The 115,343-nt window shown below is 34.6% G+C and carries 101 protein-coding genes, 2 tRNA genes, 2 pseudogenes, 1 riboswitch and 1 other annotated feature (1 of these 107 cut by a window edge); of the genes and pseudogenes, 25 read left to right on the top strand and 80 right to left on the bottom strand.

Annotated elements, in window-relative coordinates; genetic code table 11:
- Both RT412_RS01475 and RT412_RS01470 read right to left on the bottom strand, forming a co-directional pair.
- A protein-coding gene (locus RT412_RS01475; RefSeq protein ID WP_313339605.1) for an ATP-binding protein crosses the window boundary here: on the bottom strand, positions 1-1,498 show its 5' portion. Its footprint begins 287 nt before the window's first position; only the first 1,498 of its 1,785 coding nucleotides appear in the window; the start codon lies at positions 1,496-1,498; its stop codon lies off the left edge, out of view.
- 46 nt (positions 1,499-1,544) lie between these two features.
- Complete coding sequence (locus tag RT412_RS01470; RefSeq protein WP_313339603.1) at positions 1,545-2,228, bottom strand: response regulator; 684 nt, start codon at positions 2,226-2,228, stop codon at positions 1,545-1,547.
- A 230-nt stretch (positions 2,229-2,458) separates the two neighbouring features.
- On the opposite strand from RT412_RS01470, the gene RT412_RS01465 reads away from it, so the two are divergent.
- Positions 2,459-3,619 (top strand): S8 family peptidase, encoded by a 1,161-nt coding sequence (locus RT412_RS01465; RefSeq protein ID WP_313339600.1) that lies wholly within the window; start codon positions 2,459-2,461, stop codon positions 3,617-3,619.
- A 24-nt stretch (positions 3,620-3,643) separates the two neighbouring features.
- Here RT412_RS01465 and RT412_RS01460 read toward each other — a convergent pair whose 3' ends face one another.
- The 8 genes from RT412_RS01460 to RT412_RS01425 all read right to left on the bottom strand — a co-directional run bounded on the left by RT412_RS01460 (position 3,644) and on the right by RT412_RS01425 (position 11,590).
- On the bottom strand, positions 3,644-4,531 hold the full coding sequence (locus tag RT412_RS01460) for a GGDEF domain-containing protein (RefSeq protein ID WP_313339597.1): 888 nt from the start codon (positions 4,529-4,531) through the stop codon (positions 3,644-3,646).
- 8 nt (positions 4,532-4,539) lie between these two features.
- Positions 4,540-5,166, bottom strand: coding sequence for a RecX family transcriptional regulator (locus RT412_RS01455; RefSeq protein WP_313339594.1), 627 nt, complete (start codon positions 5,164-5,166; stop codon positions 4,540-4,542).
- Between the two features lie 117 nt (positions 5,167-5,283).
- Positions 5,284-5,709: a hotdog domain-containing protein gene (locus RT412_RS01450; protein WP_313339591.1), complete on the bottom strand. Its 426-nt coding sequence runs from the start codon at positions 5,707-5,709 to the stop codon at positions 5,284-5,286.
- Positions 5,710-5,723: 14 nt separating this feature from the next.
- Positions 5,724-6,638, bottom strand: coding sequence for a protein translocase subunit SecF (gene secF / locus RT412_RS01445; protein WP_313339589.1), 915 nt, complete (start codon positions 6,636-6,638; stop codon positions 5,724-5,726).
- Entirely contained in the window at positions 6,639-7,904 is a 1,266-nt protein-coding gene (gene secD / locus RT412_RS01440; protein ID WP_313339587.1) for a protein translocase subunit SecD, read from the bottom strand.
- A 75-nt stretch (positions 7,905-7,979) separates the two neighbouring features.
- The gene (locus tag RT412_RS01435; protein ID WP_313339585.1) at positions 7,980-8,105 is read right to left on the bottom strand and encodes an OadG-related small transporter subunit; all 126 of its coding nucleotides are present in this window, start codon (positions 8,103-8,105) and stop codon (positions 7,980-7,982) included.
- A 10-nt stretch (positions 8,106-8,115) separates the two neighbouring features.
- Entirely contained in the window at positions 8,116-9,249 is a 1,134-nt protein-coding gene (locus tag RT412_RS01430; RefSeq protein ID WP_313339582.1) for a sodium ion-translocating decarboxylase subunit beta, read from the bottom strand.
- Between the two features lie 208 nt (positions 9,250-9,457).
- Entirely contained in the window at positions 9,458-11,590 is a 2,133-nt protein-coding gene (locus RT412_RS01425) for a DNA topoisomerase 3 (protein WP_313339580.1), read from the bottom strand.
- A gap of 160 nt (positions 11,591-11,750) precedes the next feature.
- Between RT412_RS01425 and RT412_RS01420 the strand changes: the two genes are divergently transcribed.
- Both RT412_RS01420 and RT412_RS01415 read left to right on the top strand, forming a co-directional pair.
- Positions 11,751-12,815 (top strand): hypothetical protein, encoded by a 1,065-nt coding sequence (locus tag RT412_RS01420; protein WP_313339578.1) that lies wholly within the window; start codon positions 11,751-11,753, stop codon positions 12,813-12,815.
- A gap of 100 nt (positions 12,816-12,915) precedes the next feature.
- Positions 12,916-14,280 (top strand): hypothetical protein, encoded by a 1,365-nt coding sequence (locus RT412_RS01415; RefSeq protein WP_313339575.1) that lies wholly within the window; start codon positions 12,916-12,918, stop codon positions 14,278-14,280.
- A 72-nt stretch (positions 14,281-14,352) separates the two neighbouring features.
- On the opposite strand, the gene RT412_RS01410 is transcribed toward RT412_RS01415, so the two are convergent.
- From RT412_RS01410 to RT412_RS01280, 27 genes and pseudogenes are all read right to left on the bottom strand, one after another.
- Complete coding sequence (locus tag RT412_RS01410) at positions 14,353-14,826, bottom strand: hypothetical protein (protein WP_313339572.1); 474 nt, start codon at positions 14,824-14,826, stop codon at positions 14,353-14,355.
- Positions 14,827-14,897: 71 nt separating this feature from the next.
- Entirely contained in the window at positions 14,898-15,068 is a 171-nt protein-coding gene (locus RT412_RS01405) for a helix-turn-helix domain-containing protein (protein ID WP_313339569.1), read from the bottom strand.
- A gap of 87 nt (positions 15,069-15,155) precedes the next feature.
- Positions 15,156-15,413 (bottom strand): hypothetical protein, encoded by a 258-nt coding sequence (locus RT412_RS01400; RefSeq protein ID WP_313370029.1) that lies wholly within the window; start codon positions 15,411-15,413, stop codon positions 15,156-15,158.
- A gap of 449 nt (positions 15,414-15,862) precedes the next feature.
- The gene (locus tag RT412_RS01395) at positions 15,863-16,732 is read right to left on the bottom strand and encodes a hypothetical protein (RefSeq protein ID WP_313339565.1); all 870 of its coding nucleotides are present in this window, start codon (positions 16,730-16,732) and stop codon (positions 15,863-15,865) included.
- Positions 16,733-17,036: 304 nt separating this feature from the next.
- The gene (locus RT412_RS01390; RefSeq protein WP_313339563.1) at positions 17,037-17,462 is read right to left on the bottom strand and encodes a hypothetical protein; all 426 of its coding nucleotides are present in this window, start codon (positions 17,460-17,462) and stop codon (positions 17,037-17,039) included.
- Between the two features lie 110 nt (positions 17,463-17,572).
- The gene (locus tag RT412_RS01385) at positions 17,573-18,292 is read right to left on the bottom strand and encodes a DUF4367 domain-containing protein (RefSeq protein ID WP_313339561.1); all 720 of its coding nucleotides are present in this window, start codon (positions 18,290-18,292) and stop codon (positions 17,573-17,575) included.
- A complete protein-coding gene (locus RT412_RS01380) occupies positions 18,293-18,838 on the bottom strand; it encodes an RNA polymerase sigma factor (protein WP_313339558.1) in 546 nt (181 codons plus the stop codon).
- 158 nt (positions 18,839-18,996) lie between these two features.
- Positions 18,997-21,810, bottom strand: coding sequence for an excinuclease ABC subunit UvrA (gene uvrA, locus RT412_RS01375; protein WP_313339556.1), 2,814 nt, complete (start codon positions 21,808-21,810; stop codon positions 18,997-18,999).
- Between the two features lie 53 nt (positions 21,811-21,863).
- Positions 21,864-23,828, bottom strand: a complete 1,965-nt coding sequence (gene uvrB / locus RT412_RS01370) for an excinuclease ABC subunit UvrB (protein WP_313339553.1) — start codon at positions 23,826-23,828, stop codon at positions 21,864-21,866.
- Between the two features lie 158 nt (positions 23,829-23,986).
- A complete protein-coding gene (rocD, locus tag RT412_RS01365; protein ID WP_313339551.1) occupies positions 23,987-25,180 on the bottom strand; it encodes an ornithine--oxo-acid transaminase in 1,194 nt (397 codons plus the stop codon).
- Between the two features lie 352 nt (positions 25,181-25,532).
- Entirely contained in the window at positions 25,533-26,936 is a 1,404-nt protein-coding gene (locus tag RT412_RS01360; RefSeq protein WP_313339549.1) for a Na+/H+ antiporter NhaC family protein, read from the bottom strand.
- Between the two features lie 57 nt (positions 26,937-26,993).
- Positions 26,994-28,115 carry an alanine dehydrogenase gene (locus RT412_RS01355; RefSeq protein ID WP_313339548.1) on the bottom strand — a complete coding sequence of 374 codons (1,122 nt, stop codon included), beginning with the start codon at positions 28,113-28,115 and terminating at the stop codon, positions 26,994-26,996.
- Between the two features lie 31 nt (positions 28,116-28,146).
- Positions 28,147-29,226: an NAD/NADP octopine/nopaline dehydrogenase family protein gene (locus tag RT412_RS01350; RefSeq protein ID WP_313339545.1), complete on the bottom strand. Its 1,080-nt coding sequence runs from the start codon at positions 29,224-29,226 to the stop codon at positions 28,147-28,149.
- Positions 29,227-29,266: 40 nt separating this feature from the next.
- Positions 29,267-30,538, bottom strand: coding sequence for a glycine/betaine/sarcosine/D-proline family reductase selenoprotein B (locus RT412_RS01345; protein WP_313339542.1), 1,272 nt, complete (start codon positions 30,536-30,538; stop codon positions 29,267-29,269).
- Between the two features lie 11 nt (positions 30,539-30,549).
- The gene (locus RT412_RS01340) at positions 30,550-31,833 is read right to left on the bottom strand and encodes a glycine/sarcosine/betaine reductase component B subunit (RefSeq protein ID WP_313339539.1); all 1,284 of its coding nucleotides are present in this window, start codon (positions 31,831-31,833) and stop codon (positions 30,550-30,552) included.
- A gap of 188 nt (positions 31,834-32,021) precedes the next feature.
- The gene (locus RT412_RS01335) at positions 32,022-33,437 is read right to left on the bottom strand and encodes a sigma 54-interacting transcriptional regulator (protein WP_313339536.1); all 1,416 of its coding nucleotides are present in this window, start codon (positions 33,435-33,437) and stop codon (positions 32,022-32,024) included.
- A gap of 31 nt (positions 33,438-33,468) precedes the next feature.
- Positions 33,469-33,954: a YfcE family phosphodiesterase gene (locus tag RT412_RS01330; protein WP_313339534.1), complete on the bottom strand. Its 486-nt coding sequence runs from the start codon at positions 33,952-33,954 to the stop codon at positions 33,469-33,471.
- The gene (locus RT412_RS01325) at positions 33,951-34,550 is read right to left on the bottom strand and encodes an XTP/dITP diphosphatase (RefSeq protein ID WP_313339531.1); all 600 of its coding nucleotides are present in this window, start codon (positions 34,548-34,550) and stop codon (positions 33,951-33,953) included. Before RT412_RS01325 ends, RT412_RS01330 begins: the two co-directional genes overlap by 4 nt.
- Positions 34,547-35,290, bottom strand: coding sequence for a ribonuclease PH (gene rph, locus RT412_RS01320; RefSeq protein ID WP_313339529.1), 744 nt, complete (start codon positions 35,288-35,290; stop codon positions 34,547-34,549). The genes RT412_RS01325 and rph overlap by 4 nt, the downstream gene beginning before the upstream one ends.
- An 86-nt stretch (positions 35,291-35,376) precedes the next feature.
- A complete protein-coding gene (locus RT412_RS01315; RefSeq protein ID WP_313339527.1) occupies positions 35,377-36,438 on the bottom strand; it encodes a hypothetical protein in 1,062 nt (353 codons plus the stop codon).
- Between the two features lie 237 nt (positions 36,439-36,675).
- On the bottom strand, positions 36,676-38,754 hold the full coding sequence (locus tag RT412_RS01310) for a stalk domain-containing protein (RefSeq protein ID WP_313339524.1): 2,079 nt from the start codon (positions 38,752-38,754) through the stop codon (positions 36,676-36,678).
- Between the two features lie 174 nt (positions 38,755-38,928).
- Positions 38,929-39,624 carry a redoxin domain-containing protein gene (locus RT412_RS01305; RefSeq protein ID WP_313339521.1) on the bottom strand — a complete coding sequence of 232 codons (696 nt, stop codon included), beginning with the start codon at positions 39,622-39,624 and terminating at the stop codon, positions 38,929-38,931.
- Between the two features lie 121 nt (positions 39,625-39,745).
- On the bottom strand, positions 39,746-40,675 hold the full coding sequence (locus tag RT412_RS01300; RefSeq protein WP_313339519.1) for a D-2-hydroxyacid dehydrogenase: 930 nt from the start codon (positions 40,673-40,675) through the stop codon (positions 39,746-39,748).
- Positions 40,676-40,687: 12 nt separating this feature from the next.
- Positions 40,688-41,002, bottom strand: coding sequence for a CC/Se motif family (seleno)protein (locus tag RT412_RS01295; RefSeq protein WP_313339517.1), 315 nt, complete (start codon positions 41,000-41,002; stop codon positions 40,688-40,690).
- 146 nt (positions 41,003-41,148) lie between these two features.
- Positions 41,149-41,394 (bottom strand): annotated as a pseudogene (locus RT412_RS01290) (hypothetical protein); the annotation flags it as partial.
- A 528-nt stretch (positions 41,395-41,922) separates the two neighbouring features.
- Positions 41,923-42,198 (bottom strand): sporulation transcriptional regulator SpoIIID, encoded by a 276-nt coding sequence (gene spoIIID, locus RT412_RS01285; protein ID WP_313339515.1) that lies wholly within the window; start codon positions 42,196-42,198, stop codon positions 41,923-41,925.
- A gap of 74 nt (positions 42,199-42,272) precedes the next feature.
- Positions 42,273-42,971, bottom strand: coding sequence for a M23 family metallopeptidase (locus tag RT412_RS01280; protein ID WP_313339512.1), 699 nt, complete (start codon positions 42,969-42,971; stop codon positions 42,273-42,275).
- Between the two features lie 135 nt (positions 42,972-43,106).
- On the opposite strand from RT412_RS01280, the gene spoIID reads away from it, so the two are divergent.
- Positions 43,107-44,156, top strand: a complete 1,050-nt coding sequence (spoIID, locus tag RT412_RS01275) for a stage II sporulation protein D (protein WP_313339510.1) — start codon at positions 43,107-43,109, stop codon at positions 44,154-44,156.
- A gap of 89 nt (positions 44,157-44,245) precedes the next feature.
- The gene (locus RT412_RS01270) at positions 44,246-44,587 is read left to right on the top strand and encodes a HesB-like protein (RefSeq protein ID WP_313339509.1); all 342 of its coding nucleotides are present in this window, start codon (positions 44,246-44,248) and stop codon (positions 44,585-44,587) included.
- Between the two features lie 117 nt (positions 44,588-44,704).
- Here RT412_RS01270 and rpsR read toward each other — a convergent pair whose 3' ends face one another.
- The 5 genes from rpsR to RT412_RS01245 all read right to left on the bottom strand — a co-directional run bounded on the left by rpsR (position 44,705) and on the right by RT412_RS01245 (position 46,909).
- Positions 44,705-44,929 carry a 30S ribosomal protein S18 gene (gene rpsR / locus RT412_RS01265; protein ID WP_179237141.1) on the bottom strand — a complete coding sequence of 75 codons (225 nt, stop codon included), beginning with the start codon at positions 44,927-44,929 and terminating at the stop codon, positions 44,705-44,707.
- Between the two features lie 78 nt (positions 44,930-45,007).
- Entirely contained in the window at positions 45,008-45,466 is a 459-nt protein-coding gene (locus RT412_RS01260; protein ID WP_313339507.1) for a single-stranded DNA-binding protein, read from the bottom strand.
- 19 nt (positions 45,467-45,485) lie between these two features.
- The gene (gene rpsF, locus RT412_RS01255) at positions 45,486-45,776 is read right to left on the bottom strand and encodes a 30S ribosomal protein S6 (protein ID WP_179236880.1); all 291 of its coding nucleotides are present in this window, start codon (positions 45,774-45,776) and stop codon (positions 45,486-45,488) included.
- A 110-nt stretch (positions 45,777-45,886) separates the two neighbouring features.
- On the bottom strand, positions 45,887-46,042 hold the full coding sequence (locus RT412_RS01250) for a CxxH/CxxC protein (RefSeq protein ID WP_313339504.1): 156 nt from the start codon (positions 46,040-46,042) through the stop codon (positions 45,887-45,889).
- 78 nt (positions 46,043-46,120) lie between these two features.
- A complete protein-coding gene (locus RT412_RS01245; RefSeq protein WP_313339502.1) occupies positions 46,121-46,909 on the bottom strand; it encodes an MBL fold metallo-hydrolase in 789 nt (262 codons plus the stop codon).
- A gap of 187 nt (positions 46,910-47,096) precedes the next feature.
- Between RT412_RS01245 and RT412_RS01240 the strand changes: the two genes are divergently transcribed.
- The gene (locus tag RT412_RS01240; protein ID WP_313339500.1) at positions 47,097-48,122 is read left to right on the top strand and encodes a M23 family metallopeptidase; all 1,026 of its coding nucleotides are present in this window, start codon (positions 47,097-47,099) and stop codon (positions 48,120-48,122) included.
- A 63-nt stretch (positions 48,123-48,185) separates the two neighbouring features.
- Here the strand turns inward: RT412_RS01240 and RT412_RS01235 are convergent, their stop codons facing one another.
- The 10 genes from RT412_RS01235 to RT412_RS01190 all read right to left on the bottom strand — a co-directional run bounded on the left by RT412_RS01235 (position 48,186) and on the right by RT412_RS01190 (position 62,489).
- Positions 48,186-50,342, bottom strand: coding sequence for an S-layer homology domain-containing protein (locus RT412_RS01235; RefSeq protein WP_313339497.1), 2,157 nt, complete (start codon positions 50,340-50,342; stop codon positions 48,186-48,188).
- 332 nt (positions 50,343-50,674) lie between these two features.
- Positions 50,675-51,244, bottom strand: a complete 570-nt coding sequence (locus RT412_RS01230; protein ID WP_313339495.1) for a hypothetical protein — start codon at positions 51,242-51,244, stop codon at positions 50,675-50,677.
- A gap of 76 nt (positions 51,245-51,320) precedes the next feature.
- Complete coding sequence (locus RT412_RS01225) at positions 51,321-53,849, bottom strand: LuxR C-terminal-related transcriptional regulator (RefSeq protein ID WP_313370034.1); 2,529 nt, start codon at positions 53,847-53,849, stop codon at positions 51,321-51,323.
- A 24-nt stretch (positions 53,850-53,873) separates the two neighbouring features.
- Positions 53,874-55,367, bottom strand: a complete 1,494-nt coding sequence (locus RT412_RS01220) for an S-layer homology domain-containing protein (RefSeq protein WP_313339489.1) — start codon at positions 55,365-55,367, stop codon at positions 53,874-53,876.
- Positions 55,368-55,399: 32 nt separating this feature from the next.
- Entirely contained in the window at positions 55,400-57,112 is a 1,713-nt protein-coding gene (locus tag RT412_RS01215; RefSeq protein WP_313339487.1) for a phospho-sugar mutase, read from the bottom strand.
- A 10-nt stretch (positions 57,113-57,122) separates the two neighbouring features.
- The gene (gene galU / locus RT412_RS01210) at positions 57,123-57,989 is read right to left on the bottom strand and encodes a UTP--glucose-1-phosphate uridylyltransferase GalU (protein ID WP_313339484.1); all 867 of its coding nucleotides are present in this window, start codon (positions 57,987-57,989) and stop codon (positions 57,123-57,125) included.
- A gap of 217 nt (positions 57,990-58,206) precedes the next feature.
- The gene (locus RT412_RS01205) at positions 58,207-59,238 is read right to left on the bottom strand and encodes a rod shape-determining protein MreB (protein ID WP_313339482.1); all 1,032 of its coding nucleotides are present in this window, start codon (positions 59,236-59,238) and stop codon (positions 58,207-58,209) included.
- A 224-nt stretch (positions 59,239-59,462) separates the two neighbouring features.
- On the bottom strand, positions 59,463-60,617 hold the full coding sequence (locus tag RT412_RS01200) for a ribose-phosphate pyrophosphokinase (RefSeq protein WP_313339480.1): 1,155 nt from the start codon (positions 60,615-60,617) through the stop codon (positions 59,463-59,465).
- Positions 60,618-61,012: 395 nt separating this feature from the next.
- Complete coding sequence (locus tag RT412_RS01195) at positions 61,013-62,233, bottom strand: ATP-binding protein (RefSeq protein ID WP_313339477.1); 1,221 nt, start codon at positions 62,231-62,233, stop codon at positions 61,013-61,015.
- Positions 62,234-62,413: 180 nt separating this feature from the next.
- Positions 62,414-62,489 (bottom strand) — tRNA-Lys (locus tag RT412_RS01190).
- 223 nt (positions 62,490-62,712) lie between these two features.
- On the opposite strand from RT412_RS01190, the gene RT412_RS01185 reads away from it, so the two are divergent.
- Entirely contained in the window at positions 62,713-63,957 is a 1,245-nt protein-coding gene (locus RT412_RS01185) for an aminotransferase class I/II-fold pyridoxal phosphate-dependent enzyme (RefSeq protein WP_313339474.1), read from the top strand.
- An 18-nt stretch (positions 63,958-63,975) separates the two neighbouring features.
- Here RT412_RS01185 and RT412_RS01180 read toward each other — a convergent pair whose 3' ends face one another.
- On the bottom strand, positions 63,976-65,367 hold the full coding sequence (locus tag RT412_RS01180) for an MATE family efflux transporter (protein ID WP_313339473.1): 1,392 nt from the start codon (positions 65,365-65,367) through the stop codon (positions 63,976-63,978).
- Between the two features lie 130 nt (positions 65,368-65,497).
- Entirely contained in the window at positions 65,498-66,748 is a 1,251-nt protein-coding gene (locus RT412_RS01175; RefSeq protein ID WP_313339470.1) for an argininosuccinate synthase, read from the bottom strand.
- Positions 66,749-66,866: 118 nt separating this feature from the next.
- Positions 66,867-67,075: a binding site (T-box leader), on the bottom strand.
- 264 nt (positions 67,076-67,339) lie between these two features.
- Here RT412_RS01175 and RT412_RS01170 point away from each other — a divergent pair.
- The 4 genes from RT412_RS01170 to RT412_RS01155 are packed head-to-tail and all read left to right on the top strand — an operon-like array spanning position 67,340 to position 72,257.
- On the top strand, positions 67,340-69,127 hold the full coding sequence (locus RT412_RS01170; protein ID WP_313339468.1) for an ABC transporter ATP-binding protein: 1,788 nt from the start codon (positions 67,340-67,342) through the stop codon (positions 69,125-69,127).
- Positions 69,128-69,135: 8 nt separating this feature from the next.
- On the top strand, positions 69,136-70,923 hold the full coding sequence (locus RT412_RS01165; RefSeq protein ID WP_313339466.1) for an ABC transporter ATP-binding protein: 1,788 nt from the start codon (positions 69,136-69,138) through the stop codon (positions 70,921-70,923).
- A gap of 17 nt (positions 70,924-70,940) precedes the next feature.
- On the top strand, positions 70,941-71,225 hold the full coding sequence (locus RT412_RS01160) for a putative quinol monooxygenase (protein WP_313339464.1): 285 nt from the start codon (positions 70,941-70,943) through the stop codon (positions 71,223-71,225).
- Between the two features lie 48 nt (positions 71,226-71,273).
- Positions 71,274-72,257 (top strand): haloacid dehalogenase-like hydrolase, encoded by a 984-nt coding sequence (locus tag RT412_RS01155; RefSeq protein ID WP_313339461.1) that lies wholly within the window; start codon positions 71,274-71,276, stop codon positions 72,255-72,257.
- A 66-nt stretch (positions 72,258-72,323) separates the two neighbouring features.
- Here the strand turns inward: RT412_RS01155 and RT412_RS01150 are convergent.
- The 4 genes from RT412_RS01150 to RT412_RS01135 all read right to left on the bottom strand — a co-directional run bounded on the left by RT412_RS01150 (position 72,324) and on the right by RT412_RS01135 (position 75,096).
- Positions 72,324-72,412 (bottom strand) — tRNA-Ser (locus tag RT412_RS01150).
- 72 nt (positions 72,413-72,484) lie between these two features.
- Positions 72,485-73,360 carry an L-serine ammonia-lyase, iron-sulfur-dependent, subunit alpha gene (gene sdaAA / locus RT412_RS01145; protein WP_313339459.1) on the bottom strand — a complete coding sequence of 292 codons (876 nt, stop codon included), beginning with the start codon at positions 73,358-73,360 and terminating at the stop codon, positions 72,485-72,487.
- A complete protein-coding gene (gene sdaAB, locus RT412_RS01140; protein ID WP_313339457.1) occupies positions 73,360-74,043 on the bottom strand; it encodes an L-serine ammonia-lyase, iron-sulfur-dependent subunit beta in 684 nt (227 codons plus the stop codon). The genes sdaAA and sdaAB overlap by 1 nt, the downstream gene beginning before the upstream one ends.
- Positions 74,044-74,079: 36 nt before the next feature.
- Entirely contained in the window at positions 74,080-75,096 is a 1,017-nt protein-coding gene (locus tag RT412_RS01135; RefSeq protein WP_313339455.1) for an aldo/keto reductase, read from the bottom strand.
- Between the two features lie 387 nt (positions 75,097-75,483).
- Here RT412_RS01135 and RT412_RS01130 point away from each other — a divergent pair, with 387 nt between their 5' ends.
- The 3 genes from RT412_RS01130 to RT412_RS01120 all read left to right on the top strand — a co-directional run bounded on the left by RT412_RS01130 (position 75,484) and on the right by RT412_RS01120 (position 80,020).
- Positions 75,484-76,554, top strand: coding sequence for an AI-2E family transporter (locus RT412_RS01130; protein ID WP_313339453.1), 1,071 nt, complete (start codon positions 75,484-75,486; stop codon positions 76,552-76,554).
- Between the two features lie 121 nt (positions 76,555-76,675).
- On the top strand, positions 76,676-77,596 hold the full coding sequence (locus RT412_RS01125) for a TIGR01212 family radical SAM protein (protein ID WP_313370982.1): 921 nt from the start codon (positions 76,676-76,678) through the stop codon (positions 77,594-77,596).
- A gap of 93 nt (positions 77,597-77,689) precedes the next feature.
- On the top strand, positions 77,690-80,020 hold the full coding sequence (locus RT412_RS01120) for an S-layer homology domain-containing protein (protein WP_313339447.1): 2,331 nt from the start codon (positions 77,690-77,692) through the stop codon (positions 80,018-80,020).
- 117 nt (positions 80,021-80,137) lie between these two features.
- Here the strand turns inward: RT412_RS01120 and abc-f are convergent, their stop codons facing one another.
- Positions 80,138-81,694: a ribosomal protection-like ABC-F family protein gene (abc-f, locus tag RT412_RS01115; protein ID WP_313339444.1), complete on the bottom strand. Its 1,557-nt coding sequence runs from the start codon at positions 81,692-81,694 to the stop codon at positions 80,138-80,140.
- A gap of 161 nt (positions 81,695-81,855) precedes the next feature.
- On the opposite strand from abc-f, the gene alr reads away from it, so the two are divergent.
- From alr to RT412_RS01080, 7 genes are all read left to right on the top strand, one after another.
- Positions 81,856-82,986: an alanine racemase gene (gene alr, locus RT412_RS01110; RefSeq protein WP_313339442.1), complete on the top strand. Its 1,131-nt coding sequence runs from the start codon at positions 81,856-81,858 to the stop codon at positions 82,984-82,986.
- A gap of 10 nt (positions 82,987-82,996) precedes the next feature.
- The gene (glyA, locus tag RT412_RS01105) at positions 82,997-84,220 is read left to right on the top strand and encodes a serine hydroxymethyltransferase (RefSeq protein WP_313339440.1); all 1,224 of its coding nucleotides are present in this window, start codon (positions 82,997-82,999) and stop codon (positions 84,218-84,220) included.
- Positions 84,221-84,441: 221 nt separating this feature from the next.
- Complete coding sequence (locus tag RT412_RS01100) at positions 84,442-85,593, top strand: ABC transporter substrate-binding protein (RefSeq protein ID WP_398438674.1); 1,152 nt, start codon at positions 84,442-84,444, stop codon at positions 85,591-85,593.
- Between the two features lie 80 nt (positions 85,594-85,673).
- Positions 85,674-86,576: a branched-chain amino acid ABC transporter permease gene (locus RT412_RS01095; protein ID WP_313339438.1), complete on the top strand. Its 903-nt coding sequence runs from the start codon at positions 85,674-85,676 to the stop codon at positions 86,574-86,576.
- Positions 86,573-87,637 (top strand): branched-chain amino acid ABC transporter permease, encoded by a 1,065-nt coding sequence (locus RT412_RS01090; protein WP_313339435.1) that lies wholly within the window; start codon positions 86,573-86,575, stop codon positions 87,635-87,637. Before RT412_RS01095 ends, RT412_RS01090 begins: the two co-directional genes overlap by 4 nt.
- Positions 87,634-88,404, top strand: coding sequence for an ABC transporter ATP-binding protein (locus RT412_RS01085; RefSeq protein WP_313339432.1), 771 nt, complete (start codon positions 87,634-87,636; stop codon positions 88,402-88,404). The genes RT412_RS01090 and RT412_RS01085 overlap by 4 nt, the downstream gene beginning before the upstream one ends.
- Complete coding sequence (locus RT412_RS01080) at positions 88,397-89,104, top strand: ABC transporter ATP-binding protein (protein ID WP_313339429.1); 708 nt, start codon at positions 88,397-88,399, stop codon at positions 89,102-89,104. The genes RT412_RS01085 and RT412_RS01080 overlap by 8 nt, the downstream gene beginning before the upstream one ends.
- A gap of 39 nt (positions 89,105-89,143) precedes the next feature.
- Here the strand turns inward: RT412_RS01080 and RT412_RS01075 are convergent, their stop codons facing one another.
- The 4 genes from RT412_RS01075 to RT412_RS01060 all read right to left on the bottom strand — a co-directional run bounded on the left by RT412_RS01075 (position 89,144) and on the right by RT412_RS01060 (position 93,567).
- Complete coding sequence (locus RT412_RS01075) at positions 89,144-89,977, bottom strand: putative manganese transporter (RefSeq protein ID WP_313339426.1); 834 nt, start codon at positions 89,975-89,977, stop codon at positions 89,144-89,146.
- Between the two features lie 240 nt (positions 89,978-90,217).
- On the bottom strand, positions 90,218-90,493 hold the full coding sequence (locus RT412_RS01070; protein ID WP_179236761.1) for an HU family DNA-binding protein: 276 nt from the start codon (positions 90,491-90,493) through the stop codon (positions 90,218-90,220).
- Between the two features lie 37 nt (positions 90,494-90,530).
- Positions 90,531-91,973, bottom strand: coding sequence for a nucleoside triphosphate pyrophosphohydrolase (mazG, locus tag RT412_RS01065; RefSeq protein ID WP_313339423.1), 1,443 nt, complete (start codon positions 91,971-91,973; stop codon positions 90,531-90,533).
- A gap of 1 nt (position 91,974) precedes the next feature.
- Complete coding sequence (locus tag RT412_RS01060) at positions 91,975-93,567, bottom strand: polysaccharide biosynthesis protein (protein WP_313339420.1); 1,593 nt, start codon at positions 93,565-93,567, stop codon at positions 91,975-91,977.
- 224 nt (positions 93,568-93,791) lie between these two features.
- Here RT412_RS01060 and RT412_RS01055 point away from each other — a divergent pair, with 224 nt between their 5' ends.
- Together RT412_RS01055 and RT412_RS01050 are read left to right on the top strand one after the other, a co-directional pair.
- Entirely contained in the window at positions 93,792-96,035 is a 2,244-nt protein-coding gene (locus tag RT412_RS01055) for an ATP-dependent RecD-like DNA helicase (protein ID WP_313339417.1), read from the top strand.
- Positions 96,032-96,748, top strand: coding sequence for a ComF family protein (locus RT412_RS01050; protein ID WP_313339415.1), 717 nt, complete (start codon positions 96,032-96,034; stop codon positions 96,746-96,748). Before RT412_RS01055 ends, RT412_RS01050 begins: the two co-directional genes overlap by 4 nt.
- Positions 96,749-96,799: 51 nt before the next feature.
- Here RT412_RS01050 and RT412_RS01045 read toward each other — a convergent pair whose 3' ends face one another.
- Genes RT412_RS01045 through RT412_RS01035 form a run of 3 tightly spaced genes read right to left on the bottom strand, consistent with a single transcriptional unit; the run spans position 96,800 to position 99,376 of the window.
- Entirely contained in the window at positions 96,800-97,366 is a 567-nt protein-coding gene (locus RT412_RS01045; protein ID WP_313339414.1) for a 5-formyltetrahydrofolate cyclo-ligase, read from the bottom strand.
- Between the two features lie 9 nt (positions 97,367-97,375).
- Positions 97,376-97,993, bottom strand: a complete 618-nt coding sequence (locus RT412_RS01040) for a site-2 protease family protein (protein WP_313339412.1) — start codon at positions 97,991-97,993, stop codon at positions 97,376-97,378.
- Between the two features lie 48 nt (positions 97,994-98,041).
- Positions 98,042-99,376: a hemolysin family protein gene (locus tag RT412_RS01035; protein ID WP_313339411.1), complete on the bottom strand. Its 1,335-nt coding sequence runs from the start codon at positions 99,374-99,376 to the stop codon at positions 98,042-98,044.
- Between the two features lie 173 nt (positions 99,377-99,549).
- Between RT412_RS01035 and RT412_RS01030 the strand changes: the two genes are divergently transcribed.
- On the top strand, positions 99,550-100,128 hold the full coding sequence (locus tag RT412_RS01030; RefSeq protein ID WP_313339408.1) for a DUF5317 family protein: 579 nt from the start codon (positions 99,550-99,552) through the stop codon (positions 100,126-100,128).
- Positions 100,129-100,173: 45 nt separating this feature from the next.
- Here the strand turns inward: RT412_RS01030 and RT412_RS01025 are convergent, their stop codons facing one another.
- The 11 genes from RT412_RS01025 to tadA form a co-directional block, all read right to left on the bottom strand.
- The gene (locus tag RT412_RS01025; RefSeq protein ID WP_313339404.1) at positions 100,174-101,094 is read right to left on the bottom strand and encodes an SPFH domain-containing protein; all 921 of its coding nucleotides are present in this window, start codon (positions 101,092-101,094) and stop codon (positions 100,174-100,176) included.
- Between the two features lie 12 nt (positions 101,095-101,106).
- Entirely contained in the window at positions 101,107-101,538 is a 432-nt protein-coding gene (locus RT412_RS01020; RefSeq protein WP_313339402.1) for an NfeD family protein, read from the bottom strand.
- 76 nt (positions 101,539-101,614) lie between these two features.
- Positions 101,615-103,171, bottom strand: coding sequence for a M23 family metallopeptidase (locus RT412_RS01015; protein WP_313339399.1), 1,557 nt, complete (start codon positions 103,169-103,171; stop codon positions 101,615-101,617).
- Between the two features lie 173 nt (positions 103,172-103,344).
- On the bottom strand, positions 103,345-104,301 hold the full coding sequence (locus tag RT412_RS01010) for an ABC transporter permease (protein WP_313339397.1): 957 nt from the start codon (positions 104,299-104,301) through the stop codon (positions 103,345-103,347).
- The gene (locus RT412_RS01005; RefSeq protein WP_313339979.1) at positions 104,298-105,374 is read right to left on the bottom strand and encodes an ABC transporter permease; all 1,077 of its coding nucleotides are present in this window, start codon (positions 105,372-105,374) and stop codon (positions 104,298-104,300) included. Before RT412_RS01005 ends, RT412_RS01010 begins: the two co-directional genes overlap by 4 nt.
- The gene (locus tag RT412_RS01000; protein ID WP_313339394.1) at positions 105,367-106,902 is read right to left on the bottom strand and encodes an ABC transporter ATP-binding protein; all 1,536 of its coding nucleotides are present in this window, start codon (positions 106,900-106,902) and stop codon (positions 105,367-105,369) included. Before RT412_RS01000 ends, RT412_RS01005 begins: the two co-directional genes overlap by 8 nt.
- 176 nt (positions 106,903-107,078) lie before the next feature.
- Positions 107,079-108,209 carry a BMP family ABC transporter substrate-binding protein gene (locus RT412_RS00995; RefSeq protein ID WP_313339392.1) on the bottom strand — a complete coding sequence of 377 codons (1,131 nt, stop codon included), beginning with the start codon at positions 108,207-108,209 and terminating at the stop codon, positions 107,079-107,081.
- Positions 108,210-108,416: 207 nt separating this feature from the next.
- Positions 108,417-108,518, bottom strand: a riboswitch (purine riboswitch).
- A 119-nt stretch (positions 108,519-108,637) separates the two neighbouring features.
- Entirely contained in the window at positions 108,638-109,393 is a 756-nt protein-coding gene (locus RT412_RS00990) for an exodeoxyribonuclease III (protein WP_313339389.1), read from the bottom strand.
- A gap of 29 nt (positions 109,394-109,422) precedes the next feature.
- Positions 109,423-109,608: a 2-hydroxymuconate tautomerase gene (locus RT412_RS00985; RefSeq protein WP_313339386.1), complete on the bottom strand. Its 186-nt coding sequence runs from the start codon at positions 109,606-109,608 to the stop codon at positions 109,423-109,425.
- A gap of 23 nt (positions 109,609-109,631) precedes the next feature.
- A complete protein-coding gene (locus RT412_RS00980) occupies positions 109,632-110,720 on the bottom strand; it encodes an alanine racemase (protein WP_313339383.1) in 1,089 nt (362 codons plus the stop codon).
- A 10-nt stretch (positions 110,721-110,730) separates the two neighbouring features.
- Complete coding sequence (gene tadA / locus RT412_RS00975; protein ID WP_313413083.1) at positions 110,731-111,186, bottom strand: tRNA adenosine(34) deaminase TadA; 456 nt, start codon at positions 111,184-111,186, stop codon at positions 110,731-110,733.
- A 210-nt stretch (positions 111,187-111,396) separates the two neighbouring features.
- Here tadA and RT412_RS00970 point away from each other — a divergent pair, with 210 nt between their 5' ends.
- The gene (locus RT412_RS00970; protein ID WP_313339377.1) at positions 111,397-112,347 is read left to right on the top strand and encodes an S-layer homology domain-containing protein; all 951 of its coding nucleotides are present in this window, start codon (positions 111,397-111,399) and stop codon (positions 112,345-112,347) included.
- Between the two features lie 79 nt (positions 112,348-112,426).
- Here RT412_RS00970 and RT412_RS00965 read toward each other — a convergent pair whose 3' ends face one another.
- The 3 genes and pseudogenes from RT412_RS00965 to RT412_RS00955 form a co-directional block, all read right to left on the bottom strand.
- On the bottom strand, positions 112,427-113,971 hold the full coding sequence (locus RT412_RS00965) for a HAMP domain-containing sensor histidine kinase (RefSeq protein WP_313339374.1): 1,545 nt from the start codon (positions 113,969-113,971) through the stop codon (positions 112,427-112,429).
- Between the two features lie 6 nt (positions 113,972-113,977).
- Positions 113,978-114,676 (bottom strand): response regulator transcription factor, encoded by a 699-nt coding sequence (locus RT412_RS00960; protein WP_313339372.1) that lies wholly within the window; start codon positions 114,674-114,676, stop codon positions 113,978-113,980.
- 206 nt (positions 114,677-114,882) lie between these two features.
- Positions 114,883-115,343 (bottom strand): annotated as a pseudogene (locus tag RT412_RS00955) (hypothetical protein); the annotation flags it as partial.

Here is a 115,343-nt window from a genome sequence, read left to right as displayed (position 1 = left end):
TTACAGCATTTCCGGCAATATTGAGTATTATTTGTTCAAAGCCGTCCCTGTCAAAACATATATTCATGTCATAAGGCAAGTCTACATGAAGTTTAATATCTTTGTTTTTCGCTTGTATCTGAAGCTTCTTACTTATTTCGTTAATCATTTCCGTTACATTTAATTTATCCTTTTTCCATTTTGTCTGCTCATAATCCATTCTGGATAATTTCAGAAGGTCGCTTACCAGCCTTGACATACGATCGCTTTCCGAATTTATAACATTCAAGAAATCCTCTGCCAATTGTCTTTCCTCTATGGCACCTTCAAGCAATGTTTCTGTGTAACTCTTTATGGTTGTAATAGGTGTTTTCAGCTCATGCGAAACGTTAGCGACAAATTCTCTTTGAAGCTTATCAATTTTATACTGTTCAGTTATATTTTTAAATACAATAATAACGCCGCCTACCTTATTCTGATTATTCATAAACGGTGCATAGTCAATATTATATGTTTCTCCGTTTTGCTCTAAAATTTCGGTGCCGTGATATTTTTTTGATTTTAATTTAGATAGAAGCAATTTATCATCTATACTTTTCACAACATCATCGTATTTTTCATCTTCGCTGTGCAAGGATAAAAGCTTTTTGGCAACCGGATTTGAATGTATTATATTTCCGTCAATACCAACTGTCAGAATTCCATCCGCCATATACTTAAATGTAGTTTCTAATTTGCTTTTTTCCTGTACCAAGCTGGACATGGATTGCTTAAGCTCATCAATCAGAAAGTTGAACATACTGCCTAGCTGCCCGATTTCATCATTTGATTTAACGCTTACCTTCTGATCAAAATCTCCCTTAGACATTTGCTTTGCTTTAAATGTAAGCTCTTTGATTGGCTTTGTTATTCCGGATGACAATATCAAGCCGAGAAATACGGTTAACGCCAATGCAATAATAGTAGCTTGTGTCATTATTTCCTTGGACTGGTCCACTGTTTCATATATATGCTCTATATTGTTTACTAAATAAATGTAGCCCTTTATATTTCCGTCAGAATATACAGGAAAAGACATGTGGTAAGATCTTGGATTTTCACTTTCATCATATTGATCCGGCGGTGCTATGTGTTCTGGGCTTCCGTCAAAGGATTTAGTCAATACGTAATTGTTTATTTGATTTGCATTAAAAGCACTTTGTCCGACAGTGTCAGGGACACTGCTTGCAATAATTGTCTTCTTTTCATCATTTATAATAACATAGACATATTCATTGTATCCGACCTGTATACTGTTGATATTCTGTTGGATTTTATCCGTATTGTCTGTCCAGTTGTCTGTCTTGATCGAACTGGATGTATCTATAATAGTTTTAATTCTTGTACTCATATTTTTTGTATTCATTTCGAGCTGAATCTGTTCAAGCTGACTTACAATGTAAATTCCGACTACGGACATAGCAAGAAATACAAGCAAAAAATAAATTAAAATCAATCTCCATCTAATACTTTTAAACATAACGGCTCCTCAAATGTAAGACTCTTAAAAATAGAGTTAGTGCATCTTATTTGCTTTTAAAATAGTATCCTGTTCCTCTTTTTGTAACTATATATTTATCTTCATCGGTTTCAATTTTTTCCCTCAACCTTCTTACAGTAACATCGACTGTCCTTAAGTCACCGAATTCATATCCCCAAACTTCTTTTAACAAATGTTCTCTGTTAAAAACTCTGTCAGCATTCAAAAACAGGTATTTCAATAAATCAAATTCTCTGTTTGTCAAATCTATTATTTTATTATCTTTACTTACTTCATAGGTGTTCATGTCTATCGTTAAATTACCTGCTTCAATTATTTTAGATTTCATTTCTTCATTTACATTTGAGAGTTTCACTCTCCGAAGATTCGCTTTAACTCTTGCTATCAATTCTTTATTGCTGAAAGGTTTAGTAATATAATCGTCGGCTCCTAATTCAAGCCCTGTGATTTTATCATTTTCTTCTTCCTTCGCAGTAAGCATTACAACAGGCATAACATATTCCATTCTTATTTCTTTTAATACATCAAAGCCGTTTTTCTTCGGAAGCATAATATCAAGTATTACTAACTCAGGATTCGTTTTATGAACCATTTTAATTGCTTCATCACCATCATATGCAGTTTGGACTTCGTAGCCCTCTTTCTGAAGATTATATTTAATTATCTCTGCTATTGGTCTTTCATCATCTACTACTAATATTTTAGGCATAGTTTCCTCCTATTTAAACAATTGATTTGCGATTGATGTGCAATTGACTATCTATTGCTTAGCAATTGTATTTTTACTGAAAATTATTCTCTTTTTTTATCCATTGCTAATCTATTGCCTATCCATCGTTCCTCTATTGTTAATCTATTGTAAATTATTATACCATGTTTTTAAAAAATGAACACCATCTTTAATTAAAAGCATAAATTAATTTAAGGTAGGTGAATTAAATGAGAAATTATTTTGACTATAATAAGTTGTGTCCTACTATTAAGGGACAAATTTACTCAAACGACAATAATGTCATACCGATAATCGTAAGTTATAAAGATAATAAAAAAATCAAAGAAAGTAAAATTTCTTCTTTATCAAATAAATTAAATTATACCCTGCCCATAATTAACGGATGTGCATGTGAAATGTGCATGAGCTCTATATTAGAGCTCACAGCTGATTATGATGTTGAATTTATCAGCTATGATGCTAAGGTATTTGCAGTTATGGATTTGGCAAGAGAGGCAGTCGGTGCCGAATTAATAACTAATACCGGTTATACAGGTAAAGGAGTAACTGTGGCAATTATTGATACGGGCATATCTCCACATACAGATTTAATTTATCCAACAAGCAGAATTGTCGGTTTCAAGGATTTTGTAAATGGTGAAACTAAAGCATATGATGATAATGGTCATGGCACTCATTGCGCAGGAATTTTGGCAGGAAGCGGATATTCGTCCAACGGAAAATATAGAGGCATAGCACCGGAAGCAAATATTTTAGCTATTAAGGTTTTAGATGAAATCGGAAACGGAAATACATCGGATATATTAGAAACGGTTCAATTCATAATCGACAGCAAGAAGGATTATAATACAAGAATTATTAATTTTTCATTGGGTGCTATCGCTCAATACAGGGAAAGAAGGGACCCTCTTGTTAAAGCTGCTAATCATGCTATTGAAAATGATTTTATAGTGATTGCAGCTGTAGGCAACAGCGGTCCTATGAGAAATACTATTTTATCTCCTGCTACCGGAAGACATGTAATTTCAGTAGGCGCATTGGATGACAGAGAATCAATCAGAGAAAGAATTGCTGAATTTTCAAGCAGGGGACCAACATTAGACAGAATCAGAAAACCTGATTTAATTGCACCGGGAGTTAATATTAATTCACTGTCCAACAATAATTTAAGCGGATATACATCCTTAAGCGGCACATCCATGTCAGCACCGATGGTATCAGGAGCTGCAGCACTATTATTAAATGAAAATCCTAATTACAGCCACTATGATATAAAAAGGAAGTTAGTAAATGCATGTTCAAGAATTAAAGCATCTTCCTATGAACAGGGAGCAGGTGTATTAGATATAAGCAGAATCTTCTCATAGAAACAGGGAACATTAAGTTCCCTGTTATGATAATATTGTTCCCTTTCCTATGGATTGAGCTTTTTTTAAAAGAGATTCTGATCTTTCTATAAATTGCTCTATGGTTTCACCTTCATATTCAACTATGGAACCGCATATGTTTAATTTACTTTCATAATTTAGGCTGTAATTTTCTATTTCCATCTTAATTCTTTCCATCATAATTTTAGCAATATCTAAATCCACATTGTTTAGTATGATAATGAACTTATCATTGCCATACCTTCCGACCACATCTATTTTACGAGCATTTGAGCTTAATATTTTAGCAACATCCTGAAGCATTGTATCCGCTTTTTGCATGCCGAATAATAAATTAATTTTCTTAAAATCATCTATATCTATTGTTATAAGACAGAAGTTTACTCCTTCCTCTTTATAATTTACAACGCTGTTTTTTATACACTCATTAATAAATTGGAAATTATAAAGTTTAGTCAGCGGATCAACATTCGCTCTTGACTTTAATTCATTTTCCAGAAATTTTATTTCTCTGTTTTTCTCAAGCAACAACTTCTTTGTTTGTTTTTGCTCGGTTAAATCCTGCATTGCAAGATAAAATGTATCATCTTTAAAACCAAATATACTGAATCTTACATACTTTTCGATACCGGTAACATATTGTTCGATAATTTTATGATCGCTGGTCATTGCAGCTTCACTTAATATTTGAGGCCAGTTAAATATGGAATCCACAATAGCCGGATAAACCTCAGTCATTCCTCTGTTTAGTATTTCATCAACCGGCTTACCGGTAATAGCTTCTGATTGTTTGTTTGCATAGATTGCTACAATGTCTATTTTGCCTGAATTTTTTCTTGCTATTTTGCACTGCACTATACCATCTGATATATATTCAGCAAATTCCTTCATACAACCCCCTATAATTTTAGAATTTTTTCGACAACCTTTTTTACTGTATCATAGTCAAAGCCCCTATAAATTAGATAATTCGACAATTTACTGCTTTTTTTTCGGGTATCTTCTTCCTTAATTGATTTTAACTTTTTTAATCCTAATTCATATGCTCTTTCAAATTCTTCTTCATCTGAAATTCCTTTAAGCTTGTCTTCAGTAATTTCTCTATCTACCCCTTTTTCATATAATTCTTGTGCTATTCTTCGTTTACCGTATTTGATTCCGTTAATCCTTGAGTTAACCAAGCAGTCACAGTAATATTCGTCATCTATGTATCTACGGTTCTTTAATTTTTCTATTGCCCTGTCAATAAGTTCAGGATCATAACCCTTGTCCAGCATTTTCTCTTTAAGCTGCTTTTCACTTTTCAAACTTCTTGATAAAACGGCTAAACCATAATTATACACATTGATTTCTTCCTCTGCTTTTAATATATCCTCTATAAATTCATCGCTCAATTCCATATTCTTAGTCAGTGAGTATTTAATTAAAATATTTAAATCAATGCCGAAACCAAAATTATCGTCTATGTATACATTTACTCTGTCTTTGTTTTTCTTTTGGTATTCTATTTTTGTAATCTTTTTCATAAATACCTCTTAATAAGATATTACTTATTTTATCACATAGGTCGATTTTTGGCAACTTATGCAAAAATGTCATTCCTCGACTTTGTCTAAGAATGACATTATACTCAAAATGGCATATTATTTTTTATTCAAGTTCTTCGCCATTTCTCTTAATTTTAACTCCTCTTCATCGGTTGTTTCGTCCAAAGACAGACCATGAACAACTTTATTTCCTTTGCAATCTACTGAAATAAAAGTAATAAAACCATCAACCGGTGTTGTCTTTGCCAACTCTGTAGTCATTTTCGTATATACGACAATACTGGATTTTCCTAAATGAACAACCTTACTTGTAAATGTAACTATATCGCCCTTATTAACAGGAGTTCTAAACAATAAACCATGTATGTTCAAGCATACTACATGTTTAGGATCCCCCAAAGTTGATGCTGCCGCGACAAATGCCGATTCCACAAACCATTCTGCTGTCCTTCCTGCAAACAGAGTACCGTGATGATTTAATTCTTCTGATTTAACTAATCTTGAACAAATATAATTTTTCATAAACAGACCTCTTTTTATATTGTTGAACTTAAATTCTTATTATGCCACATTACAAGCATTGGTCCTGCTAAGCAAACCGTTGAATAACACCCGCTTATAACTCCCACAAACATTGGTATTGAAAATGTCTTTATGGATTCAATATTGTAAAGAAAAGCGAGGATATATACTATTAAAATGCTTATAGCTGTTGTAGAACTTGTGTTTATTGATCTTGACAATGATTGGTTTATACTTACATCCACTAACTCTTCAAATGACTTTTTAGTGTAATACGGCTGATTTTCTCTTATACGGTCATAAATAACTATGGTATCGTTAATTGAATAACCTATAATCGTTAAAGTTACCGCTATAAACGAGTCATTTATAGGCATTTTTAAGATTATAAATGTAAAGAACACAACCAACACATCATGGAGCATTGCTATAAGTCCTATAACACCTGCCGATAAACCTGAAATTCTTTGAAATCTAAATCTTACATAAAGTATAATAAACAATGAAGTAAGTCCTACTGCTATCATCCCGTTGGTTAAGAATCTTTTACCTATAAAAGGTTCAACAACATTTGATTCAGCCAATGTAATATTTGAATTTGGAAATTCATTCCTTAAGGTCTTTTCTAATTCATCTTGCTCGCTGGCTTCAAGTCCTGCATTACCCGAAAGATTTAACACTAACTTTTTACTTTGTGTTACTAAATCTTCAGTTATCTGGACCTCCGTGTTTCTATCCAACAACTTGGTTGTTACGCTTTCTGCCTTTATTGTATCAATTTCACCTTCAAAAGAATACTTAAGAATTGCCCCGCCTTTAAATTGGATTGACAAATTAACTCCGTTTATAAATATTGAAATTATCCCTGTCAACATAATTATCAATGAAATAGTAAAGAATATTTTTCTTTTCTCATAAAATTTAATCATTTATTTCGCCTCCTTTACTTTCATTCCATAAAGGGATTTTCTTGAAAATGCATCATTCATACAAAGTGATTTTGTCATAAGCTTAGAAGCAGTAACACCTGACAGGAAGTTTAATATACATCCTACCATAAGCGTATAACCAAATGATAGCATTGAACCGGTTCCAAATATCATCATTATTACTGCCGCTGCTACAGTTGTTATATTGCCATCAAATACTGCTGAAAATGCCCTCTTATATCCTGTATCAATAGAGTATCCCAAAGACCTTCCTTCATTTAATTCTTCTTTTATCCTCTCTGATACTATGACATTGGCATCAACACCCATACCTATTGATAGAATTATACCTGCAATACCTGTAAGGGTAAGTGTTATCTGAGGTATTGAAAGTGCCAGCATCTGAACAGACACCTGCAGAAGCAATGCTAAGCATGCTATTACTCCTAATAGCCTATAATAAACCATCATAAACAAACACACAAATACGAAAGCGATAATACCGGCTTTAACCATAACGTTCAAAGCACCTGAACCCATTGTAGGAGTTATAGTACTGTGGTTTTTTGACAGTAGTGAAAAGGGAAGCGCACCTGAATTAATTTTATCTGATAATGACTTTGCTTCTTCTACGCTTTTAATGTTTTCAATAACAGCATGTCCTCCGGTTATTTTACTGTTGACATACGGTGCAGAAATCAATGTTTCGTCCATATAGATTGACATTTGTTGATTTATAAGTTTTTCTGTTGCATCAGCAAATTGTTTAGCACCTGTATCGGTAAAGGTTAAAGTAACAACAGGTTGATTTGTTCTGCTGTCTAATTGAACCTGACTTTCCTTAACCTCTTTACCTTCAACCATAATATTTCCTTCAGGATCTCTGAATGTAAGCTTTGCTGTTTCTCCGAGTTCTACTATCGCTTTTTGAGGATTAAAATCTGTTTCTCCTGATTTCCAAGGAAATCTAACTATTATATGACCGCTGTTTTTATCAACTGTTATTTCTCTGTCTAAAATATTCTGGGCATCCATTCTTGTTTCCATTATTATTCTTGCGGATTCAAGTTCACTTTCTGTAGGCAATCTGTCAAGATTAGCCGGCTCGAATACTGCCTCTACTCCTCCCCGTATATCAATTCCAAATCTAATATCCTTCATACCTCTTACATTAAATGAACCTGCATGTATCCCGAAGACAGCTACAAGGACTACGCAAATTATAAAAAGCATGACAGGAATATACATGTATTTATTGATTCTCATGTTTTTCTCCTTTGAAAAAATTGAAAGAATAATGATAAATAATAGATAAATCATTATTCTCCTTATTAGCTTATTTTACTTTTTTTCACTTGTCAACCTTAACATTACATTAACAGATATATATATTACTATTATAACTAAAAATATCGCTGCCATTCCCATCCCCATAAGCTTTAGGGAATTAATTACGTCTATATTCATATTTAACCTCCTACATTAGTCCTACAAGACCAATTATTACACCGCCTGCTATAACTGATGCAATTTGTCCGGATACATTGGCTCCTACCGCATGCATCAACAAGTGGTTTTGTGAATCTGCTTCAAGTCCCATTTTTTGAATGACTCTTGACGACATAGGGAATGCAGAAATACCGGCTGCCCCAACCATAGGATTAATTTTTTCTTTCAGGAAAAGATTTAAAAATTTAGCAAACAATGCTCCTGCCATTGTATCAAAGATGAAAGCCAACAAACCAAGTCCCATTATCAATAATGTGTTTAATGATATAAACACATCAGCTTTCATACTTGCTGAGATAGTAATTCCAAGAAGTAATGTGATTAAGTTTACCAAATCTTTTTGTGCTGTTTCAGATAAGGATCTTAAAACTCCGCATTCTCTTATTAAATTACCAAACATTAAGAAGCCAACGAGTGCTATTGATGCAGGAGCTACTAAACCGGCAATTATTGTAACTACTATCGGGAATAACAATCTTGTCATTCTTGATACACTTTTAGGATTGTACTTCATTCTTATTTTCCTGTCCTTTTCTGTAGTGCATAACTTTATTGCAAAAGGTTGAATTATTGGTACAAGTGCCATATATGAGTATGCCGCTACGGCGATAGGCCCGATATAATTACTTTTGAGAACCTGAGAAACCAATATGGATGTGGGTCCGTCTGCTGCTCCTATTATTCCTATTGATGCTGCGTCCTGAATATTAAATCCTAATAATGCGGCAACTGTTATTGTTGCGAAAATACCGAATTGTGCTGCAGCACCAAACAATAACAATCTTGGGTTTGATAAAAGCGGTCCGAAATCAATCATCGCTCCAATTCCTATAAAAAGTAACAGCGGCATCATTTCCGATGCTCCAATACCAACCTCAAATAACCAGTCAATTATTCCATGAACTTCCCCTATGCCGGGCAATACTTGATTTAAAACTCCCGACATGGGGATATTTACTAATATCGCTCCAAAGCCCATAGGAAGTAAAAGAGCCGGTTCCAACTCTTTAGCAATAGCTAAATAAATCAGTATACCGCCTATTATCCACATTAAAATTTGCTGCCATGTAATTTGTGTAATCCCTTGAATTAAAAATTCCATTTTCTGCTCCTCGTAGTATATTCCTGAGTATTCTATTACATAAAATAATTATAAGCAATTATTCACAATACGAAAAATTATTAATTTTCTGTCGAATTTAATTTAATTAACCGCTATTTGCTTATTCTATCCCTCAATCACTCCGATATTCTAACAAATACTCACCCTATCACTAAAAATGCAAGGATGATGCTTACCCCTGCATTTTTCAATCTTTTTTTGTAAATATATATTCTGTTTTGTATCCGTTATCTGTCATACTTATTGTAATATTCTGCTCTTTTTCGTTCATTTTAGTTATTACCTCCGCTTGCTTGTTTTTCAAAAGCGAAGCAGCAATTTCCTTCGTTAATGTAACTCCCTTTTCTGATAATAACTTATCTTCTTTCCACAAGGAAAACCTGCAAGAAGGAAAATTTTTATATCCTGCACAAAAAAAACTTTTTTTACTTTCAAAAATTTCTCTCCCGCATCTTGGACATATGCCTATAATCTCTCTTTTGCTTTTCTTCCCTGTATGTTCGAAGCTTACATTTTTGGTTGAACTGATTTTGCCTTCATTTATAATTTCAGCCACATATTTTTTTATATCCACAATGAAGTCCTTGGATGAACTCTCTTTCTTGGCTATTTTACCTAATTCACTTTCCCATTCACCTGTTAAGTCAGGTTTTTTAAGCTTGTCATGAACAATTTCTATAAGCTGTATACCATTTTGTGTTGGAACTAAGTTTTTCTTATTTCTCTTAATGTAACCAACCGATATGAGCTTTTCTATGATGCCGGCTCTCGTTGCAGGAGTTCCCAAACCGATTGATTTCATTTCCTCTCTTAATTTTTCGTCCTCAATCTGCTTCCCTGCCGTTTCCATAGCAGTAAGAAGGGTTGCCTCTGTGTATGATTTAGGAGGAGATGTTTTTTTAGTTAAAACCTTTATTTCCTTAGGGGTTATTTTATCTCCCTCCGTAAGATTTATATTTATCTCACCATCTTCCGACTCTTCCTTAACCTTGCCGAGCATTATATCCTCTACTTCCTTCCAACCGGGAATTACTATCTTTTTTCCTCTTGCCTTAAACTTTTCTTTGTCTATATGCAATTCAATATCAGTTTGGTCGTATTCCTGCTTTCTGTCCAATACAGCTATAAACCGGGCAACTATCAATTTTAAAATATTTGCCTCTCTTTCCGGAAGTCTGATATTATGAATATTTCGTATGTTAGGCGTAACTATAATGGCATGGTGATCGGTTACCTTTGAATCATCGATAACTCTTTTATCCGCGTTTATTTTTTGTTTGAATATTTTATCTACACAATATTTTGTATCTTCAGAATCCTTCCATCCATCCTTAATATTTTGCAGTAATCCTGCTAATTTTGACTTCATATCCTTTGTTAAATATCTTGAATCAGTTCTCGGATACGTTGCTAATTTATATTTTTCATATAGATTTTGTGCCGCATCCAAAGTTTGCTCCGCAGAATACCCGTATCTTTTATTGCCGTCTCTTTGAAGCTCCGTCAAATCATATAGCAATGGACGTTCGGTTGTTGCTCTCTTTGTATTTAATTTTGTTATAGTTCCTTCCTTACCTCTGCATTTTTCTGCTATTGCTTCTGCTTTTTCAAGCTCATCTATTCGAGTTCCGTTTTTATTGAACCAGGTAGCCGTAAACATTTCACAATCAGCAGCAACCTCATAAAAGGGCTGCGAAACAAAATTATCTATTTCCTTTTGCCTTGATACTATCAGTGATAGGGTTGGAGTCTGAACCCTGCCTATTGTAAGCATACGATTGTATTTAACGGTAAATAATCGTGTAGCGTTAATTCCCACCAGCCAATCCGCTTCTGAACGAGCTCTTGCTGATTGATACAAAGGGAAGTATTCCTTGTTATCCCTGAGGTTATTAAAGCCCTCAGCTATTGCTTCATCAGTCATGCTGCTTATCCATAACCTTTTTACCGTCTTTGTACAGCATGCATTTACATATACGTAACCAAAAATCAGCTGACCTTCACGACCGGCATCAGTTGCACAGATTAATTCATCAACATCGTCTCTGTTCATAAGAGTTTTTACAATTTCATACTGTTTTTTTGTAGATTCGTTGACAGAATATTTAAATTGCTTTGGAAAAATTGGCAGGTCATTAATATTCCAAACCTTGTACTTAGTATCATATTCTTCGGGATATGCAAGCTGAATTAAATGTCCCACGCACCAGGTAATTATGTATTCCGTGCCTTGTATGTATCCTTCTTTTGATTGCTTAATGTTTAAAACTCTGGCTATATCCTTAGCCACTGAAGGTTTTTCGGTAACTATTAATTTCATAAAAATCTTCCTTTTTTAACCTATTGCCAAAGTATTATAGCATAGGATTAATTATTTGTCCATTTTTCCGTCAATCTAAATGTACAGCCATATTTTTTTATTAACAAGATTTATACATCCACATATAATAAAAACATCATTAAAATTGGGGGGTTATTATTTGAAAGAAAAGCATTTTTTCGCAGGCAGTAACGCATCTAAAGGATTATCAAGCTATTTCGAGTCAATTTTAAATCCGGAAAAATTAAATCGGCTATACATCCTCAAGGGAGGACCGGGAGTAGGAAAAAGTTCATTCATGAAAAAATTTGCAGATAAGATGAAAGCAAAGAATTATTCCGTAGATTATATACATTGCGCAGGCGACAATGATAGTATAGACGGTATAATCGTACACGAACTGAAAATTGCTTTCGTTGACGGAACAGCACCTCATACGATTGACCCGATTCTTCCGGGGACTGCAGATGAAATCATTAATTTAGGCGAATTCCTCGATGGAGAACAATTACAAAAGCATAAATATCAAATTATCCAAATAAACCAAACCAAATCTCATTATTACAAGAGCGCATTCAAATATTTTCAGGCAGCTGCAATTATATCCGAAGAAATCAATTCCTTATACGACCAATTTATAGATAATAAAAAATTTAATGAAATGTGTAATCAAGTAATAAATAAGCTATTTCCTGTTTATTTTTGGTCCGACAAAAAAGGGAAATCTGTCAATATGTTCTCCGAAGCTTATACATCAGACGGATTTATAAGCTATACTCAGCCATTGTACCAGGATAAAAAAATTTGGGCTGTTGTCGGCGAAAATACTAATTATACTTCAAGCTTATTAAGTATAATTGCTGATGAAGCAGTAAAAAGAGGATATGATATCGAATGCTTTTACAGACCATTGGCAGCAGAAAAATTGCAGCACCTTTGTATTCCTGAAATGAATTTGATGATAATCAGCACTGAAAATCCAATTCATAATGGATATGAAGAAATTTTTGATATTCATGAATTTATGGATACGGATAAATTAAAAGCTCACATTTCTGAAATAGAAAACAACCTGTACCTGCATGATTTATTGATTAACAAGGCACTTGATAAATTATATGAAGCTAAAAAACAGCATCAGCTTTTAGAAGTATTTTATATTAACAGCATGGACTTTGATGGAGTTAACAGGGTTTTTGACAATACCATAAATAAGTACATATGAGGAATGTTCCCGACATAGGAAGGGGGACACACCTCTTCTATTGGGATAGTCTATGTGAGTAAGAGGAATGTCCCCGTATTAATTCCAAGGAGGTATATTTATGGTTTTAACTTCACTTCACTATCTTTATATAGTTATGGTAGTGATTATTTTAGGTATTATGCTTATGAAAAAGGATATTGTTATTCCATGTATTATAGGTATTTTTGCAATGGGTTATCTTTATTCGGGAAATGCTGTTTTTGCCATCCAATCTATATTTAATGCCATTATTTACGCCGGCAGTGAATTTTGGGGCATCATTGTTATTATTTCACTGGTTGTAGCAATGTCTAAAGGATTGCAGGAAATTGGTTCCGATGTTTTAATTATGTCACCGATCAAAAAGGTTATGATTAACCCATCTATGGCATTTTGGGCAGTGGGCTTGACTATGATGATTATATCATGGTTGGTGTGGCCCAGCCCGGCAGTTCCGCTTGTAGGTGCCGTGTTGTTGCCTGCAGCAGTTGCTACCGGTCTGCCCATAATGTATGTTGCCGTTGCAATGAACTTGTTTGGTCACGGTATTGCATTATCAAGTGACTTCTTTATTCAGGGTGCACCTACTATAACAGCATCAGGTGCAGGAATTGAAGCAACTGAAGTAATTGCAGCTTCTGTTCCAATTTGGTTTGCAATGTCAGCGGTTACTATAGCTGTGGCTTTCTTCATAATGCGAAAGGATATGAAAAAAAATCCTACTCTATTCCAACCTACAACAATAAATGAAACTGTTATAGTTAAAAGAGGAAAAACCACAAAGTTTATTTCAATATTAGCGCCTATTGCTTTCTTAGTTGATATTGCAGCAATGCTAAAGTACAATTTGGCAGGCGGTGATGCCACAGCTCTTGTTGGTGGAACTGCAATTTTAATAATGCTAATAATTGTTTTAACATCATTTCCTATAAAAGTGGGTTTTGAAAAGATTGCAGACTATATTAAAGAAGGATTTAAGTTTGGAATTACAGTATTTGCACCTGTTTTGTTTATCGCTGGATTTTTCTTCATTGGTAATGAGGGTGGCGCAATTGCAATATTAGGTGAAGGTGCCCCAGGCATACTCAATGATATAAGTATATCCTTATCTCAAAGCTTCCAAATGAATAAGCTGACAGCAATTTTAACTCAGACAACTGTAGCTGTAATCACCGGTCTTGATGGCTCCGGTTTCTCCGGACTTCCAATTGTAGGTACATTGGCTTACACATTTTCTAATATAGTTGATATAAATATGGCTGGATTGGCTGCTTTAGGTCAAGTCATAACTGTGTGGGTAGACGGAGGAACCATAATTCCTTGGGCTGTTATCCCTGTTGCAGCAATTTGTAATGTTAAACCACAGGAATTAGCAAGAAAGAACTTAATTCCGGTTCTCTGCGGAATTGCAGCAGCAATAATAGTAGCACTATTTATATTGTAAAAAAATACAGAGCGGATGCTGTTAATTCATAAAAGATAACAGCATCGCTCTGTAAGCTAAATCATCTCATCGCTAATCCGATTGTGATATATTTTCTTCTGTTAACAGTATTTCCAGTGCCTTTATGTACAGTGATTCCCCCGGAATGTTTCTTTCTTTAAAATAAGACAGCTTATTTTGCAAAGCCGATTTAGCATCTTTCCTTATGGTCAACTCCTTAAATGCGTCCGAAATACTTAACATAGCTTTTACTCCTTCTTCTTTAGAATCATAAAGAAATACATCAAAGAGTAAAGGAAAATCTACTACAGCATCCACAACTTCAGCAGTTGTCATCTTTTTTAATGTTTCTGACGGAATTCTACAGGCTCGAACCATTTCATCATGAGTTTTAAATGTTTTCCACTCATCATCCTGTGGTGTAACCTTGTACCTGAAAGCTTCATTTTCATCAATTGAACTCTTATTAAGTGAGCATGCAACACATATGCTTATTAATAAGATCACAATTATCAATAAGCTGATTATACTCTTTCCTTTTAACATAACAATCCTCCGGATAATAAATGATAGCTAACTAAAATCAATACTTACATAAAAATAAGCAGCCATCTTTTCTATTTTATTTCAATCCTTGCTGTTTCCAACCATTTATCTAATGAAGCTCTATTAATAATAAATCTTCCTCCCACTTTAACATAGGGAAATTCCACACCCTCTGCGTGTATGACCTTAACCAGGTCATACACGTCTAACCCTAAATACCTCGCTGCAGCATCAATATCCATAATATTATCATTCTCCTCAATAATATAATGGGATGTATCATATATACTTTGCGTCAAATTGGTTGACATATTATACATTTAAATCCTTTATTTAGTCTTAGGTAACAATTGTGTTAATAAATCACTACCTGTAAATCCTGCGGGCTGTGAAAGAGATTTTGTAAAAGTAAGTAATAATGTATATTCATTATCAACTTCATACTCTAAAATAAAAAATCCTGAACCAACTGATTTGGTTTGGCCAAGAAGATCAATAATATTAAAATAATTCATATCAATGGTTATTTGTCGTACCTTTTCTGAACTTACCGATGCAACTGAATTAATAGGTTCATATTCCTTCATTATTTTTTCCTCCTTTTTATTCCCCCATATTTTTATGCTTATTAATAAAATAAAAATAGAAAAAATTATAATCATTAATATAGGCAACATTCCTTTTCTATTGAAAAACATTTTATTAACCTCCTTACCTTACTATGCAATAACAAGATACTATTTGTTATAATAAATTATAATAATTATATTATATACTTTATTAATAAATTCTCATAGAATAAATAAAAACAAATTCATTATTAAATTCAGCTTTTTAATGATAGTCCTATGTGATTTACTTTATTTTATATTTTTAAATGCTTTGATCGTCTAATATACTGCTACGTAATAAATTTTTTATTATGTTGACTAAAACTTTCATATAGCAATTCTACAACAAAAGCGAGCCTATTTACAAACCTGCCCGCTTTTGTTTATCTTTATAGAAAGATGCAGTTTATCAGTCTATTAAAAAATTAGTTTGTATAAGTATATTGATAGAAGCCACACCAAGTAGAATAGTTTACACTAGAATAGTTTCTGTCACATGTTCTTGGATTTACAATATTCGCCTGAGATGCATCCCAGAAAATTAAGTCACTTGCTCCTCTTTTGTGTGACCAGTAACCATCATCATCTTGTCTGTAAAAATGATAATCTCTACCAGGAGCAAAACACATGCCTACTTTATATGATTTAGCTGCTGGTGTTGATGTCTCACCAATATTATTCCATTTCGTATAACTTTCTATATATGGCATATCTGCCTTTATATAAGTTTCTAATATACTCGTGCTAAGATTTTCTGGTAATAAAGTTTTCCCAGATAAATAACCTGGATTCATCCCTTTATCCCAAACTGTAACAACATTCAATGCATAACAATAACAATTTGTATATGGTTTTACAGAACTACTATTCCAAAAACTTGGATTATAAGGTAATTCCCATCCACTGGTTGGTAATGTTGCCATAATACCCACGTCTTCTGTCTTTAATAAATCAGATTTTTTGTCATTAGTTGTCATTAATGGATCTACTTGAATGACTGTTGAGGCATTTGTATAGTCATTTCTATACTTGTCACTTTGAGTTTCTTCAAAGTTCTTTGGACGATAATTTATCGTTTCTTGCTCTTCTGGAGTTAATTTATTAAACCACTCATACCACTCATCAAGGACAATTGTTTTTTCAAAAGCTTCAAAAGCCTCAGCCAAATTATCATATTGTAAATAATCTTCATTGCTTTCATAATAAGGATTCTCATATGAATCGGCATATACAGGCAATGCAAAGACTAACATCATTATCAAAGATAATAAAAACATTGTTATTCTTTTTTTCATTTTTTTCACCTCGCTAGATTTTTTCTATTATTAAGTATTGAAACCATATTTTATATGGTATACTAATCACAACAAGACTCTACAAATCTCTTCAATTTGGCTTTTGTGGTATTAAGTTCTCAAGTTGTAAGATATTATAGGGTCTTTCAATTTATTTGGCGACCTTATATGTAACATTTCCCTAACCCACTTCTGTTTAATTCTATAACGAAGTATGCTTATTTCTCCCCCTATATTTAAACATACTGTCATGTCTTTGCTACTTCTTTGGTATAAAAACTTATACTCGCTATTCTCCCATTATTTAATATGTAGCAGTAATTGAATTTTCTACATTTTCATATGTTGAACCAACATAAACTTGACCCGTTACTGTAAGCTTGTATGTTTTTCCTTTTACAAAGCTATATGTATTTGATTTTGTAACGAAATTTGAATTTGCACTATTACTTGTTCTGCTTACTTCAGAATATGTTCCGTTTGCATTTTTTTCACTTAAAATAACTGTCATAGATATTTTGGTAACATCCGAATTACCGCTTATTTGCCCCGAATATATACCACTACTGAAGGAAATAGTAGGTATTACCTTTTGTGCATGCTCCCAAAATGGAACAATAATCATATCCTTGTTATCTAACATATCCCCACTACCCGCTGCAGCATAAACATTTGATGCTCCCAACAATATGGCTAAAATCATCATTATTATAGCTGTTTTTCTAATCATACTTTATCCTCCAAATTTATATTTTTCTTTCTACTATTAGTACGATAAAATTTGGACAATCGTTACAAGTTTTATCAGAAAAAATATGAAAATATCGTAACATTTTTTGTTTACTTTAAGCTTTTTACCATTCTTATTATTTCTATTAAATTTCTGTCTGAACTTATGTTATATAAGATATTTCCATCGGTCCAGATTATACTTACATAGTTATCTTCAATACCCATAAATAAATAAGCTTCATTGCCGTTAATTTCAATAATTTCATAATCAGTATATTCGTTATCAATAAATGTTTCATTTTTATCCGTTACAACTGTTGCATTAAATACAAGGTTCTTTCCCTCTTCATTTTTATACACGTATATTTTAAAGCTGTCATAATCTTCAGATTCGGATAGTTCAAAACCTTCGGGTATATATGCGGGTAGCTTTATTTTTGATTCATTCAGTATTTCTTCGGCTGACTTATTGCTTGTATTTTTGAAAATAAATCCGTTGTGGTCTTCATACCATTCAACCACTGTATTGATAACTGCCTTCTGTACTGCTTCTACAGTCATTAGTGTTCCAAATCCGATTGATATGATAACAGATACAAATACTGCAATTTTTTTGCTGTAAACGTATGCACTTCTTAAAATTCTTTTATGCTTTTGCTTTTTAAGCAATTTTTTCATCTTGTTTTCAAAGGTTGCAGAAAAATAAACATTCTCTTTAATTTGTTCCTCTGTTGGCATTTCATTAATTTCTTTTATTGCACTTTCTTTTACAGCGTAGGACAGTAATACCTCAAAAAGTTTTTCCTTTTGTTTCTTGTTTAACTCCATTTATTCCAACTCCTGCTCATATTTTTTCTTAACCTGCTGTCTGGCTCTGAAAATTCTAATTCTTACAAGGTTTTCTGATAAGTCTAATATTTCAGAGATTTCTCTATGGCTATACCCATACAATATGCTTAACTCTAAGGGTATCCTGTAAATTTCATCAAGTTCCGTGATAATTTCCATAAGACACTTTACTCCCTGAACAGACATAACTTTATCAAACACATCATCCCGAAGTTCTACATTTGTATCTGAAATATCGTCAATAGGAATATTTTTAACTTTATCGTTCTTCCTTATCATGTCTATGGATTTATGCCTCACAATTAGTACGAGAAATCTCCTGAGTTTGTTACAATTTTTCAGAGAAATTTTTGAAATAATTTGAATTATTTTTATAAATGACTCGTGAACAGCATCCTCCGCCATGTGTTCATCCTTTAATACCTGACTTGCCTCATATAGCATTGTGTACCTGTAATTTGTATAAATGTATTCGAACTTGTCCTTGTCTTCCTGATTCTCTATCAGTGATAAATAAAATATCATAGTCCCTCCCTATGCAAAATAATTTAAAGCTTATATTAATTATACTTTTGTTTGCAGATTATTACAATTATTGAGTATGCATTTAGATGATGTTAAATTTAAACATTAATAAAAGGATTAACCATACAATAAATGCATGAGTCAATCCTTTAATTTTATCAGTTCTTTAAAATTTTCTTTAAATATTGCCCCGTGTAGGATTTTTTTACTTTAGCTACTTTTTCAGGAGTTCCTTCTGCTACAATTGTTCCTCCTCCATCTCCGCCTTCAGGACCTAAATCAATAATATAATCTGCTGTCTTAATTACATCTAAGTTATGCTCTATAACAACTATTGAATTGCCCTGTTCCACAAGCTTGTTCAGAACGTCTATAAGCATGTGTATATCAGCCATATGAAGTCCCGTTGTGGGCTCATCAAGCACATACAATGTCTTGCCCGTTCCTCTCTTGCTCAATTCATATGCAAGCTTTACACGCTGCGCTTCTCCGCCTGATAATTCGGGTGATGGCTGCCCAAGCTTGATATAACCGAGTCCCACATCCTGAAGCGTCTTAATCTTATTATGAATTTTAGGGATATTTTCAAAGAATTCCAAAGCTTCATCTATTGTCATATCCAGCACTTCAGATATGTTTTTCCCCTTATATTTTACTTCTAAGGTTTCCCTGTTGTATCTTTTGCCCTTGCACACCTCACAGGGTACATATACATCAGGTAAAAAGTGCATTTCTATTTTTAATATACCGTCACCGCGGCACGCCTCGCATCTGCCGCCCTTAACGTTGAAGCTGAATCTGCCTTTTTGATATCCTCGTTCCTTAGCTTCAAGTGTCATGGAAAATACATCCCGTATATAATCAAATACGCCTGTGTAAGTTGCAGGATTTGATCTTGGTGTCCTACCGATAGGTGATTGATCTATAGTAATAATCTTGTCTATATTTTCAACACCTAACATTTCATCATAAGCTCCCGGTCGGTTGCTGTTTTTGAACAATTTCTGATGAAGTCCCTTGGATAAAATTTCATTTATCAATGAGCTTTTACCCGAGCCGGAAACACCTGTAACGGCACACATCAATCCTAATGGAATTTTTACATCAAGATTCTTTAGGTTATTTTCTCTTGCACCTTTTATTTCAATGAATTTATCTGCTTTTCTTCTGACTTCGGGTACATCTATTTTCTTTTTGCCGCTTAAATATTGACCTGTTATAGAATTTTCATTATTTTTTATTTCGTCATATGTTCCGAATGCAACAACCTCTCCCCCATGTATTCCTGCTCCGGGACCGATGTCTAAAATATAGTCGGAGCTTTCCATAGTTTCTTCATCATGCTCCACCACTATGAGGGTATTTCCTAAATCTGTGAGATTTCTGAGCGTTTTTATAAGCATACTGTTATCTCGCTGATGAAGTCCGATGCTCGGCTCATCAAGCACATACAATACTCCCACCAAGCTTGACCCGATTTGAGTTGCCAATCTTATACGCTGCGACTCTCCGCCTGACAACGTACCTGCGTTTCTTTCGAGTGTTAAATAATTCAAACCAACATCTGATAAAAATTGTAATCTTGAATTAATTTCTTTTATTATCTGACTTCCGATTATTTTGTTTGTTGGGCTTAGCTCTAATTCCTCAAAAAACTTTAAGCTTTTTATAACTGAAAGCTTCGTCACTTCATATATGTTTTTATTTCCAACCTTTACGGCTAAGCTTACAGGGTTTAACCTTGCTCCGTGACATTCGGGACAAGGGTTTTCCTGCATATATTCCTCTATCCATTCCCTCATTTCAGGAGATCTTGTTTCCATGTATCGTCTTTGGAGATTGTTAACAACTCCTTCAAATTCTCTTATATATGTTCTTGGTCCCTGAAATTTACTTACAAACTCAACGGTTACTTCTCTGCCGTTCGTACCGAAAAGTATTTCATCAATAAATTCCTTTGGAGCTTCAGATAATGGCTTATCGATATCGAATTTATGGTAGACAGCTATGGCCTTAAATATTTGATAGTAGTAGCCGTCTTCTTCAGAGCCGAAAGGTGCGATTGCTCTTTCTGCTATTGTCTTTGTATAATCCGGAATAACTAAGCTTGGATCAATTTCTCTGTTTACTCCCAAGCCGTTACAAACCTTGCATGCACCGATAGGATTATTGAAGGAAAACATCCTTGGAGATATTTCTCCAAAACCTATGCCGCAATCCGTACATGCAAATTTTGTGCTCATTAACAGCTCTTCCTGACCCATAACATCTATAAGAACCATGCCGTTTGAAAGCTCAAGTGCGGTTTCTACCGAGTCAACAAGACGTTTTTGTATTCCTTCTTTAATTATTAGTCTGTCTATAACTACTTCTATGGTATGCTTTTTATTTTTTTCTAACTCTATTTCTTCTTCTAATTCATATAGCTCGCCGTCAATTCTGACTCTTACGTAGCCGTCTTTCTTGATGTTCTCAAGAAGCTTTTTATGTGTACCTTTAGCCCCTTTAACCATTGGAGCTAATATTTGTATTCTTGTTCTTTCCTCGTATTCTAAAACTTTATCGGTTATCTGATCCACCGTCTGCGTTGTTATGGGTTTTCCGCAATTCGGACAGTGGGGTGTTCCTACTCTTGCAAACAGTAGCCTGTAATAATCATAAATTTCGGTAACTGTACCTACTGTGGAGCGAGGGTTTTTGCTGGTTGTTTTTTGGTCTATGGAAATTGCCGGTGACAATCCTTCTATAAATTCAACATCCGGTTTATCCATTTGTCCTAAAAACATTCGGGCATAAGAGGATAAGCTCTCAACATAGCGTCTTTGCCCTTCTGCATATATGGTGTCAAAAGCAAGGGATGTTTTCCCCGAACCGCTGACTCCCGTAAAAACAATTAATTTATCTCTTGGAAGCTCAACGTTAATGTTCTTAAGATTGTTCTCCTTCGCTCCTCTAATTATAATTTTATCCATTTGTTATCCTTTCGTTATTATGAGATCCTTCGCTGCGGCGGATGATATTGTATTTACGATAGTAGTTTTAATTCCTTGATTTCGTCTCTCAACCTGGCAGCTTTTTCAAACTCTAAGTTTTCTGCTGCAATTCTCATTTCTTTTTCAAGTTCTATGATATAAGCAGACAAGTCCTTGATTGCTTCACCTTTTACAGTGTATTTTTCTTCGCCTTCAGCAACCTTGGTTGCTTCAATTACATCACGTACACTCTTAATAACTGATTTAGGAGTTATGTTGTTCTCCTTGTTATATTTATCCTGTATTTCTCTTCTTCTGTTTGTTTCCCTGATTGCTCTGTCCATGGAGCCGGTGATTTTATCTGCATACATTATAACTCTGCCGTCCACATTACGGGCAGCTCTGCCGACAGTCTGTATAAGGGATGTCTCGGAGCGCAGGAATCCTTCCTTATCAGCATCAAGTATTGCTACAAGTGATACCTCAGGTAAATCCAGTCCTTCTCTTAACAGATTAATTCCGACCAATACATCAAATTCACCCAATCGTAAGTCTCTTATTATTTCCATTCTTTCTAATGTATCTATATCCGAATGCAGGTATCTTACCTTTATGCCGGTATTTTTAAAGTAAAATGTCAAATCCTCCGCCATTTTCTTCGTGAGTGTGGTTACCAATACTCTTTGATTTTTATCTGTTGAAATTCGTATTTCATTAATTAAATCGTCTATTTGGTTTTCAACAGGTCTCACATAAATAGGCGGGTCCAGCAAACCGGTAGGACGTATAATTTGCTCCGTTACATTTTGTGAGTGCTCCCCTTCATACGGCCCCGGTGTTGCACTTACAAACACAACCTGATTAATGATTTTTTCAAACTCATCAAATTTCAATGGTCTGTTATCAAGTGCCGACGGCAGTCTGAATCCATAATCAACCAAGGTTGTTTTTCTTGCTCTGTCTCCGTTGTACATACCTCTTACCTGCGGAACGGAAACATGGGATTCATCTATTATCATTAAGAAATCTTTCGGGAAATAATCTAACAAGGTAAACGGTCTTGTGCCCGGTTTTAAATTATTGATATGTCTCGAATAGTTTTCTATACCGTTACAGTATCCCATTTCCGTGAGCATTTCCAAATCATAGTTTGTCCTTTGCTCCAATCTTTGCATTTCTAAAAGCTTATTTTCACGTTCAAAATTCTTTAATCTTTCTTCTAATTCTTCTCTGATGCTTATAACGGCTCTTTTTACATTTTCTTCTGTCGTTGCATAGTGAGTTGCAGGAAAAATTGAAATATGATTTCTTCTGCCTAATATTTCTCCTGTAACCGTATTTATTTCCGTTATTCTGTCTATTTCATCACCAAAAAATTCAACCCTTATGGCATTTTCGGAGGAGGATGCAGGGAATATTTCCAAGGTATCTCCCCTCACTCTGAAGGTTCCTCTGGTAAAGCTTATATCATTTCTTTTGTATTGAATTTCAATGAGCTTTCTCATTGTTTCGTCTCTGTCCTTCTGCATTCCCGGTCTGAGAGAAATAACCAGGTTTTCATAGTCAACCGGGCTTCCCAATCCGTATATACAGGAAACACTTGCTACGATTACAACGTCTCTTCTTTCGAAAAGGGAAGCTGTTGCAGAGTGTCTTAATTTATCTATTTCGTCATTGATGGATGCATCTTTTTCTATAAATGTATCACTGCTCGGCACGTATGCTTCCGGTTGATAATAGTCATAATAGCTGACAAAATATTCAACCGCATTGTCAGGAAAAAATTCCTTAAACTCCGAGCATAGCTGAGCCGCCAATGTTTTATTATGAGCTAAAACGAGGGTAGGTTTTTGTACTTTTTCAATTATATTAGCCATGGTAAAGGTCTTACCCGACCCGGTTACACCCAAAAGTGTTTGGTGTTTTAAATTATTATTCAATCCGGCAACTATACTTTCTATTGCTTCAGGTTGATCTCCGGTTGGCTTGAAATCCGATTTTATTTTGAATTGACCCATACTTCACCTCATCTCTCTAAACGTATGTTCGTATTATATATCTTTTGAATATATAAGTCAATAAAAAAACTTTCGCAAGAACTTCAAAAAATGGTATTAAACTTAAAGAACCGACAGGATATGTTCCTGTCAGTTCTCTTTTAATCTTAATCAAATGCTTATTTAGTTAAAGCCTTTTTAATTCTTTCTATTGCGTCGTCCATTTCTTCATAGGATATTGTGATAGGTGGCGCAAAACGAATCGTTCTTTCATGAGTTTCTTTAGCAAGAACTCCGTTTGCCATAAGCTTCTTAACATATGGTGCAGCATCCATCTTAAATTCAACACCAACTAAAAGTCCTCTTCCTCGTATATCAACAATATCCTCATTTTTAATTTCTCTTATTTTAGACATGAAATAATCGCCTTTATCTTTAGCCATCTTAGGATAATTATCTCTTACTAATATTTCCATAGCCTTTATAGAAACTGCCGCTCCTAATGGATTGCCGCCAAATGTTGATCCGTGTGTCCCGGGCTTAAATACTCCAAGTATATCTTCATTTGCTGCTATTGCTGATACCGCAATTATTCCGCCGCCTAATGCCTTACCAAGAACATATATATCAGGTACAACACCTTCATATTCACAAGCAAACATATTACCTGTTCTTGCAAAACCTGTTTGAACCTCATCAGCTATGAACAATACATTGTTTTCTTTACAAACTTCATATGCTTTTTTGAAGAATCCTGCCGGAGGAATTATAACTCCTGCTTCACCTTGTATTGGCTCAGCTATAAAAGCAACCGTATTTTCATTAATTGCTTCTTTAAGCTGTTCAACATTTCCGTATTCTATAACCTTAAATCCGGGAGTAAATGGACCATATCCTTTTCTTGCTTCCTCATCAGTACTCATTGAAACTATTGTAATTGTTCTGCCGTGAAAATTTTCTGAGCATACAATTATCTCTTGTTTCCCATCCTCTACACCTTTAACGAAGTTACCCCATTTTCTTGCTGTCTTTAAAGCAGTTTCAACAGCTTCGGCACCGGTGTTCATAGGTAATACCATTTCTTTGCCTGTAAGTTCGCACAGCTTTTCCATCCAATCGCCCAATACGCTGTTATAAAACGCTCTTGATGACAAAGTTAGTCTGTCTAATTGATCTTTAGCAGCTTGTATTAATTCAGGATGATTATGTCCAAAATTCAAAGCAGAATATGCACTGAGCATATCATAGAACTTTTCACCCTCCGGATTTGTTACATTAACATTTGCCGCTGCATCAAATACTACTTCCTTTGGTTTGTAATTGTGAGCACCGTATTTTTCCGTCTTTTGTATTACTTCTTTTGATTTACCCATTTGATGACCTCCTGATTTAAATTTATATTTATTTCTTTTTTAGAATGTTTATACGTTTTTATTAAATTAATTATATATAATCTTAATATCAATGTCAATACGTAAGATACGATACAAAATAATGCAACTTATGGTAATAAAACCAATAAATAATCAAGCTAATCATAAAACACATAGGTTATAATTACCACTTTATTTACTTAGTGCAATTATTTCACCTTGAACCTTATCGTCTGAAATTTTTATAATTCCAAAGCTCTCATGTGTATTACTTTAACATCAAAAAGAGCAATTAAATTCAATAATTGCTCTTTCACACATATATATTTTCTCTCTTAAATTATTTTATTTCTTATGCTAATGTTATACCTATAATAAAATATCCTATAACAGATATTGTTGCTGCTGTCAAAGCATATGGTAACTGTGTTTTAACGTGGTCTATATGGTCAGAGCCTGATGCTAGTGATGACAATATGGTTGTATCGGATAATGGAGAGCAATGATCTCCAAAGCACCCTCCGCCCATAACAGCTGCAACTGTTCCATATATTATAGCATTAACAACTCCACCTGTTAATTGGAAAGCTAATCCGACACAAATTGGTGTCATTATAGCATATGTGCCCCATGAAGTTCCCGTAAAAAATGAAATGAATGCACATAGCAGGAATGTTAAAGGTAATAGGAAAGTTGGTGTCATCCATGATTCAGTAGCACCTATAACAAATTGGGCTGTTCCTAATTCTTTGCTTATTGCATTTAAACAATATGCTAAAGCTAATATCAACATAGCTGACATAACACTTTTAATACCTTCTACTGCAGTTTCAACTAATTCACTTAATGTACCCATTTTTTGAATTAACATAACCACGAATTGATATGCTACTGCTGCAACAAAAGCTTCTAATGTTTTAGCAGAGCCCATAACTATATATGTGCCTAATGTAACCGAAATAATAATTAAAGCCGGAGCAAAGAAATTCAAAAACAAGTTTGAAGTAATTCCTTCATTAGGTTTAATTTTGTCTAATTCATTGCTTAACAATGGTTTTGCTGTATCACTTACAACTTTTCCTTCTTCTCTTGCCCTTCTTTCTGCCTTTTTCATTGGACCAAAGTCAGGTATTATACCTATTGCAATTACACCTACCAACAACATTGATACTATCCCATAAAAATTAAATGGTACCATTCTTATAACTGATTCCATTGCCATATCTGAGTTTATAATTGGACCTAATCCAACTAAAAGACCAGCCATGTATATACCCCATGATGAAAATGGAATTAATGTGCATATTGGAGCAGAAGTGGAATCACAAATATATGCAAGTTTTTCTCTTGATACTCTTGCTTTATCTGTAATTCCTCTCATTACTGTACCTACATACAGTGGGCTAAAGTAATCGCTAAAGAATATAAATATACCAAGTAACCATGATACTACTTGAGCACCTTTAGCTTTAATATTGAACTTTCCGATTTCTTTTGCAAATGCTTCAATTGCGCCTGATTTTTGAAACAAGGCAACCATCATACCTATAAATACTTCTATACATATAACCCAAATGAAGTCTGCATTTCCTAAAGCACTTTGTAAAATAGAAGTAAATCCTAATAATAAATTTTGACCTGTTACTAAAATTCCTACTAACACACCTATTAAAATTGAAAACAAAGCATCTCTGGTTATAAAAGCTAAAACAAGAGCAACTAATGCCGGTGCTAAAGATAAAATTCCATAGTCCATATAACGTTCTCCTTTTAATTTTTTTATATGATCCCGGGAATAGACCCGGGATTATAACTAAAATTCTTGTACAATCTTTTCTTGTGGTACTAACTCTAAATTATGTTTTATAGCAGTTTCTCTTAGTGTTAATTTTCCTTTGTAGCATGTTAAACCCTTTAACAAATGCTCATTTTCTTTAAGTGCTTTTTCGCAGCCTTTATTAGCTATTTGTAATGCATAAGGCAATGTAGAATTTGAAAGTACTATTGATGCTGTTCTTGCAAAAGCAGATGGAACATTATCAACACAATAGTGCATAATATCTTCTACAAAATAAATTGGATCATCATGTGTTGTTGAACGGCATGTTTCAATAGCACCATTATCATCACAGGCAATATCGACAATCATTGAACCTTTTTTCATTAATTTTAAATCTTCTTTATATACAAGATGATCTTTACGTGTTTTATTCCATAAAATACAATTCATAAGAACATCCGTTTCTTTTAAGCATCTTAATAAATTAGCCCTGTTTGAATACAAGAATTCAACATTAGTTGGTAGTTTTGCTTTTACTTCATCCATAATTTCCTTATCTACATCTAATATTATTACCTTGTTTCCTAAACTTGCAGCTATTTCAGCAGCTCCTAAACCTGAATTGCCGCATCCTCCTATAATTGTTACAACCGGAGTGTCAACTCCGCTAACTCTATTAAATAGAATTCCTCTGCCGCAATGTACTGATTGTCCATAATGCAGAGCTGATAGAAATCCACCCTTTCCGGCTAATTCGCTCATAGGGCTTAACAATGGAAACTTACCGTTTTTATCCGTTACATCTTCATATGCGATTCCAATAATTTTAGATTTTAGCATTTCATGCGTCATATCTAAATGTGCATTTGAATGAAGGTATGTGTACACAATTAATCCTTCTCTTAAATATTTGTATTCTGCCGGTAATATTTCTTTTACCTTATAAATCATTTCTGATGCTTTCCATATAGTTTCTGCATCTGCTATTTCTGCTCCTGCTTTTTCGTAATCTTCATCAGTATATCCGCTGCCAAAGCCAGCATTATGTTCTACGTAAACCTTATGTCCTTTTTTTGCAAGCTCAGCAACACCTGAAGGTACGGCTGAAACTCTGTACTCATTGTTTTTTATTTCTTTTAATACGCCTATAATCATTAACATGTCCTCCTAAATGCATAGTACAAAATTAAAGAATTTCTTTTATTTCTTCTAAACTATACTTCGACAGCCCAATTCCCTCCATTGTTCTGGCTTTTTCTGCTTTATAGTCTCTATCCATTATTACTGAAACTAATTTTAATACTGCATCCATAACAGGTGTTTCAACACCTATCTGGTTAGCTAAATCACTAAAAAATACTAATCCAAAACCTGCATCTTCATTAAAATATCTGTAATCTAATGATGGTTGAGCCTTAATACCTTTAAATCCAGGTGCCTCAGAATAACCAGTATCATATGTTGGTTCTGCTTGATAACCTTGTTCCATTCCTAATATAGGATCAGGAATTACAGTAATACCTAATTTTTTACCTATCTTAATTCTTTCTTCATCAACTGCTTTCATCAGTCTGCCTACTGATTGAGTTACACCTTCTTCATAAAAATAGAATTCTCCATTTGTTCTTTCAATTAAAGCAGCGTTTAACAAAGATACTGCAGGATGTATTACTGGGTTAGCATTCTGTAAAGTTGTTTTTAAAACATTTTCTGCTTTTTTTATGGTATTAAATACAGGCGCTAAAACACCATATATTTCATCTGTATATTTAGTTGGAAGGGCTGCTAAAAAATAACCCCCTTTCAGCCTATTGTAAACAGCTATTTTGGCATCACCAATTATTCTTACTGCATACGGCAATGTAGATGTTTCTGCAACAATTACTGAATCATCCTTAATATCAAGTCCTAATGCATTTTTAAATACAATACTTCCTGCACAAGAACTAGGGCATACAACATATTTCTGTCCGGGCTTAACATATGGTTTGCAGGCTTCACCAAATGGCTCAGTACTGTATGCAGGTCCAACTGCAAAAATTAATTCAGCATCTGATACAACCTTAGAAATATCATGTCCTGCATAAGTTATTTTTTGAAATCCCTCTAATTCCCCTTCTGAATATATTCCGCCGACATTGTTAATTTGCTCAATATTTTTAGGAAATTGCTCAAAATCGAAAATACTCACTTCATGTCCAGCTTTTGCCCATTCAAATGCTGTGGCAAGAGCTCCATTCCCAGAACCTAAAACAGCTACTTTCATTTATTGCCTCCTGAATTTTGAATTTATATTTTCACTCTGCCTATTGTAATAATAGTCCGAGTGCATTTAGAACAATTTCTCTTTTTCTCTTTTCTTCCTTTTCTTTAGACAACTCCGGATTGCCTGTTGGGTATGGTATTGCTTGTGCCGGATATATTCTTGCTGCCCCCACAGTCTTGGAAATAGGAGTAACAGTACATACGTGAACTGCCGGTATACCTGCCTTTTCGATTTGTTTAACTATCGTTGCACCGCAACGTGTACAGGTGCCTCAAGTGCTTGTTAATATTACTCCATCAACACCATCCTCTAATAATTTTTCTGCTATTTCTTTTCCCATTCTTGTTGCATCCGCAACTGATGTTGAGTTACCGGTAGTAGTTGTAAAATATGGATATACTTCACCGATTATTCCTTCATTTTTCAATTTTTTTAATACATCCAACGGTGCTACCCTATTAGGATCCTTATTTGCATATACCGGATCATAACCTGCATGAACGGATTCAAACTCGCCTTCCATAAGCATTTCCTTATCAGATATATCATACATTTTGAAAATTTTAGCAGTTGCAGCAGGGATGTGGTCAGGATTTCCAAATGGAACTATACCTCCTGTTGTGCATAATGCAATCTTAGCATCTTTCAAATCTTTTATTGGTTTTGCAGGTTCAACCTTTTCATAAACTGAAATTTCCAGTTCACTTTCATAATGCTCGTTGTTAAGTCTTCTTAACAACATATCAACAGCTCTTTCTGCTCCGTTTTTTTCTCTGAAAATATTAATCCTTTTACCTTTTGCATAATATTGCTCAGCTGATGGGCTTCCAAGATCATCTCCTCTTAATAACTTGTTTGCAAACTCAGCCATTAATGGAACGGCTTTTCTAATACCTGCAGCAGATTTACCTACTCTTAAAATATATAAATCCTTTTTATACATTTCTACAGCAGGGTTTTCTTCATACAATCCGGTTATAGCTTCAACATTATATTCTTTCTTAATAAATGAACACACGTCTCCGCAGGCTATTCCAAATCTGCCTGCATTAAATGCCGGTCCTGCAATAAATAGATCGAAGTCAATGTTTTTTAATTGTTCTTTTATAAAGTCTTTAACTTTATCCATGTTTTCAACATAATAATTATCACCACATATTATTGTGTGAATAATTTCCGCATTTTCTATCTTTTCTGCAAATGCATTAGCATTGCCTATTGGTCCATTGTGAAACTGCGGCTCTGTATAAGCTTTATCTTCACCGCCTATTTGACCAAAAAATTGATTAGTATAAAATATTATCTTTTTCAATTTGCACCTCCCTAAATTGTCGTAGCACTTAGGTAAGTATTTCCCTGAAGGTTATGACTTCCCATAATTCCGTGAATTTCTACCAGCAATCTACCGTCTTCTTGTATAGAATCAACGTTTCCACCTGTTGTCTTTTCAATTTCTTTTAAGTTTCCTATTATTTTTTCTACCTTTGGCAACATGATTGTTGCATTGCTGTTACCTGTAGATACAATTGCTTTAGCTTCCGTAACGCTATCAGGCAATGATTCTGACATACCATCTATTCCGGCATCTTCATTTGTAATTATTACTGTTTTAATTCCTCTGTTTTCTAAAGACTGGCATACTACCATTAAATCAGTTGTAGGATTACCAAACCCTTCTTGAGAGATAATTACTCCTTCAGCACCTAACATATCTACATTTTTTACTGCCAACATACAATTTCTATATTTTTCTTTTAATGTAACCATTAACGGATTTAAAATAACACCCATAAAATTAAGCTCTTTGCCATGTTTGTTCAGCAATTCCTTAATAACCGCATTATTCAAATGATGATAAGTGGTAGTTTTTGAACCTGGAGAAACACAGTTTCCACTTATAACTGCTCCATCCATTACTTCTAAAGGAGATAATAAGCAAGGAGCAATGTATTTGGTATCTCTGCCATAAAAATAAGTATCATGTAAAAGTCCTTGACTCATACAGTTGTAAACATAAGCTACTTTTGGCAATTCTGGGTACTCACCGAATTTCTCGCCTACACTTTTCCATTCATATGATACAGACTCATATTTATTATAATTAAGTCCAATTTCTCCTATGAATTTTGCAAGCTTTATCCCGGCTAATCTGACTGTTTCTTCATGTTCATGAGGATCTACATAATCTTGTTTTGTTATAATCATAACAATGTTTAATAGCTTGGAAAAAATGCTGTAATCAGCAGCCGGTCCGCTCATGTCAATTAATCCTTCTTGAAAACCAACTATGGGTCCTGTAGTCACAACTGCACATCCTTCTAAAACATATGTTATACCGCTTCCTGCCGCTTCCATGTGCTCTTTGAATACTCCGGGAAATATCTCACCACTTAATTTGGCCCTTGGCTCTATAACATCTTTAACAGGTAAAATCCTTACAGATTGCCCTGATTTAGCAATATCAAAGTCAACTTCTTTAATTCTTTTATCTTCTTTTATTAAGTCACTCAGACTGCCTTTGTTTAAATTCAGAATATCATTTTCTATTTTGTTTTCTTGACCAAAAACAACATCCTTAATTTGAATTTTCCTAAGTTCTAAATTCATTTTAAGCTCCTTATTTAAGATATATTGAAACTAATACAATAATATATATAGCAATATCTATGCCAAATTTTAGTTAGTGAAATTTCAATGTTATTTTATTGTCAAGCCTGATAAAATAAAAAAACGACAAATTATTGTCGTTTTCAAGTCCTATATAGACAATATTTCGTCGCAGCGACAGAATATTGTCATTGTTCTATATTTAGTTTATCAATTTTATATTTTAAGGTCTGTCTTGGAATACCTAATATTTCTCCCGCCCTTGTCTTGTTTCCTTTTGTAATTTTCAATACTTCTTTAATAATTTCTTTTTCCTTTTCAACTAATTTTTTCTTTAAGTTATAATCTTCAAAATTTATAAATATCTTTTTATCTGTTTCTGTATTAGTGTTTGCTTTTCCATCGTTAAAAATTCTGTCATACATGTAAGCCGGTAAATTCTGCACATCTAAAATTTCGCAATCCGACAAACTTACCATTGACTCAATAATATGCTTTAGTTCTCTTACATTTCCTTCCCAATGATAATTCATAAAGAAGTTTTCTAATGCTTTGGTTATTCCTTTAACATTTTTGCCATACATTACATTGTATTCTTTTATATAATAATTAACAAACAGAAGTATATCTCCCTTTCTTTCTCTTAATGGCGGTAAAAAAATCATGCCACTGCTTAATCTGTAAAATAAGTCCTTTCTTAGATGTTGGTTTTTGATTGCTTCTAATGGATCTTCATTCATTGCGGCTATAATCTTTACATTTACCTTCTTTTGTACATTTGAACCTACCGGTCTAAAGCTTCCATCCTGTAAAACTCTTAAAAGCTTCCCTTGTACGTCATATGGAATTGAATTTAATTCATCCAAAAATATTATTCCGCCATCAGCTTCATCGAATAACCCACGCCTATTTTCAGCACCAGTGTATGCTCCCCTGCTTGTTCCAAATAAAATTGATTCTATTAAATTTTGTGGTAAAGCGGCACAGTTTTGTATAATAACCTTGTCCCTTGAAATTCCGCTATAGTTTATCATAGCTTGTACAAATATTTCTTTTCCTGTACCGGTTTCACCATAAATCAGAGTCGGGCTTTCTATTATGGACATTGTTTTCGCTTGCTCAATAGCTTTTAACATTTTGATGTCATTCGTTATAATAGAATTAAATGTAGACTTGCTGGCATTGTTTACTATGAAAAAATCTTCTAAATATTTTAATTTATAATTATCATCTGTTATATTTTCAATAGTTTTTATATCTTTGACCAGCTCAACCGCTCCTATTATCTTACCATTGTGAATCAGAGGAATAGTTATGTTATGTGTGCAGTACTTATTACCATTAAAGTCGTTAAAATTCTGGAACTTTTTAACTACAATCTCCCCGGTTGTAATACATCTAACAATAGAGGACGTATTAGCATCCTTTTCAATAGATGGGTAAATTTCAAATAAATTTTTATTTAGATATTCTTCACTTTCAATTAAGCTTAAGTCAGTATTAACTCTTTTATCAAAACGAGTATTGTAAGTAACAGTAAATTCCTTGTCCACAATTAAAATATAATCAACGCTATTTACTTTAAACCCATTAATGTTTAGCATTTTACTTCACCCTATCTCTTTTCTATGTTTGCTAATTTTTCAATAAAATTATTGAGCTCTTAATATTATCTGATTTTATTTCAACTATTCCAAAGCTTTCATCTCCACACTTAGCTGAAATTGTACTTCCGGGGTTAAAAAATAATATGTTGTCAATAATCTCATTTTGTGCGCAATGTGTATGCCCGTACAACACAATGTCTGCATTTTCTTCTTTGGCATAATCTTTAATATTGTCTATACCCGACTTAACACAGTGAAGGTGACCGTGCGTTATTATTATCTTTTTACCTTTGATTGTTTCAGTCAATATTGAAGACATATTATTTGGAGCTATGTCACAGTTGCCGGGAACACGATATACCATATTTATATTCAGCCTGCTTGCAAATTTATCAGCATCTTTATATTTATCACCGCAATGAACAAGAATGTCAAAGCTGCCATAAGTGCTTATTTCCTCTATTTGCGAATTCAAAACCATATTATGGCTGTCGCTTACTACTAATATCCTCATATATATTCCTCTAAGCTTTTCTTTAGATTTTGCAGCGCTCTTGCCCTATGACTGATTTTATTTTTTTCATAATCTGTCATTTCTGCAAATGTCCTGCCGGTATCTTCAACTATAAATAAAGAATCATAACCGAATCCGTTTTCTCCTTTTTCTTCAAATCCGATTGTTCCGGTAACTTTTCCTTCAGCCGTCATTTTACTGCCTTCTTCAAAGACAATTGCTATGACCGTTTTAAAATATGCTGTTCTATTTTCAAAAGGAACATTTTCTAAATTTTTAAGAAGAAGTTCTCTATTATTCTTATCGGATGTCGGTTCACCTGCATATCTTGCCGAATATACCCCTGGTTCTCCGTTCAATTCATCTACGAACAATCCTGTATCATCTGCAATTACTATTCCTTTAGTTAACTTATGCAGCTCTGCTGCTTTTTTCAATGCGTTTTCTTCAAGGGTAGTCCCATCTTCTTCTACATCAAAATCATTGTATCCTAAGTCATCCTTAGATATTACTTCAAAGGGCATATCTTTTAGAATGCCCTTTATTTCACTTACTTTGTGTTTATTTCCGCTGGATAATATTATTCTTCTGTTCATTTTCCTATTTCTCCGCTGATTTCTTCTCCTAAGACTGTACGCTGTAAATCATTTAGTTCTTTACATCCTTTCGTTGCAAAGGATATTAAGCTCATTAAATCATTATAAGTAAATGTTGCTTCCTCACCGGTTCCCTGAATCTCTATGAATTCACCTTTATCAGTCATAACTATATTCATATCAACATCGGCACTGCTGTCTTCCTCATAATTTAAGTCTATTATCGTTTCTCCGTTTATCATTCCCACGCTTACTGCGGATACAAAACTCTTTACAGGCATATTTTCAATTTCGTTGTTTTTATATAATTTATAGATTGCTTCTGCCATTGCAACAAAGCTTCCTGTAATGGAAGCCGTCCTCGTTCCTCCGTCAGCTTGTATAACATCGCAGTCAATCCAAACAGTTCTTTCACCGATACTTTCTAAATCAACAACAGACCTTAAGCTTCTTCCTATCAATCTTTGAATTTCCTGTGTTCTTCCGTCAATTTTTAATTTGTTTACATCTCTTGTCTTTCTTGTTTTAGTTGATCCGGGTATCATTGAATATTCTGCTGATATCCAGCCCTTGCCTGTTCCCTTTAAAAAAGGAGGAACCTTATCTTCAACTACGGCTGTACATATTACCTTTGTATTTCCTACTTCTATCAATACCGAGCCATCCGGATGCATTATGTAATTTCTTGTAATTTTAACCGGTCTTAATTCTTCTTTTGTTCTGTTATTTTCTCTTTCCATTTTAACTCCTAAGCATTTTATGAAATTATTATACCCGATTAGCACTGTATTAACAATTAAAAAATAACGGCTTGCTAAGAAGATCGTTATTTTTTTAATATTGATTTTTTTATCATAAAAAATAAAAATATTATTCCTGCATATCCGTTAATAACGTAAATAATATTTACGAGCCGATTAAAGGGAACCTTTAATCCGATTGCTGCACCTAAAACAGCTAATATAATTGTTGCTGCTTTAAATTTATATGTATCTTCATGAGCTATTCTCGAGGAAACTATCCATAACAGGGGAACAGCAGTAGTAAATATTTCGGCAAAAATACTTAGTGAAAATATTATTGCAACAGAGGTGTTAATCCCTGAAGCTAACATAAGTAAAGGTATTTGAGAATGTGCGGCTTTTTCTATATTGGCTATTAAACCTACAGATATAACTGCTACGGCTATGGAATATCCTGCCGCTCCAAAAAATACACCTTTAGAAGCAATTTTAATACTCCTTGTTCTTGCTCCTATGGATGACATAAAAACCGAAAGCAGAAGTATATTGAAACCAACGTATAATAATGATGAAAACAGCCAATTACCTGATGCCTTCATGATATTCAGCTTAGGTATAATGCTTGCGTTTCTTAAGCCATCAAGATTTTGAAAGATGGCTGTAAAACCTAATAAAATAGCCATGGTTGCTATTACCGGACCTATTTTGCTGATTATATTGACTATGTTATCTAAACCGAATATTACCGTAACAATTGAAAGTACTGCCATTGCAATGCAGCCGTAGGATACGTGCAGTCCGAACTGCTGATTTAATGTTGCACCTGCTCCTGCTATCATTACAAAGAAGGACATATAGGCAAATATTACGGAAAAATAATCATATATCCGACCGACATTTCTGCCGCAATAATATAAAAATATGTCGTTTCCTTTAGTAAACTTATGTACATACCCTGTTGTAATAAAGCTGACCCCTGCATACATAAATAGAAGAAATACAATTGCTGCACTTATTAACCCGACAAATCCATAAGCAGCAAAATACTGCATTATTTCCTGACCTGTGGCAAATCCGGAACCTATTAAGAAAGCAATAAATGCACCTGCAATAGAATAAATTTGTTTTACATCATTATTAATCAATATATCCTCCGGTAACCTGAAATAATATTAAGTATTAAAGCTATATGACTAAGAATGAAGTTTTATTCCAAATCATCTACCTACCAACCATTTTTCAGAAAAAAGACTCTGAAAAATGGTTGGTAGGATCATAAAAAATCCGGCAGGGTATACCATGCCGGATTCAAATTTACGGGGACATTCCTCTAAAGCTATCCCCAAAGGCTATCTCTACTTTAGAGGTGTGTCCCCATACCTTTAAATTCCTGTTTCGTCAAGCTTTTTTAAATCATAATTTTCTATTAAATTCACAAGCTTTATAGCATATAGTGAATCTGTTGCATAGCCGCATCTTTTAAGTGCCCATGCACCCTGCATGCTGTTATACATAACCTCTCTGAACGGTTGGTATCTGCTTACTATCAGAAGCAAATCATTGTGGTCATCCCATGCTTCATTAACATTGTTGTAAGCTCTGAAGTTATCGTCTACTCTGAAAGCAACACCGTTATATTCTTCCCATGTATTGGAAATTACAGAACCGTTTGTAGAAGAACCCTTAATACCAAACATATTGTATGAGAACTTTCCATTATATTTATCAACCGGAACGCTTTGTCCCCATCCTGTTTCAAGAATTGCCTGAGCTGTCTGTAAAGCGGCTGACATGCCTGTCTCTTTTTGAGTTTCAACGGCAAGCTTAGAAGCGAAATCTAAAAATTTATCTTTTTCAATTATAGGCAGTGCTGTATAAAGCTTACCTGTATAAATTGTAAATTTAACTTCTTCCGTCTTTATAACTTTTCCTGCATAAGATGCTTCCGCTCTTAAGCTCCAGGAACCTCCGTCACCGGCAGCAGGAGTGAATGTTTGTCCTGTTAAAACCTTTTGTTCTCCTGTATTTATATTAGTTAAAATATATTTTACGCTGTCTAAGGCTACATTACTTCCTACCTTTAAATTTATTGCATCTGTAACTACTTGCCCCGGTGCAACGCTTTGCAGAGATACCTTAGGATTTCCCGTAACATTAACATTTATTTTATTACTTACAAATGAATTTCCTGCCGTATCCTTAACTCTAACGTAAAGCTGTTTGTTTCCTGCCATGTCTGGACCAGGGAACCAAGTATAATTTCCGTACCCTGATTTGTATAAAATAGTTTCAGAACCTGTATTAGTATCGACAACAACATATTCAGTTTCTGATACTCCGAAATTTCTAACTGTTCTTAACGTTACAGAACCATCAATTGTTTGATTTTGTGAAATACCGCCAAGTGATAATCTTCTGTTTGCCTCCACCTTTACCTTTGTATATGGACCATAATAAGGGTTGCCCTTAGTGTCATATGCTATTACCCGTAAAGACATATTGCCGTTGTCCTCCATTTCGGGAACCATAGTAAACGACCCTAACGGATCTTGCTCTGAAGATATATAGTATGCTCCCGTATCAGGATTTATTATTTCATATTTAACATATAATGCTGAAAAATTCAATTCTGCAGTTAACGGAACACTGTCAGCTGTTACTAATTGACCTTCGGTTAAACCTCTAAGCTTAATATCGGGTATAACATTAACCTTAACGGGAATTGAATCTCCTGCTATAAATTTACCGTTCTTATCATATATCGCAGCAACAAGAACCTTAGAGCCATTATCTTCAATAGCCGGAATCCATTTGTATGAACCTGTTAAATTAGTTCCTTTTGCTATAATAAAACCTTTTTTTGTATCAGGGTTAAGAAGCAAATATTTTATTTCAGCTGCCCCTTTAATTTCACTTTTTGTTGTTATACTTAAATTTGAAGTACCTGTTATAACTTGTCCCGATTTTACAGATGAAATATTAACATCAAAAAACGGCTCTACGTTTGACTTTTCTTTCGAATTAATTACAACTGCTCTTTTATCATTATCCCAATCAATTCCTACTCCTAAAGCATTACTGACTAATCTGATTGGAACGAAGGTGCGGTCCTCTTGAATTAAAGGCGCCACATCACTTAAGTTATAAATTGTTTCATTGTCTATTGTATATTCTATTAAATGGCTATCAATTATAAGAGATACATGCATATCATCTTTGGAGATATGTACTGTTCTTTTTTCATTATCCCAGCTCACTTCTGCATCTAATTCTTCAGCTATTATTCTAATCGGAACAAAAGTTCTGTCATTTTTAATAAACGGCTCCGGATCAGAAGCAACTATCTTTCCATCAATTATAATTCTGATGGAACCATCGGCATACGCCTTTGGCACAACATTAAACAATGCTATCATTAAAAATATAGCAATTAAAATACCACTAAATACCTTTTTCTTCATATTTTCACCTCTCTTATTACTTTTCTGCATTCAATCATAAGTCAGCCGCTTATCGTTATGTTTCATACCGATTAAATGAATACATGTCCAACAAAGGTGCACACACCTTTGCACCATTAATAAATACATTATATCATATAAATCGACATCTTTTGTTACGGATATATTGCAAGGTTAAATTAATGTAGAAGTCCCAAGTGTATTATAGTCCGTATAGCAGCTGTACCAATTGTTACAAGTTAAACCAGTGCCGGACTGCCCTATTGATTTTAATAAAGCTTCTCTAAATGAATGAGTTGTCGGCATCATAACAGGGTCTCCGGGCATCCAATTTGCGGGAGTATAAACATTATAAGCATCAGTCAGTTGAAGCGAATCTATAATTCTTAACATTTCATAAGTATTTCTACCACATGAATTAGGATATGTCAATATGCAGCGTATCCTTCCTTCGGGACCTATTATAAACACATCTCTTACACTTTGTTCATAAATTCTGTCAGGATTTACAATACTATATCTTTTTGCAATATCTGCATTTCTATCCTCCAAAAGCGGAAATGGTATAAAAACTCCGTAAGTTCTATATATATCTACAAGCCACTCTATGTTTGCAAAATTGTTGTCTATTGTTAAACATAAAATCTGTACGTTTCTTTTTACAAATTCTTCATTGTTATTAGCAAGTGCTAAAAGGGATGAGGTTGAAGTAGCTGCAAAATTTCCCGGCTCATCTACCAGCACCACCCATTTACCCCTGAATTGCGACAATCTTATAACTCCGTCAGTTGATAAAGTAGTAAAATCCGGAGCCATCCTTCCAATAGTAATACAACCTGTATCTATATTATTTTGATTATCTATACCCATGTTTGCCTCCATCAATAAGTAATACTATATACTATGAAAACGAATGGATAAAGTGAGATAAAATGAAAAAGAAAAAGTGACAAATAAAGAATCAAGGAATCTTTATTGTCACTTCAATCTATTAATTAATTATATTAATCGGTTTTCCTTTTAAAAATGTTTCAAGGTTCTCTATGGCAAAATCCATAAGACGCAGGCGGCTTTCCTTTGGAGCCCATGAAATATGCGGTGTTATTATGCAATTTTTTGCTTTAAGAAGAGGGTTGTCAGCTTTAATCGGTTCTGAGGATACCACATCAAGTCCCGCTGCATACACCTTTCCTGAATTTAATGCATCTGCAAGATCCTGCTCTACGATAAGCTGTCCCCGGGAATTATTTATAATTATTACTCCGTCCTTCATCTTCGCTATCGTGTTTTTATTTATTATCCCCTCGGTAGATGGAAATAACGGGCAGTGAAGAAAAATTACGTCTGACTTGGCAAGAAGCTCATCCAAAGAAGAATATTTAGAATTTCCATCGTATGCTATTACATTCATTCCTAAAGCTTCAGCAATTTTAGCAGTATTCTGACCTATCCTCCCGTATCCGATGATTCCCATCGTCTTGCCTGCAAGCTCAATAAGAGGATAATTCCAGTAGCACCAATCCGCATTATTCGTCCAATCACCATTATGTACAGAATCCGAATGAGCACCTGCATGATGACAAATCTCCAAAAGCAATGCAATTGCCATTTGTGCCACAGCGGTCGTTCCATATACAGGTATGTTTGACACGGGTATGCTTCTTTCTCTTGCTGCTTTTACATCAACAATATTGTAACCGGTCGCAAGCACTCCGATATATTTCAAATCAGTACACTTTAAAATAACTTCTTCATTTAACGGTGTCTTATTTGTAAATACTATATCCGCATTTTTAATTCTCTCATAAACAAATTCTGCCGGCGTTCTGTCATAAACAGTAACATCTCCAAGCTTCTTTAATCCATCCCAGCTTAAATCTCCGGGGTTCAATGTGTATCCATCCAATATAACTATCTTCAAATTGTTCACCCCTTAATCTCTTGAATTAAACCCTGAAACTGTTAATATTTTTATTCCTAAAAAAGAATTTACATCTATTATAATATCATTGTCCGGCAAATTAATAAGCTTTGATAAAAAAACAGTAATTCCTTCTAAAGATATTATAATATATCCTTCTTCCTTTTTTGGTTTTTTTGCAAATATCTCAGGCACCTGCACAAAAGCACAATCGTTTCCTGTTCTGTACTCCGGATATTCAATGCATACATTTAATTTATTTCTCTTATATAAATAATTTTTTGCTGTATCAGTAATTTTAATAATATTTGTTATATCTCTCGACAACCTATTTCTCCTTTTCAGAATTATTTAAATTATACTATTATTAAACTGATTTGTAAATAACCCTAAGAATCTTAACGATAAAAGATACCAACTCCCCCTTATTTTAACGGCTGCAAGCACTGGAAATACTATGAGGTAAAGATTCTTTACATCATGATATTACGATATAGATAGTTCAGTCTTCCCGCTGCATTATCATAAAATAATTCGTCCATTAAAATATAAAATTTGATTTTATTCCAATCCGGTACTATGTTTAACTCATCGAAGAACATTATGACATCAAACCCTTCATACACTTTTTCTCCATACCTTCCATCAAAGTTATGCCGTAAACTTCTGTAGCAAAGAGCAATATCCTGATATTTATCAGCAATACCGCTTCTCCCTAAATCAATAAATCCATTTTCACCATATGTTGTTAATTCTACATTTAAAATTCCGTTATTACTTTTCATTAATTCAAAAACCTTATCTTTATCAGACATATTAACGCTCCTTTTTTCGCCATCGTTCGTAAATATTATACTATATACGAACAATAAGGATAATAACTTTTTAAAAATAAAATTTACTAAAATATATTTCTAAACTTTATATAATATACGGATTTCGACAGGAATTAACAATTACTTTTATTAAAAATTTCAAAATAGTTTAAAAAAGCATTATTATAGATTAATATAAATCCTATTCTTTTAAAGATGAAAGCATTAAAATCACCTTGAAGTAAAAATTCTTTACTTCAGGTTTTTTTATAGTTTATTTTATTAATGGAATTAATACTTTTTTGTCCCAAAAATGTCCCAAAGCTGTTTTTAGTCCTGTCTCAGTACCGTATGTTCTTAATAAATTAATCCTTTTTATTAAATTACAAAAGACACCAACCGTGCGGTCAGTGTCTTTCATCAAGTGGTTAATTACATATTGCTAACTTTTTCGTGCTCATGTGCTTCTTTATATTTTAAGCGAGTTGCTTTACCTCCTCTGATATGCCTTTCAGATTTGTTTTTCAGCAAAACTTTTTTTACTTCGCTTGCAGCTGGAGGGTTCAGTTTGGGAAGACGTTCTGTTACATCCTTATGGACAGTGCTTTTGCTCACGCCGAACTTTTTCGCCGTCTGCCTCACGGTAGATTCAGTACTTATAATATATTCCGCAATCTCCATGGCTCTCCGTTCTATGTAATCTTTCATTGTTAACCCCCTTTGGCTATACCGTCTTATTTACATTTTTATGCATTTCTTTGTCCTATTAGAACCTTATTGTGCTATTTAATATAGTCCATTGGATTAACATTTTTGCCGTCTACAAGCAACTCAAAATGTAAGTGTGCTCCATCTGCTGATTCAATGCTTGATATTTTTCCTACATTTCCTATTACCTGTCCCTGCTGCACCTGCTCTCCTACTTTTACAGAAGCTGTTACTAAATTGCTGTAAAGTGTTTTAATGTTATTTCCATGGTCTATAATTATTTCCGTACCCATTATTTCTGATGTATTGACTGATTCAACAGTTCCTGCCAATGCAGATTCAATCATCAAGGTATCCTTAGGCTTAATATCTACTCCTCTATGTACTCTCCATTCTCCAATTGCTTCATAATAAATTAGGTCATCCATTGTAAATTCTCTGATAACTTCACCGTCTAACGGTAATTTCATTGTGTTGATATTATTAGAATCTTCACTGTCTTTCTCGTCTTCTTTATCTTTAGCATTTTCGTAGTCTGAGATTATTCCTTCAATATATTCTCGGGGAGGATCCATATTAGCTTCGATGTTTTCATCTTCTTTTTTGTCTGCTACGTTATTCTCTTTACCGGAATTTGAAGTATATCTCCATACGATTGCTGTTGATAGTAAAACAATGCAAAGGGCAATTATAAAAAAACTTGTGTCCTTGTGTTTTAATCTAATAAAGAAATTTTTCATTTTTATTCTTGCATTTTTTAATCTGTTTTTCATTTAAACCTCCGTTACATGCTTCTTTATTATCTGCAAATAGTGTGTCCCATTTTTTTTATTTAATACAAAATTGTTCTAAAAAATTTAATTTATTCATAGTATGATAGTAAACTTACGATAAAGGGGTGGATTTTTTTGTTAAACCGTCTGATTTATGCATTACTTGTATTTATAATGCTTTTAGCAATTCCAAATTTATCATTGACTTTTTTAGAAAGTAAAATGAATATAAATAATGCATCAACTAAGGCAGAGGATAAGATTTATGATAACAGCCAAAATATAAGTAAAAAAAACGAAGAGTCGTTAAAAAAATCAAATATTGAAGAACCTGAGCTTATAAAAGTCTACAATACAAAAACGAAAGAAGTTATGGTCGTTGATTTTGAAGAATATATTAAAGGTGTAGTCGCTTCTGAAATGCCTGCGGAATTTAACTCTGAAGCACTTAAAGCTCAAGCGGTTTCAGCAAGGACATACTTATTATACAGATTAAAAAAATACCCGAACGGTCATCCTGATCATCCTGATGCGCCTGTTTGCACCGACGTACATTGTCAGGCATGGTATTCAAAGGATGATTTAATTGCCTTACATGATGAAGGTTGGTATGAGCAGTATTGGGGGAAAATAGAAAGTGCTGTTACGTCTACAAAAGGTCAAATACTAACCTATGAAAACAAGATTATTGAGCCGTTGTTTCATTCTACCAGCGGAGGAAGAACCGAAAATTCTGAGGATGTTTTTTCAGCATCTGTTCCGTACTTAAGGAGTGTCGAAAGCCCTTATGAAAGCGAAGCACCTCGTATGCACGGTTCAATTAAGCTGAATGTAGACGATTTTATAAGTAAAATAAAATCTGTATATGGTGACATAAATATTTCAAGAAATAACTTAGGTGAAAAATTTGTACTTGGAGAAGTAAGTGAAGGGGGTAAAATTAAAACAATTCTTATAGATAATACTGAAATATCAGGTCGTGAAATCAGATCTCTTTTTAATTTGAACTCTACTAATTTCAGTTTTATACAATCAGGAAATGAAATAGAAATTGTAACTACAGGATATGGTCATGGTGTTGGTATGAGTCAATGGGGTGCTGAAGGAATGGCTGATGAAGGTTACAACTATAAGGAGATTTTGAAGCATTATTATACAGGAGTTGAGATTGTCAGTATGAGGTAAGGTGGGATGACAAAAAGCATTCGCTTGCGCTGAGAATGACAATATGTTATTATTAGTTTATAAAAATTGACTTTAGAAAGGATAATGTGATGATTTTTATAAACGAAACGGCCTATAAAGAATTCAAGGAAATGTTGGATGAAGCTGATGTTGAATCTTATAATATAAGAATTGATTTAGATAGATATGGTTGCAACGGTCCTATTTTTGGAGTTTATCCGGGAGAAGCAGCCGATGATGATGATATAGATACAATTAATGACATAAATTTTATAGTCAGTAAAGCGATAAATAAGGAATTCGGCGGTTTTATAATAGTTTCAAACGAAGAAAATGATGGTCAGGGCGTAGGCCTTAAACCGATAGTTCAACCGGCATCAAGAGGCAGCAACGGTGGATGCGGTGGATGTACCGGATGCGGCGGTCATTAAACATAAAAGGATTTGTGCAATCGCACAAATCCTTTTATGTTTAATTATTTATTTTAATTTCACTTACAGTATAAACGACTGACACCAAATCAGAGATTTGGGTCATCTGCTTATTTATTAGTCTGCTACGTATGGTAGTAAAGCAATAGTTCTTGCTCTTTTTATAGCTCTCGTTACCATTCTTTGATGCTTAGCGCAAGCACCCGTAATTCTTCTTGGTAATATTTTACCTCTTTCAGTCGTATATTTTTTTAACCTTCCAAGGTCCTTATAATCTATATGTGTAGTCTTTTCCTGACAGAATTGACAAACTTTTTTACGAGGTCTTCTTTTTTGACCCATTCTGTCATTCTTGTCACCTTTATCGTATCCTTGTCTTGAACTCACTTGATTTCCTCCTTCCCGGATATTTAATTTCTGCTAAAATGGGATATCTTCATCATCTACCGGTTGGAAAATATCATTGTCTTCATCAGGAAAATCTCCGAAAAAGCTGCTATCCGGTTGAACGGGTTTTCCTTGCGGTGATGATTGACCTTTTCCGCCTCCGATAAATTCTACTCTATCTGCTATAATATCTGTTGTATATCTTTTCTCGCCTGTTTGTGTAGTATAACTTCCTGTCGAAATTCTGCCGTGAACCGCGCACTCTCTGCCTTTTGCAAGATAGTTTGCACAGTTTTCTGCCTGCTTTCCAAAAACAGTTACGTTAATAAAATCCGCTGTAGGTTTACCTTGGCTTATTGCTTGTTGCTTTTTTTCACCAAATAATTCCTTGTCTATCGCTAATGTCAATCTTGTTACAGCCATACCTGAAGAAGGTATGAATCTTAGCTCCGGATCTCTGGCTAATCTTCCAATTAATACAACACTATTCATATCTTATCCTCTTTTTTTATTAATTTGATTCATCTACAGTGATCATGTGTCTAACAAAGTTGTCGCTGATTTTACAAATTCTGTCTATTTCATTAACAGCATCTGCTCCTGCAGTAAATTCAATAAATACATAGTAACCTTCTCTTTTTTTGTCAATTTCATAAGCAAGTCTTCTTTGACCCCACTCATTGACTTTTTCTATAGTACCTTGTCTTTCAGTTATTATGTTTTTTACTTTTTCAATTTCTGCATTTCTTACATCTTCTTCTAAATTAGATAGTAAGATAAAAGCACCTTCGTATTTTCTCATTCTGAGTCACCTCCCTTTGGACTTTCGGCTCCTACTTGCACAGGAGCAAGGATAGCGTAAACATTATAGCACTTAGCCATATCTAATACAAGCATTTTTTTACAAAATGTTTATTTCCTTATTTCATATTCAGCTTTTTCATTACAATAACTGCACATTTCATTGTCAACTGCTGTTATTTGCGGCGCTGCTTCCACGTCATTTACAAAATCGTCTATTGCAATTTCAGCATGCTCTCTGCATGCGTATATAATTATATCTTCCATTTTTTCACCTCAATAAGGGCATTGAAAAAATTAAGCAGATGACCCAAATTTTAATTTGGTGTCAGTCTCTTAATTTAGTTATATTTCATATACCCTGCTTGATTTATCCCTATAAGTCATATCGAGCAAAATTCCGGGATTTACTTCTATTCTGTTTTCCTTCAGTATATTTTCTACTGTTTTATATGCTAATTGAGGAAAATTATTTTCTTTGCTTAAGTGGCCGAGGAGAACTATTTCTTTTCCTTTTTTTACCACCCTTGAAATTAAATTTCCGGCAGTATCGTTGGACATATGCCCAAAATCTCCCAATACTCTTCTTTTTAAAGGCCATGGATAAGGACCGATGAGTACCATGTCCTCATCGTGATTTGATTCAACTAACATTAAATCCGAATCCATCAGTCTATTAACAATTACTTCATTTACACAACCGGTATCGGTTACTAAGCTGATTTTTCTGCTGTTATAAAATATATTGTAGCCAACAGGATGAGCCGCATCATGGGATATGTCAAAGGGCATTATCGTTAAATCACCGACTTCCTGACATTCCTCTAAAATTTTTATATTGTGTGATTTTATTTCACCTATTAGCGGAAGCATTGCTTCCCAGGTTTTTTCATTAGCATAAATAGGCACATTTAAACGCCTTGACATTATACCTGCTCCCTGAACATGGTCTATATGTTCATGGGTAACGAAAATAGCGTCAATATTTTTAGGGTCCTCTCCAATATTAACTATTTCCTGCTGAATCTTTTTTCCGCTTAAGCCGGCATCAACAAGGATTGTAGTGTTTTCAGTTTTTATGTATTGGCAGTTGCCACTGCTTCCGCTGTATAATGAACAAAATTTTAACCTCACCTTGTCCTCCCCTTATGTACCTCAGACATTGAACTAATTCAATATATACTATCACAATTAATTGAAGTTTACAAATAATTTTATTCATTAATATATGGGTTTGCCCATTACTCAGACATTTTAATCATATAACAAATTAGATAATCATATAAATGTAAATGAGAACATTATTTTAAAAGGATATATTATGATTATTAAATTGAAATTTAAATCATTATTTATATTTACTGCTTTTATTTTAATATTAGGAATTGCTTTTAATACACTATATGACTCCGCACAGTTAGTTTCAGCCGATGAAGAGAATGATTTTATTAAATGGGTTGATTTCAGAGTATCATACGAGGCAATGGATAAGGCATTAAAGGCAGACATAAACAGCATAGATGAGGAAGTAAAATTAAATTGGGTTGAAATATTGGCATATCTCGGTACAAGGTATGGAGGTAATTTTGCCAGATACAAAGCAAAGGACATGGACAATCTCATAAACAAACTAAAAAGCGGCGAAAGCATAGAAAGTCTGACCAAGGATTTAAAGCATTACGACTATTATTATGAAGCGTATTCAGCAGTGTTGGGTAACTTCGTCGGTCCATACGAAATTCAGGTCAAGGATGAAAATGACCCCAGCAAAAAAGTATGGGTTAAAAAATACGGTCTCAAGGTATTTTCACCCATAGCTGCCGGCTACAGCTATGGTCATTACGATGACTTCGGAAATTCGAGAAGCTACGGCTTCAGGAGAGTTCATTTAGGCAATGACTTAATCGGCTCCGTAGGCACACCCATTGTAGCTGTTGAAACAGGAAGAGTAGAAGCATTGGGATGGAATCAATACGGCGGCTGGAGAATCGGAATCAGAAGTCTTGACAATATGAGATATTATTACTATGCACATCTGAGAAAGGGGCATCCCTATGTAAAATCGCTTAAGGAAGGAGATATCGTCTATGCAGGTGACGTTATCGGATACCTGGGTATGACGGGCTACAGCACACGTGAGGACGTAAACAATATAAATACCCCTCACCTTCATTTCGGTATGCAGCTCATATTTGATGAATCACAAAAGGAAGCCTTGGCTGAAATCTGGATAGATGTTTACAGAATCGTAAAGTTGTTGCACAGAAACAGGTCAGCGACGACATACAATAAAGATATCAATGAGCAGGAAAGAATATACGATATAAAATTTCATAATGTAGAATAAAATCAAAGTATAAAAACAGCACATCGTTCCGAAAAAAGGGTGTGTGCTGTTTTTTATGTTATGTTATATTCCCATAAGCTCTATGAAGCGCTGGAGTACGGCTGCTATTTCCGCTCTTGTTGCGGGAGCCTTCGGATTGAAATTATTGTCAGTGTCTCCGTTCATTATACCTGCATTTCTCAGTATTTCTATCGCTTCACTTGCCCACGGGCTTATGGTGCTGTCATCCTCAAATGATTTTGAACCTTCACCTGACGGAAGTACGTATCCCATGGCTTGTGCAAAGTTTACCAAAATTACGGCAAGCTCTTCTCTCGTTACAGGATTGTCAGGTGAGAAATTGTTACTGCCCGTTCCCCTTGTTATATTGCTTATTAAGCTCCACTCAGCATATGGTGCGTAATATGATGACGCATCCACATCATCGAAGCTGCACGATGTAAAATCAAATGCATTTATCCCTGCAATACGTCCCAGCGCCGTAATAAGCATACCTCTGTTCATATGTGCATCAGGAGAGAATTGCTCCGATGATGTTCCCGTCATTATGCCTCTGCCATATACAATTTGGATGCTGTCGACAGCCCAATGGCTGCTCACATCTCTCAATATTTCTTCAACAGTCTTACTTTCGCTTTTCGGAGGCTCTGTCGGTGCTGCAGGTGCTGCAGGTGTTGAAGGTACTGTCGGCTTAACCGGATCATCGTCATCATCGTCATCCTTGTCCGGCTTTGTGCCTGCAGTGTTTTTATATACATTCACAGTCCGGACAGGTGTTGTAACTCTATAAATTCCGAAGTCTGCAATGCTAAAATTAATTGTTCCCTCAGCAGTTACAGATATCAAGGATATTGTATAGTTACTTCCCGAGCCGCTAAGTGTTCCCTTTACAGCTGCTCCTGTACCATCTGCAATACTTATCTTATCTTCTGTAAGTCCTGTAACATCCTCACTGAAGGTAATTTTAATTCCTGTTGAATCTGCTGTACCGCTTGCTCCTCCTGTCTGTACTGCAGTGAAGCTAATGTCCGTCGGAACAATTGTGGTATTGCTGAAATGTGTACTATTCCAAATATATGTTCCTTCGGAAATTGCATTATTTGCGGCAGGAGCCGATGAAGATCCTACGGTTATGATTTTTGAAGTGACGACGATTACATCCCTGTCCCTTATCTTATTCGGAACACCGTATACCTCACTGCCTTCGTGAAAAATAATCTTTCCATAATTGTCCCCTTGTATCTCTGCATCATTGTTAAGACCAAGCGCACAAACACCACCAGGGTAAAACTCTAAAACGGAATCGTCTATTATAAGTGACGTAGGTGCGATCGTTATAGGGGAGATGAATATACCAGTTCCTGAGCCTTTATGTTCCACTTGAACTTTGCTCCCATTTATGATTTTAAATTCCGAAGCCTCTCCATACCCTCCATAACTATGGATACCTGTTGACTGAAATTTATTAGTTACTGACACGGTACTGTTGTCGAAAATCAGTTTCTCGCTATAGTATATTCCTTCGGAATTATAGTCGCCGTCAATTTTAATATAAACTTTACTATCCTTTACATACATATTTCCTTGAATAGCAGTTACATTCTTGCCCTTACTATTCAATTCCACTTCACAATCCGATATTGATATTGGACTGTCGGAAAATGAAAAGACTCCGGTTGTATAATCACCTATATTTCCGATATCCAAGCTTCCACCTGTAATTTTCAGTTCTCCAAATGAGATAATACCCAGTTCCGATGTATTCGCGATTTTAATATTACAATCCGTCGCTGTCAATTTACCATTGGATTGGATTTGGTTTCCATAGCTGTATACTTCAAAATCAATACCGTTGAGATTTAAATTGCCCTCCACTGAAATAGTGTTGCTTGAGGTGTCATGGCAAACTAATTTTCCGCCTCCGTTGACTGTCAGATCATTTTCTGCAGGTATGTTTAATTTACAGGAACCTGCAAGGTATATTGCACTGCCTGAAGAAATTGACAGAGTATGATTTGCACCAATGATTACCTCGTTATTCAATGTAAAAGAGCCGTTAATTTCAATTGTCTTTGGTATATTCTCTCTGAGTGCACTCTCCACATCAGATGCATTACTTGGAATAACTGTATCTGTTCTGGCATACGCCGTCACCGGCAGCATTGATGCAATCATGCATACAACCAGTATTAAGCAAATTCGCTTTTTTGTTTTAATCATATAAATACTTCCTCCTTATAATTTTGTTTTTAATAAAACCTGAGATTCTCTGGTCTCGTAATTTTCACATGTCAGCCACAACACGACGAACGAATGAGTCTGTAGTCGTCATCCTGAGCGATAGCGAAATTTGCCCTAACCCTATTTCTCAGAGTCTTTTTTCTGAGAAGGTCATTCGCAACGAATTCCCGATGTATACGACCAAAGGGAGTAAATACATTGGTGAATGAAACTGGGGATCTCAGCACTTCAAAGGATGAGATTCCTCACTGACGCTCGGAATGACATAGCGGACGATTTTTGTTTATTCATAGCAATGACACGAGCGGTGCTCACAATGAGAGTCCGGAGGGAATTGACAGCATGAGATGTATCAATTCATCCTCGTCGATTCGCAGCACGTTGTCCTGTGCGGCGGTACCGAAAATTAAGCTTTCTCTGTCTGCCCGTACGGACATGAACATATCATGGTCATTTAGCAGGCTGTATCGTTCGGTACCTACATGATTCTCCATATTGAGAATCATGACGCTTCCGGTTGCCATTTCCAGCCGTATACGTCTGTTTCTTTCCGGCCGCACCTTCATGAAGGATATGACATCGAAGGGTAATGCCCTCAGAGCCATGTTCACTGCCTCCTGAGGAAAAATATCCGGAATGAATACCGAATCCGGGTCAAATATAATTTTGGATCCGTCAGTGTATGCGCCGCGAAATATCAACGGCTCGCTCAGGTTGTAGTGGCGTGTGGTCTGCATACGATGACGCATATCCAGAATCAGAAAGCTGCCGCCGCTGAATTCGACAGCCAGCCGATGTTCGTCAAAAGGTACTGCAAATACAATCATGGACATTGTCATAAATATTCCTCCTTTAGGATTAAATATTGCAGTCAAATTCATAAAAAATACACCCTACGTTTATTGTAGGGTGCGGAATTAATTTTTCATATGGTACAATGTACTTTTATTTTGCTTTTTATTCAGGTAATGCTTTGAGCTGTTCTCTGGAGTTAAAATCGTACTTCTCCAGCATACTGCTTATTACGTTGCGTACGGTGTTGGGCGAAAGATGCATGCGTTCTGCAATTTCTTTGTTGGTCATATCTTTTTTTAGAAACTCCAGAATTTCTTTTTCCCGGAATGTAAGTTTTTTGCGTCCGAAAGCATCAATCCCATGTGCAAGAGTTTCATAAAGATTTCTGATTTTTTTAAGAGTGCTGTCGTCACAATTGGCATCTGGGAGCAGCTTTTTAATTCCTTCGTAGTTTTCAGCAAAGGGCAGCAGGATGCCGTCAGGCACTGCTATATCAAGTGCACCGTTCATTGCCTCGATTGCCTGTGTGTGTATTCCCAATGCTTCAAAGGTCTGTGCCCTGTACAGCTTTATGTATACCTGCGGCAGCAGATTCGGAAAAATACCGGATATACCTAACCCGAATTCACTTACTCCCAACAGCTTCTGATATTCGCCGCGACCGAGTAAAATCCTGCCGTAAATTATGAGGGCGAAGGGCTGCGTCATAATAACGAGACGCTTATCATTTATTTCGCCTTCCAAAAGCCATGGAGAAATTTCCCCATCCCTGCCAAACAGCACCATAATAAAACCCTTAGCTAAATCCAGTGTGTAACGGCACAGGTCCTCGGTGTTCTGTCGTGAGCGTTCTTCAAGAGAATTCAGGGCATTCTGCAGCATGCTCTCGTCTCCCCGCATAATTGCGATACGTGCTAAAAGAAAAATACCGCACTGATATATACTGTTCTGACGCTTACTGTCGGCAGTGAACATTGCCTTATGGCATAATATTTCGGCCTGATCAATTTCGCCCCGCAACAGATATGCCTCTGCGCGCATTATGATTTCGGCACCGCTGCCATGTCCGGAGGTCAATGTATAATATACGGGCATGCATTCTTCCATCTGTATAAGCTCCTCGTCAAGACTTCCGCTTTCTCTCCAAAACATATACAGCACCGAAGGAGAGCCGAAGGTCCATGTGCTTTTTACATTTATAAGGGTTGCGGGACCTCCCAGCAGGTCCAGAGCTTTGCGGTGCTTTTTGCTCATATCGTCGATGCGATTGTATTCCAAAAATGACAGGAGCAGCTCCATTTCACCTGACAAGGCATTTTTTTGAGCATCTGGCAGATTGCTCTGTTCGATTACTTTAAGAATTTCCTCCTTAAAGCTCAGCAGCCTTTGATTTTCATTCAGGAAAAACAGTGTAAAAGCCAACGGAACCATGGATGACGGATATTTCTTTTTTATTTCAAAGGGAGTGTTTTCCATGATATCCAGTATCATTGGCTTAGTGTGCTCGTCCACCACATCTGCAATTTCGTAGCTTGTCAGTGGCAGAGCCAAAAGCCTCTCCCACTCTCCTGAAAGATAGTAAAAGCGAAGAGTGTTTACCCTGTCGCCTGCCTGCTCAGCCAGATCGCCTCCGGTCAGATAGATGGATTTTTGTTTTTCGTCCGAGAGAAGCACAAATTGGTCCGTAAGAAAGTTCCGGAACAGTGCGTGCAGATAAAAGCGTCTTACTTCTCTGTCATGGTTTATAAATACTCTCTTTTCACGCAGGAACTGCTCCGTTTCTGCGGCACTCATGCCGGAAAGAGCCACCGCCTGTGTAAGAGAAAATCGAGGAAAAATTGAAACTGCCATGAGAAATTCCCGTTCTTTAAATTTCAGACGGCTCCACAGAGCATTGTGTATAAGATTCTGCATGCTGCCTTTCTCAAAATTACCGGTTTCAATCAGGGACAAAAGCTGCAGATAAAGCGCCATGACCCATCCACCTGTAATTTGCTTCACTTCCTCAAGCTGTACATATGTCAGGGAAATACCCGCACTTCGATAGTATGCATCAATATCATCAAGGGAAAATGCCAATACGGATTCCTGAAGCAAAAAAAAGCGGGCACTGGGCAGCATACTTCTATGTGCATCCTCGGTCAGAACCTGTGAAGCGGCAACAATGTGCAGTCCTCTGCCTCCATGCTCCGAAAGTGCGGACAGAAACATACCGTTGCTTTCAAGTTTCCATGCAGCAAAGTCATCTAACACAAGGTAAGTTTCATCCGGACAACAAATTTGTCTGAAAATTTCTCTTATTTCCGAAAGGTTATCTGCATTTGGTGTTCCTGTTGACAACAGTCGTTCGGCAGCATTCGTATCAAAAACACCTACTGAGGTACAGAAGGATTTCCATGAAGCGTTTGGTGATTCCGGTGAAAAAGTGCGCCATATAACCAGTGCCGTCTCCGGAACATGCGTATCAAAAAAATATCTCAGAGATGTTGTCTTTCCAAATCCGGAGGGCGCTTCTATCAGCGTAAGCGGATATGATTTGACGGAGTTCATACGTTCCATGATTCTCTTGGGAAAAAACAGTGTTTCGGGTTTGACCTGCTTGATTCTTGCCATATATCCCCCTTGTGCATTTTTGAGCTTAATGCGTATTTTATTTTCTTCTATTATATTTATAACAGGAAAAAATTTCAAGCAATAAAAAAACCGTAGGATGAACTACGGTAAAATTTTAACCATTATCGCTGTCGCTTCTGCCCTCGTCAGATAATCATCGGGACTGAAAACTCCTGAGCTCTTGCCGGATATGGCGCCGTTAATGTATGCTGTTTTAATTGCTTTGACCTCATTGTCACTCAATGAAGTTAAATCCTTGAAAATAGAATGGATGTCTAAATCCTTGTATTCATTGTCGTCTGTAAATATGCCGTCTATTATACATGCGGCTTCTTTTCTTGTTATGGTATCTAAGGGCTTTAATTCATATTCGTAATTGTTTAAGAGCCCATAGTTTGCTAAATCCTGAATATATTCTGTTGCCCATGGATTTATGTCCTGAGCGTCTGTAAATGGTAATTCACCGTTTTCGAAAATTGTCGATTCTTCATTTCCTATGATTTTTTCAGTTCCGATTATTTCTTCATCTTCTGCCACATTATTTTTTTGATTAAATTCATCAAATTTGTCCAATGACTTGCTGACTAAAATTAAAAACTCTTCTTTGGTTATCAGATTTTCAGGATAGAAATTTGCTGCTTCACTTACGATGCCTTCATGGTAAAGGTCCATAATTAATTTTCTTGCCCAATGGTACGCTATGTCTTCGAATACATACCTGCCGTGCTCGGTGTCACCGGTACGGGTAAGCCAGTTTCTTTCTATCCAGCCGCTTTTATCATCGTTAACTATTACCTTGTACCAATAGTATCCGTTTTGTAATACCGGTCCTTCATCAATAACAGCTAAGCTGTTAATTGCAATATCATGGATATATCTGCCTGCCGGTACGTCTCTTAGCTGATATACATCTCTCACACCGTCAGTGCGGACGTAGTCTCCCTTTTCATATAACACAATGTTTCCCGAATTTGTATATGCAGGAGTAGGAACTACTAATGATCTGCTGGGTTTTCCGGTACTTGGTAAATACGAGAAATCAATGTTATTTATTGTTTGTCCATATTCTTTTTTTGCAATGTCGTATATTAATTGCTGGTATGTGTATTTTTTTGCATAGGACGACAACATATTCGGATTGTTGCTTTGTGCCCAGCCATTGTATGCCCAAAGAGCAAAATACCAATTTTCTAATATGTTGGGGTCCATATTACCAACACATGATACGCTCTGATATGAACTCATGCTCCATTTATTAAGAAGAACATCTGCACCTGCCTCAATATTGTATATAATGTCATATTTCAGCTTGTTTGTATCATATCCGCCGTATCTGTTGTTTATTTGCATTAATCCGATACTTGTACCTGATATTTTGGGACTTCCGTCTTTATTAAAATGCTCATAAACCGATTCCACTCTTGCTATTGATTTCAAAATAACCGAAGGTATCCCTCTTTTTAAGGCAACTTCATCAATCATTTTTTCTAATTCTTCGCGTGGTGGATTATAATCGGCATATACGAATGTGTTTAATATTAACACTAAAACGAATATTATCAAAATTATTTTTCGGGCATTTTTTAATATTTTCATATTTCTGCCTCCCTGATTTTGATTTAAACCTCTTAGCTGTGAATCTGTACTCGGTCAATTAGGTTTAACACTTCTGCTTTTACACTTTTTAAAACATTCATAGAATCAATCTTGTTTACACCCTTTATTGAAAAATAAATTTTCAGCTTCGGCTCTGTTCCTGATGGTCTAAGCACCATCCATGAGCCGTCTTCAAATAAAAACTTCAATACATCTGATTTTGGGTAATTTAACTTTTCAACGTTTCCGTTTGTAAGATTTAGAACTATACCTAATTTATAATCGTAAAAATATGGTATATTCTTGCCCGCCAATATTCTGAGCTTATTTTCTCTGAAATCATCCATAATGGATCTCATTTTATTCAGACCGGTAAGGCCCGTAAAGCTCAGTGATATTGTTTCTTCTACGTAATATCCGTGTTCTTCGTATATATCCTGAAGTATATCTAATAGTATTTTCCCTTTTGTCTTATAATATGCAGACATTTCACAAATGAGCATAGATGCAATTACTGCATCCTTATCTCTTACAAATGTTCCTGCAAGATATCCATAGCTTTCTTCATATCCGAATAAAAAGCTATATTTTTTTGTTTCTTCAAAATTTTGCATTAATTCTGCTATATATTTAAAACCTGTCAACGTATTAAATGTTGACACGTTGTATTTTTCCGCTATTGCTCTTCCTATTTCACTTGTTACTATTGTGTTGACAATAGCACCGTTGTCAGGAAGCTTATTTTTTTCTTTTAATGAACTTAGAACGTAATTCATTAAAAGCGCTCCGGTTTGATTACCGTTAAGCGGCACATATTCACCTTCGTGGTTTTTTACAACAAGACCGACTCTGTCGCAGTCAGGATCAGTTCCTAAAATAATATCTGCATTTAGTTCGATTGCTCTTTTAATGGCCATTTCAAACGAACTGATTTCTTCCGGATTTGGAGATTTTACGGTTGAAAATTCAGGGTCCGGATTTTCCTGTTCCTTAACAACAAAAATATTTTTATATCCAAGTTCTTCAAGAACTCTTCTTACTAACATATTGCCGGTTCCGTGAAGAGGAGTGTATACTACCTTAGTATCTTTATCAACATCGCAATTTAAACTTAATTTTTTTATTTCATTAATATATGATGTATCTACATTATTTCCTATTAATATAATCTTTTCGTTATTTTCAAGGTCAGAACAAATTACATCTTTTAGCATAACTTTTTTAATGCTGCTTACAATAGCATCAGCATCTTGAACTACTTGTCCCCCGTATTGGTCATAAACCTTGTATCCGTTGTAATCTGATGGATTGTGACTTGCTGTTATAACGACACCGACTTTGCATTTAAAATATCTGACTGCATATGATAATTCAGGTGTGGGTCTCAAGCTTTCAAACAAATATACTTTAATATTGTTTGCCGCAAATACACAAGCTGCCTTTTCCGCAAATTCCTTTGACATATACCTTGAGTCGTATGCAATTACGGAACTTATTTCTTCATCTGTATATTTTTCTTTTAAAAAGCTGCTGATTCCTTGTGTTGCTTTTGCAACGGTAACTATGTTAATTCTATTGGAGCCGGCACCGATTTTTCCTCTCATGCCACCGGTCCCAAATTCTAATTCCTTATAAAATCTATCTTCAATTTCATGGTCGTCATTTTCAATTAATTTTAATTCTTCTTTTAATATATTATCAACATACGGACTGTCAAGCCACATTTCATACTTTTCCTTACTCATAAAAATCTCCCTAATTTAAATTAATGCCCTTTAAATAGTTCTTAAAGCTATCTCTTAAATCTTCCCTCTTAAGTGCAAAATCAACAGTTGCTTCAAGAAAACCTATTTTGCTGCCCACATCATACCTTCTGCCTTCAAATATATATGCATAAACCTCTTCAAAATTACATAGTTTTTTTAATCCATCTGTAAGCTGTATTTCTCCCCCCACTCCCTTATTAGTATTCTCAAGGATTTCAAAAATTTTAGGGGTAATTATGTATCTTCCAAGCATTGCTATATTTGAAGGTGTTTTTTCAACATCCGGTTTCTCTACCAAATTGTTGACGGAATATACCTTATCATTAATTTTTTGTCCTGATACTATTCCGTATTTGTTGACATCTTTCCGCGCTACCGGCTGAACTCCTAAAATTGTTGCATTATACTGCTCAAATACTTCCATCATCTGTTTTAAACACGGTTTTTGTGAATCAACAACGTCATCTCCCAATAAAACAGCAAAGGGTTCATTACCTACAAATGATTTTGCACAATAGACAGCGTGACCAAGACCAAGTGGGTTTTTTTGTCTCACCGTATGGATATTAATCATTTGAGAAATTTTTCTTACCTCTTCTAAAAGCTCCTCTTTATGTGTTTGCTGCAGATTATCTTCAAGTTCAACCGCTCTGTCAAAATGTTCTTCAATTGAACCCTTGTTTCTTCCCGTTATAATTAAAACATCTTCTATTCCGGAGCCGATAACTTCCTCAACTATGTATTGAATTGTGGGTTTATCTACAATTGGCAGCATTTCCTTGGGAATTGACTTGGTTGCAGGTAAAAATCTGGTCCCCAGCCCTGCTGCAGGTATAATTGCCTTTTTAATTTTCATTTTTAACCTCTATTTATCTATTTCATGTTATTCTATTTCACGGTCATAGCCGTCAATATATTAAGTGACAGTGAAACAATAATCAATAGATTAAATAATCTATTGATTATTGTTTCACTTACAGTATAAGCGCGACACCAAATATCGCATACAGCATAAGCGACCGACACCAAATCAAAGATTTGGGTCGTCTGCTTATAGCCATCAAATTTATTTTTTACAGTGAGCCGTAATTGGTTTTTATATTATCTGTAATTAAAGAGTCCTTTAATACATCCATATGTTCTAAGCTCTGTCCCGTACCTTTAGCAACGCATGATACGGCATCCTCAGCGATATGAACGATTAAGCCGGTTCTTTTTTCAAGCAATTTATCCATTCCCTTAATCAGGCAACCGCCGCCTGTCATTATAATACCTTTTTCACTGATATCCGCTGCTAATTCGGGAGGTGTCTTTTCTAACACCGAGTGAACCGCATCCGCTATAGATGTTATGGTTTCTTCTAATGCTTCAAGCATATCTGAAGTAGAAATTGTCAAATTAACCGGAAGTCCTGTTACAAGGTTTCTTCCCCTAACTTCCATATACATTTCCTCATCAGCAGGAAATGCAGCACCTATGCTCATTTTCAGTTCTTCCGCACTTCTAAGACCGATCATAACATTGTATTTCTTTCTGACATATCTTACGATAGCATCGTCACATTTATCTCCCGCAACCTTTATTGATCTGCTTACAACGATTCCTCCAAGAGATATGACTGCTATGTCCGTAGTACCGCCGCCCATATCTATAATCATATGACCTGACGGTTTTGTAATATCAAGTCCGGCACCAATCGCCGCTGCCACCGGCTCTTCTATTAAATATGTCTTTTTAGCTCCTGCATTCATGCTTGCTTCAAGGACTGCTCTTTTTTCAACCTCAGTAACACCGCTTGGAACACAAATTATTACCCTCGGCTTCATAATTGAATTTCCTACTGCTTTTTTGATAAAGTATTTTAACATTTTTTCTGTTATGTCAAAGTCAGATATAACACCATCTCTTAAAGGTCTGATGGCAACAATGTTTCCGGGTGTTCGTCCCAGCATTTTTCTTGCTTCTTCACCAACCTCAAGTATTTTATTGGTATTAATATCAATTGCAACAACAGAAGGTTCATTAATCACTATACCTTTGCCCTTGATGTATACCAACACGCTTGCAGTTCCAAGGTCGATTCCAATATCCATTCTGAACCCCATTTTATCCTCCTGTTCAATAAATTGCATTTATTAATTGTAATTTTAGTTTAATAAGGGCTATGCCCGTCATTCGTGGAACCCGCCGCCTATTGAGACGGGGTGCATCTTAATTTAGTTATAATGATAAAAATTATAACATATAACCATATTTATTTCAATTTTTTTTGTTCCTTAAATTAACATTAAAATAAATGCCTGTTTAAAAAACAGACATTTTGTTTTTATTAGCATTTTTTTAGTAGCTTTTTGATTTTTTGTACAGGATCCAACAATTCGCTTAAAGATCTGTCATAATTAAGTGTATCTACTATATTTGCAATATATTTAGACATATCTACTTCAACACACCATGGTTTATTGTCTAATTCAGGTTTTCTGTAAATCAGGTTTGTAGTAAATATTCTTGAAATAGTTCCCTCTTCATATGCTTTGTCAAATTTGGCAAATCCTTCGGTAAATAAACCAAAGGCAGAAAAAACGTATACGTTTCTTGCTTTTCTTTCTTTAAGTTTTTTAGCAACGTCAATCATTGAATCTCCTGATGCAATCATATCATCAACTACTATAACGTCCTTGCCTTCTACGTTGTCACCTAAAAATTCATGGCTGACAACCGGATTTTTACCGTTAATTATTACCGAATAATCTCTTCTTTTATAGAACATTCCAAGATCTAATTCCATAACGGATGAATAATAAATACATCTTGACATTCCGCCCTCATCCGGAGAAATAATCATCATGTGATTTCTGTCTATTTTAGAATCCGGAAAAGTTCTTACAAAAGCTTTTATCATTTGATAATGAGGATGGAAATCTTCAAATCCATGTAACGGTATAGCATTTTGAACTCTTGGGTCATGAATATCAAATGATATTATGTTTTCTACTCCCATGGATGTAAGCTCTTGCAACGCTAATGCACAATCAAGAGACTCTCTGGTAGCTCTCTTGTGCTGTCTGCCTTCATAAAGCATCGGCATAATAACTGTTATACGCTTTGCCTTACCATTCATGGCTGCAATAATTCTTTTTAAATCCTGATAATGATCATCCGGACTCATAGGTACTTCCATACCATACATTTTAAAAGTTACTCCATAATTAAAAACATCTGATATGATATATATATCCTTACCTCTGACTGTTTCATTAATCACACCCTTTGCTTCGCCTGATCCAAATCTTGGACAAACAGCATCAAGCAAGAATGTCTTTTCTTGAGAATCCTCTGAATATATAACACCGTTATTATCTTGTCTCCAAGCTTTTAAGTAGTAGTCGATTTTCGATGCAATTTCTTCACAACCTTTCATGGCAATAATTGATAAATCGCCAAAAGGATGTGGTTCTTTGTACACATAATCATTTATATCCATTTTTCCCTCCTGTTAAAAACCAATTCCATTTATCTGACTGTTAATTTCTTTTACATTCTATCAAAAATTTAATAATTGTCAAAAGAAAGTGGATTAAATTTTGTTAAGTTATCTTAACAATATGGTTGTCTTATTACAAAAATTTATGTAGCTGTTACAATACGCAGGGGAATGAAAAGGTAGATTAGGGCATAAGCAGGGAATCGAGAGCCGGGTTAGGGCATAGCAGGGGAATGCATCAAATCTGTTTACTCACTGTCGTTCGCACAGATTTGGCATTCTGTGCATTTGAATTACCAACAATTTTTTAGGAAAAATCGCCTAAAAAATTGGGTCAATTCATAAAAAAAACTATAACATCTATTCTCTTCGCTGTTATAGTTTTAAACTCATTTTTACATATATATCTTCGCTATTTGTGTAGATAAATCTTCGTATGTAAATGGTTTTTCAATTATTATGGAACCTCTTTTTGTCAGCTCTTCATAATCTGCTTGTTTTGCGTAACCGGTTATAAAAAATGCCTTTGAAACTTTATTAATCTGCTTCATTTCTTCAAAGAGCTGCTTACCGGTCATTACGGGCATACATAAATCTATTACCGAAAAAGCAATCGACCTATAATGCTGCGAATAGTAATCCAACGCATCTAAGGGTTTGTTAAATTTGACTACATCATAACCTAAATCCTCAAGAAGCTCTGCTTCTATGTCCAGTACATTTTCTTCATCATCAACAAGCATAATCAAATTGCTCCTAAAATCAATTTTTGACCTTTTGATAATTTGCTTCTTAGAATGTACCGGAAGAAAAATTTCAAATCTTGTTCCACTGTTTACATTACTCTTTACGTCTAAAAAGCCGGAATGGGATTTTACTGTTCCGAAAACAACCGAAAGTCCTAATCCGGTTCCGTTTGTCTTTTCTTTAGTTGTGAAATATGGCTCAAATATTTTCATAAATACGTCTTCACTGATGCCAACACCATTATCCTCAACATAAATTGTAATGTATTTACCCGGTTTTAATATTTCTCCATGGCTTAAAACCATTGGAGAAAAAACAACTGTGTCAACAGTACCCACTCGAATTTTACCAAACTGACTCTCTACCGCATCCTTGGAATTTAATATCAGATTAACCAATAAATTCTCAATTTGTGCTTCATCTCCAAGTATAATTTTGTTTTCAGCTCCGTAATTGTACTGGACTTCAAATTCTGAGCTGATTATGGATTCGACCATCCTGTAGGTTTCATCCATTACCTTTTTTAAATTGATCGGTTTGTTAGTGCTGCTTTCCTTTTTTGCAAACATCAATATTTTTCTTGTCAGATTAGCAGAATTTTGTGATATGTGGATGATTCTTTCGGCATATTCTTTTATTTTAGCCGGATCATCCGTCTTCTGAATCATGGTAGCATTGCCTATTATACTCATTAATTGATTGTTAAAATCATGTGCAATACCACCTGCCAATTGCCCTAAGGCGGCCATTTTTTCACTTTGTCTTTTTGCCAATTCTCGCATTTCCTGCATTTTGTACATCTCTTCGCTATCAGATGCCATTCTTAGAATTTCTTCTCTTGCAACAACTTGCATTTCTTCGCTTAACATCGTTTCCCCTTTACCAATATTTTCTTAATTTCTATCCCAATTAATATACAATGTAAAAAGAGAAAAATTTGTAGAAAAATGTAATATAACAAAATAATTTATGATAAATTAAAATAAATTATAATTCGCAAAAAAAAAGCAACATCCAACGTCAAAAGAAGCGTCAAATGTTGTTTATAATGGTGATCCATCGGCGATTCGAACGCCGGACACCTTGATTAAAAGTCAAGTGCTCTGCCTGCTGAGCTAATGGATCATAAATAATAACTTTTATATAATAACCAACTTGTCTAATCTTGTCAACTATTTATAAAAATAATTTTAATAAATAATTATAAGATTTGTAATTTTCCGATTCGCCACATAGCAAAAATTAGGTTGTCCCGCCGCCTATAGGAGCCGGGATATCTTAATTTAGTTATATATGTTGACTTATATTTTTTATTTTGTTAAAATTAAAGAAAAACGAGGTGATATATATGGGTTTTAATATGGTTGCAGCTCATGCTAAATGGCCGGAAGAAAATGATGCAATATTTGGTTTGGCGGCTAAGGCAAAGCAAGCAATTGATAAATACGGAAAAGAAAATGTTATTGACTCCACACTTGGAGCATTAGTTGATGATGACGGTAACCTAATATGTCTTGATACAGTATACAGCGAATTGAAATCCTTGCCGAATGCACAAATAGCGGCATATGCACAAGTTGCAGGTCAAGAAGATTTCTTGGAGGCAGTTCAGGATGCATGTTTTAAAGAATACAAACCCGAAGCATACATAAAAGCAGTAGCAACTCCGGGAGGAACAGGAGCAGTAAGACATGCAATATGGAATTATACAAATGAAGGAGAATCAATATTAGTATGCGATTGGTTCTGGTCACCTTATGTAACAATTTCCGAAGAATTCGGAAGAAAAGTTACAAACTTTGAGTTTTTCAATGAAAAAGGTGAATTCAACATTAATTCCTTCAAAGAAAAATTTGAGAATTTGTTAAACAAGCAAAAAAGATTAGTAACTATATTAAATTCACCAGCTAACAACCCGACAGGATACAGCTTATCCGATGAAGAATGGGATGAAGTTTTAAATATTGCAAAAGAAAATGCAAAAAATTCAGAAAACAAAATAATCATAGTAGTTGACGTTGCTTACATCGATTATGCAGGTGTTGGTTCGGAAAGAAGAAAATTCTTCTCTAAATTCTCCGATTTACCTGAAAACATATTTGTAATGGTTGCATACAGTATGTCAAAGGGCTATACAATGTATGGCATGAGATCAGGTGCGGCAATTGGTATTTCTTCCAAAGAAGAAATAGTTAACGAATTCTATTATACATGTATGCATGCTAACAGAGCTAACTGGTCAAACGGAACAAGAGGTGCGATGACAGTTATGACTAACATCGCGAAGGATACTGCAAAGAAAAAAGCATACGAAGAAGAAGTTAACAAATACAAAACCATGCTTAGAAATCGTGCTAATGCATTTGTTGAAGGTGCTCAGAAATGCGGTTTAGATATATTACCTTACAGAGACGGGTTTTTTGTAAGTATTCCTTGTGATAATGCAAAAGAAGCATCAGCTGAGTTGATTAAAGAAAACCTATTTGTTGTAGCACTAAAGAAAGGTTTAAGATTTGCTGTATGTGCAGTTGCAGAGGATAAATGCAGAATTGCACCGTCTAAAATAAAAAAAGTATTAGATAACTTGAAATAAAAAATACCGGAGTAGATATTACTCCGGTATTTTTTTCATATCAAGCAGCTTTTCTGATTTTCTTTTCCACCTTCCGGATGCGTAATATGGACCTGAAATCAACAGCCATAATAACCATCCGACCGCATAGCTTAAAAATATATATTCTTTGCCAAATCTGTCGGCTATAAAATATGCTGCGGGAATTCTTCCAAGCCATAGAGATACTATGGCACCGATCATAGGAACGACTGATTCCCCCGCTCCCCTTATAACGGCATTAATTGTGAAGACAATTGCCAATAGAGCTATAGTAGGCATTACACTATTTAAATATATCATTCCCGCCTCTATAACTGCCGGATCAGAATTAAACAATCGCAACAAATATGGTCCAAAAGGTATTATTATTAAGCAGGCAATACATACTATAACTGATAGGCCAATTGCTGTAACAGTTCCTTGATGCACTCTGTCCATACGCTTAGCACCAATATTCTGACCTGTAAACGTAGTAACTGCATTACTGAAGCTTTGAATAGGCATAAATGCAAATGTATCAATTTTATTAGCTGCATTGAAGCCGGCTATAAAATCAGAACCATAGCTGTTAACCAGTGATTGCAAGCTCATTATACCTATTGAAAATAATGTTTGCTGTATACCTGTGGGTAATCCCAATTTAAGAATTTTCTTGAAAATTTCTTTATCAAAGCTAAACTTAAATATTGAAAATCTCAGCACCTCATACTTATTACGCATGTAAATAATACCGAATACCCAGGAAACGGTCTGAGCAATTATTGTTGCTATTGCTACTCCTGCAACACCCCAATGAAAAACAATTACAAATACTAAGTCAAGCACTATATTTATTATTGTTGCTATTGAAAGAAATAATAAAGAAGACTTGCTGTCACCAAATCCCTGCAATATACCTGCATTAACATTAAAACCAAAGCTGCCTATCATACCTGCAAATATTATCATCATGTATGTATTTGCCATCGGAAGAGCATCTGACGGCGTATTTATTAATATTAATATCGGTTTAGACAAAAACATTCCTATAAATGTAATTGGTATTGATCCGACAATCATTGCTGTATATATAGTTTGAGATGTTTTCCGTACGTTATCCATATCCCCTGCACCTATATATTGAGAAATAAGAATTGTAGCTCCTATTCCAAGTCCTATAAACATAGCTGCCATCATAAAGATAATTGGAAAGCCGGTTCCTACAGCGGCCAAGGCAAGCTTTCCTACATAGTTTCCTACGACAATACTGTCTACCATATTATATAATTGCTGAAATACATTGCCTATGAGCATAGGAAATGCAAAAGTAAGTATTATTTTAAGCGGACTGCCCTCAGTCATAGTATTAATTGATTTACTGTCAATTTTATTATCATCACGATTTTCCATATAGCACCCCCACGATGAGATAATGATTAGTATACCATAACTTAATAAAAATGCAATGGGGAATCTTCGTTCTAAAAATAAAAGCACACATCCGCTGTGTGCCAAAAAAATATTTAATTTTATGATAGTATTATTCTTTAAAGCTATATTTCACTTCTGTATTTGAAACTGTGTTATTTAATTTGTTAAGTGCTTGAATTTTATATGGCAAACTATAAAGATGAATAAATCCTGTTGCATCTTTTTGGTCATATAAATCTCCTGTACTGAATGATGAAATAGATTCATTGTACAATGCATTTTCTGATACCATACCTGCAAACTTGATTGTACCTTTATACAACTTCAACTTTACCTTTCCGTTAACTGCTTTCTGTGTAGAATCTATGAATGCATCAAATGCGTCCTTTAAACCCGAAAACCACATAGCGTTGTATACCAGTTCTGCATATTTTTGTGACATCATATCTTTAAAATGTGCCGTATCTTTTTCCAATACGAAGCTTTCCAGATATTTATGTGCCTCAATAAGCAATGTTCCTCCCGGCGTTTCGTAAATGCCCCTTGATTTCATACCTACCAATCTGTTTTCTAACAGGTCGATAATGCCTATACCGTGAGTTCCGCCTATTTTATTTAAGCTTTTAAGCATTTCTTCTCCGTTTAGCTTTTTAGAATTTAATTTTACAGGTATCCCTTCTTTAAATTCAATTTCAATATATTCAGCTAAATCCGGGGTATTTTCAATCGTATTCGTCATTACCAATATTTCGTCATAATCCGGTTCAAGCCCGGGATTTTCAAGCATTCCCCCTTCATGGCTTATATGAAGAATGTTTTGATCTCTTGAATATATTTTTTCTTTTGTAATTCCATTAAGATCTATATTTTTTGATTCTGCATAATCAATTGCTTCTTCCCTTGAACCGATATCCCAGATACGCCATGGAGCTATAATTTGAATAGTCGGGTCCAAAGCTGCTATTGCTGTTTCAAGACGAACCTGATCATTGCCTTTTCCGGTACAACCGTGCGCAATGTATTTTGCCCCTTCCTTGTGTGCTGCTTCAACTAACTTTTTAGCTATTAAAGGTCTTGCATAGGCAGTACCAAGAAGATATTTACCTTCATAAACAGCATTTGCTTTAATACCCTTATAAACATATTCTTCAACGAATTCATTTACTACATTTTCTATATATACCTTGCTTGCTCCCGATGATAGCGCTTTTTTCTTTACAAATTCCATATCATCCTCTTGACCTACATTCACACAGCATGCGATGATATCTAAATCATTATAATTTTCTTTTAACCAAGGAATTATAATAGATGTATCCAAACCACCTGAATATGCTAAAACTACTTTTTCTTTTTCCATTTCATATGCCTCCAAAATATAATTATTAGTAATAGTATTAATATGCGCATTAATAGACGTATATTTATTCCTTTTTGTAATACGCAGGGGGAATGCACCTGCATAAAAAAATGCTTAGTAAAGAGCCGATGATTACACCGCGGTACCACTCTTTTTCTAAGCAATTGCTTACTCTCCATTTTAACGGTATTTAACCGTATCCTCATACTGTTAATTCTGAGAATCTCTTCATGGGCTCTCTTCGATTAAATATAACTATCAGACTCACACTCTGTTCCGACTCGCTTAAGTTAAAATTCAATTTACTCTTCCAATCATTAAATTATACATATTTCATAATTTTTATTCAATTATATGTGCGAGAATTCAATTTGTCAATAGTTATTTTTAAAAAATATAAATAAAATCTAATAAATAGTCATCAAAAAACAGATTAATAATACATGTTGTCGTCATCTTAGAGGCGGGGGGACATCTTAATTTAGTTATATTTAATGAATTGAAAAAATTATTAGTATTATGAATAAAGTGCTGTTATTTTTTGGAGAAAGGAGTATAATGAAATAGATAAAAATTTCTTAGGAGATCACAATGGATTTTGCAGAAAAACATAATAACCCCAACGGATTCACTAAAAGCAAATACATAAGAGGATTCTTAAAAAAATATTCACTTAATTATATATTAGGTATTATAGCACTTTTAATAGTTGATATTGCTCAAACAAGGGTTCCTATTATCGTTGGCGGAGTAATAGATGGAATTGAACAGCAAAGTATTGAATTATCTGCAATCAAGACATCAATTATTTTACTTTTCGTAATTGCAGGCATCATGTATGCAGGCAGAATATTATGGAGATTTTTTATTTTTGGTACAGGCAGAAGCATTGAAAGAGATATAAGAAATGACATGTTCGCTCATCTTGAGAAAATGTCTGCAAAATATTATCAAAAACACAGCCCCGGTGAAGTAATGGCATATATGACAAATGACTTGGAAGCAGTACGTATGGCATTAGCTCAGGGCATTTTGACATTGTTTGATGTAATAGCCCTCGGAACTATAACATTGTTTAATATGGTAACAGAAATTGACCCGCTTCTTACATTGGCTGCGGTTGTACCTCTTATGCTGATAGCTGTTTCAGTAAGATTTGCGGGAAAAGAAATGTTCAGCAGGTTTACAAAAAGACAGGAGGCATTTACAACCTTATCAGATTTTGTACAAGAAAACCTTTCAGGCATAAAAGTAATTAAATCCTTCGTTCAAGAAGATAAGTTTATTGAGGCATTTGAAAAAGAAAACAAAAATACCTATGAAAAAAATATGAAATTAATGAAGTTACAATCAATTATGCATCCTTTTATGCAATTAATTTCAGGGCTTGCATTAGCAGTTACCATTGGCTACGGCGGTTATCTGACTATTATAGCCAAAATAAGCTTAGGTGATTTCACTGCCTTTATTGCATATTTAAGCATGCTTGTTTGGCCAATGATAGCAATCGGTATTACTATTAATATTTTTTCACGAGGTGCCGCTTCATTGTCAAGAGTTGAGGATATATTAAATGAACCGGTTGAAATAAAGGACAATGAGCATACTGTAAAAATTGATTATATAGAAGGAAATATAAAATTTGATAACTTAAATTATAAATATCCCGACACAGACAATTACATTTTGCAAAATATCAGCTTTGAAGTAAAAAAAGGACAAACTTTAGGAATTATAGGAAGGACAGGCAGCGGGAAAACAACAATGGTCAATTTGCTTTTAAGAATATTTGACCCTGATAAAAACTCCATTTACATAGACGGAACCGACATCTTAAATATTCCTTTGAATTTACTCAGAAAAAGTATCGGCTACGTTCCGCAGGACAACTTTTTATTTTCAGATACAATTTCAAACAATATTGATTTCGGATTAAGAAATTCAGATATAGATAAAATAAAAGCGGCAGCCGAGCAAGCAGTTGTTCACGGTAATATAGTGGAATTCAAAGACGGATATGATACCGTTATAGGTGAAAAAGGCATCTCCTTGTCCGGAGGTCAAAAGCAACGTATATCAATTGCAAGAGCACTTATTAAAGATCCCGAAATACTTATACTTGATGATTCTGTTTCTGCCGTAGACACCGATACAGAAGAAAAAATACTTCACTATTTAAATGAATTAAGAAGCAATAAAACCAATATTATAATAGCCCACAGAATTTCAACAATTCAAGATTCCGACCTGATTATTGTTTTAGATGAAGGTAAAATAACTGAAGCAGGTACCCATAAGGAACTTCTGAAAAACAAGGGACTCTATTATTCGATTTATGAAAAACAATTGTTGGAAAAAATGCTGAATGAACAGGAATAGGTACATACATGGAAGATAATTTAAAGAAATATGATAAAAATTTATATAGAAGATTATTAAAATATGCTAAGCCATATCTATGGTACTTCATTTTAGCAATAGTGATTATTTTAATAATAGTTGCAATAGAGCTTTATCAACCCATTTTGTTAGGTGATGCCGTAGATACATTTTTATCTCAATACGGGAGCAAGGGAAGCAGCGAAATTTTAGACAGGAAGCACGATATAGAAGGCGTTGTTAAAATTGGCGGCATATATTTATTAACAGTTGTAATTATATTTTTTCTAAACTATGCACAGGCATTAATACTCAGCTTTGCAGGACAAAAAATAATTTATAACATCAGAATGGAAATTTTCACTCATTTGAGCGGATTGTCATTAAACTTCTTTACCAAGAACCCCATAGGTAAGCTGGTAACAAGGGTAACCAACGATACTGAAGCACTGAATGAAATGTATACAAGTGTTATAGTCAATGTTCTAAAAAGCAGCTTTGTATTGATAGGAATAATAATTACAATGATTTCATATAACTTAAAGCTGTCACTTTACACATTTACGGTAATACCTTTTATAATGCTTTTTACATTCACTTTCCAAAAGGTTTCTATGAAAATTCACAGAGATATAAGAAGTAAAATTTCCGGCTTAAATGCTTTCATTTCTGAGCACGTGTCCGGAATGAAAATAGTACAAATATTTGCAGTTGAGAATGAAGTTTTTGATAAGTTTAAAAATGAAAATGAAAAGCTTAGAATTGACCATATGAAACAGCTTTTTACATTCAGTATATATAACCCCACAAACTTCCTTATGAATATAACCGCCACATCAATACTGCTTTGGTTCGGTGGGAAAATGGTTTTTGAGGGAGTAATTTCAATAGGAACTATAATTGTTTTCCAAAGATACATAAGTAAATTCTTTGAACCGATACAGGAATTAGCCGAACAGCTTAACATTATCCAATCTGCAGCCGCAGCATCTGAAAGAATATTTGATCTATTAGATGAAGAGCAGGAAATAAAGGAAAGTGAAAATTCGGTTGAAACGGATACTTTTAAAGGAAGTATAGAGTTTAAAAATGTATGGTTCTCCTATAAAGAAGATGAATGGATATTAAAGGATGTTTCATTTAAAGTAAACCCCGGGGAAAGCATTGCCTTTGTGGGCGCAACGGGGGCAGGAAAAACCACCATTCAGAGCTTGATATGCAGATACTATGATATACAAAAAGGTGAAATATTAATTGATGGAGTTAATATAAATGATATCAGAATTTCGGATTTAAGAAAAAATATCGGTCAAATGCTTCAGGATGTATTTTTGTTTTCAGGAGATATAAAAAGCAATATAAGATTAAAAAATGAAAATGTAACCGATGAAGAGATAATTGAGGCATCTGAATACGTAAATGCCGATAAATTTATCTCAAGATTAGAAAACAAATATGACGAACACGTAATAGAAAACGGTGCGGCATTTTCAGCCGGTCAGAGACAGTTAATTTCTTTTGCGAGAACCCTGGCCTTTAAACCTGACGTATTAATTCTTGATGAGGCAACAGCAAACATAGATACAGAAACCGAAGTTTTGATACAGGATGCTTTAAAGAAAATAATGAAAAACCGGACAACATTAATTGTGGCACACAGATTATCTACAATTCAAAACTCTGATAAAATAATAGTAATGCATAAAGGCGAAATCAGAGAAGAGGGCACTCACCAGGAGCTGTTAACTAAACGAGGTATTTACTATAAACTGTACAAATTACAGTATGAAAATTAATATGGAGGATAAATTATATGATTAAAGTAGTTGCAAAGGGTACATATTTTGATGGCAAGGCCGAGGAAGTGATTGAACTTTTTAAAGAACTTGTTTCTGAAACAAGAAAGGAAAAAGGATGTATTTCCTACAGCTTATTCAGGGACGTAAAAAATGCTTCAATATTAACCATGATTGAGGAATGGGAAAACCGGGAAGCACTGGACGCTCACATGAAGACAGAACATTTTATGAGAATAGTACCGATTATATCAAAATTAAGAATAGACAGTGAATTGAACATATATGAATTGGTTATGTAAAAATTCCGGAATTTTTAAAACTATATGAAATCTATTTTGGAGGGCTGAATGGAGCAAAACATTATTGCGGTTATATGGGATTTTGATAAGACGCTTATAAGCGAATATATGCAGACGCCCATATTTGAGGATTACGGTATAGATCCAAGTGAATTCTGGAATGAAACCAATCAATTAAAAGAATATTATAAGAAACAAGGTATTAAGGTTAACCCGGATACAATTTATTTAAACCATTTTATTACATGCACAAAGCAAGGAATATTCAAAGGTCTTAATAACGAGAAGCTGTTAAGCTACGGTAAGAAGCTCAAATATTATAACGGAATACCTGATATTTTCGAAGCCATTAATAAAAACATACACACTAACGAAAATTTCAGTCATTTTAATATTGCCGTAGAGCATTATATTGTAAGTACGGGTATGGCACAAATTATAAGGGGCTCATCAATAATCGGTTATTTTAAGGATATCTGGGGCTGCGAATTTATAGAAGATGTTAAGGCCTCTGAGTTGATATGTAATGAACAGGACGCAAAAAAATATGAACCGCAAAAGAACGTATGTAATAATACAGGCACAGAAAAGGAAATTTGCCAAATAGGATATACCATAGACAACACAACTAAAACAAGAGCCCTTTTCGAAATTAACAAAGGTACTAACATTAAAGAATTACAGATTGATGTTAATTCAAGAGTAAATGAAAAATTCAGACGTATTCCTTTTGAAAATATGATTTATATAGCAGACGGTCCCAGTGACATTCCTGCTTTTTCGGTAATCAAGCAGTACGGCGGAAAGACATTTGCCGTATATCCATGCAATAATAAAGAGCAGTTTAAGCAAGTTGAGGAATTACGCAGCAACGGAAGAATTGATATGTATGCCGAAGCAGATTATTCAGAAGGCACAACCACTTATATGTGGCTGATTGAGCAGACAGAAAAAATAGCTCAGAATATTTACGACAAAAAAATGAGAGAAATAAACAATAGTACATCTTCTGTTCCAAAGCACTTAACATAAATAATGATTGTTATTACTCAATCCGAAAAATATTCGTTATATATATTTTCGACTTTTTGATATATTTGGCGGAGAGTCAGGGATTTGAACCCTGGGTACCGGGTAGGTACACTGGTTTTCGAGACCAGCTCCTTCAACCGCTCGGACAACTCTCCATGTCAGAACCTCGGTATGAGGTCCGTTAGTAATTATTTATGCTAACGGGAATATTTTTATTCTATTAAAGGCTATTGCCCAAATATTTCTTTCTTTAGTTTTAATCCGGTAGGTGTTACGGCAATTCCCCCTTGCGCTGTTTCCCTTAATTCAGGCGGAAGCTGTTTACCCACTCTGTTCATTGCCCAAATAACTTCGTCAAAAGGTATTTTGCTTTCCACTCCCGCCATGGCTACATCTGCTGTAGTAAGGGCACTGACTGTTCCCGCAAAATTTCTCTTAGCACAGGGAACCTCTACTAAGCCCGCCACAGGGTCACAAACGAGCCCAAGTATATTTTTCAAAACCATCGCTGCAGCATTTAAAGCTTGAGACGGAGTTCCACCCATCATTTCTACAACTGCCGCGGAGCCCATTGCTGCCGCTGAACCGCATTCTGCCTGACATCCGCCTTCAGCACCTGCTAATGTAGCATGTTTTGCTATTATTATTCCGACTCCTGAAGCAGTAAACAATGCATTAATCATGTCATCTTCATTCTTTTTTAACATTTCTGCCGCCGAAATAATAACAGCAGGTAAAATGCCGCAAGAACCGGCCGTCGGGCTTGCAACTATTCTGCCCATGGCTGCATTTACTTCCGAAGAGGATAATGCGCTTGCCATTGCCCTTACCATGAAATCACCGGTCAATGTATTGCCGCTGTCTGCATATTTTCGAAGCTTGTATGCATCTCCTCCAATAAGACCACTCACTGATTTAATTTCTTTTTCCTGAGCAATCTTAGATGAACTCAACATTACATGAAGATTTTTTCTCATTTTTTCAATGATATCTTCCCTGCTCAGCTCGGACTTCTCCATTTCCTCCCTTATGGTATATTCCCATATAGGTATAATTTCTGTATTACATACATCTATTAATTCGGCACCGGTTGAAACAAACATTAGTTGCCTCCTTCTATAATCGGGTTTATAAACTTAACGTTTTCTATTTCTTTTATTTCTTTAATTCTATCCATTAAGTTTTCAGAAATTAAACTGTCGGTTTCTAAAGCCATGGTTGCCATCTTGCCTTTTCCGCTCCTGAAAACTCTCATGTTGGCTATATTGATATTTTCTTTATACAATATTGATGATATTTTTGATATAACACCCGGTAAATCCTTATGATTTGTAAGTATTGTAGGACGTTCTCCTGTAAATTCCACATTTTGACCATCAATACTGATTACTGTAATGTTTCCTCCACCTATGGATGAGCCTGTTACTTCTGTTATATTACCATCATCCTTTGTTATAATAAATTTAACTGTATTTGGATGAACATCACCTGAATCCGTTTCAGTAAATATTAGCTCTATGCCCTTTTCTTCTGCAATTTTAAATGAACTTTTCAAATTATCATCCCATGGTTCCATGTTCAATATTCCTGCAACCAATGCTTTGTCTGTTCCATGACCCTTATAGGTTTGCGCAAATGAACCATAAAGCAAAAACTCTACTTTTGCGATTTTTCCTCCGGCTATAATACTTGCAACCTTAGCCAATCTCGCGGCACCGGCCGTATGAGAACTTGAAGGTCCAATCATTATTGGTCCTAAAATATCAAAAACACCATAATCCCTCATACTTATCTCCTAATTCATCTAATTATTTGTATGGATTTAACAATTTTTAAAAGTTCCAACCGCATGCTTCAGTTTCTCAACTATAGGCAAATCATAAGGACATTTTCTTTCACATTTTCTGCATCTTACGCATGCTGTTGCTTTAACAGGCAATGCATCGTATTTTGATTTGCCGTATTCAGGCAGATTGTATCTTGTTACATATGCCTCAAATATAAATACTCCCGGTATGTCTATACCCTCAGGGCAAGGTTTACAATAACCGCACCTTCTGCAAAAATTATTGCCAAGCTCCTGAACTTCTCTTTTTATTTCGTCCATTTCTTCCTGTGTCAAAGGTTGTAGGTTTTCAACTGCAGATGCATTTTCAATTACCTGCTCTACTGAATCCATTCCGGGGATTGCAACAGAGATTAAATTACTGTTAGCAATGTATTTTAATGACAATTTTTGTTTAGTAAACGCACCGCCTGCCATTGGTTTCATAGCAATTGTTCCGATACCCTTAGCCAAAGCTTGTTCAAACAATTCAGTTCCTTGTGATTCAACAGGGTTATAAGGAAATTGAATTGTTTCTATTTCATCACGCTCGATTGCTTTTAGCAGTATTTCTTTTATATGACCTGTTATTCCAATATGCTTTATTATTCCTTTTTCCTTTGCCTCCAATAATGCCTTAATTGCCCCATTTTCTGAGAATGATTTATCAAACTGTTCCATTTTACTTACATTATGAATTTGATACAAATCGATATAGTCCAATTGCATTGATTTTAAACTGCTTTCTATAGTTGCCTTCATTGAATCATAATCATGACACATTGCTTTAGTTGCTATATAAAAATTTTCTCTTCCTGCTTCTTTTAAAGCATTTCCTATATATTGTTCGCTTACGGTGTATCCTTGTGCAGTATCAATAAAATTTATTCCTCTGTTTTTGCATTCCAAGATAATTTTAGTTGCTTCTTCCTGAGTTACCCTTTGGATAGGAATTCCGCCAAACCCTAAAACGGATACTTCCATACCTGTGTTGCCCAATAAAACCTTTTTCATTCTTCTCTCCTCCTAAACGGGGACATTTCTCCTATCCTCGGAGACTTTCTTTGACAAAAAGAGATGTGTCCCCTTCCTATGAGACTCTCTCTGATAAAAAGAGATGTGTCCCCCTTCCTCTGTCGATATTATTAAATAATTATATATCAGTTAATTAAAAGCGTCAATGCATGTTAATTTAATTGCAAGGTTATGGCTTTTAGCAGGCTGCATCACCAATTACAAACAAACATCCCGTGGTTTAATTAAGCCACGGGATGTTTATATGATTTGGAAGAAGATAAAAAAAGTATTATCTGTATTATAGTTATTAACATTTTAAAGTTATTTATTCATATATTTGTTAATTTTTAATATTTATTAATAAGCATGTTTGAGGGTGATTGTTTGAAAAAATTTATTGTTTTATTGCCTGTCTTTGTATTATATATATCTGTTTTCAGATTTGTTTATTTGGAAAATGGCCTGACTGTTATAATTAACGTGTGCCTTCCTATTTTTATGGGAATAATCATCGCTACTTTATTGAACCCCTTTTTAGTGTATATCCAAAAAAGATTGAAAATTAAAAACAGATACTTAGCTATATTCTTAACTTTTTTGTTTATTATATTAATCATTGCTGTTATTGTTACAATAATTACTCCTAATATAACAAAAAGCATTAAGCATTTAATAACGGATATTCCTGTTTTATTTTATAAAGCAGACAGTTATATGTCTGATTTCGGTAATAAAAATTCAATATTAAAAAGCTATCTGATAGAAATAACCCACAAGTTTTCATCAGTTATGTCATCAATTTTAAATTTCGCCATTGAAAAAGTTATAAACATTTTTGCTGCAATCGGCAATTTACTTTTAGCTATAATTATTTCAATATACATACTGTATGACAAAGAAAAAATTGAAAAGTGGCTTTTTAAATTATGTCACACCTTTTTCGGAAAAAATGCAGCCGGTGAAATTTTTAAAATTATTCACAGCTTGTATGACAATATATCAAGCTATATCACAGGCAAAATAATCGCTTCTTTAATTACCGGATTTTTGGTTTATATAGGTTCTAAATACATAATCAAAAATCCTTACCCTGTCATTGACGGGCTTATGATAGGAGTTACAAATATAATACCCTACTTTGGAACATTGATAGGCGGTATACCTGTACTGTTAATAAATGTACTTTATAATCCGCAAAAGGGATTTTTAATGTTAATATATATTCTAATAGTTCAACAAATTGACAATCTTATAATCGACCCTCAAATTTTAAGCAGTAAGCTTGCAATCAAGCCCATCTTAATTATTATTTCCATAATAATCGGAGGTGGTTTATTTGGAGCGGTGGGATTATTTTTAGCAACTCCTGTTGCAAGCTTAATCAAGCAATTTATAGATGCCTATATGAACTATAAACTCAAAGAAAAAAACACTCATCTTTTAAATAAAAATTAGTGAATGTACACATTTGTGGATAAATCTGTTGACAAGTGACTAAAAAAGCATAAAATTTGTGTATAACTATTTTTAACAAACAGATCAAACTGTGCATAACTTATTAAAAAACGGTGAAAATATGTGGAATGATAAAAGATATCATACTTTAGATTACGAATTGAAAAAAATTTTTGGTGAAAAAGCTATAAAATTATCTATTGACGGGAGTTTCACCTGCCCTAACAGGGATGGAACAATCGGCATCAAGGGATGTATTTTTTGCAGTGAGAGAGGCTCGGGAGACTTTAATTCAGATAGAAATATATCCATAACGAATCAAATAGAAGAACAAAAACAAATAATGTCTAAAAAGTGGAAGAGCAATACCTACATTGCATATTTTCAAAGCTATACAAATACATACGATTCTGTTGAAAACCTAAAGAAAAAATTTTATGAAGCTCTCGTCTGTGAAAATATAAAGGGACTTGCAATAGCAACGAGACCTGACTGCATCGATGAACAAATTTTAGAGTTGTTGGAGGAATTAAATTCAAAAACATTTTTATGGATAGAATTAGGACTGCAGTCAATTCATGATAAGACTGCCGCTTTCATCCGAAGGGGATATGATTTAGAGCAATTTGAAAAATCATATGAATTGTTAAAGTCGAAAAATATCAGGACGGTAGTTCATCTGATTGTCGGCTTGCCTACGGAAAACAAGGAGCAATATTCAGAAACCTTAAAATACATTGCTGAAAAAGAAATTTGGGGAATTAAGCTGCATATGCTTCATATCTTAAAAAATACCGATTTGGCAGATTATTATAAGAAAAATAATTTCAAAATTCTATCCCGGGATGAATATGTCAATATTGTTTGTGACAGCCTGGAACTGTTAAATCCGTCAACGGTTATACACCGGCTTACCGGAGACGGAAAAAAGTCGGAATTAATCGAACCGATTTGGACCTTAGACAAATTAAAAGTACTTTCTGATATCGATAAAGAATTAAAATTGAGAGACAGCTATCAGGGAAAAAATTTTTCATTGTAATTTTAATGTAATACTATATATGTGGATATATTATATAATAGATGTAATAAATGCTAATTATATAGTATTTTTTATTTGATTTGGGTGACTGATATGAGAAAAACACTATTTATAATAATATTAATAATAACCCTATCCATGCTGAACACCGCTTATGCCAAAAGCTTTCCTGATGTAAATAAGGATAGCAGCCTGCAGGAAGCAGTGGGCTTATTATCAAGCTATAAGATTATGGAAGGATATCCTGACGGCAGCTTTAAACCGGATAAATATGTTACGAGAGCCGAAATGGCAAAAATAGTAACCGTTGCTGCAGGTTGGTTTGAATACTCTAAAAATATGACTTCGGTTTATGAAGATATGAACGGACACTGGGCTGAAAGCTATGTAGAGCTTGCCAATGTCCTGAATATTGTAAAAGGTATTTCACCTAATATATACGGTCCTGACAATTTAATTAAATTCGAGGAAGCTTATACTATGGTAATCAGATTATTAGGTTATACTGATGAATCCTTAGGCGGCAGCTGGCCGCAAAATTATTATGAAAAAGCATTGGAGCTGAATTTATTCCAAAACATTGACACTACAAAGGAATTTGCTTCAAGAAGAGATGTTTCCATAATGATATATAATGCTTTGAACCTGAATTTAGTTAATGTAAAGGACAATAACAAAATTACACAAACAAACAAACCCCTTTTAACATTGCTGGGAAAAAAGGAAACTAAGAATGTTAATATTGCGGATTTAAAAATTGAAAGCTTCGATTTAACGGATTATTTGTTCAATAAATGGGATATTTATTATGATATCAAGGGAAATGTTGTTTATCTGACAAATCCGAAATACAATGAATTCTCGGGAAAGGTTACAAGTTTACTTTCTAACAGAGTAATTTTTGTAACTGATGATTACGGCAATGTAAGAGCTTTTCAATTACCTAACGTTTCAATTGTTATAAACGGCGAAATGGGAAATTTTAATGACTTAGAGGACAGCCGCATAAAGGTTGTTTATGAAAATGATTCATTTAACGGTGATGTAATAGGCATAATTGCATATAAAGAAACCGATGTTATAGTTGTTGACAGGGATAATTTGTATAAAGAAGGCAGCAAATCATTTGCAGGTAAAAGCCTTCCTGTTAAAAGCAATTATGAAATAAACTACAATAAGCTGCATATATCCGGTGACGCGCAAACATTACAGGATATAAAAGAAAATGACGTTGTTTATTTCTATGAAGCTAAGGGGTCAAACAAAGCAGACGCACTTAGATTAATTGTTTTAAGAAAACAGACTGACGGAATGGTTACAAACGTTCAGGACGAAAACAAAAATACCTTTTATACTGTAAACAACATAAGCTACAAAACAGGTGACAATTTCATTTCAACAGAAAAAGCATCTGTTAATGATAAGGTTAAATTAATACTTGATAAAAACAACAATATTATAAAAATTAATATTTTAAGCTACGGAAAAAAACCGACAACATTCGGAATTGTGTTAAGCGCAACCAACAGTAAAAATAACAGTGCTTCTGCAAGAATATTTGATAAGAACGGAAATCTCAGAACATACTCACTGGCTGATAACTCAAGTGTTGTAAAGGTTACCGAAGACGGTTCAAATTTATTAAAAGAAACATCCTTAAAGAAAAATGATTTTGTGAAATTTGATCCTACAGTCAGCGATTCCGTAAAAATTATTGATTTTGTTCCTTCTCCCCATTATATCGCATATAACTATAATGAGCATGACAGGACATTGTCAAACGGATACAAAATATCATCCGATACATTTATTGTTTATGAATCAAACGGGAAATATCAATTGCTTCAGCCAAGCCAGTTAGATACCTACCTGGAAGGAAAAGCAGTTGTAGGAAGCAACGGACATGTGGATGCTCTATATTTATCAAAAGGAATAAAATCCACAAGCGCTGTAGACATACCTTCGGAAACGCCTCAAAACTATAGCGGTAAAATTTACAGCATGATTAAGGGTATAACCAAAATTAATGATACGACAAGCCATATACAGTTTTTTGAAAACAGCAATGTTTTCTCTGTTTCTAATACATCAGCAGCAGGTAAGTCAGCTCAATCCTTGATAAATAACTATGTAAAAGCTGATATAGTTAACGGTGTAATAACAGGATTGGAAAGAGTAACTCCGGAAACCGATAAGGTTAAAATTACACAGGTTTATTCTACACAAATACAGATAGACAGTATAACGTATATGGAATATGCAGATAATATAACCGTCTATATCTGTACAACAGATAAGACGGGAAATGTTATAGGTCTTAAATCCGGTTCCAAATCTGATTTAAAATCCGGCTCAACAGTACAGCTTTATGACCTGTATGGAAACTTTGACGGCATAATTGACGTAGCGATAATATACAATTAACAGTAAATAGTGAACAATGAATAGTTAATGAAAAAAAGGGCAGAACGCCCTTTTTTATATTTTACAATTGCTCACCCACTGATAATCTATAGCTTATCTATTGCAAATCAATTGCTGCTATACTATTTTAGTTGTGAAGTTTTCAATGTTCCATACATCCGTTATAAAGCTTTCATAAAAATACGGTTCATGACTGACTAACAGAATCGTACCTTTGAATTCCTTCAATGCCTTTTCCAATTCATCCTTCGCTTCAGGATCCAAGTGATTTGTGGGCTCATCAAGAACCAAAAAGTTTAATTCCTTTAATAATAACTTACACAATCTTACCTTTGCATTTTCTCCGCCTGACAAAACCTTCATCATACTTGTTATATTTTCGGTGGTTAAACCGCAGCGGGCCAATTCCAATCGAACTTCATGATTTGTTAATGAAGGATATTCGTTCCAAACTTCATTTAATGCGGTATTGGAGTTATCTTTGGAATCTTCCTGTTCAAAATAACCATACACAACATTTTCTCCAAATGTCACACTTCCGCTTATAGTAGGCAATATTCCTAATATGGTTTTTAACAAGGTTGATTTTCCTAAACCGTTTACCCCTGTTAATGCAATCTTTTTATTTCTTTCTACCTGAAAATTCATCGGCTCAGTTAATGGATGGTCGTATCCTATTACCAAATCCTTTGCATCGATTAAGAATCTGCTTGGTGCTTTTGTTTCCTTAAATCTAAATGTCGGTTTCGGTTTATCTCTGGGTTTCTCCAAAATATCCATTTTTTCAAGCTGTTTCATCCTGCTGTTTGCCATACCTCTCGTTGCAACTCTTGCCTTGTTTCTTGCTATGAAATCTTCAAGACGTTCAATTTCTTTTTGCTGCTTTTCATATTCACGCTCTTCTTTTTGTTTATTAAGCTCATATATCCTTCTGAATTCTTCGTAGTTACCTACGTATCTTGTTAAGCTTAAATTTTCCACATGATAAATGATATTACAAACGTCATTAATAAACGGTATATCATGGGAAATTAATATAAATGCATTTTCATAATTCTGCAAATAATTTGTAAGCCATCTGATATGATTTTCATCCAGATAGTTGGTGGGCTCATCCAATAAAAGTATGGTTGGATTTTGTAATAGCAGCTTCGTTAATAAAACCTTGGTTCTCTGACCACCGCTAAGCTCATCAACCAACTTATCTAATCCAATATCACCTAAACCAAGACCGTTTGCCACCTCTTCTATTTTCGAATCAATTGTATAAAATCCGCTGCTGTCTAATATTGTTTGTATTTCAGCAGCATCTTCCATCATCTTGTTTACTTCATTATCATCGGCAGCTGCCATATCTTCATATAGCTTTAAAAGCTCCTGCTCCATTTTAAACAACTCATCAAAGGCAAGACGAAGATTTTCCCTGATTGTTGTCCCCGGCTTTAATGCAGAGTGTTGATCAAGGTATCCCACCGTAACTCTTTTAGACCATGAAACTTCTCCTTCATCAGGCATTAGCTTCCCTGTTATTATATTTAAAAATGTTGACTTTCCCTCTCCGTTTGCTCCTATTAATGCCACATGCTCCCCTTTTAGCAAACGGAATGAGACATTTTCCAATATGGCACGAGCACCAAAGCCATGGGTTACATTTTTTACATCTAATATACTCATAAGAACTCCTTACTTTTGTAATTAACCTCTCATATAATATAAAATAAATACAAACTTGTAAATATGTTTTTGTTACAAAGTATTTTTTTACATTTTATTGATTTACTTTTACCAGTTTGTTATAATTAGCTAATAGTAAATATTAGGAGGACTTAAAATAAATGAACGAAAAGATAAGACCTGCCTGGGTGGAGGTAAACAGACAAAAAGCAATTCATAACTTCTCAGAAGTCAGAAGAGCTGTAGGTCCAAATGTAAAAATTTGCGCTGTTGTTAAAGCAGACAGCTATGGAATGGGTTCAATAGAACTTTCTAAAATGTATTTACAAAACAGTGTTGATATGTTGGCCGTAGCAGTTATAGGAGAGGCATTTGAGCTTAGGCAAGAAATAAAAGACAAAGATATTTTAGTCCTGGGTTATACGCCTGAAGAATTTTTTGATGATGCGATAAATCAAAATATTACGCTTACAATTTACAACTATAACCTTGCCTTAGAGCTAAACGAAGTGGCAAAAGAAATGAACAAGGTGGCAAAGATACATCTAAAGATAGAAACAGGAATGAATCGTCTTGGCTTCCTGCCTACAGAAGAGAATGCAGATAAGATCTCAGAAATTTCTAAATTATCAAATGTAAGAATTGAGGGAGCATTTTCTCATCAAGCAAAAGCCGATGAAAAAGACAAAACAACTGCTCATAAACAAGCAAAAGTATTTATAGATTTCATGAGCTTGCTTGAAAAAAGAAATGTTACTATTCCTATAAAGCATATAGCTAACAGCGCAACTATTATAGACCTTCCGGAATATTATTTTGATATGGTTAGACCGGGTATTATATTGTCCGGTTTTTATCCTTCAGATGAAGTTAACATGGATGAATACAAATTTATAATTTGTGTAACGCTGAAAGCAAGAATTGCAAATGTTAAAACAATTGAAGCCGGCGAAGGTGTCGGTTACGGACATTTATTCAGTGCAGAAAAACCAACTGTTGTCGGTACCATACCTTTAGGTTACGCTGACGGTTATTCAAGATTATTGTCAAACAAGGGTTATATTGTTGTAAAAGGGGTAAAATGCCCTATATTGGGTAAGGTGTGCATGGATCAATTCATGGTGGACTTATCTAATGTTGAAAATCCACAAATAGGTGACGAAGCAATAGTTTACGGTGACGGTACCGACGGAGCAATGACTGCTGAGGATGTGGCTAACATGAGAGGTACTATATCATATGAAGTGCTTACTAATTTAGGAAGCAAAAGGCTGCCAAAATTATATGTATAGGAGATATATTATGAACTTTGAATTAATTGAGAAAAATGATAAAGAACTGTTTGATGCAATGATGGAGGAAAAAAACAGACAAAATGTCAATATCGAACTGATAGCTTCCGAAAACTTTGTATCAGAAGATGTTTTACAGGCAATGGGAAGCCACTTAACAAACAAATACGCTGAAGGATATCCGGGCAAAAGATATTACGGCGGATGCGAATTTGTTGATAAGGTTGAAAATCTGGCAAGAGAAAGAGCTAAAAAAATATTTGGTGCCGACCATGCTAATGTTCAACCTCATTCAGGTTCAAATGCAAATTTCGGTGTATATTTTTCAGTTTTAAAACCGGGAGATAAAATATTAGGTATGGACTTGTCAATGGGCGGACACTTAACTCATGGCAGTCCGGTAAATATGTCCGGATCATATTTCAATGTAGTATTTTACGGGGTAGATAAGGAAACTGAAACAATTGATTATGACAAGGTTAGAGAAATCGCTAAGCTTGAAAAGCCTAAAATGATCGTTGCGGGAGCAAGTGCTTATTCAAGATTTATAGATTTTAAGCTTTTCAGAGAAATTGCGGATGAAGTTGGTGCTTACTTTATGGTTGATATGGCTCATATTGCAGGTCTTGTTGCAGCAAATCTTCATCCAAACCCTGTTGAATATGCTGATTTTGTTACTACTACAACTCATAAAACACTGAGAGGCCCAAGAGGCGGTATGATTCTCTGCAAAAATGAATTTGCTCAGAAAATAGATAAGGCGATATTCCCGGGTATTCAGGGCGGACCTCTGATGCATGTTATAGCTGCTAAAGCAGTATGCTTTAAAGAAGCTATGGAAGACAGCTTTAAAACTTATCAACAACAGGTTTTGAATAATGCCAAGACATTGGCTAAAGAATTAGCTGATAAAGGTTTCAGGATTGTATCAGGAGGAACTGACAATCATTTGATGCTTGTAGATCTGAGAAATAAAGGGTTAACAGGAAAAGAAGCAGAAAAGCTTCTTGATGAAATCCACATAACAACAAACAAAAACACTATTCCTTTTGATCCTCAAAGCCCATTTGTTACAAGCGGTTTAAGAATCGGTACTCCGGCAGTTACCACAAGAGGTATGAAGGAAGCTGAAATGACAGAACTTGCTGACATTATTGACAGCGCATTGAGTCAAAAAGAAGATCACAATTTGTTAAAACAAAAAGTTTTGAATTTAACATCAAAATTCATATAAAGCATGTATAACTTGGACAGCTTTTTAATATAATTTATTAAAAGGCTGTCTTTTTTTACAGCTTAATTATTTATAGCGCCGAATTAAAACATTTATTATGCAATGTCCGCAAATCGCGTAAAGTCGTATTTGACGTGGCGGAAAAATATCTTGCGGAAAAATACTTTCGGTGTTATAATCATAGAAATTTATTATAATTTTTAATAGGTGAGGAGAAGATTATGAAAAGAAAACTATCGTTATTGTTATGCCTGTTAATGGTACTTGCCAGCTTTGCAGCATGTGCTAAAAATGATGAATCTGATGTAATAAAAATAGGAGTATTTGAACCGCTGACCGGTGAAAACGGAGGAGGAGGTTTGCAAGAACTTGATGGTATTAAATATGCAAACAAAATGTATCCGGAAGTATTAGGAAAGAAAATAGAACTTGTAATAGTAGACAATAAAAGCGATAAGGGTGAAGCAACTACAGCTGTAACAAGATTAATTGAAAAAGACAAAGTTGCAGCAATTATCGGTTCCTACGGTTCAGGTGTTTCCATAGCGGCAGGAGATATAATTAAAAACGCTAAAATACCGACTATGGGTGCTTCTTGTACTAACCCGATGGTTACACAAGGAAATGAATATTATTTCCGCGCATGCTTCTTAGATCCTTTCCAGGGAAGAGTAATGGCAAACTACGCATTACAACAAGGAGCTAAAACAGCGGCTGTTATCATGCAAAACGGAGACGACTACTCAATCGGTCTTGGAAACTTCTTTATCGATGCATTTAAGGAGCTTACAGGAGACCCGAACAGTATAATTGATATTTCTGAATTTCAGGTAAATGATACTGACTTTAATGCTATACTTACAAACATTAAAGCAAAAAATCCTGATGTAATATTTGCTCCAAGCTCAGCAACAACAGCACCATTAATTATCAGACAGGCAAGAGATCTTGGCATCAACAGTTTAATAATGGGTGGCGATACTTGGGAAAATCCTGCAGTTATAGATGTAGCAGGTGTTGATGCCGAAGGTATAGTATTATCTACATTCTTTGATGAAAACGACCCGGCAACAAACGAAGCAAGAGTATTCGTTGAAGGTTATAAAAAAGAATTAGGAGATAAAGAACCTATTATTCCGGCAGTTGCGGCATTAGGATACGATGCTTACCTGTTAATAAGAGACGCAATTGAACGTGCCGGTTCAGCAGACGGAGATGCTATCAAGGATGCATTAAATGCTACAAAAGATTTTGAAGGTGTTACCGGAGTAATTAACTTTACTGGTGAAGGGGATGCAGACAAAAATATAGCTGTTATTAAAACAGTTCAGGATGGAAGATTTGTTTACATCGACACAGTTGAAGTTAAATAGTTTAATAATAGACTTACGGGGCGAACTGGTCGTTCGCCCTTTTACAATTGTTTATTCAACTGTTATTGGAGGAATGAAATATGGCATTTGTATCTTTTGAAACTTTCATGCAACAACTGGCCAATGGAATTTCTATAGGAAGCTTGTATGCTCTCATCGCCATAGGATATACAATGGTGTATGGAATTCTAAGGTTAATCAACTTCGCACACGGTGATATTTTTATGATGGCAGCTTATTTTATGATATTCAGCATGGTTAACTTTAGTTTACCATGGTACGTATCAATAATAATTGTAATAGCAGCCACTGTATTATTAGGAGTTCTTATTGAAAAAGCAGCATATAAGCCGCTTAGAAATGCTCCTCGTATGTCAATAATGATATCAGCAATCGGAGTTTCTTTTCTTTTAGAAAATTTAGCAACGTATTTATTTACAGGAGTTCCTAAGGGATTTCCTGACATAGCAATACTAACAAAAGCAATAAGCATAGGTAATATATCTTTATCGGTTGTAACGTTAATAACACCGGTAATAACAATTATCTTACTGTACGTGGTATTATTTATAACTAATAAAACAAAAATAGGCATGGCAATGCGTGCCAGTTCAATAGATTTCGAGACTGCAAGATTGATGGGAATCAATATCAACAGAGTTATTTCAACAACTTTTATTATTGGCTCAGGTCTTGCTGCTATAGGCGCAATATTATGGGGATCTAAGTATCCTTCCATAATACCTTTAATGGGTGTAATGCCTGGACTTAAATGCTTCATAGCTGCCGTATTAGGAGGTATAGGAAATACAACCGGTGCTGTTCTCGGCGGATTCATATTAGGTATGTCGGAAATAATGCTCGTTACATTCTTACCTGCATTAACCGGCTACAGAGATGCAATTGCATTTATTATATTAATTGTAGTGTTGTTGGTTAAACCGACAGGACTTCTTGGAGAGAAGGTGACTGATAAAGTATGATAAATCAAAGAAAAAATCACAATATTAAAGCTTATATATTATTGTTTATTATATTTGCAGTATTCCTTACCTTACTTGATTTAAAGTATATTGGAGATGAATATGTAAGACGTGTTTTAAACCTTGCTGCTATTTATACTATTGTGAGTGTTTCAATGAATTTAGTAAACGGATTTACGGGACTTTTCTCATTGGGACAGGCAGGTTTTATGGCAATCGGTGCATATACCGTAGCAATATTCACCGTGCCTCTTGAATATAGAGCTTCTATATTTTATGTTATACCGCAAAACCCTGTTCTTGCAGGAATTCACATTCCTTTTGTTGTAGCCATAATTTTAGGTGGGCTGTTAGCCGCTTTGGTTGCAATACTAATAGGAATACCTGTACTTCGTTTAAAAAGCGACTATTTGGCAATAGCTACATTGGGTTTTTCAGAAATTATAAGAATTGTTTTTACAAACGCTAAATCAATTACCAATGGTGCCCTTGGAATTAAAAGTATACCAAGAATGCCGACTATGTGGATTTTCTTCGGAGTAATGATTGTTTCAATTACATTAATAGTACTATTAATCAATTCAAGCTATGGAAGGGCTTTTAAAGCAATCAGAGAAGACGAGGTTGCTGCTGAGGCAATGGGTATAAACCTCTTTAAGCACAAGGTTATGTCCTTTGCAATAGGTGCTTTTTTTGCCGGTATAGGCGGCGGCTTGCTTGCTTCACTGTTAGGAACTGTTGACCCAAAACAATTTTATTTCACAATGACCTATAACTTCCTGTTAATGATAGTATTAGGCGGTATGGGAAGTATCTCGGGAACCGTCATTGCTTCCTTCATAGTTACAATCGGACTTGAAGTTCTAAGATTCTTCGATGATCCGCTGACTATTTTCGGTGTTACTATTCCAATATTCAGAGCCGGCTTCAGAATGGTTATTTTCTCAGCCTTATTAATGGTATTGGTATTATTCTTCAGAAACGGTCTCTTAGGACAAAAAGAGCTTTCATGGGGCATGGTAAGAGATTGGTTTGGACAGCGAAGGAGGTACAAACGATGAGTGTTTTAAAGGCAGATAATATTGTTATGCAGTTTGGCGGTGTTATAGCTGTCAACAACCTTAATATAGAGGTTGAAAAAGGAAAAATAGTTGCATTGATAGGTCCTAATGGTGCCGGAAAAACAACAGCATTCAACGTAATTACAGGTGTATATCAACCAACCAAGGGGGATGTATACTTTAACGGAGAAAAAATTACCGGTCTTTCTCCCGATAAAATAACTCACAAGGGTATCGCAAGAACCTTTCAAAATATCCGTTTATTTAAAAATTTGACTGTTTTAGACAATATATTAATTGCTAACCATCTGCATGTTAAAAGTAATTTCTTGTCATATACAACAAGAATGCCCTGGTCAAGAAGTGAAGAAAAAAGCATGAGAAAAAAATCCGAAATGCTTTTGGAAAAGTTAGGTCTTTTAAACTTAAAAAATGAAATTGCTCATTCGCTTCCTTACGGAGAGCAAAGAAAGCTTGAAATTGCAAGAGCCTTAGCGACAGATGCAAAGCTGTTATTATTAGATGAGCCCGCAGCAGGTATGAATCCCAGTGAAACTATGCAGCTGTCTAATTTTATTCATACCATACGTGATGAGTTTGAGCTTACTATTTTCATGATTGAGCATCATATGGACTTAGTAATGAAAATATCAGATAAGATATATGTTTTGGACTTCGGTCAGCTTATAGCACAAGGTACAGCTGATGAAGTTAAAAACAACAAAAGAGTTATCGAGGCGTATCTGGGGGTGGAAGAAGATGCTTGAGATTAAAAATTTACACGTTAATTATGGCGGAATTTCTGCTGTTAAAGGTATTACCCTCAGTGTTCCCGAAAAATCCATTGTAACACTGATTGGTGCCAATGGAGCAGGAAAAAGCACAACCTTAAGAACTATTGCAGGAATAGTTAAACCAAGTGAAGGCGAAATAACATTCTTAGGTGAAAATATCGTAGGAATGGATACCATAAATATTGTTGCCAAAGGAATTACTTTAGTTCCTGAAGGAAGAAGAGTTTTTGCCAATTTAACTGTTCTTGAAAATTTAAAAATAGGTGCTTATTTGCAAAAAGACAGCATTGATGATGATATATCGAAGGTTTATGATTTATTCCCAAGGCTTAAGGAGCGTTCATGGCAGTTAGCCGGTACATTATCCGGAGGAGAACAGCAAATGCTTGCGGTTGGCAGAGCATTAATGGCTAAACCTAAGCTTATAATGATGGATGAACCATCACTCGGTCTTGCACCCTTAATAGTAAACGGTATATTTGAAATAATTAAAGAAATAAACAAATTAGGAACTACGATACTGCTGATTGAACAAAATGCCAATAAGGCCCTGAAGGTTGCAGATTACGGATACGTTTTAGAAACAGGCAATATAAAAATGGAAGGTAAAGGGCTATATCTTTTACAGGATGAAAAAGTTAAAGATGCATATCTCGGAACAACAAAGAAATAGCAATGAAGCAGGATAAATCCTGCTTTTTATTTTACACCTCTAAGCTATAAGCTGAATCACACTTCCTGCTATAACTGAAAAGACATATATAAACAGCATTATTTTTATATTTTCTCTTATGCTCTTTCTCGCTTTAAATAATACTATTAATCCAACGCCTGCACCGGTACTTAACCCTGCCACGGCAGAGCCAAAGCTTAAGCTGCCTGATAAATGCAGCTGAGTAAGAATAATTGAAGATGCACAGTTTGGAATTAACCCTACTAATCCGGTAATCGCCGGCTGGATTATGGTATTTGTCATCAAAATCTTTGAAAGATTCTCTTCTCCTACTAAGCTTATTGCTAATTCCATAATAAACATTGTAATGATAATATATACATATATTTTAGCCGTATGCTTTAGCGCCGGTAGTATGACACCATGTTCACAATGGTGAGGATGGCTTATCTTCAAATGTTTTTGTGAATCCGATATGTTATTATTTAAAAATTTTGAAAAAGCATAATCAGCTATAAGACCGGCTATTACTGCTAATATTATTTTTGTTGCCAATAGCTTAATTACAGTACCTAAGCTGCCTGAATTGGCAAGCAGGACAGGTATTGCCTCATCAGAAGTTGAAATAAAAACTGCTATCAACGTACCCGTAGTAATAAGCTTATTATTATATAAATTAGCGGCTGCAACGGAAAACCCGCACTGAGGTAAGCTTCCAAGAAGAGCTCCCCCTGCAATTCCGTAATTTTTTAAACCATTCGAAATCTTGCCTGATGACTTGTGAACTATATATTCAATAATTAAATACGTTACGAATAAGAACGGTAATATTTTTAATGAATCAATAATTGAATGCTCTAAAATATGCAGCATATATCCTCCTGTTTGCAAGTAATTTGCATTTGCAATTATACTCTGATTGCTATTATTTGTCAACAAGGATATAAAAAGGCTGTTGAAAAAGTTTATCCTGCAAGGCGCCGGAAGACGGGCAACCGCAGCGTATTAGACATACGTGAGGATTGACCGGCTGGACGGCAACGAAGCAGGGGGGCTTTTTCAGCAGCCTAAAAGGTCGTATTTCTACGACCTTTTAATATGTTTGTATTCTTACTAATTTACTGCTTCTTTCAATGATTTTCCTGCTTTAAATACAGGTGCCTTTGAAGCTGGTATTTCTATTGTTTCGCCAGGATTTCTCGGATTTCTGCCTTGTCTTTCTTTTCTGTCTCTAACTTCAAAAGTTCCGAATCCAACTAATTGAACTTTACCGCCTGCTACTAATTCATCTTTTATAGTTTCCATGAATCCGTTTAATGCTTTTTCAGCATCCTTTTTAGTAAAACCAGTTTTTTCTGCAACACTTGCGATTAATTCAGCTTTATTCATTAAAAACCCTCCTTATTAAATTCTTTTGTTTTTTTATCTAAATTCCTAAATGGAACTTTGATTCTTCCCATAACTCATCCATTTCCTTCAGAGTCATTTGTTTTAAATCCTTTTCAGCATGTTTTTCAATGTATTCAAATCTGTTTATAAATTTGTTGATTGTTTTGTTAAGTGCAACGTCAGGATTTATATTTACAAAACGTGCAAGATTAACTAAAGCAAATAACAAATCTCCAAATTCATTTTCCATTCTGTCGGAATCATACTTTTTATACTCCTCAATAAATTCAAGAAGCTCTTCCTTTATTTTTTCGATTGCTCCTTCTGCATCTGGCCAATCGAATCCCACTTCAGCAGCCCTCTTTTGTATCTTGTAGCTTCTGCTTAATGATGACAGTGATTTCGGTACATCCTTTAAATTATCAGTATATGTGTTTAAATTCTTTTGCTTAGCTTTTGAAGACTCCCAGCTTTTCAATGCATCATCGGCATTGCTAACCTTTATATCTCCAAATACATGAGGATGACGAAAATACATTTTATTACATAGGTTGTTGAGAATGTCATTAAAATTAAAATACCCATCCTCGCTGCCAAGCTCTGCATGAAACACCACCTGAAACAGCAAATCGCCAAGTTCTTCAATTAAATTATCTACATCATCATTATCTATTGCATCCACAACTTCATATGCTTCTTCAATAACATGCTGTCTGATAGATTGATGAGTTTGTTTCATATCCCAGGGACAACCGTCAGGACCCCTCAAAATCTTGACAATTCTTAACAGATTATCAATATTATACACCGTCTTTTTTGAAATATCAATAGGCATAATGCAAAAATAGGTTGAAAATCCATATTTTTTTTCTTGATCCAGCATATAAAGAGGTATATTTTTAACTTTTTCATCCAATACATCTATATTCAATACGGTGGTTGAGTCCGGATATGTTTCCATAAGTTTTAATTTAACCGAAGAAGCCATTTCTTCATCGTAAATCTGAGTTATAATATTCATAGAATTTACGTCAAAGGAATACTCGTCTGCTTCGAGACAATCTAATATCTTTATGGATTTATAATCGGAATAACCAGATAATTTTATACATTTGTCAAGAAAACTTATTCCATCAATTATTATTATATTAATGTCGTCTTTATATTCATTTAATAGCTTTTTTGTAACAATATCACCGTAATAAGGACTTCCTGCAGTACAATAATTGATTTTTTTATGATGTTTTGATAACTCTATTATATTATCGGTTATTTTTTCATAAACTTCATCAAAAGTTTCAAATTTTTCAAAAAAAATATCAAAACTTTTTATTTTTATATTTTTTTTTAACTCATTTACGATTGGATGCCTTTCTGTTCTGATAAAAGTGGGGATATTTTCGTTTAATGCATTGTATGCCTTTACTGTCAAATCATCTATACTCCCTGCACCCAAGCCGATTATCTGGACTGTATTCATTTTATTTCCTCACAAATCTTTGTAATTTTTCTCCCTTAGGTATTAATTCTAAATCTTCTTTTGTAATTGCGCCTGTTAAAAACAAGCATATAACATACACTATACCTGCTACTGCTATAGAGCCCAAGGTTGCAAAATTTTGGCTGTTTAACAAAGATTTAAATAATCTGAAGGATACAGCTGTGACTGCAGCCATTACCGCAGTTGATAGTAAAGGTTTTGCCGTTATTTGAATGAAGTTAATTCTTACTTTAGTATCGTTAATATCAAACCAGTTTAATATTGCTACTGCAAGATAAGATATGGTTGTGCTTATTGCGGCACCCTTAATATTAATTGTAGGTATCCCTATCAATATATATGACAAAACTACTTTTACAACTAAACCAATTGCTAAGTTCTTAACCGGATGAAACTGTTTATTTATTGATTGCAGGATTGCAGTAAATGCCTGAACTACAGTAAGGAAAATAACGCTTATTGCCAATATTTCCAAAAGTGCTCCTGAACTTGCATGTTTTTCAGGTCCCAATGAGCCGTACAACAAGGCAATAATCGGCTCAGCAAGCAAGAATAAACCCATTCCGCTGGGAAGTCCTATAATCAATGACATTTTAACACCTGCATTTGCAGTTATATTGAGTTTCGTAATCTGTTTTTTTGTAAACGCCTCAGTAATAGCGGGTACTAAGCTCATAGCAACAGCTGTTGAAAAAACCTGAGGGAAATTAATTAAGGTTTGTGCTGTCCCGCTTAACTCACCGAACATATCTGTATATTGTTCAACAGTGTAGCCAATAGCCGCAAGACGATTTGAAACTATAAATGAGTCCATGTTTCCCATAAGCGGAGCGATTGAAGCCCCTATAGTAATAGGAACTGCTATGTATAAAAGTTTTTTAACTATATCCCATACGGGCTCTGTTCTGTTATTTTTAGATAGCTTAATTTCTTCCTTAATGCTTTTTCTGCTTAAGAAAAACATTAAATATATAAGTATAAATGCTGCAACTGCTCCTGCTGACGCTCCGAAGGTTGCACCTGCCGCAGCCTCCTCAAGTCCCCTTCCGACCAATACATATGCTAAATACAAACCGACAGCTACTCTGAATATCTGCTCAATTATTTGTGATATTGCTATTGGTGCCATGTTTTGCGTTCCCTGGAAAAATCCTCTGTATGCAGATAATAAAGGAACAGCAAACAAGGCAGGAACCAGAGCAAGCATTGAATAATAAGAACCCGGATAACCGATAAAGCTGACTATATTTCTTGCGAAAATTAATATAAACAAAGATGAAATCAACCCTATTAAAAACAATCCCCAAAGGGATACTTTATATACCTGATAAGCTCCTTCATAATTATGTAAAGCTCTTTTTTCTGATACTATTTTTGCTATTGCCGTCGGGAATCCGGATAAAGACACAACAAGCAATAAATTATATATATTATAGGCAGGTTGATAATAACCTATTCCTTCTGTTCCTATTAAATTTGTTAACGGTATTCTGTATATTGCTCCCAGTATTTTAACCAGTAATCCGGCTATGCCTAATATTGCAGCGCCTTTAATAAAATTTTCCTTAGACATGATAATTCCTTTCTTACTTATTTAATTTATAAATTATTATTGAATAATACTCTATATAGTATTACACATAAATGTTTGTTTTTTTTAATTTTCAACCGATTGACTTAGTTATATTATCACAATTTATTGATTAATAAAAGAAAAATTTGTAATCCAATATTATTATATCACATTACTTTTATTTTATGGTATAATTTTGCTATGTTAACCTAAGGAGAGCTTGCATGGAAACCTTAAAAGGTATGATTGTAGAAACAATTTTCAGAAATGATGAAAACGGATATACAGTGGCTGTAATGGAAACAGAGGATGAAGTTATAACTGTAACAGGAACCTTTGGGACCGACATTGCAGGTGAAACAATTGTTGTTTACGGCAAGAAAGTGAAACATCCAAAATACGGCGAGCAATTTCAAACAGAAATATATGAAACTGTTATTCCCTCAAATATTGACCAAATAGAAAATTATTTGGGCTCCGGCTTAATCAAAGGCGTCGGGAAATCTACAGCTAAAAAAATAGTTGAATTATTTAAAGAAGATTCCTTTAATATAATTCAAAATAATCCTGAAAAGTTAATGGAAATTGAAGGAATAGGCGAAAAAAAAGCAAACATGATTTCTAAAAGCTTCTTGGAGCATGCTGATATCAGAGAAATAATGATGTTTCTGCAAAACCATGATATAAGCACGGGCTACAGCGTTAAAATATATAAGAGGTACGAAAAAGACACTATTAAAATAATAACCGAAAATCCGTACAAGTTATCGGAAGATATTTACGGTATTGGCTTTAAGCTTGCTGATAAAATAGCAGGGTCCATTGGTATTGAAAAAAATTCGCCTTACAGAATTTCTTCAGGTATACGGTATGCTCTGATAGAATATTCGCTCAGAGGTCATACCTATATGCCATATGATTTACTGTTAAACACAACCATAAACCTATTAGGAATTGATAAAGAAAGTGTTGAGGATGAAATGCGCAACATGGCATTTACCGGTAAAATACATATAGAAACAATAAACAATGAAAAGGCTGTATACTATATACCATACCACACAGCAGAGGTCAATATATGTAAGGAATTAATTAACTTATCGTCTGTTAATTTTAATATAACTGAAATGGATATCATCCCATATCTTAAAAATATAGAGGGCTCATCATCAATTAATCTGTCGGATAAACAAAATGAGGCCATCATACAATCAATTATAAACGGTGTAACGGTGATAACGGGCGGTCCGGGGACAGGAAAAACAACGATCATACTTTCAATTATTAAAATATTTGAAAGTATGTACAAGACGGTATTTCTTTGTGCTCCCACAGGCAGAGCCGCCAAACGTATAACCGAATCAACAGGCAGAGAGGCAAAAACAATTCATAGAATGCTTGAATATACCTATGGCGAAATTGACAGTAATCTATCATTTAATAAAAATGAAAATTCACCTCTTGATTGTGATGCGATAATAATAGATGAAATGTCCATGGTAGATATTTTGCTGATGAATAACTTGCTTAAGGCCATTAAAAAAGGAACCCGGCTTATATTGGTAGGTGATGTTGACCAGCTTCCATCAGTAGGTGCAGGCAACGTATTATCAGATATTATAGGCTCCGGTACAATTAAGACAATACGTCTTGACACCATATTCAGACAATCTGCCGGAAGCATGATTGTGCAAAATGCACACTTGATAAATAAAGGAGAAATGCCGATATATAACAAGCAAAACACCGACTTCTTCTTTATGAGAGAGGATGCTGATGATATTGTTGATATTATTGTGGATTTGTATATTAACCGTCTGCCTTTAAAATATGATTATGACCCTGTTAAGGACATACAGGTTTTATCACCCATGAAAAAGGGCGATGCAGGTGTCATAGAACTTAATTTGAAGCTTCAGGCGGCTATAAATCCACCTGCCAAGCATAAAAAAGAGAAAATGTTCGGTAAGTACATTTTCAGAGTGGGCGACAAAGTTATGCAAATAAAAAATAATTACCAAACACAATGGGCTGTAGAAACAACGCAGGGCAAGACAGTTACCGGTGAGGGAATTTATAACGGCGATATTGGATTTATAACCTTTATTGATGAAACAGAACAAGAAGTCTACGTAACCTTTGATGAAGAAAAGGAAGTAATCTATCCCTTCAGCCAATTAGACGAGCTTATACTTGCTTACGCTACAACAGTCCACAAAAGCCAGGGAAGCGAATTTCCGGTTATTATCATGCCCATTGTCTGGGGTCCTCCAATGCTCCTGACCCGTAACCTGTTTTATACTGCAATTACAAGGGCAAAAAAATTAGTGGTATTAGTAGGCATAGAAAAATATATGCAGGAAATGATTAATAACAATAAAATAGACAGAAGATATTCAGCGCTGAGATACAGATTGGAATCTTTAGTTACAAACTATAAACTACTATCGGAAGGATTGTTTGAATGAAAGAATATGTGGATTCTTTTTTGGAGCTCATTTATCCTGAAAAAAACACCTGCTTCGTTTGTGATAAATATGATGAAGAAATAGATCAAAAATACATATGCTGCGACTGCGAAAAAAAGATTAAAAAGATTGTTCCGCCGGTGTGTGTTAAATGTTCAAAGCCGATCAACTATGATAAGTCCACCGAATTATGTCAGGAATGCGGCGGAGACGAAAGATATTTTGAAATCTCCAAATCCTTGTATGCTTATGAAGGTGTTATTAAGAATGCTATTTATAATTATAAGTACTACAATAAGCCGTATTTTTACAAGCTGTTCGGCAATTTGATAACTGATTTTATAAATAAAGAAAATTACTTAAACTATGACTATATAGTATCTGTTCCCCTTCATCGTTCAAAACTCCGCAAAAGAGGATATAATCAATCAGAGCTGTTAGCAAGACATATCTCTAACAGTTTATCCATACCATACATTGATGCTCTGAAAAGAATAAAAAGGACAAAAAAGCAAAGTGAGAAGAGTAAAGAGGAAAGAAGAAAAAATTTAAAGGATGCTTTTTTGATTAAGGCATCCTCTGATAAAATTATTAACCGCTCTGTTCTTTTGGTAGATGATATATACACAACCGGCTCCACAGTAAATGAATGTTCAAAAGCATTGATAACCTACGGAGTCAGTAAGGTTTACGTAATAACAATCGCCAGATAAATAAATTAGGATTTATGCATTAGCATAAATCCATCATCAACGGTTCATTGTTCACTGAATTATTCTTTCTTCGGTGATTATCATATCCATTTTTATATCGTGGGGTTCCGTTGGAACTTTATCTATCACTTGAAATTCATATGCCACTGCAATTACTTTTGTGTCTTTTCTTTTTTTGCTCAATATTCTGTCGTAATAGCCCTTTCCAAAGCCGACACGGTTTAAACTTTCATCAAATACGACTCCCGGAGTTATTATTAAATCTAATTCTTCCGGTTTCACCTGTTTTATTTTTTCTAATACCGGTTCATAATATCCAAAGGAATTTAAAACTAAATCATCCTTCAATTGTTTTATTTCTGACGGTATTATTTCCGTATTTTTAGTATCCGTATAAGGTATGACAACTCTTTTGTGTTCTGAAAGCATTCTTTCAATTAATTCATATGTATTTACTTCATTTTTAAATGACATATAAATAAAAACTACTTTACTGCTTTTATATTCATCTAAGGAAGTAAGCTTATTCATAATAACTTTACTTTTTTGTTCTGCTTCCTCCGGTTTTAAACCGTTTCTTATACTTAGTATTCTCTTTCTTAAATTGTTCTTATCCATATTTTCCTCTTAAAAGAATATAGAAATTAATAAATTATAGAAAAACAATATCGGTGGAGTAATAATTCTTCCCACTCCCCTGAACACTATTATAAGAAGCATCGCAAATCTAAGCTGATCATAGTATTTGTAATAGAAGTTCCAAACTTTGGCACCGCCTATGCTTCCTAAAATGTGATGTCCGTCAAGCGGCGGTATGGGTATTAAATTAAATACCATCAGTACAAGGTTAATCCATACGGTGCTTCTTAAAACTTCCATTATCACCTGAGTTGTCATGGTATTTGACATGTACATATATGTAAGCTTCATCAGTCCGACAAATAAAAAAGCTATTAAAAAGTTAGCTAACGGACCGGCCAATGAAACTATTGCATCATCTCTTCTGGGATCTTTAAAATTTCTGCGATTTATCATTACGGGCTTTGCCCACCCGAAACCAAATAAAAGTAAACACATAAATCCTAACGGATCTAAATGTTTCAATGGATTTAATGTCAGTCTCCCCTGCATTAAAGGTGTATCATCTCCCATTTTAACCGCAGCATACCCATGTGCAAACTCATGTATTGAAATTCCGAGCAATATGCCCGGAAGTATTAATAATTTACTCATTAAATAACTCATATTTCCTCCTGATTATATGATACAGGATAAAGCTTAAGAATATCTGAATTAATCCGCATAATCGGCAGTATCCTTTACTTTATATACAATTGCCGTCTCCAACCTTCGACCCTTAATTTCTGTAACCATTATTTTTAAGCCGTATTCTTCAAGCTCCATAGTACTGCCGTCTTCCGGTATTATACCAAGCACTCCGAACACAAGACCTCCGAATGTATCAAAATCCTCATCAGGCAGGCTGATATTGAGTTCTGTTGAAACATCCTCTAAATAGGCCGAACCCTTTATTTTCCATGTATCTTCATCTATTTTTTCAATCGTAGGAGGCTCAGGAGTTAAATAGTCATCGTCAAAATTACCAACTATTTGTTCAAGAAGGTCGTTCATTGTTATAACACCACTCATACCGCCGTATTCGTCAAATACCACCGCAAAATGATTCCTTGTTTTTTTCATGTTTTGGAAAAGAACGTCCGTCCTTACTGTTTCGGGTACATAATAAGCAGATTTTATTGCTTTATTCATTATGTTCTCTCTTGATTTATCCTTCAATCTGAAATAATCCTTAACATTCAAAACGCCGATTATATTATCTGCGCTGCCATCGCATACCGGGTATCTTGAATGCTTGCTTTTAGTTATTTTCTGCGCCCATTCTTCATCAGTTTCTTCTACCCACAAAATAGTTACCTCAGTTCTGTGGGTCATTACTTCTTCTGCGGTTTTATTATCAAATTCAAAAACATTTTGAATCATTTGTTTTTCACTTTCATTTATAGAACCCTTTTCACGTCCCACATCCACCATCATTCTTATGTCTTCTTCAGTAACTTCTTCATCTTCAGAATCAGGGTCTATTCCAAGCAACCTTAAAATTCCGTTAGTGGAAGCTGTTAAAAGCCATACTAACGGCGAGAACAATTTAGAAATGAAATCTAAAAATCCGGACATGAATAAAGCCAATTTCTCAGCATTTTTCATACCTACTCTTTTTGGAACAAGCTCTCCGAACACAAGGGTAAAATAAGAAAGTATCAAGGTTATTATAATAACCGAAATTGTATTGAATGTAGCTATAGGAAAATCAAAACCGGTCCTTATCAGTATATTTGTAAGCTTGCTTGCAAAGTTATCAGCAGCAAAAGCACTTCCAAAAAAACCTGCCAAGGTTATTCCTACCTGAATTATTGAGAGGAAATATGATGGCTGTAATGTAAGCTTACTTAACTTAACGGCACGCTTATCTCCTTCTGCTGCCATTTTAGCCATTCTGTTATCATTCATTGATATGACTGCTATTTCTGCTGAAGCAAAAACAGCATTGATTGAAATTAAAACTAATTGTAATATAATAGGACCCCATATCGAGCCATCTTCTACCAAAATATACCTCCTGAAAAAAATTGAAAATTATTACAAAAATGATACCATATATATTATACCCAGTCAATATTCATTTATGATAGCACATTTTTTAGTGAATAATTCAATATGGTATTGATATATTATAAGATATATTGTAAAATTATAGTAACTGTAAATACATGGAGGAAAACATGTTTCTTGAAGCATTAGTATTAGGAATAATTATCGGTTTTTTAAGAAGAGGTAAAATTTCTCGTCTTGCTTATGTTCGTTTTAATTTCAAATTTTTAATTTTTATATCAGCATTACTTTATCTTGCTATAATTGTGATGAATTTAGGTCTCTTTGATTACAGTTCAAATTTATATTCAATATTTCTTTTAATGACATATATTTTTACAGGTTTATTTTTAATAGCTAACCTAAGTATGAAGTTTATGGCGATACCTCTGATAGGTTTAGGGGCAAATTTATTAGCATTTCTGGCAAACGGTTTTAAATTCCCCTTATCATCAGAAGCAGCTGCGAAACTATATGGTACAGAAATATACGAGTTGCTGAATAGCGGTAAAATGCTATTTTTCACTCCGGCAGAAACATCTTCATTAAGCTTCTTAGGAAATATTATTACAATTGGAAACTGGATAATAGTAAGTATCGGAGACTTAGTAGCCGCAATAGGAGTTGCAATGGTAGTCCAAGCAATTATATCAGATAAATTTATTCAGAACAGAAATAGAATAACTTTTTCAAAAAATATTTTAAGATGACATATAAAATGCGCCAAATACGGCGCATTTATTTTATTATTCTGCTTATTGTTTGCCAATCTCCGTTAAGGCAGTTGCAAGTCCTGCAAGACCTTGTATTTCAGACGGAACTATAATTTTTGTAGCCTGACCATTAGCAGCTTTTTCAAAGGATTCAAAGCTTTTGAAAGTCAATACTTCTTTATCCAATCCAACCTCTTTAATCATTTTTAAACCTTCTGCCGTAGCTTTTTGAATATTTAAGATTGCTTCTGCTTCACCCTCTGCTTCTCTTATGGATGCTTCTTTCTTAGCTTCAGCTCTTAATATTGCAGCTTGTTTTTCAGCTTCAGCTTCAAGAATGGCAGATTCTTTTTTACCTTGTGAAACCAAAATTGCAGCATTCTTTTGACCTTCAGCAATAAGTATTGATTCTCTCTTTTCTCTCTCTGCCTTCATTTGCTTTTCCATAGCATTTTGAATTTCTTTAGGAGGCATTATATTTTTAACTTCCACACGATTAATTTTTATTCCCCAAGGATCAGTTGCTTCGTCTAATACAACACGCATCTTAGTATTAATTATTTCCCTGGATGTTAATGTTTGATCTAACTCAAGTTCTCCAATTATATTTCTCAACGTTGTTGAAGACAGATTTTCTATTGCAGACATTGGTCTATCAACCCCATATGTAAAAAATTTCGGATCTGTTATTTGAAAAAATATAACTGTATCAATTTGCATTGTAACATTATCTTTTGTTATAACCGGCTGTGGCGGAAAATCCACAACTTGTTCTTTCAAGCTTACTTTTTTTGCTATTTTATCTATTAGAGGCACTTTTATATGAAGACCAACACTCCAAGTAGATTGATATGCGCCAAGACGCTCTACAACATAAGCATGTGCCTGAGGTACTATCCTTATATTTGTTGCTATTAACGCAATGACGATGATTAAAAGAAAAGCTAAACCTATATATTCCATTTCTAACCTCCATTATTTTCTTTTTACTATGAGCTTTACACCTTTTATTTCAACTACAACAACCAATTCGTCTTTTTCGATTATTTCATCATTTGCGGATTTTGCCGACCATATTTGTCCTCTTGCATTTACGGTTCCTTCGTTATTTATGTTATTGATTGTTTCAATAACCTTAATCTGTTCACCTATTAAGGAATCAGCATTTGTTCTTGACTTTCCTATTTTAAGTTTTTCAACAGCAATAGGTCTTGTCAATACTAAACAAATAATTGATACAAACAGGAAAACCATGATTTGCACATAAAGGTCCAATCCTATTAAATAAACTAACCATGCAACTAAAGCCCCTATGGCAAACCAAATTGTTGTAAGTCCCATTGTGGCTGCCTCAATTATAACACATGCTGCAATTATAATAAGCCATGACCATCCAATAAAATCCATAATAAGCTCCTTTAATAAAAATATTCTTAATTAATTATATACCATATTTCAGCCAAGGTAAACAAAAAAATAACAATTAATCAATTATACCGCTTAGCGTTTGGTAAGGATTAACATAAGTATTGTAAATACTAACGGCATAATGAAGATGAGGACCCGTTGAAAAACCGGTCGTTCCTACTGTTCCTATTATATCTCCTTTTTTAACTTTATCTCCTTTATTAACCGATATTGAATCTAAATGGTAATATGATGTAAAAAGTCCCATCCCGTGGTCTATTACAACTGTATTGCCCGGAGATAAAAGTCCTTCCATTGCAAATGTAACTATGCCGTTGTTTGGTGCTTTAATCTCCGTACCTATGGGAGCAGCAAGGTCAAGCCCCGAATGTCTGGATGAGGATTGTTCATTATTTACAAATCTGATTTCTGCAAAATCAGTAGTCAACCTTCCTTCAACCGGCATAATAAAGGTACCCTCCCACAGCTTTTCAGGCGCAGAATTTGTTCTTGCCGGCTTTACAAGCTGTGCAAACTCGTAAATGGCCGTATTATCATTATTAGTTTCGTTCATTTCTTCAGAAACGGTCAGATATTGTGTTTTAAAGGATTTTTCCTTTACCTCAAAAGACTTAGCAACAGTATATTCTCCTACTTTTCCTTCGTTTATGATAGCATTTAAATCATAAGTTCCTGATGCTGCATATAAATCAACAGGACAAACAAACATACCTCTACCCTTGTATGTGTACATATCAATAGGAACCTTAACAGGTTCGGTTTTTATACTTACAGTTTCATCTAAATTTAAATTATCGACAGAAACTAACAATATATTACCCGGGTAATTATCCTTTGTTATAACCGTAACATCTGCAGGTTTATCAATACTTACCGTAAATCTGACAGTTTGATTGCCGTAACTGTTTGAGTTGTCCTTTAAAAGCCATTGTGTCTGACATTCAACATCGTATTCTCCGTCAACAGTCAGGTTATTTAAAACCTCCTGAAGATTTTTACCTGTACTGATTGGATTACCTTGGGAAAATACTCTTATCACCTGACTGTCCGGCTGTTTTTCATACTTTATATCTAATGATTCATTTCCGGTATATACTATTTCCTCATTTGATTTTGATTTTATTATTCCTTCCTTTTTCGTATAATGACCGTCTATATTCTTATATGTCCAGTCATATCCTATTTCAGGAAAATAGTTTTCTCCATTATAATCTATGTAAGAATCGTAAAGAGTATTATCAATATATACATAAGAAAAGTTTTCATTTAAAAACAGCTGCTTTGCAGCACCATCATTCACTTTGAAATTCTTGCCGTTTTCAGTTACATATATTGATTTATTCGGAACATCAAAGTTTAATTTATAATAATTTGTCTTGGAATCTTTTTTTACATTTATTTCGAAAGCTGTAAGCTTAGCAACACTAATATCTGTTTTATCATTGTTATTCAGTGCCTTTAAAATAACAGCTGCATGCTCACTATCTCCCGGTAAAACTATTTTTTCTCCGTTTGATAAATTTATAGCTTCTATTTCAGTCACCTTCTCGTTAATGCTGCAGCCTGTTATGAGCAGTAATGATAATAATAAAATAATTACTTTTTTATTCATAGCGCCTCCTCTTCAGCTTAGTCTTGGTATAAATACATGTTTTATACATATATATTTTAAGTACTTTTAATTATTCTACCATAATAAAAAGAACCCGGCAATATATGCAAGATTCTAATAAAGTCATCAATATATAGGTTGTTGAAAACGTTCGTCCTGCAAGGCACCATATTCTATCTTTCTTCTCGGTAATAGTTTATACCACAGCTTGCAGGTCGCGTATTTTTCTTTGATTTGCGTATGGAGGTAATAACCAGTATCAGTGCCGTTATAACAAACGGAAGCATATCGTAAAATGCATTTGGAAATGTAAATATATCTTTCGGGAAGTAATATTTTAATACATTGAAGCCCCCGAATATAAATGAACCGAAAATTGCCCTTAACGGACTCCATGAAGCAAAAATTACAAGTGCTACCGCAATCCATCCAAGACCGTTTACGCTGTTGCTCATCCATACTCCGCCGTTTATAATCAATGAACAGTAAGCTCCTCCTATACCACAGATGCCTCCTCCTAACAAAATATTAAAATATTTATATTTTGTTACCTTTATACCTGCCGCATCAGCTGATGCAGGATTTTCTCCTATGGCTCTTAAATTAAGTCCTGTCTTTGTCTTATTTAAATAGATACTAAGTATTATTGCTGTGATTATACCAATATACACAAAGGGATTGTACTGAAAAAATAACTGACCTAAGACAGGTATATCACTTAATCCCGATATATATATATTCTTTATTTGCTGCGATATCATTTCCGGAAGCTTTAAAGAATTGGTGTGTGAGTTTACAATCATGTATTCACCTATGAAATTAGAAATTCCTATGCCGAAAATTGTTAGCGTAAGACCTGTCACATTTTGGTCTGCCATAAATGTTACGGTAAGTACAGCATAAATTAAAGCACCCAATAAACCGGCGATAAATGCGGCTGCTAAGGCAATTAAAAAGTTATCGGTCAGATAACCCACCATAAATCCGGCACAAGCACCCATTGACATCATGCCTTCAACACCAAGATTCAGGTGTCCTGATTTTTCATTCATAATTTCACCCAATGTACCGAATAAAAGGGGGGTTCCGGCAAAAACAGCCGCTACTAAAAAATTAATAAATTTAATCATGACCTTGCTCCTCCTTTATTGCCAAAAACAAATTTATATCTTACGAAAAACTCACAACCTAATATGAAAAATAAAATTATTCCCTGCAAGACTGCAGCCGAATATGTGGATAATCCGTATGTTGACTGCATTACACTGCTTCCCTTTTCCAAGACGCTGAATAAAAATGATACTAATAATATCCCTGCGGGATTCAAATTGGCAAGCCACGCTATTATTATGGCAGTAAATCCAACACCGCCTGCTACAGATGAAGCCAGAGTCATGTCGGAGCCGGCAGACTGTATAACGCCTGTTAAGCCGCAAATACCACCGCTTAAAATCATTGTTCTTAAAATAATTTTCTTAACGTTCATTCCTGCATATCGTGCCGTAGATTGACTTTCCCCTACTACGTTTATTTCATAACCCTGCTTTGTATATTTTAAATAAATAAACATAATTACAACTAATATTATTCCTATAATCCATCCGAATTGTATACCAAAAACCTTATCTAACTGAGCATTCGTAACAAACCTTGCTATTTTCGGAAATCCTGAAGAGCCCGGGTCTTTCCAAGGACCATCTCTCAAAAATGATATTACGTGAAGTGCTATATAATTAAGCATCAATGTAAAAAGAGTTTCGTTGGTATTAAATTTCGTTTTAAATATCGCGGGAATTAATCCCCATAGTCCACCACCGATAAAGCCTGCAGCAAACATTATTACAAGTAATAGAGCATGTGGTAAATCGCTGTAAAACAGTGCAAAATATGAGGAAAACACCGCACCCATTATTATTTGACCTTCTGCCCCTATATTCCAGAATTTCATTTTAAAGGCAAGAATAACTCCCAAGGAGGACATTAAAAGCGGAATCATAATTTTTATTGTTGCCTGTATTGCCATTTTGCTTCTGAATGCACCTGATATAATTGTTCCGTACAATGCCACGGGATTATAACCGAGTATTATGATAAATAAGCCACCTGCAACCAAGGCAAAAATAAATGCCAGTATTCTCAATCTTAATATTTCAAATTGAGATCTCTCTAAGTTTTTAACAGTTCTTATAAATGTCTTACTCATCATCTTCAGCTCCTTCCATGTTGCGACCTGCCATCATTAATCCTATCTCTTCCTTTGTAGTGTTCTTTGCATCTACTATGCCCTTAACCTCACCGTGACACAAAACCATAATTCTGTCAGACAGCTCTAATAACACATCTAAATCTTCACCTATAAATAACACTGCCACACCCTTTTGCTTCTGCTCATTCAATAAATCATATATTAAATATGATGAATTTATATCGAGTCCTCTTACCGGATATGCCGTAATAAGAACGTTGGGATTTGATTCAATTTCTCTTCCTAACAATACCTTCTGCACATTTCCGCCCGACATCATTCTTACGGGCATATCAACATTTCTTGTTACTATTTCAAGCTTCTTAACCAATTGCTCCGATAATTTTCTTGCAGGTTTTTTATCTACTAAAAACCCTTTGTTTTTTTTATATGATTTAAGCATAACATTTTCAACCATTCCCATAGAGCTGACAAGACCCATTCCGAGGCGGTCCTCAGGAACGAAGCTCATGCTTATGCCTAAATCGATTATTTCATCCGGCGTTTTCCCTATTATATTTTCTTTATTACATAAAACTGCACCGTGCTTAATTTTCATCAATCCGGCTATTGATTCACACAATTCTTTTTGACCACTTCCGGCAATACCGGCAACACCTAATATTTCTCCTCTTTTAAGCTTGAAATTAATATTTTTAAGCGCTTCTCTTCCGTCTTCGCCAAATACGGAAAGGTCAACCACCTTCAGTATGGTTTTTTTATTCTCTGTTTCCGGACGCTTAATTTTCAAGCTTACAGGTCTTCCCACCATTAATTCCGTAAGCTTATTTTCATCGGTACAGCAGGTTTCAACGGTGCCGACTAAATTTCCTTTTCTCAGAATTGCAACCCGATCGCTTATTTCCATAACTTCATTAAGCTTGTGCGTTATAATGATTATGGCACTGCCCTGTTCCTTCATTTTCCTGAGAATTCTAAACAGCTTTTCTGTTTCCTGAGGGGTTAACACGGCTGTGGGCTCATCTAATATAAGTATTTTAGCACCACGATACAGAACCTTCATAATTTCTACCGTCTGCTTCTCACTTACGGACATGTTGTATATTTCTTTATCCGGATCTATTTCGAGACCGAATTTATTGCTTATCTCTGATATTTTTTCCTTAAGAATTTTGGGTTTTTGATATTTTCCCTTCGTGCCCAGCACTATATTATCAGCAGCATTGAATGCCTCAACCAATTTGAAATGCTGGTGTATCATACCTATACCCAATTTAATTGCATCGTTAGGCGAAGAAATAGTTGCATCCTTCCCTGCTATAGTTATTGTACCTCCATCCGGATAGTAAATTCCGGAAAGCATGTTCATTAACGTTGTTTTACCTGAGCCGTTTTCTCCAAGCAATGCAAGAATTTCTCCATATTTTATATCAAGGTCTATACTGTTGTTGGCAACAACACCTCCGAATTTTTTAGATATACCTTTAAGCTCTATAGCATAATTTTCTTTATTTGTCTCTATCATACTAACTCCTCTGTAAGCAGATGACCCAAATCTTGATTTGGTGTCAGTCGCTTATACTGTATGTGAAAGCAGATGACCCAAATTTTAATTTGGCGTCAGTCGCTTATGCTGTTATGTGCAAAAAAGAGCCGGCTGCTCATATGACATTTTTGCATAGCCGGCTTATTATAGATATATTATTTCACGCTAACTGTTTTAAAGTACCAGTTAATTCCTCCGGTGATTGTTGCATCATCAAGTGTTTTTCCTTCTTCTCCGACTGTGCTGCCGTCATTTGTTTCGATAACACCATCAAAAACATTGAAGCTTCCGTCAAGTATTTTTTGTTCAGCTTCTTTAATTGCCTCAGCAGTACCATCTGCTACGATATTTTCATTTAAAGGAGAAATTGCTATTAAGCCTTCCTTCATACCACCGAAATAATTTTCATTTGTCCAGTTTCCGTTTAGAGCTTGTTCTGCGGCATATGTGTAATAAGCACCCCAATTCCATACTGCTGAGGTTAAAGTTGCTTTTGGTGCATCCTTAGACATGTTCGAATTATAACCAATACCGAATTTTCCTGCCTTTTCTGCTTCCAGCTGAGGATTTGGCGTATCACAATGCTGAGCTATTACATCAACACCTTCAGCTAATAATGCCTTAGCTGCATTTGTTTCTTCTTCCGGTGAATACCAGCTGTTTGTAACTTTCACATAAATTTTTGCATCAGGATTAACTGAATAAACACCTAATGCGAATGCATTGATACCGCCTGTAACTTCTGAATTGTCCTGTCCCATTGCCGCTACATAACCGATAAGGTTTGTTTCTGTCTTTAAACCTGCAGCAATACCTGTTAAATATCTCGCTTGATAAATTCTTCCGAAATAATTATTGAAGTTTGAATCATTGCTTTTGTATCCTGAACCATGTGAGAAAATAACTTCAGGATATTCGTCTGCAAGTGCCTCCATTGTATCCATGTAACCCCAGCTTGTACCGAATATTATGTCTGCACCTTCTTCTATACATTCCAGAATTGCAGTTTCTGTTGCTGTCGGGTCTGTATCATTAACGTTGTTTTTTCTGATTATTTGGCTGTCAGATAAACCAAGTGCCTTTTGCATTTCTACTATTCCCTGATCATGTGCGTAAGTATAACCTGAACCATCTGCCGGATTTCCTATATGAATAACTCCAACTTTAAAATCCTTGTCAACATTTGTACTTCCCGGTTCTTGAGGTGTTTCTGCTGTTTGCTGTGAACAAGCTGACAGCGAAAAAATTAATATAAGTGACAAAATAATAATAAATAGTTTTTTCATTTTTTTCTCCTTATTTTTTTATATTAGTGGATAAATCAATACGAACACCCCAATAATCAGTCAAGCAACACAAATTTGTTTGCTCCTTACGTCGCACAAATTTGGTGCTTGTTGCATTTGACCTACCACTATTTTTCAGAAAAAAGACTCTGAAAAAATAGGGTTAGGGCATAAAAAATGCGTATAGATAAACTACACGCACCATTATAAAAAATTAAAACTATCAATAGTCAAACAATTTACGGTCGTTTGGTAGAAACTTTGGAACCATATTATCCACATTATATTGATGCGTTCATATTAAATTTTCTTTTGTATGGATATTATACCATATAAACAAGAGTAAGCAAGCACTTTTTTAAAGTAACTTTCGTAAATAGTCAAATGATTACAAGTTAATTCGATGTTATTGTTTGTTTATATGATAATCACGCTTTCAGTATCAATCCTACAGGACAGTGGTCACTTCCATAAATTTCAGGACAAATAAATGCATCCTCCAATTCGTCTTTTAATGATTGTGATGTTACAAAATAGTCGATTCTCCAGCCTACATTTCTTTCTCTTGCCTTTCCGAAATTTGACCACCAAGAATATGCATCTTCTTTATCAGGATAAAAATATCTGAATGTATCAATAAAACCTGCTGAAATAAGTTCCGTCATCTTGTCTCGTTCTTCATCCGTAAAACCGGCACTTTTTCTGTTGGTTTTAGGATTTTTCAAATCTATTTCTTTATGTGCAACGTTTAAATCTCCACATATGATAGCCGGCTTATTCTCTTCTAAGCTTTTCAGATATTTTCTGAAATCATTCTCCCAAATCATTCTGTAGCTTAATCGTTCAAGCTCCCTTTTTGAATTGGGAGTATATACATTCACTAAATAAAAATTATCAAATTCTAATGTTATTATTCTTCCTTCCTTATCATGCTCTTCTATTCCCATGCCGTAAGAATATGACAACGGTTTGTGCTTCGTAAATACGGCAGTTCCCGAATAACCTTTCTTCTCCGCATAATTCCAGAAATCATAATACCCTTCTAAGTTTAAATCAATTTGACCTTCCTGAAGTTTTGTTTCCTGTACACAAAATATATCTGCATCCAAATCTTTAAATATATCAACAAAGCCCTTATTTACACATGCTCTTAAGCCATTTACATTCCAAGATATTAATTTCATAAAAATCTCCTATTGATAATCGGTGACGGTTATTCGTCACACTTAAGCACGCCTGCCTGTGAAAAATTTTCAAAATCCATTTCTCTTATTATTATTTTTACTGCTTCCTTAGGGCAATTAGCTGTTTCACAAATAGCTTCGGTAACCTTTTGGGCTAAAGCCCTCTTTTGTTCCAATGTTCTTCCTTTTAACATTTCTACTTGTACTATCGGCATATTAAATCCTCCTATAATTTTAGCTATTCAATTATTTTTTTGTTTATATATTGAGACAGTGTAGTAAAAAGCATCGATTGGTACAAAACATTAAATTCAATGATGTCTCCAAGCTTGTATTCTCTTTCACTGTCATGAATATCCAATATTGTATGGTCACTGCTTGCACCTAATACAATAATATTTTTATCTTTCGGCACTAACTTGGATGAATCACCTACATCCTGATTTCCTAAACCGATTAATGCTCTTTTTCTTATGCCCCTGTCTTCATAATGACCATATTCTCCGAACGCATTAACCATAAGCTCACCAATCGGATAAGTGGGTTTTTCGTTAATCTCTATTATTTGCGCTTTTAAAACGAATGTATCCTTATCAAGCCCATTTATATCCGTGTCCCAATACAAGGGTAAATCCTGCGTATTATTTATTCCCTCTCCTATACGAAGATGATTTATTTTTTTCGGGACGCCGCCCTTAATTAACAGTGGTAACGTAGTAGTTCCGCCACCTGATATTATATGTAATTTTCTTTGCAGAATTTTTTCTATTTGTTCCGCTGCGTCGGATAATTCCGTTAAATTCTTTAATGTAGGCGCTACAGACCCGTAACAGTTTAAGTTAGCTCCGATGCCTTCAAGAATAAGATTCTTAAGCTCGTATTCAACAAGCTTAGATAATTCAATCAGTTCATTCCTGTAAAATACACCTTCTCTTAAATCTCCAAGGTCGTACATTATAATAACGCCGTATTTCTTATTTTGTTTTTCTGCTTCTTGATTTAATTTAATCAATGTTTCTTTTTCTGATATAAGGCACATTTCGCTGTATTTAACAACGTCCTCTAATTCACAAAACATTGGAATTCTAACAAGCAGCAGAGGTACATTCGTATTTGCTTCCTTTAAATTCTTAAGCTGCTCTATTCTGGAGCTTCCCAACTGCGTACAGCCGCCTTCCGCCATTGCTTTTGCAGCTTCTACAATTCCTCCGAAACCCTTTATTATACCGGCTACTTCGATTCCTTCAGCTTTGCATAAATTAGTGACTATTTCAGTATTTGTGCGCATTTTATTCAGATTAACTTCAAGAACAGGATACTTATCCATACTAAACCCCTCACTTTTTATTATTTCTTAGCTCTATAAAAAAATCCTTTAATAGATTTGAGCACTCCTCATGCAATACTCCAAATTTTATATCTATTTGATGATTAAATTCTTCGGTCTGAACAATATTTATAACCGATCCACAGGCACCTGTTTTATAATCCGGAGCACCAATTATTAATTTTTCAACTCTTGCATTAACCAAGGCACCGGCACACATAGAGCAGGGCTCTAAGGTTACATACATAGTACACCCGGGCAGACGCCATCCCCCTAAGTTTTTACAGGCATCCCTTATGGCCGAAATTTCTGCATGTAAGGTAGCATCCTTCAAGGTTTCCTTTTGATTATAGCCTCTGCCTATGATTTCCCCGTTTCTTACTATAACGGCACCTATCGGCACCTCATCAATTTCATAGGCCTTATACGCTTCTTTTAAAGCTTCTTTCATAAAATATTCATCCATTTTTCTACCCGTTAACTTCATTTATATTATTATAGTTTATCATCAACTTGCAAGTCAATACATATGTCTTATATTCCCTATATATTACCTATTTACTTTGGTGCTCAATAAGGTATAATTAAATTAAGGAAATTGGGGAACAATTTTAGGAATTTTTCGGTCTAATAAATAAGGAAGTATGTCTATTGGCAGAAGAAAACAGGAGGACGTATGATAATTAAAAAAATTGCTGTATTAGGATTGTGTATAAGCTTAAGCATAAACTCGGTAGCATATGCAGGAGTATTAGATTCAATAATAGACGAATCTTCGGTAGTGGAAGATTTAAATACTGAAAAGTTAAATGCAGAAGATAAGGATACAGATGAGGAGCCCGCTGCTGTAACAGTTAAATTCTCCGATATAAACGGACATTGGGCAAAAAATTGGATAAATGAAGCCGTTAAGCTTGGTTTTGTTTCCGGCTACGATGATGGTACGTTTAAACCGGACAGAACAATAACAAGAGCAGAATTTTCAAAGTTACTGAACGGTGCTTTAAAAACTGAAAAAAAAGCAAATATCGGCTTTTCTGATGTAAAAAACAATGAATGGTTTTATGATGAAGTTCGTAAATCTGTTGCTTCAGGGTTTTTTTCAGGATATGAAGATAATACATTCAGACCTAACAATCCTATAAAAAGAGAAGAGGTTGCAAAGGTTGTAAGCAGTGCTATTACAACCGGCGGAGTAGATGGAGAAGGTGCAACGCTTTTATCAGATTACACTGCCGTACAGGAATGGGCCAAGCCAAGCGTCAATGCGGTTTATAACAAGGGATACATACTCGGTTATCCCGATAAAACCTACGGCCCGTCAAAAGCTTTAACTCGAGCTGAAGCAGTTAAAATTATTTATGAAATAATAGAAAATGAAAATATAGAATACGGATTCAATATTACCAACTACAATGAATTGTATACCAGTGCCGTAGTGGTTGGAGATATTAATATATTAGAATCAGTGGGAACAGGAAATGTTTATTTAAAAAACGTTGTTGTTCTTGGAGATATAGTAATTCATGCAAGCAGGGTCAATACCGTTCAATTAACAGATGTAACAGCAAGAAATATAGTTGTTACGGACGAAAACAACCCGGTAAAGATTGTTTACGGACAATAATATTAATATATAAGAAACACAACTAAAGAAAAACTCCTGGCAAGGAGTTTTTTCTTACATATTTTAAAATATAAAAATGCTACTTTAATAATGGAAAGTTTAAACGAAATATAGTTCCTTTTCCTACTTGACTTTCAGCATCAAGTTTTCCACCTTGCATTTGAACAAGCTTTTTAACGATTACTAAACCTAAACCGGTACCTTTAATTTCTAAATCAGAATTACGTTGATTTTTCCCTCTGTAAAACCTCTCCCAAATATGAGGTAATTCTTCGGGGGGAATACCAATGCCATTATCTTCAATTTTAAGCTGTACCTCATCATTATACGACTCTATTTCTACTTTGATAATTCCATTATCAGTTGAATTAATTGCATTTTTAAGCAGATTCCTAATAATTTGTTCCATTCGGTCAACATCACCTATTATAAAGATATCATCTGATTTTTTGTTAAACAATATTTTATTATTGTTACCTTTAGCTAAATTCTCCATAGACATAACTACCCCATGAGCTAGTGAAGCTAAATCTAAAGGTAATTTTTCTACCGTAATGTCACCGCTTTCTATACGACTTAAGGACAATATATCATCAACAAGTCTGGTGATATGTATTGTTTGAGAGTAAATCATATCTAAATACTTTTTTTGCAACATTTCATCTTCAACCATACCATCACGAATAGCTTCTGTAAATCCTTGAACGGCAGTAAGAGGTGTTCTTAATTCATGAGATATCTCTGTAAATAATCTTGTTCTTTCTTCTTCAATCTTTCCGCTTTTTGATTGTATATTCTCTAAGTAGACAGTTAACTTTTTAATTTGTTCTGTTAGATCATTTATTTCATCCAACGAATCATTGTCGTCATTCAGTATAAAGTTACCGCTGTTAAACTCTGCTATATTGGTAGCTAAACGAGAAATTGGCCTTGAAATACAATTTGCTAAGTAAACAGAAACAACGATAACAAATATTAAAATTATTATACCGCCAATAATAATAGTCAATTTCATTTTATTAAGAGTAAGATCGAGATTCTTAGGTTGAGATTTTAATAATATGCCTTTTTCAACTATTTGTTTTGTATCATCAGAATTTCCCATCGGAATAACAGCTGAAAAAGTAAGTTGACCTGTTTCTTTGTCAGTTTCGCGCGTTACACTGGTTTCACCGCCAACCAGTACCTTTGTAAATTTGTCATCTACCTTACTTAAAGGGACTACTTCCTGCTCTTGTGATGAACTTAAAATTGTTCCATCTTGATCAAATAAAATAATCATTACATCAAAACTGTCAGATAGAAACATTAATAATTCTTGTTCGGTTATAGATTGTTTGTTATTTAAAACATTCTCCTTTGTTAATGCATAATTAACCCTTTTTGATTTACGCAATAAGTCTTGTTGAACTTGATCATATACTGATTGTGTTACCATAAAATTTGAAAAATTTATTAATATAATAAGAGCTATACTAAATACTGTTACATTTGTAAAAAGCACTTTGGTATAAATGTTCTTATTAAATTGCTCTAACAATTTATGCTTAATATTTTTTAAAAAAGTTTTAATCTTATCAATAACTGTTTCAATATTTCTATTGTCATGCATAGATTTATTCAAGTTATATCATTCCTCCTTTGATGGAGGTGTAAACTGATATCCAACACCCCAAACTGTTGTAATACATTCATACGGCAAGTGTTTTAATTTTTCCCTTAACCTTCGAATATGAACATCTACAGTACGCTGGTCTCCGTAATAATCATATCCCCATACCGCTGTTAATAAATCATCTCTGTTAAATACACGTCGTGGATTCTGAGCCAGATGATATAGTAAATCAAATTCTCTTGGTGTCAATTCTACTATAGAATCATTTACATTTACCCTTCTGATATCAGCTTCTATTTCTAATTTATTATATTTTAACTTACTATATATTAAAGCATCATTTGGTTGTGTTCTGCGTTGTACCGCCTTGATTCTTGCCACAAGCTCTCTTGGGCTGAAAGGCTTTGAAACATAATCATCTGCACCCATCTCAAGACCCAATACACGATCTGCCTCCTCGCCCTTAGCAGTAAGCATAATTATTGGAACCATGCGTATAGTCCTTAATTTACTGCATAACGTAAGACCGTCCGTACCGGGAAGCATAATATCAAGAATTACAACATCGGGATTTTCTCTATCAAAGGCTGCAAGCACTAAATCGCCGTCATTAATTCCTATAACGTTATAGCCTTCTCTTTCACCATATAACTTGACTAATTCAAGTACATTTTTATCATCATCAACAACTAAAACTTTACCTAAATAAGGCATATCTTACCTCCTTATCGGTACTTCGATAATTTCATTAAATGCTTGTCCTTATTCTACATAAATGGACAATTAATTATCTAAACAATAACAATTATATATGTACAAAAATTCATTGTCAACCTTTTAAGACATATATACATAACATGCCCGGCATAAAGAATATTTCTTTATGCCGGGCGTATAAACAGTTAGCTATTCATTCATATTTATAGATTTAAAAAGTTTATTAATCTGTCAAAAATATTAAGTAATTTTTCATAAGAATCTAAAACTCTCATATAGATTTCATTAGCCTCTATTGCTGAAGGAGTAGTAGTATCAGTATCTTCATCAATAGGTGTCTCTTCGTCAATAGGTGTTTCTTCATCAATAGGAGTTTCTTCATCTACTGGTGTTTCTTCATCTACTGGTGTCTCTTCATCTATCGGAGTCTCTTCATCAATTGGTGTTTCTTCATCTATCGGTGTTTCTTCATCAATTGGTGTCTCTTCATCTATCGGTGTCTCTTCATCTATCGGTGTCTCTTCATCAATTGGTGTTTCTTCATCTACTGGTGTTTCTTCATCAATTGGTGTTTCTTCATCTACTGGTGTCTCTTCATCAATTGGAGTCTCTTCATCAATTGGAGTCTCTTCATCAATTGGAGTTTCTTCATCAATTGGTGTTT

This window comes from Sedimentibacter sp. (assembly GCF_032080165.1).
In the GTDB taxonomy this organism is placed as follows: domain Bacteria; phylum Bacillota; class Clostridia; order Tissierellales; family Sedimentibacteraceae; genus Sedimentibacter.
Note: the sequence above shows the minus strand (reverse complement) of the source record. Positions and strands in the feature narration are given on the sequence as shown.

Coding starts and splice junctions, on each gene's coding strand:
- RT412_RS01470 (WP_313339603.1), bottom strand. CDS start 2,228: ATGCCTAAAATATTAGTAGTAGATGATGAAAGACCAATAGCAGAGATA.
- RT412_RS01465 (WP_313339600.1), top strand. CDS start 2,459: ATGAGAAATTATTTTGACTATAATAAGTTGTGTCCTACTATTAAGGGA.
- RT412_RS01460 (WP_313339597.1), bottom strand. CDS start 4,531: ATGAAGGAATTTGCTGAATATATATCAGATGGTATAGTGCAGTGCAAA.
- RT412_RS01455 (WP_313339594.1), bottom strand. CDS start 5,166: ATGAAAAAGATTACAAAAATAGAATACCAAAAGAAAAACAAAGACAGA.
- RT412_RS01450 (WP_313339591.1), bottom strand. CDS start 5,709: ATGAAAAATTATATTTGTTCAAGATTAGTTAAATCAGAAGAATTAAAT.
- secF (WP_313339589.1), bottom strand. CDS start 6,638: ATGATTAAATTTTATGAGAAAAGAAAAATATTCTTTACTATTTCATTG.
- secD (WP_313339587.1), bottom strand. CDS start 7,904: ATGAGAATCAATAAATACATGTATATTCCTGTCATGCTTTTTATAATT.
- RT412_RS01435 (WP_313339585.1), bottom strand. CDS start 8,105: ATGAATATAGACGTAATTAATTCCCTAAAGCTTATGGGGATGGGAATG.
- RT412_RS01430 (WP_313339582.1), bottom strand. CDS start 9,249: ATGGAATTTTTAATTCAAGGGATTACACAAATTACATGGCAGCAAATT.
- RT412_RS01425 (WP_313339580.1), bottom strand. CDS start 11,590: ATGAAATTAATAGTTACCGAAAAACCTTCAGTGGCTAAGGATATAGCC.
- RT412_RS01415 (WP_313339575.1), top strand. CDS start 12,916: ATGGTTTTAACTTCACTTCACTATCTTTATATAGTTATGGTAGTGATT.
- RT412_RS01410 (WP_313339572.1), bottom strand. CDS start 14,826: ATGTTAAAAGGAAAGAGTATAATCAGCTTATTGATAATTGTGATCTTA.
- RT412_RS01405 (WP_313339569.1), bottom strand. CDS start 15,068: ATGGATATTGATGCTGCAGCGAGGTATTTAGGGTTAGACGTGTATGAC.
- RT412_RS01400 (WP_313370029.1), bottom strand. CDS start 15,413: ATGAAGGAATATGAACCTATTAATTCAGTTGCATCGGTAAGTTCAGAA.
- RT412_RS01395 (WP_313339565.1), bottom strand. CDS start 16,732: ATGAAAAAAAGAATAACAATGTTTTTATTATCTTTGATAATGATGTTA.
- RT412_RS01390 (WP_313339563.1), bottom strand. CDS start 17,462: ATGATTAGAAAAACAGCTATAATAATGATGATTTTAGCCATATTGTTG.
- RT412_RS01385 (WP_313339561.1), bottom strand. CDS start 18,292: ATGGAGTTAAACAAGAAACAAAAGGAAAAACTTTTTGAGGTATTACTG.
- RT412_RS01380 (WP_313339558.1), bottom strand. CDS start 18,838: ATGATATTTTATTTATCACTGATAGAGAATCAGGAAGACAAGGACAAG.
- uvrA (WP_313339556.1), bottom strand. CDS start 21,810: ATGGATAAAATTATAATTAGAGGAGCGAAGGAGAACAATCTTAAGAAC.
- uvrB (WP_313339553.1), bottom strand. CDS start 23,828: ATGGGTCAATTCAAAATAAAATCGGATTTCAAGCCAACCGGAGATCAA.
- rocD (WP_313339551.1), bottom strand. CDS start 25,180: ATGGGTAAATCAAAAGAAGTAATACAAAAGACGGAAAAATACGGTGCT.
- RT412_RS01360 (WP_313339549.1), bottom strand. CDS start 26,936: ATGGACTATGGAATTTTATCTTTAGCACCGGCATTAGTTGCTCTTGTT.
- RT412_RS01355 (WP_313339548.1), bottom strand. CDS start 28,115: ATGATTATAGGCGTATTAAAAGAAATAAAAAACAATGAGTACAGAGTT.
- RT412_RS01350 (WP_313339545.1), bottom strand. CDS start 29,226: ATGAAAGTAGCTGTTTTAGGTTCTGGGAATGGAGCTCTTGCCACAGCA.
- RT412_RS01340 (WP_313339539.1), bottom strand. CDS start 31,833: ATGAATTTAGAACTTAGGAAAATTCAAATTAAGGATGTTGTTTTTGGT.
- RT412_RS01335 (WP_313339536.1), bottom strand. CDS start 33,437: ATGCTAAACATTAATGGGTTTAAAGTAAATAGCGTTGATTATATTTTA.
- RT412_RS01330 (WP_313339534.1), bottom strand. CDS start 33,954: ATGAGGATATTAGTAGTAAGCGACAGCCATAATATGGTTTTGAATTCG.
- RT412_RS01325 (WP_313339531.1), bottom strand. CDS start 34,550: ATGAACAGAAGAATAATATTATCCAGCGGAAATAAACACAAAGTAAGT.
- rph (WP_313339529.1), bottom strand. CDS start 35,290: ATGGAAAGAGAAAATAACAGAACAAAAGAAGAATTAAGACCGGTTAAA.
- RT412_RS01310 (WP_313339524.1), bottom strand. CDS start 38,754: ATGAAGAAAAAGGTATTTAGTGGTATTTTAATTGCTATATTTTTAATG.
- RT412_RS01305 (WP_313339521.1), bottom strand. CDS start 39,624: ATGGGTATAGATAATCAAAATAATATAGATACAGGTTGTATTACTATT.
- spoIIID (WP_313339515.1), bottom strand. CDS start 42,198: ATGAAAGATTACATAGAACGGAGAGCCATGGAGATTGCGGAATATATT.
- RT412_RS01280 (WP_313339512.1), bottom strand. CDS start 42,971: ATGAAAAACAGATTAAAAAATGCAAGAATAAAAATGAAAAATTTCTTT.
- RT412_RS01270 (WP_313339509.1), top strand. CDS start 44,246: ATGATTTTTATAAACGAAACGGCCTATAAAGAATTCAAGGAAATGTTG.
- rpsR (WP_179237141.1), bottom strand. CDS start 44,929: ATGGGTCAAAAAAGAAGACCTCGTAAAAAAGTTTGTCAATTCTGTCAG.
- RT412_RS01260 (WP_313339507.1), bottom strand. CDS start 45,466: ATGAATAGTGTTGTATTAATTGGAAGATTAGCCAGAGATCCGGAGCTA.
- rpsF (WP_179236880.1), bottom strand. CDS start 45,776: ATGAGAAAATACGAAGGTGCTTTTATCTTACTATCTAATTTAGAAGAA.
- RT412_RS01250 (WP_313339504.1), bottom strand. CDS start 46,042: ATGGAAGATATAATTATATACGCATGCAGAGAGCATGCTGAAATTGCA.
- RT412_RS01240 (WP_313339500.1), top strand. CDS start 47,097: ATGATTATTAAATTGAAATTTAAATCATTATTTATATTTACTGCTTTT.
- RT412_RS01235 (WP_313339497.1), bottom strand. CDS start 50,342: ATGATTAAAACAAAAAAGCGAATTTGCTTAATACTGGTTGTATGCATG.
- RT412_RS01230 (WP_313339495.1), bottom strand. CDS start 51,244: ATGAATTTGACTGCAATATTTAATCCTAAAGGAGGAATATTTATGACA.
- RT412_RS01220 (WP_313339489.1), bottom strand. CDS start 55,367: ATGAAAATATTAAAAAATGCCCGAAAAATAATTTTGATAATATTCGTT.
- RT412_RS01215 (WP_313339487.1), bottom strand. CDS start 57,112: ATGAGTAAGGAAAAGTATGAAATGTGGCTTGACAGTCCGTATGTTGAT.
- galU (WP_313339484.1), bottom strand. CDS start 57,989: ATGAAAATTAAAAAGGCAATTATACCTGCAGCAGGGCTGGGGACCAGA.
- RT412_RS01205 (WP_313339482.1), bottom strand. CDS start 59,238: ATGGGGTTCAGAATGGATATTGGAATCGACCTTGGAACTGCAAGCGTG.
- RT412_RS01200 (WP_313339480.1), bottom strand. CDS start 60,617: ATGGATATAAATGATTATGTGTACAAAGAACCACATCCTTTTGGCGAT.
- RT412_RS01195 (WP_313339477.1), bottom strand. CDS start 62,233: ATGTTAAGCGAAGAAATGCAAGTTGTTGCAAGAGAAGAAATTCTAAGA.
- RT412_RS01185 (WP_313339474.1), top strand. CDS start 62,713: ATGGGTTTTAATATGGTTGCAGCTCATGCTAAATGGCCGGAAGAAAAT.
- RT412_RS01180 (WP_313339473.1), bottom strand. CDS start 65,367: ATGGAAAATCGTGATGATAATAAAATTGACAGTAAATCAATTAATACT.
- RT412_RS01175 (WP_313339470.1), bottom strand. CDS start 66,748: ATGGAAAAAGAAAAAGTAGTTTTAGCATATTCAGGTGGTTTGGATACA.
- RT412_RS01170 (WP_313339468.1), top strand. CDS start 67,340: ATGGATTTTGCAGAAAAACATAATAACCCCAACGGATTCACTAAAAGC.
- RT412_RS01165 (WP_313339466.1), top strand. CDS start 69,136: ATGGAAGATAATTTAAAGAAATATGATAAAAATTTATATAGAAGATTA.
- RT412_RS01160 (WP_313339464.1), top strand. CDS start 70,941: ATGATTAAAGTAGTTGCAAAGGGTACATATTTTGATGGCAAGGCCGAG.
- RT412_RS01155 (WP_313339461.1), top strand. CDS start 71,274: ATGGAGCAAAACATTATTGCGGTTATATGGGATTTTGATAAGACGCTT.
- sdaAA (WP_313339459.1), bottom strand. CDS start 73,360: ATGTTTGTTTCAACCGGTGCCGAATTAATAGATGTATGTAATACAGAA.
- sdaAB (WP_313339457.1), bottom strand. CDS start 74,043: ATGAGGGATTATGGTGTTTTTGATATTTTAGGACCAATAATGATTGGA.
- RT412_RS01135 (WP_313339455.1), bottom strand. CDS start 75,096: ATGAAAAAGGTTTTATTGGGCAACACAGGTATGGAAGTATCCGTTTTA.
- RT412_RS01125 (WP_313370982.1), top strand. CDS start 76,676: ATGTGGAATGATAAAAGATATCATACTTTAGATTACGAATTGAAAAAA.
- RT412_RS01120 (WP_313339447.1), top strand. CDS start 77,690: ATGAGAAAAACACTATTTATAATAATATTAATAATAACCCTATCCATG.
- abc-f (WP_313339444.1), bottom strand. CDS start 81,694: ATGAGTATATTAGATGTAAAAAATGTAACCCATGGCTTTGGTGCTCGT.
- alr (WP_313339442.1), top strand. CDS start 81,856: ATGAACGAAAAGATAAGACCTGCCTGGGTGGAGGTAAACAGACAAAAA.
- glyA (WP_313339440.1), top strand. CDS start 82,997: ATGAACTTTGAATTAATTGAGAAAAATGATAAAGAACTGTTTGATGCA.
- RT412_RS01100 (WP_398438674.1), top strand. CDS start 84,442: ATGAAAAGAAAACTATCGTTATTGTTATGCCTGTTAATGGTACTTGCC.
- RT412_RS01095 (WP_313339438.1), top strand. CDS start 85,674: ATGGCATTTGTATCTTTTGAAACTTTCATGCAACAACTGGCCAATGGA.
- RT412_RS01090 (WP_313339435.1), top strand. CDS start 86,573: ATGATAAATCAAAGAAAAAATCACAATATTAAAGCTTATATATTATTG.
- RT412_RS01085 (WP_313339432.1), top strand. CDS start 87,634: ATGAGTGTTTTAAAGGCAGATAATATTGTTATGCAGTTTGGCGGTGTT.
- RT412_RS01080 (WP_313339429.1), top strand. CDS start 88,397: ATGCTTGAGATTAAAAATTTACACGTTAATTATGGCGGAATTTCTGCT.
- RT412_RS01075 (WP_313339426.1), bottom strand. CDS start 89,977: ATGCTGCATATTTTAGAGCATTCAATTATTGATTCATTAAAAATATTA.
- RT412_RS01070 (WP_179236761.1), bottom strand. CDS start 90,493: ATGAATAAAGCTGAATTAATCGCAAGTGTTGCAGAAAAAACTGGTTTT.
- mazG (WP_313339423.1), bottom strand. CDS start 91,973: ATGAATACAGTCCAGATAATCGGCTTGGGTGCAGGGAGTATAGATGAT.
- RT412_RS01060 (WP_313339420.1), bottom strand. CDS start 93,567: ATGTCTAAGGAAAATTTTATTAAAGGCGCTGCAATATTAGGCATAGCC.
- RT412_RS01055 (WP_313339417.1), top strand. CDS start 93,792: ATGGAAACCTTAAAAGGTATGATTGTAGAAACAATTTTCAGAAATGAT.
- RT412_RS01050 (WP_313339415.1), top strand. CDS start 96,032: ATGAAAGAATATGTGGATTCTTTTTTGGAGCTCATTTATCCTGAAAAA.
- RT412_RS01045 (WP_313339414.1), bottom strand. CDS start 97,366: ATGGATAAGAACAATTTAAGAAAGAGAATACTAAGTATAAGAAACGGT.
- RT412_RS01040 (WP_313339412.1), bottom strand. CDS start 97,993: ATGAGTTATTTAATGAGTAAATTATTAATACTTCCGGGCATATTGCTC.
- RT412_RS01030 (WP_313339408.1), top strand. CDS start 99,550: ATGTTTCTTGAAGCATTAGTATTAGGAATAATTATCGGTTTTTTAAGA.
- RT412_RS01025 (WP_313339404.1), bottom strand. CDS start 101,094: ATGGAATATATAGGTTTAGCTTTTCTTTTAATCATCGTCATTGCGTTA.
- RT412_RS01020 (WP_313339402.1), bottom strand. CDS start 101,538: ATGGATTTTATTGGATGGTCATGGCTTATTATAATTGCAGCATGTGTT.
- RT412_RS01015 (WP_313339399.1), bottom strand. CDS start 103,171: ATGAATAAAAAAGTAATTATTTTATTATTATCATTACTGCTCATAACA.
- RT412_RS01010 (WP_313339397.1), bottom strand. CDS start 104,301: ATGATTAAATTTATTAATTTTTTAGTAGCGGCTGTTTTTGCCGGAACC.
- RT412_RS01005 (WP_313339979.1), bottom strand. CDS start 105,374: ATGAGTAAGACATTTATAAGAACTGTTAAAAACTTAGAGAGATCTCAA.
- RT412_RS01000 (WP_313339394.1), bottom strand. CDS start 106,902: ATGATAGAGACAAATAAAGAAAATTATGCTATAGAGCTTAAAGGTATA.
- RT412_RS00995 (WP_313339392.1), bottom strand. CDS start 108,209: ATGAAAAAACTATTTATTATTATTTTGTCACTTATATTAATTTTTTCG.
- RT412_RS00990 (WP_313339389.1), bottom strand. CDS start 109,393: ATGAAATTAATATCTTGGAATGTAAATGGCTTAAGAGCATGTGTAAAT.
- RT412_RS00985 (WP_313339386.1), bottom strand. CDS start 109,608: ATGCCGATAGTACAAGTAGAAATGTTAAAAGGAAGAACATTGGAACAA.
- RT412_RS00980 (WP_313339383.1), bottom strand. CDS start 110,720: ATGGATAAGTATCCTGTTCTTGAAGTTAATCTGAATAAAATGCGCACA.
- tadA (WP_313413083.1), bottom strand. CDS start 111,186: ATGGATGAATATTTTATGAAAGAAGCTTTAAAAGAAGCGTATAAGGCC.
- RT412_RS00970 (WP_313339377.1), top strand. CDS start 111,397: ATGATAATTAAAAAAATTGCTGTATTAGGATTGTGTATAAGCTTAAGC.
- RT412_RS00960 (WP_313339372.1), bottom strand. CDS start 114,676: ATGCCTTATTTAGGTAAAGTTTTAGTTGTTGATGATGATAAAAATGTA.